At 57.8% G+C, this 83,529-nt stretch carries 66 protein-coding genes and 2 pseudogenes; 40 read left to right on the plus strand and 28 right to left on the minus strand.

What is annotated here, in order from left to right:
- The first annotated feature begins 345 nt into the window (after positions 1-345).
- Together GM154_RS16575 and GM154_RS16580 are read left to right on the plus strand one after the other, a co-directional pair.
- Complete coding sequence (locus GM154_RS16575) at positions 346-2,268, plus strand: AAA family ATPase (RefSeq protein ID WP_019366627.1); 1,923 nt, start codon at positions 346-348, stop codon at positions 2,266-2,268.
- 620 nt (positions 2,269-2,888) lie between these two features.
- Positions 2,889-4,202: an MFS transporter gene (locus tag GM154_RS16580; RefSeq protein ID WP_258019872.1), complete on the plus strand. Its 1,314-nt coding sequence runs from the start codon at positions 2,889-2,891 to the stop codon at positions 4,200-4,202.
- 42 nt (positions 4,203-4,244) lie between these two features.
- On the opposite strand, the gene rmuC is transcribed toward GM154_RS16580, so the two are convergent.
- From rmuC to GM154_RS16610, 6 genes are all read right to left on the minus strand, one after another.
- Positions 4,245-5,831 carry a DNA recombination protein RmuC gene (rmuC, locus tag GM154_RS16585; protein WP_219652826.1) on the minus strand — a complete coding sequence of 529 codons (1,587 nt, stop codon included), beginning with the start codon at positions 5,829-5,831 and terminating at the stop codon, positions 4,245-4,247.
- 245 nt (positions 5,832-6,076) lie between these two features.
- Positions 6,077-8,071, minus strand: a complete 1,995-nt coding sequence (recD, locus tag GM154_RS16590) for an exodeoxyribonuclease V subunit alpha (protein WP_219652866.1) — start codon at positions 8,069-8,071, stop codon at positions 6,077-6,079.
- 131 nt (positions 8,072-8,202) lie between these two features.
- Entirely contained in the window at positions 8,203-11,904 is a 3,702-nt protein-coding gene (gene recB / locus GM154_RS16595; RefSeq protein WP_219652827.1) for an exodeoxyribonuclease V subunit beta, read from the minus strand.
- Complete coding sequence (gene recC / locus GM154_RS16600; RefSeq protein WP_219652828.1) at positions 11,901-15,392, minus strand: exodeoxyribonuclease V subunit gamma; 3,492 nt, start codon at positions 15,390-15,392, stop codon at positions 11,901-11,903. Before recC ends, recB begins: the two co-directional genes overlap by 4 nt.
- A 205-nt stretch (positions 15,393-15,597) precedes the next feature.
- Complete coding sequence (locus tag GM154_RS16605; RefSeq protein WP_258019874.1) at positions 15,598-17,742, minus strand: amylo-alpha-1,6-glucosidase; 2,145 nt, start codon at positions 17,740-17,742, stop codon at positions 15,598-15,600.
- A 20-nt stretch (positions 17,743-17,762) separates the two neighbouring features.
- Positions 17,763-18,827 (minus strand): glycosyltransferase family 4 protein, encoded by a 1,065-nt coding sequence (locus GM154_RS16610; protein WP_219652830.1) that lies wholly within the window; start codon positions 18,825-18,827, stop codon positions 17,763-17,765.
- A gap of 200 nt (positions 18,828-19,027) precedes the next feature.
- Between GM154_RS16610 and GM154_RS16615 the strand changes: the two genes are divergently transcribed.
- A complete protein-coding gene (locus GM154_RS16615; RefSeq protein ID WP_219652831.1) occupies positions 19,028-19,765 on the plus strand; it encodes an SDR family oxidoreductase in 738 nt (245 codons plus the stop codon).
- Between the two features lie 6 nt (positions 19,766-19,771).
- Here GM154_RS16615 and GM154_RS16620 read toward each other — a convergent pair whose 3' ends face one another.
- Positions 19,772-20,539 (minus strand): FadR/GntR family transcriptional regulator, encoded by a 768-nt coding sequence (locus GM154_RS16620; RefSeq protein WP_219652832.1) that lies wholly within the window; start codon positions 20,537-20,539, stop codon positions 19,772-19,774.
- A gap of 180 nt (positions 20,540-20,719) precedes the next feature.
- Between GM154_RS16620 and GM154_RS16625 the strand changes: the two genes are divergently transcribed.
- The 10 genes from GM154_RS16625 (at position 20,720) to GM154_RS16670 (ending at position 30,333) form a co-directional block, all read left to right on the plus strand.
- Positions 20,720-21,460, plus strand: a complete 741-nt coding sequence (locus GM154_RS16625) for an SDR family oxidoreductase (protein ID WP_219652833.1) — start codon at positions 20,720-20,722, stop codon at positions 21,458-21,460.
- 39 nt (positions 21,461-21,499) lie between these two features.
- Positions 21,500-22,348 (plus strand): ureidoglycolate lyase, encoded by an 849-nt coding sequence (locus GM154_RS16630; protein WP_219652834.1) that lies wholly within the window; start codon positions 21,500-21,502, stop codon positions 22,346-22,348.
- A 150-nt stretch (positions 22,349-22,498) separates the two neighbouring features.
- Complete coding sequence (locus tag GM154_RS16635) at positions 22,499-23,785, plus strand: L-fuconate dehydratase (RefSeq protein ID WP_010797504.1); 1,287 nt, start codon at positions 22,499-22,501, stop codon at positions 23,783-23,785.
- A gap of 100 nt (positions 23,786-23,885) precedes the next feature.
- Complete coding sequence (locus GM154_RS16640) at positions 23,886-24,761, plus strand: amidohydrolase (protein ID WP_219652835.1); 876 nt, start codon at positions 23,886-23,888, stop codon at positions 24,759-24,761.
- Positions 24,758-25,534, plus strand: a complete 777-nt coding sequence (locus tag GM154_RS16645; protein WP_010797502.1) for an SDR family oxidoreductase — start codon at positions 24,758-24,760, stop codon at positions 25,532-25,534. The genes GM154_RS16640 and GM154_RS16645 overlap by 4 nt, the downstream gene beginning before the upstream one ends.
- Positions 25,531-25,884 carry an L-rhamnose mutarotase gene (locus GM154_RS16650; RefSeq protein WP_219652836.1) on the plus strand — a complete coding sequence of 118 codons (354 nt, stop codon included), beginning with the start codon at positions 25,531-25,533 and terminating at the stop codon, positions 25,882-25,884. Before GM154_RS16645 ends, GM154_RS16650 begins: the two co-directional genes overlap by 4 nt.
- Before the next feature lie 56 nt (positions 25,885-25,940).
- Positions 25,941-27,254 (plus strand): MFS transporter, encoded by a 1,314-nt coding sequence (locus GM154_RS16655; RefSeq protein WP_219652837.1) that lies wholly within the window; start codon positions 25,941-25,943, stop codon positions 27,252-27,254.
- 40 nt (positions 27,255-27,294) lie between these two features.
- Positions 27,295-28,536 (plus strand): L-fucose:H+ symporter permease, encoded by a 1,242-nt coding sequence (gene fucP, locus GM154_RS16660; RefSeq protein ID WP_010797499.1) that lies wholly within the window; start codon positions 27,295-27,297, stop codon positions 28,534-28,536.
- Positions 28,537-28,734: 198 nt separating this feature from the next.
- Positions 28,735-29,469 carry a hypothetical protein gene (locus tag GM154_RS16665; protein WP_219652838.1) on the plus strand — a complete coding sequence of 245 codons (735 nt, stop codon included), beginning with the start codon at positions 28,735-28,737 and terminating at the stop codon, positions 29,467-29,469.
- Between the two features lie 156 nt (positions 29,470-29,625).
- The gene (locus GM154_RS16670; RefSeq protein ID WP_219652839.1) at positions 29,626-30,333 is read left to right on the plus strand and encodes a DUF3053 family protein; all 708 of its coding nucleotides are present in this window, start codon (positions 29,626-29,628) and stop codon (positions 30,331-30,333) included.
- A gap of 54 nt (positions 30,334-30,387) precedes the next feature.
- Here the strand turns inward: GM154_RS16670 and GM154_RS16675 are convergent, their stop codons facing one another.
- A complete protein-coding gene (locus GM154_RS16675) occupies positions 30,388-30,570 on the minus strand; it encodes a hypothetical protein (protein WP_019366646.1) in 183 nt (60 codons plus the stop codon).
- A gap of 670 nt (positions 30,571-31,240) precedes the next feature.
- Here GM154_RS16675 and GM154_RS26010 point away from each other — a divergent pair.
- The 11 genes and pseudogenes from GM154_RS26010 to GM154_RS16720 form a co-directional block, all read left to right on the plus strand.
- Positions 31,241-31,498 (plus strand): annotated as a pseudogene (locus GM154_RS26010) (HAMP domain-containing protein); the annotation flags it as partial.
- Between the two features lie 171 nt (positions 31,499-31,669).
- The gene (locus GM154_RS26015) at positions 31,670-32,386 is read left to right on the plus strand and encodes a methyl-accepting chemotaxis protein (protein WP_374940326.1); all 717 of its coding nucleotides are present in this window, start codon (positions 31,670-31,672) and stop codon (positions 32,384-32,386) included.
- A 130-nt stretch (positions 32,387-32,516) separates the two neighbouring features.
- The gene (locus GM154_RS16685) at positions 32,517-33,521 is read left to right on the plus strand and encodes an alpha/beta fold hydrolase (RefSeq protein ID WP_219652840.1); all 1,005 of its coding nucleotides are present in this window, start codon (positions 32,517-32,519) and stop codon (positions 33,519-33,521) included.
- 76 nt (positions 33,522-33,597) lie between these two features.
- On the plus strand, positions 33,598-34,014 hold the full coding sequence (locus tag GM154_RS16690; RefSeq protein ID WP_010797493.1) for a hypothetical protein: 417 nt from the start codon (positions 33,598-33,600) through the stop codon (positions 34,012-34,014).
- Between the two features lie 201 nt (positions 34,015-34,215).
- A complete protein-coding gene (locus GM154_RS16695) occupies positions 34,216-35,094 on the plus strand; it encodes a lipid kinase (RefSeq protein WP_219652841.1) in 879 nt (292 codons plus the stop codon).
- A gap of 117 nt (positions 35,095-35,211) precedes the next feature.
- A complete protein-coding gene (locus GM154_RS16700) occupies positions 35,212-36,135 on the plus strand; it encodes an SdiA-regulated domain-containing protein (RefSeq protein WP_258019875.1) in 924 nt (307 codons plus the stop codon).
- A 90-nt stretch (positions 36,136-36,225) separates the two neighbouring features.
- The gene (locus GM154_RS16705; protein ID WP_219652842.1) at positions 36,226-36,885 is read left to right on the plus strand and encodes an ion channel; all 660 of its coding nucleotides are present in this window, start codon (positions 36,226-36,228) and stop codon (positions 36,883-36,885) included.
- A gap of 209 nt (positions 36,886-37,094) precedes the next feature.
- On the plus strand, positions 37,095-40,379 hold the full coding sequence (locus GM154_RS16710) for a PAS domain S-box protein (protein ID WP_219652843.1): 3,285 nt from the start codon (positions 37,095-37,097) through the stop codon (positions 40,377-40,379).
- A gap of 274 nt (positions 40,380-40,653) precedes the next feature.
- Entirely contained in the window at positions 40,654-42,591 is a 1,938-nt protein-coding gene (locus tag GM154_RS16715) for an ATP-binding protein (protein ID WP_219652844.1), read from the plus strand.
- 72 nt (positions 42,592-42,663) lie between these two features.
- Complete coding sequence (locus tag GM154_RS25665) at positions 42,664-42,792, plus strand: hypothetical protein (protein WP_258019876.1); 129 nt, start codon at positions 42,664-42,666, stop codon at positions 42,790-42,792.
- Positions 42,793-42,899: 107 nt separating this feature from the next.
- Complete coding sequence (locus GM154_RS16720; RefSeq protein ID WP_074827756.1) at positions 42,900-43,772, plus strand: DMT family transporter; 873 nt, start codon at positions 42,900-42,902, stop codon at positions 43,770-43,772.
- Between the two features lie 622 nt (positions 43,773-44,394).
- Here the strand turns inward: GM154_RS16720 and GM154_RS16725 are convergent.
- Positions 44,395-44,784, minus strand: a complete 390-nt coding sequence (locus GM154_RS16725) for a hypothetical protein (RefSeq protein ID WP_074827758.1) — start codon at positions 44,782-44,784, stop codon at positions 44,395-44,397.
- Positions 44,785-45,218: 434 nt separating this feature from the next.
- Here GM154_RS16725 and GM154_RS26020 point away from each other — a divergent pair.
- Together GM154_RS26020 and GM154_RS26025 are read left to right on the plus strand one after the other, a co-directional pair.
- Positions 45,219-46,169, plus strand: a pseudogene (locus GM154_RS26020) (cache domain-containing protein); the annotation flags it as partial.
- 66 nt (positions 46,170-46,235) lie between these two features.
- On the plus strand, positions 46,236-47,024 hold the full coding sequence (locus GM154_RS26025) for a methyl-accepting chemotaxis protein (RefSeq protein ID WP_374940327.1): 789 nt from the start codon (positions 46,236-46,238) through the stop codon (positions 47,022-47,024).
- Positions 47,025-47,069: 45 nt separating this feature from the next.
- Here GM154_RS26025 and GM154_RS16735 read toward each other — a convergent pair whose 3' ends face one another.
- The 5 genes from GM154_RS16735 to GM154_RS16755 form a co-directional block, all read right to left on the minus strand.
- Complete coding sequence (locus GM154_RS16735; RefSeq protein WP_074827761.1) at positions 47,070-47,522, minus strand: NUDIX domain-containing protein; 453 nt, start codon at positions 47,520-47,522, stop codon at positions 47,070-47,072.
- Positions 47,519-47,713, minus strand: coding sequence for a hypothetical protein (locus tag GM154_RS16740; protein ID WP_010797482.1), 195 nt, complete (start codon positions 47,711-47,713; stop codon positions 47,519-47,521). The genes GM154_RS16735 and GM154_RS16740 overlap by 4 nt, the downstream gene beginning before the upstream one ends.
- A 162-nt stretch (positions 47,714-47,875) precedes the next feature.
- Positions 47,876-48,736: an acyl-CoA thioesterase II gene (tesB, locus tag GM154_RS16745; RefSeq protein ID WP_074827763.1), complete on the minus strand. Its 861-nt coding sequence runs from the start codon at positions 48,734-48,736 to the stop codon at positions 47,876-47,878.
- Between the two features lie 118 nt (positions 48,737-48,854).
- Complete coding sequence (locus GM154_RS16750) at positions 48,855-50,462, minus strand: nitroreductase family protein (RefSeq protein ID WP_074827765.1); 1,608 nt, start codon at positions 50,460-50,462, stop codon at positions 48,855-48,857.
- 16 nt (positions 50,463-50,478) lie between these two features.
- Complete coding sequence (locus GM154_RS16755) at positions 50,479-51,075, minus strand: GNAT family N-acetyltransferase (protein ID WP_010797479.1); 597 nt, start codon at positions 51,073-51,075, stop codon at positions 50,479-50,481.
- Between the two features lie 287 nt (positions 51,076-51,362).
- Here GM154_RS16755 and GM154_RS16760 point away from each other — a divergent pair, with 287 nt between their 5' ends.
- Genes GM154_RS16760 through GM154_RS16770 form a run of 3 tightly spaced genes read left to right on the plus strand, consistent with a single transcriptional unit; the run spans position 51,363 to position 54,558 of the window.
- Complete coding sequence (locus tag GM154_RS16760) at positions 51,363-52,982, plus strand: histidine kinase famiy protein (RefSeq protein WP_074827851.1); 1,620 nt, start codon at positions 51,363-51,365, stop codon at positions 52,980-52,982.
- Positions 52,979-53,617: an exopolysaccharide biosynthesis protein gene (locus GM154_RS16765; protein WP_233432208.1), complete on the plus strand. Its 639-nt coding sequence runs from the start codon at positions 52,979-52,981 to the stop codon at positions 53,615-53,617. Before GM154_RS16760 ends, GM154_RS16765 begins: the two co-directional genes overlap by 4 nt.
- Positions 53,618-53,631: 14 nt before the next feature.
- Positions 53,632-54,558, plus strand: coding sequence for a histone deacetylase (locus GM154_RS16770; RefSeq protein WP_219652846.1), 927 nt, complete (start codon positions 53,632-53,634; stop codon positions 54,556-54,558).
- On the opposite strand, the gene GM154_RS16775 is transcribed toward GM154_RS16770, so the two are convergent.
- On the minus strand, positions 54,555-55,880 hold the full coding sequence (locus GM154_RS16775) for an FAD-binding oxidoreductase (protein WP_139208851.1): 1,326 nt from the start codon (positions 55,878-55,880) through the stop codon (positions 54,555-54,557). The genes GM154_RS16770 and GM154_RS16775 overlap by 4 nt on opposite strands.
- A 129-nt stretch (positions 55,881-56,009) precedes the next feature.
- On the opposite strand from GM154_RS16775, the gene GM154_RS16780 reads away from it, so the two are divergent.
- Positions 56,010-57,245, plus strand: coding sequence for a TIGR03862 family flavoprotein (locus GM154_RS16780; RefSeq protein WP_219652847.1), 1,236 nt, complete (start codon positions 56,010-56,012; stop codon positions 57,243-57,245).
- Between the two features lie 137 nt (positions 57,246-57,382).
- Positions 57,383-57,853: a hemerythrin domain-containing protein gene (locus tag GM154_RS16785; protein ID WP_010797473.1), complete on the plus strand. Its 471-nt coding sequence runs from the start codon at positions 57,383-57,385 to the stop codon at positions 57,851-57,853.
- 52 nt (positions 57,854-57,905) lie between these two features.
- Here GM154_RS16785 and GM154_RS16790 read toward each other — a convergent pair whose 3' ends face one another.
- Entirely contained in the window at positions 57,906-59,222 is a 1,317-nt protein-coding gene (locus GM154_RS16790; protein ID WP_219652868.1) for a DEAD/DEAH box helicase, read from the minus strand.
- 308 nt (positions 59,223-59,530) lie between these two features.
- Between GM154_RS16790 and GM154_RS16795 the strand changes: the two genes are divergently transcribed.
- The gene (locus GM154_RS16795) at positions 59,531-60,670 is read left to right on the plus strand and encodes a glutathione-independent formaldehyde dehydrogenase (RefSeq protein WP_074827779.1); all 1,140 of its coding nucleotides are present in this window, start codon (positions 59,531-59,533) and stop codon (positions 60,668-60,670) included.
- Here the strand turns inward: GM154_RS16795 and yedA are convergent.
- Positions 60,654-61,589, minus strand: a complete 936-nt coding sequence (yedA, locus tag GM154_RS16800; RefSeq protein ID WP_073450362.1) for a drug/metabolite exporter YedA — start codon at positions 61,587-61,589, stop codon at positions 60,654-60,656. The two genes, GM154_RS16795 and yedA, sit on opposite strands and share 17 nt — an antisense overlap.
- 295 nt (positions 61,590-61,884) lie before the next feature.
- Between yedA and GM154_RS16805 the strand changes: the two genes are divergently transcribed.
- A complete protein-coding gene (locus GM154_RS16805) occupies positions 61,885-62,358 on the plus strand; it encodes an Lrp/AsnC family transcriptional regulator (protein WP_219652848.1) in 474 nt (157 codons plus the stop codon).
- Between the two features lie 3 nt (positions 62,359-62,361).
- Here GM154_RS16805 and GM154_RS16810 read toward each other — a convergent pair whose 3' ends face one another.
- The 3 genes from GM154_RS16810 to GM154_RS16820 all read right to left on the minus strand — a co-directional run bounded on the left by GM154_RS16810 (position 62,362) and on the right by GM154_RS16820 (position 65,292).
- Positions 62,362-62,868 carry an NYN domain-containing protein gene (locus tag GM154_RS16810; RefSeq protein ID WP_112297893.1) on the minus strand — a complete coding sequence of 169 codons (507 nt, stop codon included), beginning with the start codon at positions 62,866-62,868 and terminating at the stop codon, positions 62,362-62,364.
- A gap of 133 nt (positions 62,869-63,001) precedes the next feature.
- Positions 63,002-63,757 carry a DUF2076 domain-containing protein gene (locus tag GM154_RS16815; protein WP_219652849.1) on the minus strand — a complete coding sequence of 252 codons (756 nt, stop codon included), beginning with the start codon at positions 63,755-63,757 and terminating at the stop codon, positions 63,002-63,004.
- Positions 63,758-63,936: 179 nt separating this feature from the next.
- Positions 63,937-65,292 carry a Gfo/Idh/MocA family protein gene (locus GM154_RS16820; protein WP_219652850.1) on the minus strand — a complete coding sequence of 452 codons (1,356 nt, stop codon included), beginning with the start codon at positions 65,290-65,292 and terminating at the stop codon, positions 63,937-63,939.
- Positions 65,293-65,424: 132 nt separating this feature from the next.
- Here GM154_RS16820 and GM154_RS16825 point away from each other — a divergent pair, with 132 nt between their 5' ends.
- The 3 genes from GM154_RS16825 to GM154_RS16835 all read left to right on the plus strand — a co-directional run bounded on the left by GM154_RS16825 (position 65,425) and on the right by GM154_RS16835 (position 68,145).
- Complete coding sequence (locus GM154_RS16825; protein ID WP_219652851.1) at positions 65,425-66,003, plus strand: cysteine hydrolase family protein; 579 nt, start codon at positions 65,425-65,427, stop codon at positions 66,001-66,003.
- A gap of 35 nt (positions 66,004-66,038) precedes the next feature.
- Positions 66,039-66,683 (plus strand): YciC family protein, encoded by a 645-nt coding sequence (locus GM154_RS16830; RefSeq protein WP_219652852.1) that lies wholly within the window; start codon positions 66,039-66,041, stop codon positions 66,681-66,683.
- Between the two features lie 118 nt (positions 66,684-66,801).
- Positions 66,802-68,145 carry an HD domain-containing phosphohydrolase gene (locus GM154_RS16835; RefSeq protein WP_219652853.1) on the plus strand — a complete coding sequence of 448 codons (1,344 nt, stop codon included), beginning with the start codon at positions 66,802-66,804 and terminating at the stop codon, positions 68,143-68,145.
- A gap of 16 nt (positions 68,146-68,161) precedes the next feature.
- Here the strand turns inward: GM154_RS16835 and GM154_RS16840 are convergent, their stop codons facing one another.
- A complete protein-coding gene (locus tag GM154_RS16840) occupies positions 68,162-68,701 on the minus strand; it encodes a DUF2058 domain-containing protein (RefSeq protein ID WP_010797461.1) in 540 nt (179 codons plus the stop codon).
- 259 nt (positions 68,702-68,960) lie between these two features.
- On the opposite strand from GM154_RS16840, the gene GM154_RS16845 reads away from it, so the two are divergent.
- Positions 68,961-69,884 (plus strand): aspartyl/asparaginyl beta-hydroxylase domain-containing protein, encoded by a 924-nt coding sequence (locus GM154_RS16845; protein WP_074827799.1) that lies wholly within the window; start codon positions 68,961-68,963, stop codon positions 69,882-69,884.
- 19 nt (positions 69,885-69,903) lie between these two features.
- Here GM154_RS16845 and mazG read toward each other — a convergent pair whose 3' ends face one another.
- The 4 genes from mazG to cysM all read right to left on the minus strand — a co-directional run bounded on the left by mazG (position 69,904) and on the right by cysM (position 75,534).
- Positions 69,904-70,737 (minus strand): nucleoside triphosphate pyrophosphohydrolase, encoded by an 834-nt coding sequence (gene mazG, locus GM154_RS16850; RefSeq protein WP_074827801.1) that lies wholly within the window; start codon positions 70,735-70,737, stop codon positions 69,904-69,906.
- 86 nt (positions 70,738-70,823) lie between these two features.
- Positions 70,824-73,067, minus strand: a complete 2,244-nt coding sequence (gene relA / locus GM154_RS16855; RefSeq protein WP_219652854.1) for a GTP diphosphokinase — start codon at positions 73,065-73,067, stop codon at positions 70,824-70,826.
- 194 nt (positions 73,068-73,261) lie between these two features.
- Positions 73,262-74,608 carry a 23S rRNA (uracil(1939)-C(5))-methyltransferase RlmD gene (rlmD, locus tag GM154_RS16860; RefSeq protein WP_219652855.1) on the minus strand — a complete coding sequence of 449 codons (1,347 nt, stop codon included), beginning with the start codon at positions 74,606-74,608 and terminating at the stop codon, positions 73,262-73,264.
- A 26-nt stretch (positions 74,609-74,634) separates the two neighbouring features.
- Positions 74,635-75,534 (minus strand): cysteine synthase CysM, encoded by a 900-nt coding sequence (gene cysM, locus GM154_RS16865; RefSeq protein WP_219652856.1) that lies wholly within the window; start codon positions 75,532-75,534, stop codon positions 74,635-74,637.
- 271 nt (positions 75,535-75,805) lie between these two features.
- On the opposite strand from cysM, the gene GM154_RS16870 reads away from it, so the two are divergent.
- Complete coding sequence (locus GM154_RS16870; protein ID WP_219652857.1) at positions 75,806-78,574, plus strand: ATP-binding protein; 2,769 nt, start codon at positions 75,806-75,808, stop codon at positions 78,572-78,574.
- A 176-nt stretch (positions 78,575-78,750) separates the two neighbouring features.
- The gene (locus tag GM154_RS16875) at positions 78,751-81,006 is read left to right on the plus strand and encodes a bifunctional diguanylate cyclase/phosphodiesterase (protein ID WP_219652858.1); all 2,256 of its coding nucleotides are present in this window, start codon (positions 78,751-78,753) and stop codon (positions 81,004-81,006) included.
- On the opposite strand, the gene dinB is transcribed toward GM154_RS16875, so the two are convergent.
- Positions 80,989-82,050 carry a DNA polymerase IV gene (gene dinB / locus GM154_RS16880; RefSeq protein WP_010797453.1) on the minus strand — a complete coding sequence of 354 codons (1,062 nt, stop codon included), beginning with the start codon at positions 82,048-82,050 and terminating at the stop codon, positions 80,989-80,991. The two genes, GM154_RS16875 and dinB, sit on opposite strands and share 18 nt — an antisense overlap.
- Positions 82,051-82,191: 141 nt before the next feature.
- Here dinB and GM154_RS16885 point away from each other — a divergent pair, with 141 nt between their 5' ends.
- Positions 82,192-82,431: a hypothetical protein gene (locus tag GM154_RS16885; protein ID WP_010797452.1), complete on the plus strand. Its 240-nt coding sequence runs from the start codon at positions 82,192-82,194 to the stop codon at positions 82,429-82,431.
- A 3-nt stretch (positions 82,432-82,434) separates the two neighbouring features.
- Here the strand turns inward: GM154_RS16885 and GM154_RS16890 are convergent, their stop codons facing one another.
- Both GM154_RS16890 and GM154_RS16895 read right to left on the minus strand, forming a co-directional pair.
- Entirely contained in the window at positions 82,435-82,743 is a 309-nt protein-coding gene (locus GM154_RS16890; protein ID WP_010797451.1) for a hypothetical protein, read from the minus strand.
- A gap of 157 nt (positions 82,744-82,900) precedes the next feature.
- Positions 82,901-83,529 (minus strand): methyl-accepting chemotaxis protein (locus tag GM154_RS16895; RefSeq protein WP_258019877.1); only part of this gene is annotated, 629 nt, incomplete at its 5' end.

Here is an 83,529-nt window from a genome sequence, read left to right on the forward strand (position 1 = left end):
GTGAATAAAACGTTCTTGTCTGAATATGAAATGCTTATCCAGTTGTAGCCAATTAATATGAATTTGCCAGTTGAAACGTAACCAGTTTTTGCGGCAGGCGCTACCTTTTTAATGGGAAGTGCATGCCAGAGCACTTGTGTAAATACGCTACACAATTGCTCAAAGTTCTCATTTTTCTTTTACCAACAGATACCTTATCGTTTTCAAACTCGACCGACGGTGCCGCCACTCATCGTATTTCGACAAGAGCGGGTTCACTCGCTGCGCTACATGCCGATAATCCGGAAGTTCCCTTCGAGCGAGAGTATTTTTCTCTTGCTGACGTTTCGCCTCACCGGAATCGCCATGAAGAAATCCTTTTTTAGTAAGCATCGTTTCACTGTTATTCCCGCGCTGGCCTTGGCTGCAGTAATTGCTGGCAGTATCGGTTATTGGAGCCTGACGTCTGGTCAGGCAACTGTCAGCACAGCAGCCCCCGGCTCGGTTCAAGCGATGCTTGATACGGTCCGCACGGCACCACAACCGTGGACAGACCATCCGCAGGACTTGTCCGTTCTGGTCAACGACATGCGCAGCAACGCCATTGCAGGTGCTGTGATTGGCGAAAAAGCGGTGTATATCACTACCACGGCCAATGCTCACTACACGGTAGCCGATCCTTCTGGCCGGGTCGGCGATCTGGTTTTGCGTGACTACTCGAACCGTGGCGAGACCTTGTTCCCGGTTGCGACCTTTGCCGAATCGGCTGAGCGCAGTCCGGTCATGGAAAGCCTGTTGGCCAACCTGCCCACCTATCTGCTGCTGCTTCTGCTGGCCGTACCGCTGGCGTTCCGCGCTATGAGCCCGTTCAAGATCCAGCGCAAGGGAACGAATGTTTCCTTCGAGGATGTCGTTGGGGCCCATGAAGCCAAGCGTGCACTGGAGGACATCACTACTTGCCTGCGTAACCCTGCCGCCTTCTCGGCACTGGGCGCACGCCCGCCAAAGGGTGTCTTGCTGACTGGTGAGCCGGGCACAGGAAAAACCCAGCTGGCCAAAGCACTGGCTACGGAATGCAACGCGCATTTCATCCAGGTGACGGGCAGTGATTTCTCCTCGATGTTCTTTGGAGTGGGCATTCAGAAAGTGAAGTCCCTGTTCCGTACGGCACGCAAGAAGGCTCCGTGCATCATCTTCATCGACGAAATCGATGGTATTGGCAAGCGTGCCGAGCAGTCCCGCTCAAGCGACGCGGAAGCTAACCGCATCATCAACCAGTTCCTGACCGAGATGGACGGCTTCGATGGCTCTAGCGGCGTGCTTGTCCTGGGTGCGACCAACTTTGCCAACTCGCTAGACCCGGCACTGGTGCGTGAAGGCCGCTTCGACCGGACCATTGCGGTCGGCCTGCCAACCCTGGAGGACCGTATCGAGCTGTTCCGCCTGTACGCCAAGAAAATTCAGGTGCAGGGCGATCTGGACTTCGAGGCCCTTTCCCGTAACACCGTTGGCCTGACACCTGCAGCCATTGCCTACATTGCCAACCATGCGGCGCTGCTGGCGGCACGTGAGAACTGCACTCAGGTCAGCATGAGCCACTTTGTGGATGCGATCGAGACCTGCCGTATCGGTGAGCAGCCTACTGCTGTCACGCCGCTGAGCGATACCGAGCGGACCCGTATTGCCGTACACGAAGCCGGCCATGCCCTGGTAGCAGCGGCGCTCAACACTGGACGTGTCGAGAAAGTGACCATCCTGCCCCGTGGTCAGGCCTTGGGTGTGACGCTGGTAACACCCGTGGAAGACAAGCGTCTGCATCTGGAATCTGAACTCAAGGCTCGTATCCAGATGTTGCTCGCCGGCCGCTGTGCCGAACAGATCTACTTCCATGAAGTATCTTCGGGCGCGGCCCAGGACCTTCAGGAAGCCTCCAAGCTGGCCCTGTCGATGGTGGGTTCATTGGGCATGGGACCGAAAGGCTCGCTGATCAGCATTCAGGCACTGCGTGATGCCGGCATTGAATACGATGCAAATACGTCCATCGAGGCCGCAGATGAGCTCCTGCATCGCCTGAACGATCAATGCATGGCCCTGTTGCAGCGCCTGCGTCCGGCCCTGGACAGCATTACCCAAGGCCTGCTCGAGCACGAGACGATCCCGGGCGAGGATGTCATGCAGGCTCTGGCTGCCCATGGCGGTAGCGAGGCAGTCAAGGCCCTCAATCGCGCCATCAAGGCCGATCCCGAGCGTGCCCAGAACGCAGCCATGAGCGGTTGGACGCTGGATTAATTTCCGCCGCAGCTCTCGCTGATCCCAAAAGCCCGTGGTGAACACCGCGGGCTTTTTTATTGGGAAAAATCTGCAATTTCTTACCGTAGAAAGCAAAACCGTCTGCCTTTCGGCGATAGTCTGAATTGACAAAGTAACAAGGGAACGTTACATAATATTTCCAGTTGTATGACGACGTATGACACAACAATCATAACAAATGGATATGTAGCGCTATGGCCCTCGCAGCGATTACACCTATTCGAAACCGTGTGGCACCGACTACTTATCGCGCAGAGGTAAACCCGCCTACTAGCGCGGTTGTAAACCTGTTGACAGGCCTACATCTGTCACGCTTGCTTGGCATCACCTGCAGGTCCGGCGTCAAATCAAAGACGTCATACATCCGCCTCTCGAATCCATCGTGCCTCATGCACGTTTCCTCCGATCCGCATCATTTCGTTATTCATTGGCCGTGTTTAGGCCCCTTTATGGCGATATCACGCCGAACGCTTCGAGCCCGTTGCTCGCCTTGTATGTCCTGTTTCGAACGCAGCATTTGATTACGCATTGCGGCGTTTCAACGCTTTAGCCCTGCCCTGCAGCACAGCTCAACCATTAAGAACAATTAAAGGTGTGTCATGAAAATAAAAGGAATCCGCTGGTGGATGGTCGCCCTTGTCACGGGCGGTCTGATCGTCAACTACCTGGCCCGTAATACCTTGTCGGTGGCAGCGCCCACCATGATGAAAGAGCTCGATTTTGGCGCCGAAGAGTATTCTCACATCGTAATCGCCTGGCAGCTCTGCTATGCCTTCATGCAGCCTATTGCAGGCTATCTGCTGGATGCCATCGGTACCAAGTTGGGCTTTGCGATTTTCGCTATCGCCTGGTCAGTGGCGTGCGCAGCAGCGGCCATGGCCAACGGTTGGCAAGGGCTTGCGTTTTTCCGGGGCTTACTGGGGCTGACAGAAGCGGCCGGTATCCCCGCAGGTGTGAAGGCTACCTCCGAGTGGTTCCCTGCCAAGGAGCGTTCGGTCGCCATTGGCTGGTTCAACATCGGCTCATCGGTAGGCGCTCTGCTGGCACCGCCGCTGGTGGTCTGGGCCATCCTGCAGAGCGGCTGGGAGCTGGCGTTCCTGATCGTGGGCGTGCTCGGCATTGTATGGAGCGCCCTGTGGCTAGTGTTCTACAAACATCCGCGTCAGCAGCAACTGCTGTCCGACACCGAGCGGGACTATATCCTTTCGGGCCAGGAAGCCCAGCACAAGGATGAGACGCCTGCCAAAGCCAATTGGAAAAAGATTCTGACCAGCCGTAACTTCTTCGCCATTGGAGCGGCGCGCGTTCTGTCCGAGCCGGCCTGGCAGACCTTCAACGCCTGGATTCCGCTGTACATGATGACCGAACGTCACATGAACATTAAGGAAGTGGCTCTGTTTGCCTGGCTTCCCTTCCTGGCAGCAGACATCGGTTGCGTGCTGGGCGGTTACATGAGCCCCTTCTTCCACAAGCACCTCAAGGTCTCGCTGTTCACCTCGCGCAAGATCGTACTGATGCTGGGTGCCTTCTGCATGATCGCACCAGCCTGTACTGGTCTCGTGGCTAGCCCGTACACCGCGATTGCCCTGCTCTGCATCGGTGGCTTTGCCCATCAGACGCTTTCAGGAGCGCTGTACTCGGTGACTGCTGACGCATTCGGCAAGAATGAAGTGGCGACGGCTACCGGCATGGGCGGCATGTTCGGTTACCTGGGCGCCGCGGCGTTCACGTTTGTCTTCGGCGTGCTGGTGACCAAGGTAGGCTACAGCCCACTGTTTATCGTGTTGGCCATTTTCGACATCGTGGCGGCGTTGATCGTGTGGAACGTGGCGACCGACCGCTCTCACCTGACCGACACGCAGCCGGTTAATGCGAACGAGGCACTCACTGGCGCCGAGCCAGCCAAGAGCTGAGCCTGCTCCTGAATAAAAAAGCGCGGCCTGTGCCGCGCTTTTTTATACCTCTCGTTCCTGAAACACCGACTCTTCCTCAAGGGAAATCAGGTTCAGTTCAAGGTCCGCCCGCTCTGCCCACTGCTCATCGATCTCGGCTTTGACGGACACGCCCAACGCGCGGAAATCGTTGACCTGCTTGACCAGGTTGCCCTGCCCGCTAACGAGTTGCCCGCAGGCCTTGTGATAAGCCTCCTGGGCTTTTTCCAGGCTCTTGCCAATACCGTCCATGCTTCCCAGAAAGGTCCGTAGCTTGTCGTATACCCTGCTGGCACGGTCTGCCAATTCGGCGGTGTGCCGGCTCTGGTCTTCGAAGCGCCAGAGCTGCCGGACAATATTGAGGCTGGTCAGCAGGGTGGTCGGGGTTGCGACCAGCACATTCTGTTCGATGGCCCGCTGGAACAAGGTCTCGTCTGCCTTGAGGGCTTCGACAAACGCCGACTCGATGGGTACGAACATGAAAACCATCTCGGGCGCATTGAGTCCCGGCAGCTTGAAATATTCGCGATCCGACAGCTCGCGGATGCGCTCTCCTACCGCGCGCACGTGCTCCGCCAGCGCGATTCGGCGCTCGGCCTCGTCTTCACAATTGATGTAGCGGGTATAGGCGTTGAGCGAGACCTTGGCATCAATGATGAGATGCTTGTTCTGGGGCAGATACACCAGGACGTCCGGCCGACGACGGCCTGTCTCGGTGGTAAAGCTGACTTCACGCATGAAATCGGTGCCCTGACGCAAACCGGAGCGCTCCAGCACGTTTTCAAGAATCAGCTCACCCCAGTTGCCCTGAGCTTTCTTCTGGCCTTTCAGGGCGGTCGCCAGCTCATGGGCCTCCTGCGTGATCTGCCGATTAAGCTCTTTTAGATCGAACAGCTGCTGCGCCAGAGCGGCCTGCTGCTGGGTGTCCTTGTGGTGAATATCTTCAACTTTGGTGCGGAAGGCATCAATCTGCTCGCGAAACGGCTTGAGCAACGCATCCAGCGACTGTTGGCTGTGCTGGGAAAAGGTCTGCCCCTTCGCCTCGAAGATCTGGCTGGCCAGTTGCTCGAATTCAGCCTTGAGTTGCTCGCGGCTTTCCTTCAGGAGCTGAGTCTGCTCAAGGAAATGCTGTTCTTTTTGCTCAAGCGTGGTCCGCAAGGTGGCATGTTCTTCCACCAGCTGGGCGTGCCGTGTCTGTATCTCCCGAAGCATCTGCTGCTCGCGGGCCTGCTGGGTGCGCTGCTCGGCAAGCTGCTGCTGCAGGCCGTCCAGCTGCGCGCGCGCCGCCTCAGACGCAGCACGGTGATCTGACATCTCTAACTGCGCCTGACGCGCCTGACCACGCAGCTCCGTCTCGCTTTGCCGAAGCATCTCGATCTGCTCTTTCAGCTGCTTTATGCGGTCACGCTCGGCATTCAGCTCAACCGCCTGCCGACTGTTGGCCACTTCCAACCGCTGGGCCTCACTGCGCTCTGCCTCGATCAGTTCCTGGGTTTCCTGAAGGCGCGCCTGCAAACCTTGCTGCTGTCTGACCAGCAACGCTGCCGTGACGCCCCACCCCAGCAGAGCCACCAGCGGCAACACCAGGGAGATCAGGTTCAGCGAATTCATAGCCAGCCTCACAACGGATACATCAAAGCTCGCACCTTATGTGGGCCGGATGAGCCCGTCCAGTGCCTACGGCCCGGTTTTAGCGCGAAAGGATTATTTGTAGAGCAGCCTGGTAGCATTTGTACCGCCAGCCGCCACGTCAGCGATAACTCCCAAGCCTGCCCCACCCAACCTGCAACGCATACAGATTGGGTAAGGCGCTCCACGCCGAGGCCAAGGCCGATACGTTTTACATATGAACGGGCTTACATCAGCATCAACCCACTCAAGCGCCTGACCCGGCGGGACACCGCCTCTTCAAAAACGCCTGTTTTAGATTCGATCAAGCTGAACCAGTCCCGGGCCCGGGTGATACCGGTATAGATCAGCTCCTTGGTCAGCACTGGGCTGATCGTATCCGGCAGGATCAGCGCCGTATGCGCGAACTCGGAGCCCTGGGACTTGTGTACTGTCATGGCAAACACGGTTTCCACGGCAGATAACCGGCTCGGCAAAATGAAGCGCAGACCGCCGCTACCGTCGTTGCGCGGGAATGCGACCCGGATTGCCTTGCCTGATCGATTGGCAGGCTCGGGCATACATAAGGCAATGCCGATATCGCCATTCATGAGGTTCAGGCTGTAGTCATTCTTGGTCACGAGCACCGGGCGCCCTTCGTACCAGCCCTGGTCCTGGCTGATAAGCCCGGCACTGAGCAACGCCTTGGCGATCCGCTGGTTAAGTCCCTCCACACCCCACGGTCCTTTACGTACCGCACAAAGCAACTGGAACTCATCAAATGCGTCCAGCACGGCTTTGGCCCAGGCGTCCCAGACAGGATCATCCATCGGCAGGTCGTAACTGGGCCGAAGCGCCTGCATCATACTCAGATAATGCCGGTAGCCGTGGGGCCCCTTGGGTGAGTGACCATCCAGCACTAGCTTTTCCAGTGCCCTGTCCTCGGCATCGCGCAGCCGCAGGCAGAACAGGTCATCGTAGGTCCTTTTGACCAACAGCTCACGTGCACTGCTGGCCTCCTGAAGATTTACCCGGCGTGCCAGTTGGCCGATACCGCTGCTGGAATTGAACCGGCGAGAATGACGTAGCATGACGACCTGCTGTGCCAGGGCATGATGCTCCTCGTGACCGTCTTCCAGCGATTCGTCGCTCAGGCATTCCCCGCAGATTTCCTCCAGCCACGCGCGAGTTTCCGGCGTGTAATAGCCCAGCTCGGCATCACGGCACAGATCGCCCAGAACGGCGCCTGCCTCGACCGAGGCCAGCTGATCCTTATCGCCCAGCAAGATCAGCCGCGCGTGCTGCGGAAGTGCGTCGAGCAGGCAGGCCATCATCTCCAGATCGATCATGGACGCCTCATCCACGACCAGCACATCCAGCGGCAGCGGGTTGCTGACGTGATGGCGGAAATGACGGGTATCCGGGCGGCTACCAAGCAGCCGGTGCACCGTAGTAACGTCCACGGGAATATGCGGCCGAACGGTCTCGCTTACACCCAGCGACTGTACCTGCCGCCCGATGGATTCGGTCAGCCGTGCGGCGGCCTTACCTGTGGGTGCGGCCAGGCGGATACGCATGGGCGTTCCCTTCTCGACAGCCGGAGCCTGAAGCAGCGCAAGAAGCCGGACAACTGTAGTGGTCTTGCCGGTACCCGGACCGCCGGTGATGATGCTGAACGCGCCTCGCGCCGCCAGGGCACAGGCCAGCTTCTGCCAGTCGGTCACGTTCTTGCCATCGATCAATGGACGCTCGGGAAACAGCGCAGCCAAGCGTGTGCAAAGGTCATCCGGCACAGACCCCAGGCCGGAGAGACGCAGCCGCAGGCATTCGCTGACACGGCGCTCATAGCTCCAGTAACGGCGCAAATATAACCGCTGGCCATCGAGCACCAGCGGACAGTCATCCACCTGACCGATGGCCACGATAGGACTGGCCTCCAGCGCACTCAGCCAGTGCGCTACGTTGAGAGCTGTCAGTACCTCGGAAGGCAGCAGCACCGGTTGCCTGTCTTCATCGCCCTCCGGTGGCAGCGATAATGCCATGTCCGGGTTGCCCAAGGTTTCGGCGAGATCCAGACACACATGCCCATGGCCCAGCTGATGGCTGGTCAATGCCGCTGCCAGCATCACGCTCGGGTGGCTCTGCCCGTCGAGCTCATAAAGAAAGGATACAAAGGCGCGGTCCAGCGGCCTAAGCCACCCTCGCTCAACCCAGCGGTCCAGCAGCAAAAACAGATCCGCCATGCGTTCAAGCGGCCGGAAGTCCGGTGTATGGGACGCCGGTGCAGTAGCTATCTTGACTGGCGCAGCGGCTGCAGTGTCGGGTGCAGGCTCGTCGGCAAAGGCCGTATCGAATAAGGAAAGCTGTTCTTGAGTCATGCGTATTCCCCGGTCAGTTGAGGACTTCCCTGAAAGCACAGGTCGAGTTCTTCGATCAGCTCACGTAGTGGCCGAGTAAAGAACACGCCCTTGCTGGCAGCACGACTGCCCCGCAGGAAAAGATAAAGAGCACCGCCCATGTGACGGTCGTAATCGTAGTCTGGAAGACGCGCCTTGAGCTGGCGATGCAGCGCCAGCAGATAAATGACGTACTGAAGGTCGTAGCGATGCTCCAGCACAGCGCCCGCCATGGCCTCCTGGGTATAAGCGGTATCATCGGCGCCCAACCAGTTGGACTTATAGTCCGCTACGTAATAGCGACCCTCATGCTCGAACGTCAGATCGACAAATCCCTTGAACATGCCGTTAAGCAGGCTTCGCTCAACCGAGGGCCGTGGCTTGCCTGGCATGACATAGCGACGAACCCGCTGATCGAGGGCCTCCGCCTCCAGCCGATGGGTGGAGAACCAGAACTCCATTTCGATCTGGTAGTGCGCAAGCTGGGCCAGCGTCACAGACGAGCCCGTTGAGCCGAGCGGTAGACGCCTTGTCAGCAGCTCTTTCAGCCAATCGCTCAGGGTAGCAATCCAGCCTTCCCAGCCGCGCCGGTTGCAACGGCGTGCCACAGTGTCTTCGATCAGCTCGGGCTGTTCGGCTATGTTCGCAAAACCCTCATTACCCGCCCACTCCAGCAGACCGTGCAAAAACGTTCCCGGACCCGGGCCGCGGGGGAACCGATGCAGGTCGACTCCGCTGCTAGCTGTGGCGGGCTGGGCGTCATCGTCCAGGCGGTCATCGTCGAACAGTTTTTGTGCTTCCGGGCTTTCGGGTGACAGGTCGGTATGCAGAACGGCGGTCTCTGCCTCGTCAGTCAGCTCGCCGATGCGCAACGCACTATAAGAGGCAATCCACCAGTGCTCCGCGACTACGCGCCGTGGCTGGCAGGCCTTGAGTTCAGGCCGCACTTCTTCGCGAGGCGCGAAGCGTGCAGTGGTGATTTCCGGCAGCGGCCCCACCGAGATGGCCGGCAGTTTACCTGTCATCTCTTCCAACATGCCCGCCAACACACCCGAGGACGACAGCACCTCTCCTCCGGTCGTGAGATATCCCAGGGCGCAGCGGTGGAAAGCCGACTCCTTGCTCTGACCGCGCTTAAGGTCAGCCACGCCCATCCAGCAGGCGTGTTGTGCACGCGTCAGGGCAACGTACAGCAGGCGCAGATCCTCGGCCAGACGCTCTTCATCTGCAGCCATGATCACCTCGGCATCCGGCGTCAGGGTCATCTTGGGTGTGCCGTCGAGGTCGTGATAACGCACCGGAATACGGCTGCCGTCCACTGGACGGAACGAGCAGATAAAGGGCAGGAAGACCAGTGGATACTCCAAGCCTTTGGACTTGTGAATGGTAACAACCTTGACCAATGCCTCATCACTTTCAAGGCGCAGGATCTGCTCCTCGGCGGTATGACCTTCGGTAAGGTGCTCCGCCAGATAGCGAATCAGGGCCTGCTCACCATCCAGCTCGGTCGCCACGTGTTGCAGAAGCTCCGCCAGATGCAGGAGGTTGGTCAGTACACGCTCACCGTCAACCCGTGCCATCAGTGTTTGCGGCAACTGAAAGTCATGCAGAAAACGGCGCAACATGGGTAGCACGCCCTGGGTACGCCAGAGGGTCCGGTAGTGGCGGAACTGCATGACCCGTGACTCCCAGGCGCGCTCGTCGTGGTTAAGCCTGTCCAGCTCGGCCAGCGGCAGGTCCAGCGTGATACTGGCCAGCCCGGCACGGAGCACACGATCGACATCCGGCTCGGCGCACGCACGCAGCCAGGAGAGTAGGCAGTGTGCTTCCTGAGAGTTGAAGACCGAGTCTTTGTCCGACAAATAAACGCTACGTACCCCACGGGCCGCCAGCTGACTGCGAATGGCCTGGGCCTCGATGCCGTCACGCACCAGCACGGCGATATCTGCCGGACGCAGTCCACGCAGGCCTTTTTCCGGGTGCTCGAAACCGGCCTTGTCCTGTTGCCCCAGATTGAGCAGGCGCACAATTTCACTGGCAGCCGCTTGTGCCAGCTGTCCGAGGTAAGCGGTTTTGGAAACCGGCTCGATCTCGTTGGAGTGCCAGAGGGTTAGCGCCGGGATCCCCTGCCCCTCGGCCACCAGGCGTTCCTTACGACCCTGTGCTCTGACGGGCTGGAACGGCAGCGGATTTTCACCGTCTTTACGGAACAGAAAGGCGCCGCGTCCCTCCTCATGCTGCTCGGCCTGCTCGAATACTTGGTTGACGGCAGCCACCATGGCCTCGCTGGAGCGATAGTTGGTATCCAGTGTATGCAGGCGTCCTTCGGTGGAATAGCGTGCCTTCAGGTAGGTGTAGATGTCCGCACCACGGAACGCATAAATGGCCTGTTTTGGATCGCCAATCAGGAACAGACCGATATCCTGGCGGTTCTCCCCAATACGATAAATTGTCTCGAAAATGCGGTACTGCACCGGATCGGTGTCCTGGAATTCGTCGATCAGGGCCACCGGAAACTGTTCGCGGATCAGTTCAGCCAGACGCTCTCCTGCACCATCGCTTTGGAGGGCAACGTCCAGACGGGCCAGGAGGTCATCGAAGCCCATTTCCGCACGGCGGCGCTTTTCCAGAATGAAGCGCTGCTTGATCCAGTGCGCGGCGTGTTGCAGGAGTTCAACGTCCGGTTTGGGTAGGCTGTCCAATGCGGCCTTGAGCCGGCTCATTTCCTCCAGGGCCGGATGATTGGGCGCAGAAGCCTTGGTCCAGACCTCGGCAAAGCCCTCAGGTGTGAAACGCTCGAAGCCCTTGCCGATATCAAGCAGCTCAGCGGATTCATCCTGCGCCCAGGCGGTGATCTTTTCGCACCAGGGGACATACCACTGCGCCTTGAGCTTGCGGCCATCCACCACCTTGCGGGCACAGGCGTCGTCACACAACAGGCGCAGCTCTTCAGCCCAGGCCGCCCACGGTGCCTTTAGCGCCTTGAGCAGTCCTCGCTTGCGCGTCAGGCACTCATCGATCAGCGTGCCCGGCTCCTGGTCGGCAATACCTTGCGTCTCGCCCACGATCAGCTCGCGTACGGATTCTGCCAACTGGTCAGGGCTGACCCAATGTTCGCGCACCCAGGCCAGTGATTCACCGCTCAGGGTGTAGCAGAACCGCCGCCAGTAATCCCGAACGACCTCAGCCAATAGCTCGCTGTGGTCTGTCTCCAGGGTCTGATTGAACAGGCTGCCGCTGTCGAACGCATGCTCGCGCAGCATGCGCTGACACCAACTGTGAATGGTGGAAACGGCAGATTCGTCCATCCATTGTGCGGCCATTTCCAGCTTGCGTGCGCAGCCGGGCCACTGCTCTTCAGAAAAATCAGCCCGTAGCGCTTCGATCAACGCGTCGGGAGCATTAATCTCGCCACGAAAATAGCGGGCGGCCTCGAACAGGCGCGCACGGATTCGATCGCGCAGTTCACGAGTGGCTGCGTCGGTAAAGGTCACGACCAGAATTTGCGGTGGCAGCAGCTCGCGGCTAAAGCGGGTGTCTTCGTCGCCGTGCCCGAGAACCAGGCGCACATACAGCGCGGAGATGGTAAATGTTTTGCCGGTGCCTGCGCTCGCCTCGATCAGCTGGCTACCGCGCAAGGGGAAGCGCAACGCGAGCGGCCGGTTCTGTGGTGTAGTCATGCGGCGGCTCCTTGTGCTGGCTGGTCGTACCATCTCGCCTCGAACATGGGGCGATACAAGGCGTTGCACCAGCCCTCGAATTCCTCGCTGGCGGTCAGACTAGCGAAGTCCGGGTATTGACGCATCAAGGCTGGGCTTTCAGCTCGCTCGCCCAGGCTGTTTACACCATCACCTTCATAGGCTTTACGAGCCGCCATTTGCGCCTTGACGGGGTCCTGCTCGGCATTGAGCCAGGCAAACGCCGTTTTTACCGCGACCGGCAGTGGACAACACATGCCACGCTGCCAAGCGAGCAAAAGATCACGTAGCGCAGCGGCTGCCTGGGCGGTTTCCAGCGGAGCGAGCATCAGGGTCTCATCGGTAGCCACCAAGGCTGTCGTAAGCGGCACGCCACAGGCGGAGGCCGTCAGATGCACGATCCACGGTCGGATCAGGCGATACCACTTACGTGTTTTGGCCGAACCGATTTCATTCGGAACAGGTGTAATTGCAATCAGGCTGCCATCCGAGCGGCGACGTAACCGCTCAAGCCAACCCTCCAGGCGTAGCCCCTTGTGTTCGAAGCTGAGCGGCTGTGCACCTGTCACCTCTTCCGGCCACGCCACCAGCAGGCCGGTATGGCGTTCAAGCAAGTCAGGCAGTGGCTGGATCAGCTCCTGCTGCATCAGCTCACCAAAGCCTGCCAGTGGCAAGAGACCGCTGCGCTGCAACCGCTGCCCCTGGGCACGCAGCGCCTCTTCGGCGCGTTCCGGTGCCTTCAAGGCGGCATCAAGCAGGCTTTCGCTCAAGGCATACCGGGTCAGGCCGTCGAGTACAAAGGGTTCCTTGTCCTGGGTCGGAATGGCAATTTCTTCGAAATGCACCTTGAGCCGCTGGGAGAAGAAATGCCGCACCGGATGGCGCAGAAAATCCTGTAGCTGATTCAGGCTCAGCGGCTCGTCCTGCTCATGGGGCGGAAGTATGGGTTCCTGGCCTCGCGACGGCTGCTTGTCGTGCACGGCAAGCCACTCGCGGGCATAGCTGAAAAAGCCCGGCTCGCCCTGAAAATAGCGGATGCTAAAGGGCTGTAGCGGATGCTCCTGAGTCAACGCCTCAAGCAAGCGCTCGCCCTCCTTACCCTTTTCCTTATCAGGACCCTCATCTATCAACGTCCAACCTGCGGCCAAATGATCACGCAACTGGCCTAGCAGAACGGAGGCCGGTCGCTCACTGTTGTCGCGAATGCTACGGCCAATCCAGCTGATATAGAGCTGATCACGGGCAGACAGCAGTGCTTCCAATAGCAGATAGCGGTCGTCTTCACGGCGGGAGCGATCGCCGGGGCGATAGTCCTTGCCCATCAGGTCAAAGTCAAACGGCGGCTGGGCGCGTGGATAATCGCCATCGTTCATACCCAGGAGGCACACCACCCGGAATGGAATGGCACGCATGGGCATAAGGGTACAGAAATTCACTGCGCCTGCCAGAAAACGCTGGGACAGCTTGCCCTCATCCAACCCGGCGAGCCATGCCTCACGCACCACCGTAAGCGGCAACGTTTCGTCCAACTGGACCGCCTCGCAGGTGTCCAGCCAGTCTTCACGCAGCTGCTCCAGCTGGCCAAGCAAGTACTCGTCACGTTCGCTGGAAGACACGAAGAACGTGCGCAGCACCATTTGCAGACGCTCGCCCCATACTGCAGGAGTGGCAGGCTCGGCCAGCTCGTCATGGGCCTTGTCCAGCGCATCCATCAAGGTAACCAGCGGGCCGACCAGGGCAGCATCCAAGCCACCAATCTCGTCGAACGGCTCGATTTCATCCCGTGCCACGCCCTGCCCCACGGCATACCCCAGCAACATGCGCCGCAGACCGAAACGCCATGTGTTTTGGGTGAGATCATCCGGAAGATCCAGCCGTGCCCGCTGCCGGGCATCCAAACCCCAGCGGATACCGGCACCCTCGATCCAGCGATGCAGGGTCGTCAGGTCGGTGTCATTCAAGCCGAAGCGCTTGCGCAGGGCCGGGACGTCCAGCAGGTCAAGGATCTCGCTCACCGAAAAGCGGCTTTCCGGCAAACGCAGGAGATGTTCCAGTGCAATCAGGAGCGGATCACGACCACGCTGCCCCTGATCCGCTAACGTAAACGGAATGAAGCGCGGATCATGGCTGTCCAGCTGCCCGAACACGGCGCGAATGTGGGGCGCATAGCTGTCGATGTCCGGCACCATGACGATGACGTCCCGCGGACGCAACGTAGGGTCTTCCGAGAAGCGCGCCAGAAGCTGATCGTGGAGAATTTCCACCTCGCGCTGCGGGCTGTGAGCTATGTGGAAACGAATGGACTGATCTTTAGTGGGATTGACGGCCGGCCAACGCTCGCGGGTTTCACTCAAGGGGCGCAGATCGAGAATATCGTCCTGTAATTGCGCCAGCATGTGCTGGGGCTCGACCTCTTCAAACAGGTCGATCCGTCCGCCGTTTACATCATGGAACAGGCGACGGTAGCCGTCCGGCTCATCAAAACTATCCAGCAGGTTAATGTAGTCACGCCCCTGCTTACCCCAGCTGGCCAGTAACGGGTGGCCGTGCTGATGCAACTCGTCCGGATCAAGCGCAGTGGGCATGCCGGGCTTGCGCAGCTGCCGCTTGTATTCGTGGCGCAAGAGGTCCTTGTCCGCCACGATGTCACCCCAATGGTGGCGGCACGGGTTGTGAACACAGAGCAATACCTGGCTAAACCGCGCCAGGGCAGCCAAGGCTTCCAGGAGCTGGGCGGGCACTGAGGAAATACCAAATACAACGACCCGCCGCGGCAGGTGCGAAGGCGCTTGTTCCAGCGCTTTCATGGTATTGATGAAACGTTGATGCACCCCCGCCCGGCTTTCCGCCATGCCGTCATCGCCCACATCCGCCAGCAAGGCACGCCACAGCTCTGCCTGCCATTGGCATATCGGCGGCAGCGGTACGGCGCCATCACGCAGCTTGTTCAGTTGATTCTTGCCGTTGGCCCAGTCTTCCAGCCAGTCGGCGCGGTACACCTGATACTGGTCATAGAGATCGGCCAGACGCTCTGCCAATTGGTAGCGCTTGCGCATGTCGCTGTCTTCATCGAGGAAGCGGCGCAGTGAGGCAAAGCTTGGACGTTCAAGCAGGCTGGGCAGCAGCCGCACTAGACGCCAGGTCAGCGGCGTACGATCCAGCGGGGAAGACGCCGGAACGGTATCGCGACCCAAGACCTGTCGGTACACTCGCCATAAGAAAGCCGACGGCAGCTGTACATCAATAGCCGCCGCAATGCCGCAGCCGCCTTCGCCATCCTCCGTCGGGTCTTCGGCCAGGGCCAGCTTGAGCCATTGGGCGATGCCGTTACTCTGCACGAGCACCTGCTCGTTTTCCAAAGGCCCAAGGGGATGATGGCGCATCCAGGCAACAGTCAGATTGCGCAGGTCCTCCAGACGATTGCCGTGAACGACCATAAAACCGGGCGTCAGATGAGCCGCGTCCTGCATGAATAAGCCTCTGGGTAGATCTGGAACTGCAAAAAAGGCGAAGCGTACGGAGATCACGGCTCAAGAGCCAGACCTGTTCAAAGCCACCGGTAAGGTTTTCGTGCTGAATAGCGCTTTCTTGACCTCAGCAATACCACGGCAGACGGGCGTCTTACCGCTCGTCTGTTGAGCAGGCAGGGCCAGCCGGGCCAGCCCTGCCATCGACTCAAAGACGTATATCAACCCGGACCGGCTGAGGTCCGTATTGGCCGTCTACAAACGCGACCACACGCTCGCCGAGCCGCTGGAAGGTCAGGTCTATCTCCTGCTGGCCCAGGCGTAGCCGTTTCAGCTGAATACGGTCGATGCCAAACGGCAAGCGGGGTTGAGTGATCGTGACGCTTGCGGTGTGCCCATCGATCTCCACGCCCAGGCAAGCCTGTAGCAGCATAAATACCGAGCCGGCGGCCCACGCCTGGGGTAGACAGGCCACCGGATAGGCAATCGGCGCTTCGCCCGGCGCACGTTCGAAACCGCAGAAGAGCTCTGGCAAACGCATACCGAAATGGGCCGCGGCTTCAAACATGTTTCCGAGCAGACGTACCACCCCTTCCCGCTCACCATAGCGCGCCATACCGGCGGCGCACAGGGCCACATCATGTGGCCAGACCGAGCCATTGTGATAGGACATGGGGTTGAACCGTACAGCGTCTGGCACCAGGGTCCGTACGCCCCATCCGGAATTGAAGGCGCGGGACAAGAGCTGTTGCGAAACGGCCTGACCACGCGCCAGTTGAGGCAGCCCCGTAAACAAGAGGTGGCCTGCATTGGAGGCTCGAACCGCACATGCCTCGCCATGGCCATCCAGGGCCAGGGCATAGAACTGCCGACCCTCCAGCCAAAAATGCTTTTCCACCGCTGCCCGCAGATGCTCGGCCCGTGTGCGCCAGTGCGCGGCCTTGTCCTGCTCACCGAGCCATTCCGACAGTTCAGCCATGCTCAGATACGCCTTATAAGCATACCCTTGCACTTCAATCAGTGAGATCGGACCATCCGGTGTACGGCCATCGGCATGGAAAATCGAGTCATGACTGTCCTTCCATCCCTGGTTGGCCAGACCACTCTCTTCTGCACGGGCATAACTGATGAACCCCTGTGCGTTACGCTCGGCATTACCCTCAACCCAGCGAATAGCCTCTTGCAGTGCGGGCCAGATTTCCTGGATGAATGCCCGGTCGCCCGTACGCCGGGCATAGGCTCCAGCCAGCATGACGAACAGTGGTGTGGTATCCACCCCGCCGTAATAGCGACCGAACGGCAGCTCGTTCAGCGCCGACATTTCGCCCTTGCGCGTCTCATGCATGATCTTGCCAGGCTCGGCATCCCGGAAGCTCGACGTTTCATGAGCCTGATGTTGCGCAAGGTAAGACAGCACCCCACGGGCCAGCTCAGGATTCAACCAGAGCACCTGATGCGCCGTGATGATGGCATCACGGCCGAAAGGTGTTGAGTACCAGGGTACACCGGCGTAGGGATACGGCCCGCTAGGCAGCTCCGCTGTGAGCAGCGCCAGGTCCGCACGGGACTTCTCCAGCCACGCCTGGAACAGACGGCCAGATGCCTTGACCTGAGCACCCCGCCGCTGTCGCCTGCGCATACTGCGCCGCGCTTGTGCAGCGGCCTGCCGATAACGTGCCCGCGAAGGCTGAGCCGGTTCTGGTCCAATGTCGATATACAGCTCCCAGCTTCCACGTCCTTCCAGAGCCACCCTGAACTGCGCGCCTTGCTCGCTTAACTCAACAGGCTGTTCGGAAAAACTGATGGCAGCACGGCGCGGCTGCTCATCGAGCCCAAGGTACCGTAGCGTGACACTGCGCTCGGCCATCTGGGTATGCTCCTGCTCGCCCCGATGGCTACGCTGTTGTCCACGCACTTCAAACATGTCTCGGAAGTCCGCGCCAAACTCGAGCTCCAGCGGCACCTCAGTAGACAAGTCACTGTAGTTGGCCAGCAGGATGCGCTCATGCACATACCCCTTCCAGACAAAGCGCTTGCGTTCGATGTGAATCACGCCTTCGGGCGTCGTGCTTTCACCCAGCCGCGGCAACGGCTGGTTGGTCTGATGGGAGGTAAAGTAGACATTATCCTGACTGACCGACGCTGACAGCAGCGAGGGTCGCCTCCCCGCCACGGTCAACCGATAACGGGACACGATGCGGGTATCGTTATGGAACAAGCCATCGTCCCGCCCACCCATGTCGCCATAGGCATCTGCCACGACAAACGTATCACCCTCCATGAGCACGAACAGGCGTTCGGGATAACGAGCCTGTTCGACCTCGCTTCCTTGCTGTGCTGACTGATCAGACATAAGGATTTCACCCATGGTCGTTACGCCGTTTGTTTGAAGTTGACTTCAGTGTTCCGATTGCCCGGCAGCTGCCGGTACAGTTCCAGATAGTGTCTGGCCATGGCCGTGGCGGAGAAGCGCTGCTCGAACACCTCCCGAACCCGACGCCGATCCAGAGTCAGGACCTGTCGCGCCGCCTCCACGGCCTGCTCCTCACTCGTTACGATATACCCGGTCACGCCCGGTTCCACGACTTCTGGCACTGAGCCACAGTGCCAGGCAATCACCGGCGTCCCGCAGGCCATGGCCTCGATCATTACCAGCCCGAACGGCTCAGGCCAGTCGATGGGAAAGAGCAGCGCCCGCGCGTTACCCAGAAATTCAGATTTTTCACTGTCACCAATTTCGCCAATGAACTCCACCAGCGGATCATCCAGAAGCGGCTTGATCTCCTGTTCGAAGTACTTGCGATCGGCGTTGTCCACCTTGGCCGCCAACTTGATGGGAACACCTGCCTGCCGTGCAATGGCAATCGCCCGATCAGGCCGTTTCTCTGGAGAAATGCGGCCCAGAAATGCCAAGTACCCTTCGCCCATCTGCTCATGGAACCGGTACGTGGACGCATTCAGACCGTGGTGCACCGTGCCGTGCCAGTTGGCAAAAGCCAGTGGCGTGCGTTGATGGTGAGAAATGGACACCAGCGGGAACCGGTGCCAACGCCGGTAGGCTTCCGGCAATCCCTTGAGGTCGAGCCGCCCGTGGAGAGTAGTCAGAGTCCGCTCGGCCAAGGGCTCGAACAAGGGGAAATGCAGCAGATCCACATGAAAATGCAGGGCATCAAACTCATCGGCCCGCTCCCGCAACGTGTGCAGCATGCTCAAGTGACTGGCAATATCAGACTTGAGCGGTGCAGGGTCCAGTCGTAGCGCCCGCTCGCAACCGGGCACAAGTTGGGCTGATGTGCGGGAGTCAGCGGATGCAAACAGAGTGACTTCATGACCCAACTCGACCAGCGCATCGGTCAGGTGAGCCACCACTCTTTCCGTTCCGCCGTAGAGACTTGGCGGAACGGCCTCGTACAAGGGGGCAATCTGCGCGATCTTCATCAATTAATCTCCTTGAAAAAAGGATGAACAAGGCCAGAAAGGTGCGAATGTTCGCTGGCAAAAATGCCGCGGAAAAATGTAAGGATCAGACAATAAATTTCAAGCGCTGCCGAGTGGCAAAGGCCGCTCTGCTGACCAATGCCTGGAACCTCCCTGCGTTCAGGCACTCCCTCGTAAACCAGTCGATTCAGGTAACAGCCATGAGCAACATAAAAGGCAAGGTCATTGTCATTACCGGTGCCAGCAGTGGCATTGGCGAAGCCACCGCACGGCTATTGAGTTCAGAGGGCGCAGCTGTCGTCCTGGGTGCCCGTCGGCTGGATAAACTGAACGCCATTGCCGAGGAGCTGCGAGCCGCTGGCGGTCGCGTTGAGGTGGTGCAGATGGATGTGGCCAAGCGGGATGACGTCGAGTCGCTTATCCAGGCAGCCATTACGGCCTTTGGGCGGGTCGATGTGATGATCAATAATGCGGGTATCATGCCCAACTCGCGACTCGATCAGCGTAAGGTCGAAGATTGGGAGCGCATGATCGATATCAACCTCAAGGGCACGCTTTACGGGATTGCGGCGGTCCTGCCGATCATGCAGCAGCAGAAGAGCGGACACATCATTAATGTCTCGTCCCTGTCCGGCCATCGGGTGCGCCCGACCAGTGCCGTGTATTCGGCAACCAAATTCGGCGTACGCGCGATTGCCGAAGGGCTGCGCATGGAGATGACGCCCTACAACATCCGCAGCACGATCATTTCACCCGGCCCGGTCGACACGGAGCTGCCCAATAGCGTAACGGACGAAGACGTTGCCAAAAGCGTGCGGCACATTCATGAAATGGCTATCCCCGCCCTGTCGGTCGCCCAGTCCATTGCCTTTGCCATCGGTCAACCGGCAGCGGTCGATATCAACGAGATCCTGCTCAGGCCGACAGCCATGGAATAAAGGCGATTACTCCGCCTCCTGTCCGCGAGAAAAGATCCGAATCACCTCATCCAGGTGCGCCCGCATGGCGGAGCGCGCCTCTTGCGCATTGCGGGCCTGCAGAGCCTTCAGTACACGCAGATGCTCGTCCTCAGAGCGATGGGGCATGTCCTCAGGGGTATAGTGTGCCTGCAAGCGCTGAAACATCGAGCCATAGCGGTGCCCCAGCAGATGCTGGATCATCAGGGCATAGGCTGGATTACCGCTGGCCTGGGCGATGCGGATATGAAACAGGCGATCGCCGGGATGGGTCGTCGAGCCCTCGCGGTTGTCCTGCACATTGCGCTCATAGGCCGCCTGAATACCGGCCAACTCCTCTTCGCTGGCATTGATCGCAGCCAGGGCCGCCGCTTCCGGCTCGATCAGCTGCCGCGCCTGAAGTAGTGAGAACGGCGGGATTTCGGCATTGAAATCCACCTGCACATCCAGCTCAGGATCAGGCCCTACCCACTGGCCGCGCGCCGCCAGCTCCATCACCGGCGCATCGTCCGCCGGGCACTGGTCATTGGTGCAGACCAGAACGCCATTACCGACCCGCACATCCACCAGGCCAATGACCTCCAGCGCGATAAGTGCCTCACGTACCGAGGCCCGGCTTACGCCCATTTGCTTGGCCAGCTCCCGCTCGGCCGGCAGGCGACTCCCAGGAGGAAATTCGCCACTGTCGATCAGGCTGCGCAGCTGATCGGCGATCTGACGATAAAGCCTTGGATTTTCAATTGTTTGTATTGGCATCACGTATCCCACTGGTATACATCGCGTCGCTTGCGCTACAGAAAAAACTTGCGCAGCCGCTGACTCACTGCTAAACCAGAGGACCAATGGCCTGACCATTAGCCGCTCGATATGCCCCCAGCATAGCAGCGGTTAACGCAAGCGGGTCATCCATACGAATAATAAAAACAGGAGGCTCTCATGTCCGTTGCTGGAAAACGTGTCCTCGTCACCGCCGCTGCTCAAGGAATTGGCAGGGCCAGCGTCCTGGCCTTTGCCGAAGCGGGCGCTGACGTCATTGCGGTCGATATCAACGCTACCGCCCTCGCCGAGCTTCCCAATGTTCGTACCCATGTTCTTGATGTCACTCAGCCCGATGCTATCCAGGCACTTGCCAGTGAGTTAGGCGCTATTGATGTGCTCTTCAACTGTGCCGGTTACGTGCACAGCGGCACCATTCTCGACTGTGATGAAGAGGCCTGGAAGTTCTCCTTCGATCTGAACGTTACCGCCATGTACCGGATGATTCGTGCCTTTCTACCGGCCATGATCGAAAACGGCGGCGGCTCGATCATCAACATGTCGTCGGTGGCGTCTAGCGTGAAAGGCGTCCCGAATCGCTTTGCTTACTGCGCCAGCAAGGCTGCTGTTCTCGGCCTGACTAAATCCGTAGCGGCTGATTTCGTCGCCAAGGGTATTCGCTGCAACGCCATTTGCCCCGGCACGGTCGACTCGCCTTCCCTGCGCCAGCGTATTGCGGCGCAAGCCCAGCAGGAAGGCCGAGCCGAAGACGAGGTCTATGCTGCGTTTGTGTCCCGCCAACCCATGGGCCGAATCGGCAAACCGGAGGAGATCGCCGCATTGGCGCTCTATCTGGGGTCAGAGGCTTCAGGCTTCACAACGGGCACCATCAACGTTATCGATGGCGGATGGGTCGCTTAAGGCCACCGCACACACTCTTATTGCACAAGGAAACCGCTCATGAAATTGCTGCGTTACGGGGAAAAAGGTCAGGAGAAGCCGGGCCTGCTGGATGCTCAGGGTCAGATTCGTGACCTCTCTGGCCATATTGATGACATCGCCGGTCAGGCCATCACTGCTGAAGGATTCGCCACGCTCAGGAACATTGATCCGAGTAGCCTGCCCATTGTGAACGGTTCCCCTCGCCTCGGCCCCTGCGTCGGCCGTGTCGGCAAGTTTATCTGTATCGGTCTTAACTACGCCGACCATGCGGCCGAGTCCGGTCTTGACGTCCCCAAGGAGCCGGTGGTCTTCAACAAGTGGACCAGCGCCATCTGTGGCCCGAACGACGACGTGGAGATCCCGCGTGGCTCCACCAAGACCGATTGGGAAGTTGAGCTGGGCGTGGTGATTGGCAAGGCCGGGCGCTACATCGACGAAGCCAACGCCATGGATTATGTAGCGGGCTATTGCGTAATCAATGATGTATCCGAGCGTGAGTGGCAGATTGAGCGTGGCGGCACCTGGGATAAGGGCAAGGGATTCGACACCTTCGGCCCGCTCGGCCCCTGGCTTGTGACCAAGGATGAAATAGCCGATCCGCACGCGCTCGACCTCTGGCTGGAAGTGGATGGCAAGCGTTACCAGAACGGTAATACCCGTACCATGGTGTTCAAGGTGCCGGAGCTGATCGCCTACCTGAGCCGCTGCATGAGCCTGCAACCGGGTGACGTCATTTCCACGGGCACCCCGCCTGGAGTAGGTCTGGGCATCAAGCCCGAACCAGTCTACTTGAAGCCCGGCCAGGAAATGCGCCTGGGCATCGCGGGCCTGGGCGAGCAGAAGCAGCGCACGGTTCAGGCTGACTGAAACCATACCCTTCGGGTGATTGGGACGTTTAACCGCGTCGCACGCCCGGAGAAGCGCCCGCTCAACATGCGCTCTCATATGAAGAGCTTTTGAGCGGGCCTCCAACACAGCGTTGACAAGCCCGGCATCAAGGGCTTCCGGAGAACCGATATGACAATAACAATCACCGGTCTTCGCGTAGAGGACATTCGTTTTCCTACGTCCCAGGCATTGGACGGGTCGGACGCCATGAACCCCGATCCCGATTACTCTGCCGCCTATGTGATTCTTGAAACCGACCAGCCTGGGCTCGAAGGCCACGGCATGACCTTTACCATTGGCCGGGGCAACGAGATCTGCTGTGCGGCCATTCAGGCACTGGAAGGTCAGATTAAAGGGCTTGATCTGGAATGGATCACGGCGGACATGGGCCGCTTCTGGCGCCACATGACCAGCGACAGCCAACTGCGCTGGATCGGTCCGGACAAGGGCGCCATCCACTTGGCGACCGGTGCCGTCGTGAATGCGGCCTGGGACCTGTGGGCCAAGCAGGTTGGCAAGCCGGTCTGGCAGCTGGTCGCCGACATGTCGCCGGAAGAATTCGTACGGTGCGTCGACTTTCGCTACATCACCGACTGCATCACACCGCAAGAAGCGATACAACTGCTCACGGAGCGCGCCAAAGGCAAAGAAGAACGCATCGGCCTGCTCAAGGCCCATGGCTACCCCTGCTACACCACCTCTGCCGGCTGGCTTGGCTATCCGGATGACAAACTCCGCCGCCTCTGTCAGGAGGCCATCGATGCCGGCTTCTCTCATGTAAAGCTCAAGGTCGGCCGTGACCTTGAGGACGATATCCGCCGCGTCACCATTGCCCGTGAAGTGATAGGCCCGAACCGACACTTGATGATCGATGCCAACCAGGTTTGGGAAGTCAACGAGGCCATCGATTGGGTAAACAAGCTGTCGTTTGCCAAGCCCTGGTTCATCGAGGAACCCACCAGCCCGGACGACGTAGAAGGTCATCGCGCGATCAAAGAGGGTATTACCCCGGTCAAGGTGGCTACCGGCGAGATGTGCCAGAACCGCATCCTGTTCAAGCAATTCATCATGCGTGGCGCCATCGACGTAGTACAGCTCGACGCCTGTCGTCTGGGTGGTTTGAACGAAGTGCTTGCTGTGCTGCTGATGGCCGCCAAGTACGAGCTACCTGTCTGCCCCCATGCCGGCGGCGTTGGACTGTGCGAATACGTGCAACATATCTCGATGATCGATTACCTGTGCGTGGCGGGCACGCATGAAGGGCGCGTTGTGGAGTATGTCGATCATCTTCATGAGCATTTCGAAGACCCCTGCGTCATGAAGGGCCCCGCCTACCTGCCGCCCCAGGCACCAGGATTTTCGATCACCATGAAACCGGCCTCGCGCCAGCAGTATCGGTTTCCCCGTAACACTTAGCGGCAGGTTGAGTAGAGGGCCTACCCTTTTACTCAACGAGCATATCGGAGGGACCAGCCTCACCGATCCCGCCGCCCACTGCTTTCAGGAGACAATAACAATGACACGCCCTGAAATACCCAGAATCGACGCACATCAACACTTCTGGCATTACGAGCCGGATCAGTACCGCTGGATCGACAACAGCATGTCAGTGTTAAAGCGCGACTATCTGCCCTCGGATCTCGAGCCGCTTCTTAAAGAACACCAGATGGCGGGATGCATTGCCGTTCAGTCCCGGCAATGCGAGGAGGAGACTGACGCACTGCTGGCGCTGGCTGCGAAACATCCGTGGATTGCCGGCGTTATTGGTTGGGTAGATCTACAAGCGCCCAACCTGCTTGAGTCGCTCGATCGCTGGCAAGGCCAGCCGCGCCTGCGTGGCTTTCGCCACCAGATCCAGGACGAAGCGGACCCGGATGCCTTTCTCGCCGACACCGCATTCAACAAGGGTGTGGCCATTATTCAGGCCCGCGGCTACCTCTATGAAATCCTTATCAAGTCCCCCTCGCTCAAGGCCGCGTACACCTTTGCCCGAAGGCATGATCGCCAACCTTTGGTGCTTGATCATCTGGGCAAACCCGATATCGCACACGGCAACCTGCAAACCTGGGCTGAGCAGCTCGCGCCACTGGCCGCCCTGCCCCATGTGTACTGCAAATTGTCCGGCCTGATTACCGAAGCTGGCTGGACAACCTGGCGACCGGACTATCTGGTCGCCTACATGAACCAGGCGCTGGAGCTGTTCGGCCCGGAGCGCGTGCTGTTCGGATCGGACTGGCCGGTGTGCCGGCTGGCGGGCGAGTACGACCATGTCCATGCCCTGGCTCAGCTGGCCATCGCGCCCCTCTCATCCGCCGAGCAGTCCGCCATCATGGGCGGCAATGCAATTCGCCTGTATGGCCTTACGGTCAATGCACAGGAGCACGCCGCATGAACCTGCATCTGGATGGAAAAGTTTTTATCGTAACCGGCGGCGGCTCAGGGATCGGCGGCGCCATTTCCCTCGGTCTGGCTGACGAAGGCGCTATCCCAGTGATTGTCAGCCGCACACCGTTGGAAGATGACTTCGCCGCCAAGCTGGACGCGCTTCAGCCACAGACACTCTTTATCCAGACTGAACTGTGCGATGAAATCTCTTGCCGCGCAGCCGTCGAGCAAACCTTGACCCGATTCGGCCGCCTGGACGGACTGGTCAACAACGCCGGGGTCAACGACGGGGTCAGTCTTGAGGCTGGACGCGAGGCGTTTATCCAGTCGTTGGAAAAGAACCTCATTCATTATTACGTCATGACCCATCTCTGCCTCGACGCCCTTCGGGATAGCCAGGGCAGCATCGTCAATATCAGCTCCAAGACCGCGCTCACCGGCCAGGGCAACACCAGTGGTTACACCGCCGCCAAAGGCGCACAACTGTCCCTTACTCGAGAATGGGCCGCCTCGCTGCTGGCTGATGGCATCCGCGTGAATGCAGTCATCCCGGCCGAGGTCATGACGCCTTTGTACGAGAACTGGCTGAACACCTTTGACGATCCTAAAGACAAACTGGACAAGATCGTCAGCAAGATTCCGCTGGGCAAGCGCATGACCACTCCCGAGGAGATTGCCGACACGGTCGTCTTCCTTCTATCACCTCGCGCTGCCCATACCACCGGGCAATGGCTCACGGTCGATGGCGGCTATATGCATCTGGACAGGGCACTCACATGAGCACTCGCTACTGCATGGCGCTGGACCTCAAGGATGACCCTGCGCTCATTGCCGAATACGAGCAGCTGCACGCGCGTATCTGGCCCGAGATCATCACCCATCTGCGTAACGCCGGTGTGCAGGACATGCAGATCTACCGCCTCGGCACGCGCCTGTTCATGATCATGGATGTCAGTGCTGACTTCAGTGTAGATGCCTTCGAAGCCGCCGCCGCGGCCAATCCCAAGGTGCAGGAATGGGAAGCGCTGATGTGGCGATACCAGACACCGACACCCTGGACGCCGCAGGGCAGCAAATGGATTCCGATGCAAAAAATCTTCGCGCTGGCTGAGCAACCGGCCCTGGATTAGACACGTCCTGCTTGATGTGTGAGCGCTCTGGAAAACAACAATAACTGGAGTCATTCATGTCTACGCTTACTGCTCCGCTCGCCACTGCCCTGACCAAAAGCCGCCGCCGGATCATTCCCTTTGTGGCCCTGATGTTTGCCATGGCCATTATCGACCGTTCTAACGTTGGGTATGCCAAGCTCGCATTGCAGGCCGACACAGGGATCGGCGATGCAGCCTTTGCTCTCGGCGCGGGAATCTTCTTTATCGGCTACGCGCTTTTCGAAGTTCCCAGCAACCTTATCCTCCACCGTATCGGTGCACGGATCTGGTTGAGCCGAATTATGGTCACTTGGGGCCTCGTCTCGGCTGCCATGATGTTCGCTCAGAGCGAGACGTCCTTCTATATCCTCCGCTTTCTGCTCGGTGTAGCCGAGGCAGGCCTCTCGCCAGGTGTCGTCCTGTATCTCACCTACTGGTTTCCCCACCGTCACCGCGGTGCGGCGTATGGGCTCTATTACTTCGGAGTGCCGGCCTCGCTGCTGCTGGGGGGCCCTGTCTCCGGCTGGCTGCTGGAAATGCACGGCGTATTCGGCCTGCGCAACTGGCAATGGATGTTCGTGGTGGAAGGACTGCTTGCCTCGGTCATTGGCGTGATTGCGTTTTTCTACCTGCCGAACCGCCCGCGGGATGCACGGTGGCTGACCCGGGACGAGAAAACGGCACTGCACAAGGCTATCGAACAGGAAGAGACAGACAAGAAGGAACATAGCCCTTCCTCCTGGAAGGCAGCCCTCGTCAACCCAAAGGTCATGTACTTCGTACTGATCTATTTCACTATCCAGGTAAGCGTTTATGGCGTCCTGTTTTATCTTCCGGCGCGCATCGCTCAGCTGCTCGGCACCAAGATCGGCTTTGAGGTTGGCATGCTGACGGCCATTCCCTGGCTATTCACCCTGGGGGCACTGTTCATGGTGACTCGCTATGCAGACCGCACCGGCAAGCATCGCCAACTGGCAGTGGCCATGCTGCTGCTCGCCGCAGTGGGCATAGCAGGATCGACGGTTATCGAAAGCATCGTGCCCGTGCTGTTTGCCTTCTGCCTCGCGGCTGCCGGCTTTATCACGGTTCAGCCGCTCTTCTGGACGCTTCCCACCCGCTACCTAGGCGGTGTCGCAGCAGCCAGCGCAATTGCCCTGATCGGTGCGCTGGGCAACCTGGGCGGCTTTCTTGCGCCCACCCTTAAAACCTATATGGAACAGACGTTCGCCAATCCCCATGCCGGCATGTACACCCTGGCAACTGTCGCCCTGCTTGGCGCAGGCCTGCTGGCCCTTGGAGGAACGACCGTTCAACGCCAGGACGCCGGTTTTGCTGTACCCACCAAATGACCTCAACGCTGCACAACGATAAGAACCACGGAGAGCTGTCATGTTAGTCAACCAAACCAGAACGGCCACACCCGTTGCCAGCCAGGAACGCTCGGGCTATCAATGGGCATTCATCCTTGTCACCAGCCTGTTCTTCATGTGGGGCCTGTCGTATGGCCTGCTGGACGTACTCAACAAACACTTCCAAGAAACGTTGCACGTCACCAAGGCGCAGTCCGGCCTGCTTCAGGCGGCGTACTTCGGCGCCTATTTTATCGTTGCCCTGCCCGCCGGGATCTTCATGGGCAAGCGCGGCTACAAGGCCGGCATCCTGGTCGGGTTGTGCCTGTATGCATTAGGTGCCCTGCTGTTCGTTCCGGCAGCGTCTTCAGCCAGCTTTGCCATGTTTCTTTTTGCCCTGTTCGTAATCGCCTGCGGTCTGGGCTGCCTGGAAACGGCAGCCAATCCCTATGCCACGGTTCTGGGCGATCCGAACGGAGCCGAGCGCCGCCTCAATTTCGCCCAGTCTTTCAACGGCCTCGGTCAGTTCACCGGCCCAATCCTGGGCGGCACCCTGTTCTTTTCGGCCACCAATAGTGCAGGTACCGCCTCCTCCGACAGCCTGGGCTCGGTCAGCATGATCTATGTGGGTATCGCAGCGCTGGTTCTGATGATTGCCGTGCTCTTTGCCAAGACCACTCTCCCCGACCTTCGCAATCAGGAGGAAGCCGTTGCCCGGCAGGACAGCCGCACACTCTGGCAGCACAAGCATTTCGTCGGCGGCGTCATCACCCAGTTTTTCTACGTGGCGGCGCAAGTAGGTGTGGGTGCCTTCTTTATCAACTACGTAACCGAGCACTGGTCCGACACTTCCAGCCAGTCCGCGTCGTTCATGCTGTCCATTGCCATGCTGTGCTTCATGCTGGGCCGTTTCTTCAGTACCTGGCTGATGGGATTCATCGCGCCGGCTCGTCTGATGATGATCTATGGCGTGATCAACTTTTTCCTGTGCGGTCTGGTGGTGGCCGGATTCGATGGCATTGCCGTGGTGGGATTAATCGCCGTGTTCTTCTTCATGTCGATCATGTTTCCCACCATCTTTGCGCTGGGTGTGAAGAACCTCGGCCCACACACCAAGCGCGCCAGCTCCTTCATGATCATGGCTATCGTGGGTGGCGCGATCATGCCCTACTTCATGGGCCTCATTGCCGATATGAGCAGCACTGCGTATGCGTACTCGCTGCCCATGCTTTGCTTTGCCCTGGTGATCTGGTACGGCGCCTCGCAGCAGCGCAGCGCCTGACCACCGAGCGGGCCAGGTACGCCTGGTCCGCTTCATCGCCTCCTTACTGCCTTTTATCTCTGCTCAATCGGTTGAACGGCTCAAGCACGGTCCGCCTGCTGGATTTATCCGCCTGGTCTGGATACCCTTATGTAACGTGAAATTCATCACGCATCTTCAACGTCAGTACCGTCGTTTCGAGTCCTGCAAGGAAGCATCATGGGCACACACGACCGCGGTCAACAGCAAGACGATGGGCACAAGCCCATGCTTGTGCATGAACCAAATCCTGTCACCCGACCACTCAAGCGTCGCCGTACATTAACCCTGGCTCAACTTCTGTGGCTGGCGTTGCTGCTGTTTGCCAGCCTGCTAGCCTGGAATGCGCTGGAGGACATTGAACAGCTGCAAGCCCCTGTCACGCTGCTTGAGCCCGCTGACGGTATCGATACTCCCCCTTCGGCCCAGGGTCTTGTCGATCTTTCGCTGGATCAGATCGAAATTGCTTCTTCTGCTGACCTTACCTGTATGCGAAGCGACGGCGAGACCGATGACTCGATCATTCGCTGTCATCTGGGAAAGCCACCGTACCCTCATCAAGGGGCGGTCCCCAGAGCCTACCGCGCCCACCATGATCACCTGCCACGGGCGCTCGTCTATCCGGCCGACCCGGTACGGGAAAGCGAACAGCACTGGGTCGAGGCATGGGGCAGCAGTGAAAGCTATCTGGCGGCCTGGGAAATTGTTAACAACCGCATCGACGACACCAGCGTATGCGGCAACTACCGCAAGGATTCGGTCGGCTATAGCGAATGCCGCAAGGGCGCCAAGGAATACTTCAGACAAAAGTGCCAGGACTGGCGCGTCCGCCACGATAAGGATGAGCAGAACAAAAGCAAGTGGATGGAAGAACGGTACTGCTCGGCCAAAAGCCATTTCGATCCGATGGGCTAACACCGCCTAACACGTCAAGTCCGTCTTATAAGCAGAACCCGTTCACCAATTCGGCTGATCCCGCTCGCCACGCTTTCCAATCCCCTATATACGGTGCGCCGGCTGACCTCTGGTTGCAGGTCGGCTCTACTCCATTTGAGCTCATAGGGAGATCTCATGCTCAAGCGTAACCCCGCGGTTGCCCTGTTTTTCACCCTGATATGCGCCTGCTTGCTGTCCGCCTGCTCCAACGAAGAGGCGCAGCGCAAGGCATTCATTGAATTCCTGCAAACCCGCATCATCGATAAGCCCGGCGTACACGTTCCGGTTCTTCGGGACAAAGACAAGAACCTCTTTGGCGAATACAGCGCCCAGTATGCGGCGATGCAGCACTTTCACGAGTCCCTCAACAAGCGAACCGAAGACTCGCTGACCACGGCGATGAAGCAGATGAACATCAGCTCGATGGGACAGGCTATTCAGCGCCGCGAGGATATTCAATCTGCCCAAAAAACACTGAACGAGCTGCCAGCGCTGATCAGCGAAGAACAGGCGAAGGCGGATGAAGCGCGTAAATCCTTCAAGCAGCCGGAAGATCTGAAGGCTGTCTATGACAAGGCCTATGATCGAGTTGTCACCCAGCCGGCCGAAGCCATGAAAAACATGATGCCGGTTGCCAGCGAGACCCTGACGGCAACGCTCGAAGCGCTTGATTACATCAATGCCCATCAGGACGTGATCAAGGTCAACGGTGCCATGATCGAAGTATCCGACCCCGTTATCCAGAAAGAACTGAACACCCGTCTCCAGGCCCTGAACACCAAGGCCCAGGCGACCATGCAGGCTCAACGCAAGATGGTAGCGGTCGTTTACGGTCGCGGGTAGGAAAGTCGGTGAAGGAAAGGCTGGACAGCGGCTCTCTGCCCAGCCTTTCATGGGTCAACTGGGGACAAGCGGAGTATCCGGGTCAATCACGTCAGGGTTATCGGTCACGTCATCCGGGTGATCAATGATCCCATCAGGCCCTACTGGCTCATCGGGCCAGGGCGACTCCTGGCCACCGCCTGGGTTGATCGGGCTTGGATCCATCGCGTGAATGGGCGCCAGCAGTTCATCACTCATGATGCACCTCGCGTTCTTATCTGTTAGTGACTGTCACTCTGTTGGATAGCCATTCACGGCAAATGTTCGAGCCAGACGCCTGTCACAAAAAATTCATTAATTTATCAAGCCGATAGAATATTTATCGCATTAAGTTTTTTGCTATTTCAACGACACAGTGATGAGTACCTCCCTCTCTCGAGACACTGTGATGCTTAACCGTTCCCTGCGTGCTCAAGTTCTTGCCCTGCTCTGCGGCAGTCTCTTGCTGCTCATGGCTATTTCAATCGTTTCCTTCAAATTTCTTTCCGGGAGCGTTCAACGCTATCAAGGTCTCCTGGCCAATGAGATCCGTAATGTTTTGCTGATCGACGAAGCCAACCTGAACTTTAAAACCCAAGTTCAGGAATGGAAAAACGCCCTGCTGCGCGGCAAGGATGACGCCAAACGCGAAAAACACTGGAATGCCTTCCAGGCAGAAGAGCAAAAGGTTCAGGCACTGCTGTCTGACCTAAGCAAGCAGCCGTGGTCAGACAGCTCTATCGCACAAGCCATTCAAAGCCTGCAGGCCGAGCACAAGACGCTGGGCGCAGCCTATCGCACAGGTTTCGAGCGCTTCAGGGCTGCCGGCTTCGACCCGGAGGCGGGTGACAAGGCCGTTGCAGGTATCGACCGTAGCGCCACCGCTCAGATGGCCGATCTTGTCACCAAACTGCACAAGCACAGTGACGAGCTATCTACCCAAATCAGTGCACAGGCCGACACCACCTTCCTGACGGGCCTGATCGCCTTGATTGGGGGCGGTATCGCCATCCTCGTTATCAGCCTGTGGCTGGTCAATCGCCGCCTGGTCGTACCGATCAGTGAGCTCATCGGCCATATCAATCAGCTCAGTCATGGCAACTTCAGCGTAAATATCCAATCCAGCCGCCAGGATGAACTTGGTCGACTAGCGGGAGCCGCCAGCATTCTACGTAACTTCCTGTCCGATACATTTACACGTCTCAAGCAGAGCACCCAGGACCTGGACTCTGCCAACCGCGACCTGAACGCCATTGCCAACCAAATGGCTCAGGGCAGCAACGAGCAGTTCTCCCGTACCGATCAGGTGGCGACCGCCATGCATGAAATGTCGGCTACTGCCCAAGAAGTCGCACGTCACGCAAGCGAAGCCTCCCTTGCTGCTACCGAAACCGATCAGGCTGTTCAGCGCGGTAGCGTCGTCATGCAGGGCACCATCAAGACCATTGTCGACATGAGCGACGAGATTGCCGGTACGGCCTCTGTCATCAATCAGCTCGAAGAAGACAGCGTGCGTATCGGCAAGGTAATGGAAGTCATCCACGGCATTGCTGAACAGACCAACCTTCTGGCGCTTAACGCGGCCATCGAAGCCGCCCGCGCCGGTGAGGCCGGTCGCGGATTTGCGGTTGTGGCCGATGAGGTCCGTAACCTGGCGCGTCGCACAGCCGACTCGACCAACGAGATCAACCAGATCATTGCCAACGTTCAGACCGGCACTGCCAATGCGGCCAAGGCCATTCAGAACGGTCAGAGCATCAGTGAGCGCAGCGTCACGCAGGTGAAGGAAGCTGGCGCGATTCTGGACACCATCTCGGTCTCGGTCGACTCGATGCGCGCCAAGAACATCCAGATTGCGGCAGCAGCGGAGGAACAGACATCCGTCAGTGAAGACATTGCTCGTAACCTGACTGAAATTACGGCCATTGCCAGCGCCAACCAGGCCCAGGTTGAAAAGACGCAAGACGCTGCGGTGCACTTGCAAAACCTGTCCCAGGGACTGGCCGAGCTGACCAAGCGCTTGGGCGCAGCCTGATTGACCTACAGCCATCCGCCCCCTAAAGGCTGATGGCTGGTTTCAGGTAAAAGCCAAACGTGCCATTCGTCCCTACCGCGAACGGCTTTCCCGTGGACTACTCTAAATTGTCTTTAGCGGGAGCCCTGGCATGAAAAATCTCCGGCATATCGACAGCGCACACGGTACGCCCAGCAAAACCACGCCTTCATCCTCCCGCCTCGGCCCGCTTGTGTGGGGCCCCCTGGCCGTCGCGGCATCAGCCATGCTGGTCCGCCATTGCAGCCGTCAGGCGGAAAAGCAGCACCCACCGGCAGGCACGTTTATCGAGGTGGATGGTATCCGGCTCCATTACGTCGAATATGGCGAGGGACAGCCCCTTGTGCTTCTGCATGGCAACACGACCATGGGTACTGACTTCGAGTTGAGCGAGCTAGTCGAACACGCAGCCCGCACCTATCGGGTCATCATCTTTGACCGCCCAGGGTATGGCTACAGCGAGCGCCCGTCGTCTATTGTCTGGGGTCCGCTCGAACAGGCCCACTTGTTCAATCGAGCCTTTGCCGCAATGGGTATCGACCGCCCTATCGCTCTCGGCCATTCCTGGGGCGCATTGGTGGCCATGGCGCTGGGGCTCGACTTCCCGCAGTCTGTCCGAGGCCTTGTGCTGCTGTCCGGCTATTATTACCCGACCGTTCGCCCTGATATTCCCATGGCGGCTTTGCCGGCCATCCCCGGCGTGGGTGACCTCATGTGCCACTCCGTTTCACCGCTGCTGTATCGCAGCATATGGCCACTCATGATGAAGCGAATGTTTGCACCCGCCAAAGTGCCCGCCCGCTTCAAGCGATTTCCGGCCTGGATGGCCTTTCGTCCTGTGCAGCTTCATGCCAGCGCAGCCGAAATAGCCCTGATCATTCCCGCAACGCTACAACTCAAGGAGCGTTACAAGAGGCTGGCAGTACCTTCCATCATCATGGCGGGACGCGAGGATCGGCTGGTTCATACCCATGTGCACTCGGGCAGGCTGCATACCGAGTTGCCGGAGATGGATTTCCGTGTCATCGAGGGCGCCGGGCATATGCTGCATCACTTGGCACCGCAGGCAGTACTCGACGCTATTCATACCTTGGCCGAACAGACACCGTCGGGTTGAACCTGTCTGGACAGTATTCATGAACAGGCGCCGGGCTCAGGTAATATAGGCGCCTTTTCCTGTAACGCGACGCTCAATGAACTCGATACCAGCCCGCATCATCTTCTCCAGCGCCCTGCTGCTCCTGGCTTATACCGCCTTGAGCCATACCCGCCTGGGCACGTTGCTCATCCCTATTCGTGACGCACAAACGCCCGACAATCAGGTGGTGCTGACCGTTGCTGTTGCGACCTTCGTATTGGTAGTCATGCAGATTGCCGCCTGCGTTCCCCTGGGCTTTCTGAGGGATCGCTTCTGGGCCAGCGCAATGGCGTGTGTCCTGCGAGTGCCGTCGTGGCTATTCACTTCTATCAGTGCGGTCATGTGCCTGAACGAAGCACTGGCTAATCCTGCCTATTGGGCACCCTGCCTTGCGTACGCCGCCGCAGCGGCCGTGATCCTGTGGCAGGACTACCGGCTGCTCAAAAGCGCCCGTGTCAGCCCTCGCGCCTGAAACCGTCGGGTCCTGCCTGCTAGTTATGCTTTTAACGTCAGTCTGAGCGGATGATCACGCAACGTAAGGCTTCACTGATCTTTTGAAACAACTCCGCCTCGCAGGCAGTTGTCAGAACGGGGCACTCTCGCGTTCCATCCCTCGGACAGACCTACACGTGAAGTGTCAGAGATAAACAAGTCATAGGGGATCTCAGACGCAATGACCGCTACCGAAACCCGCCGCGCCCTTCTGCTGATCAATAAACGCGCCCGCCGTGGGAGTGAATCCTACACGCCTATCGTTGAAAAGCTCAGGCAAGGCGGAATAACCGTAGTCGAACCTACCGGAGGGGAAAACCTTTCCATCAGCGAGAAGATCAGACAGGCCAAGGGATGCGACCTGATCATCGTCGGCGGCGGCGACGGCACGTTGAACGCCGCAGCTCCCGCCCTGATTGAGGCTGGCCTGCCCGTCGGCCTCCTGCCGCTCGGCACTGCCAACGACCTGGCCAAGACACTGAATATTCCTCAGGACCCGCTCGAGGCCATCGACATCATTGTGCGGGGACAGCTGCGAGCCATCGATGTAGGTGTCGTCAACGATCATGTCTTTCTCAACGTCGCCAGCATTGGCTTCAGTGCCGATCTGGCTGATCAGCTGACCGCGGATATCAAGAAGAAATGGGGCAGTCTCGGCTATGGCCTGACCGCCTTTCGGCTACTGCGCCGCTTTCGCCGTTTCACTCTGTATATCGAACATGACGGACAGGTGGAAAAGGTCCGAACGGTCCAGGCATCCGTGGGCAATGGCCGTCACTATGGTGGTGGCATGACGGTGGAAGAATCCGCAACCGCCGACGATGGACGCCTGGATTTCTATAGCCTTGAGGTCAGGCATTGGTGGGAACTGATCGCATTGCTGCCCAGCCTGCGCAAGGGCACCCATGGCAAGGCAGATAAGGTCAGGGCGTTTCAGACAACCGCTATCCGGCTGAACACCCGCAAACCCATGCCTATCAATACTGATGGTGAGCTGACCACCTACACGCCCGCTCTCTTTTCTATCAAACCCAAAGCGCTCAGGATCTATCGTCCATAGAGCGCACCTATCGAACCATGGGTGAAAGAATCGGAAACACTCGCACCTGCCTTATTCAGCTTCAGTTAAGCCCACCCCCCGTAGGCTATACGCCCAGAATTCTGAACCTGACCTAACATGCAGAACGCTCTCTCCTCCAAAACGATGGCAACGGCCTTGGCCTGCTTGCTAGTGGCAGCCGCGATAACCGCAGGTGCCCAGCAGCGCCTGTTTGAGCAGGTATGGTTCCGTCTGGAACAGCGCTTCAGCTCCGAGGAGGCCCAAGGGCAGGCCCTGTGGTTGCCTGATTACCATGTCACAATCGATGCCAAGCCACTGGGTAATGACGAAAACATGTCAGCGCTGACCTTCGACGCCAGCCGCCAGACGCTTTTTACAGTGACCAACAAGGACTCGCACCTTATCGAGCTTTCGCTCTCCGGTGATGTACTGCGTCGTATTCCGCTCCGGGGTTTCGGTGATCCGGAAGCGATCGAATACGTTCGTCCCGGCGTCCTCCTGATTACAGAGGAACGTAACCATCGTCTGATCGAAGTGCATGTCAATGATCAGACCCAGGTCATCGATATTGCCGACCCAGCCAATGCCAAACAGTTTTCGCTCAGCGCAGCGGATAACAGCAACAAAGGTTTCGAGGGCTTGGCCTACGACCCCAAGGAGCAGCGCCTTTTTGTTGCCAAGGAAAAGGACCCGGTCCGCATCTTCGAGATCAACGGCTTTTTGACCGCCTCGCCCGACCAGCCGATCGACATCGACGTGCATGTCAACGCACAGCGCGACCGGGATTTGTTTGTGACCGACCTGTCCAGCCTTCACTATGATACGAGTACAGGCCATCTGCTGGCCTTGTCTGATGAATCCAAGATGATCGTGGAAATGGACGCCAACGGTAAGCCGGTCAGCTCCTTCAGCTTGAGGGGTGGTAATCAAGGGCTTGCCAAGGATGTTCCCCAGGCTGAGGGCATGACAATGGATGATCAGGGCAACCTGTATGTGATCAGTGAGCCTAACCTGTTCTACGCCTTCAAGAAGAAGTCATAGGCCTTGTCGAGCTCTTTATCCGCAAGGCTCTGGTGAGCCTTGCGCTGCCGGGTTACGCTGTACGGCGTTTCCATCCTGCCTGTGTCCTGAATGAAAGTCACCCTCGTTACGTATCTGGTTCGCTACCCGTCTGCAAGCCTGTTACTTATCCAGCTATTGGGCATCGTGCTCTTTCCCTTCATGGAGAACATGCCGGGTGGGCGAGCCGTCTTTGGTGCGTTTGGTGTCATCGTGCTGGTTGCTGCCCTGCGTATGGTTCGCCGCAGCCCAATGCTCCACTCGATCGCTTTCATTCTGGCCGCGCTCATTCTGTGCTTGGCTATCGTCAGCGAGATCTGGCCCAACCAGGCCGTTACGGTCGCCTCCGCCCTGCTGGAAGGCGCCTTTTACTTTTATGCCGCCGCCAGCCTGATTGCCTACATGATGGAGGATCAACGCGCATCGACCGATGAACTGTTTGCGGTAGGCGCAACCTTTACTCTGCTGGCGTGGGCGTTTGCCTATACCTTTACCGTCTGCCAGCTGCTCCTGCCGGGCAGCTTTACCGCCATGCAGAACCCTGAGGCACCACGGACCTGGATGGAACTGCTGTTCCTGAGCTTTACCACGCTTTCCGGCGTAGGGCTGGGTGATGTTCTGCCTATTTCACCGCTTGCCCGCGGGCTGGTAATGCTCGAAGAGTTTGCAGGCGTCATGTATATCACATTAGTAGTGGCTCGCCTGATCAGCCTGACGGTCATCAAACGCTAGAACCAACCGGTCGACCCTTGTAAACGACAGCCCGGCTTTTAGCACCTGACACACCGATAGCCCATCGATATCATCCCGCCTACATACCTGTTACCCAGACAGGCCGACGGTTGGGCAGCCGGCGTGATAGACAGTCTCTCAAGTGCTGGATAGACTGGGTCGTTCACTAATCCCCTCCCTTTCCAACGTCATTCATTCGTGACCTGATCGTGAGCGAAGCTGTGCCTGTGTGCTGCTACTCATGGCAAGGCATTGGCCCCTACTGCCAGGTACCTGGCGTACCGCACCCTTCTTTTTATACCGGCATGACTACCATCGAAAACGAACATCTGCGTCTGCGTATCGCCAAACTCGAAGCCGAGAATATGGCGCTCAAGGCCGTTGCCGAAACGACTCACCAACAGAACCAGCGCCATCAGGATATTCTGAACAGTGCTGTCGATTTTGCGATCATCACAACCGACCAGTGCGGTCGCATTACTCACTGGAACTCTGGTGCAGAGCAGGTCTTTGGCTGGACAGCCGAAAGTATACTAGGGGCCTCTATCAATCGCCTCTTCACTGTAGAGGACCAATTCCAGCAGCGCGCCGAATGCGAGATGCAACGTGCCCTGGAAAAAGGTCGCGCCAGTGATGAGCGTTGGCACCAGAAAAAGGACGGCGCCCTGTTCTGGGCCAATGGCGAGATGATGCCGCTCCGGGCAGCCGATGGAACCCACCTGGGTTTTCTGAAAATTCTGCGCGATCAGACCCGGCAGCAAAAAGTAATTGAAGCTCAGCAGGCCGATGCCGAGTTCCTGCGCAGCGTGTTGGCCTCCTCTGACGACTGCATCAAGGTGCTCGACCTTGACGGCAAACTGCTTTACATGAGCCCAAACGGCCAGGACGCTATGGAAGTCAGCGACTTCAATGCCATTGCGGGTTGCCCCTGGCCGACTTTCTGGCAAGACAAGGGGAGCCAGGAAGCGAAAGAGGCCATGACGCTGGCCCGCGCGGGTCAGGTTGGCCGGTTCATCGGGCAGGCCAATACCCTGGCAGGAACCCCTAAGTGGTGGGATGTACAGGTCACGCCTATCCTCGGCTCTCATGGGAGGCCTGAAAAGCTGCTCTCTATTTCGCGGGACATTACTGCGAATCACTCTATCGAGAATGCGCTACGCATCTCTCGCCAGATGAACAGCCTTATTCTCAATTCGAGTCAGGATTGCATCGTGATCATGGATCTCGAAGGGCATACCCAGTTCGTGAGCCCCGGCGGTATAGAGTCCATGGAGATTACGGACCTCTCTTCCGTACTGGGCAAGCCGTGGCTCCGGGTATGGAAAGACGCGGATCTGGAGGCGGCACGCAACGCCATCGCAAGTGCTCGTGCCGGAGGGACAGGACGTTTCCAGGGCTACTGCCCTACCCACACAGGAAAACCCAAGTGGTGGGATATTGCCATTTCCTGCATACCAGGCGCAGACGGCACGCCTGAAAAACTGCTCTCCATTGGCCGCGACATCACCGAACGCACCCGCGCTGAGCTGGCGCTGAAGGAAAGCGAAACCCGCCTGGCTTCCATTTTCGACGAAGCCTCGGTAGGCCTGTCCGAGATCAGCCTCGACGGCCGCTTTCTACGGGTCAATGATGAGCTCTGCCGCCTGTTGGGTCGCTCTCGCACAGAGATGTTAAGCACAACCGCAAAGACCGTTACCCTGGCTGAAGACCAGCCCAGGACGCTCGAGGCGCTTCAACATGTCCTGGCCACCCGACAGCCGACTCGCCTCGACAAGCGCTACCTCCGACCCGATGGCACTATCGTCTGGGCCAATAGCAATCTGACCTGTCTGAACGATGATGAAGGCAACCCACACTCGATCATTGCCGTGACCATTGATCTCTCGGCTCGCAAGGCAGCCGAAGACCGGCTCAAGGCCAGCGAGAGTCAGTTGAGGGAGCTGAACGAGACGCTTGAGCAACGTGTCGAGGAGCGTACCCGCGAGCGCGACCAGATCTGGCGCAGCACGCCAGACCTGGTTTGCACCGCCAGCCCGGAAGGCTACTTTCTCAACCTCAACCCTGCCTGGAGCGAAACCCTGGGCTGGTCGGAGCAGGAGCTGAAGGCACGCCCCTACAAGGATTTTCTCCACCCAGACGACTTGGAACATACCGTGCAAACCAAGCGGCTACTTGCCAACGGCCAGGCCTTGTCAAACTTCGAGAACCGCTACCGGCACAAGGATGGCAGCTATCGCTGGTTATCCTGGAACTCCCAACGTCGTGACGGGCTGTTCCACAGCATTGCACGTGATATCACCACGATAAAGGCGCAGGCCGAAGCCCTGCATCAGACGGAGGAACGGTTGCGCCATAGCCAGAAAATGGAGGCCGTAGGACAGCTCACCGGCGGTCTGGCTCATGACTTCAACAACCTGCTCACCGGGATTTCCGGTAGCCTGGACCTGCTCAAGACGCGCCTGACCCAAGGACGCTTGAACGATCTGAATAAATACATCACCGCTGCTCAGGACTCTGCCAATCGAGCCGCGGCCCTGACCCACCGATTGCTGGCCTTTTCCCGTCGCCAAACGCTCGACCCCAAACCCACCCAGGCCAACCAGCTGATCGAAGGCATGCGTGAACTGATCACACGTACCGTAGGGCCAGCCGTGTGTATCACGACCGATCTCAGCGAAGCACTCTGGCCCACGCTCTGTGATCCCCATCAGCTCGAAAACGCCCTACTGAACCTGTGCATCAATGCACGAGATGCCATGCCGGATGGTGGTCGATTACTCATTCGAACCGAAAATCGCTACCAGGATGAGGCCAGCGCCCATGAGCGCGACATGAACCCCGGGCAGTACATCGTGACGGAAGTATCCGACACGGGCACGGGCATGTCGCCGGAAATCATGGAGCGTATATTCGATCCATTTTTTACAACCAAGCCCATCGGCATGGGCACTGGACTGGGTCTTTCCATGATCTATGGATTTGCCAAGCAGTCCGGCGGTCAAGTGCGTGTCCTGTCCGAACCCGGTAAGGGCACCACCATGAAAATTTATTTGCCTCGCTATGCAGGTGCGGTCGAAGCCGGCGCGCAGCAGACCGGATCACGGGAGGCGCCCCGCACGGAAAAGGGTGAAACCGTACTTATCGTTGATGATGAGCCCACCGTACGCATGCTGATCAAAGAGGTACTCGAGGAGCTGGGCTATAGGGCAATCGAAGCGGCTGACGGCGCGTCAGGGCTTGACATACTCTCCTCTTCCACCCATATCGATCTGCTGATTTCGGACGTAGGATTGCCAGGGGGCATGAACGGCCGCCAGATGGCCGATGCCGCTCGCCATCAACGTCCGGACCTGAAGGTACTATTTATTACCGGCTATGCAGAAAATGCGGTAGTAGGCAATGGTAATCTGGAGAATGGCATGCATCTCATGACCAAACCTTTTTCCATGGAGTTGCTGGCAACCCGCCTGGAAACTATCCTCAAGAGTTGTTGAACAATGCTGAATGCGGCCTCAAGAAAATGGAGCGCCAACCGCTATATACCTAATGCTTGACCATTTTGCAGTTTGGGTAGGGCGTTCTGTCACTTGTCAGGATTACGCTACGGCCTCAACCTGAACGAGTCGGGACCTTATCGCAATCGGTGTGTCCAACACGAGTGACTACGGATCATTTACGCACGTGCCCTTACACGTCGTAACCTCCGTTCTATATCCTTAGCGTGGCAAGCCCAAGTCATAGACTTGAGTTTGAACAGGTACCGGAATCTTGCAGCAAAAGAAAGAAACGCTCTTTGATCGCTTGCAACAGTGGGTATTACGCCATGAATGGCCTACCCCCCTGCGCTATGCTGTCGCCGGGGCAGCTGTCATTGTCAGTGCAGGCGTTCGTCTGGCCCTGCCTGTTCTGGGCCTGCCGTACCTGCTGTTCATTCCGCTTCTGATGATTATCGGCTTCACGCTGGGCCTGGGGCCCGGTCTTTTCGCCACCGTCGTTGCCGCCCTTGCAGCGGCCTACCTGTTTGTCTCTACCCCCTTCACGTTCGATCTCGATCTGCTCCAGTGGGCAGCCAACGCCCTGTTCATCCTCGTCAACTTCGGCATCGTGGCAGTGTGCGCTGCACTCAGAAAGAACCTGATTCGCCTGAACGATCTGATGGACACGCTAGAGCGTCGCGTAGAGGAACGTACCCGTGAGCGCGACCAGATCTGGCAAACAACGCCTGATCTAGTGTGTACGACTAACGCTGCTGGCTATTTTGTAAGCCTTAACCCGGCGTGGGCTAAAACCCTTGGCTGGTCCGACCAGGAGATGCATTCCAAACCCTTCAGTGAATTTGTCCACCCGGACGATGTAGAGCGCACCGCCCAGGCACTGCACATGCTGCAACGGGGCGACACGGTCTTTCGCTTTGAGAACCGCTACCGGCACAAGAATGGCACGTATCACTGGTTGTCCTGGAACGCCGTGGCTCGAGGGGATCAAATTTATGCCACGGTGCGCGATATTTCGCCTGAAAAAGAGCAAAGCGAAGCACTTAACCGTGCCGAAGAATTGTTGCGACACAGCCAGAAAATGGAAGCCGTAGGTCAGCTTACTGGCGGTATCGCTCATGACTTCAATAATCTGCTGACAGGCATCTCCGGTAGCCTCGAGATGATCCAGATGCGTGTAGCCCAGGGTCGCGCTACGGATATCGATCGGTATATTACCGCCGCCCAGACGGCTGCCAGCCGCGCGGCTTCCCTGACCCACCGGCTGCTGGCCTTCTCCCGTCGCCAAACGCTCGATCCCAAACCGACCCAGGCCAACACACTGATCGAAAGCATGCAGGACCTGATCGACAGGACGGTAGGCCCGGAGATTACGGTAACCACTAGCCTTTCCTCTGATCTCTGGTCAACGCTGTGCGATCCGAACCAACTGGAAAGTGCCCTGCTCAACCTATGTATCAATGCACGGGATGCCATGCCGGACGGCGGCCAGCTGACAATCCGTACCGCCAATATCTGGGTCGATGAGCGTGATGCTCATGAACAGGACATGCTCTCTGGGCAATACGTTGCCATAGCAGTCATGGACACTGGCATTGGCATGACCCCAGAAATCGTAGCGCGGGCATTCGACCCGTTCTTTACGACCAAGCCCATCGGCATGGGGACCGGCTTGGGCCTGTCCATGATTTACGGATTTGCCAAGCAGTCAGGCGGGCAAGCACGCATCTATTCCGAAGCTGGCAAAGGCACCACGGTCTGGATCTATCTGCCGCGCCATCTGGAAGAGAGCAAACCAGAGCCTCAGCAGACTGAACTGATGCGCGCCCCACGTGCCAGCACCGGCGAGACCGTTCTGGTTGTTGACGATGAGCCGATGGTGCGCTTGCTTATCACCGAAGTGCTCGAAGAGTTGGGCTATGCCGCCATCGAAGCGGCCGATGGTGCTTCGGGGCTGAAGATACTGCTCTCCGATACGCACCTGGACCTGCTGATTTCGGACGTGGGCCTGCCCGGCGGCATGAACGGGCGGCAGATGGCCGATGCGGCCCGCCAGGCACGCCCTGATCTCAAGATACTGTTCATCACCGGCTATGCGGAAAATGCAGCCGTGGGAAATGGCAACCTTGAGGCAGGCATGCACGTCATGACCAAACCATTCCCAATGGAATTGCTGGCCAGCCGGATCAAGGAAATTATTCTGGAAGACTGATTGTAGCTTGCGCACTGCCAGCGGAGGCGCTAATGTTTCTTAATCATTTGCCAGCTGTTGGCTGACGCTACCATGAATCATCTGCATACAGGCCAGTTCTCCTCCTTGTCCGCACCGGACGTGGCGTGCCTGCATGCGCGTTTCTCCCTCGCACCACCTGTCGTATCCCCTCCGGTTGTCGTGGCAGTAGTCGCTGCCTGATGACGCTCGGCTGATTACAGCCGTTTTCTTTCTCCAGTCTTGATCGGAACTGCCTACCATAGGCCGTTGGCTGGAGCCTGCTTTTCGTACTGACAGGTGAAATGACAATGTTAGGTTCATTAAGAACCCTGCTTGTGGCCAATAGCGCCACAGGGTTGTTCGTGCTGCTCTGGAGCAGCGGCGCGTTATTCGCTCACGTGGGTGTTACCCACGCCCCCGCATTCGCGTTCCTGCTGTTACGCTTCCTCATTGCGTTTACAGTGCTCTTGCTAATGGGGCTCTGGCGGCGACGCTGGTTGCCATCGCCGGGCTCTCGCAGCCGGGTAGCTCTCACCGGAGCGCTGCTTATCGGCGGCTACAGCATTTGTTATCTGTTGGCTCTGGATAAAGGCGTTACGCCGGGAGTCCTGGCTACCCTTCTGGGTGTACAACCCATTCTTACCCTGGTGTTGGTTGAAAGACGATTATCACCCCGTCGGCTGGCGGGCCTGCTGTTGGCCCTGGGTGGACTGTCTCTGCTCGTCTACCGCAGCCTGGCGATGGCGCATCTATCCTTGAGTGGAATTCTGTATGCGCTGGCAGCACTCTTGTGCATGTCGATTGGTGCCATTCTGCAGAAAGGCCTGAGTCAGCCCCCAGCGGACGTCTTGCCGTTGCAGGTCGGTATCAGCCTAGTGCTCTGCCTGCTTTTCGTCCCCTTCCAGCCCATCAGATTTGAGTTGTCCTCGGAGCTTGTGACATCCGTTCTCTGGATGGCCGTCGTCATCTCCGTTCTTGCACAGCTCCTGTTTTATCGACTCGTACAAGCCGGCAATCTGGTAAACGTAACCAGTCTGTTTTATCTGGTGCCACTTGTGACAACGCTGTTGGATTACCTGATTCTTGGTCACCGGGTCGACGCACAAGGTGGTATGGGAATGGTGGCCATCCTTATAGGGCTGGTATTAGTATTCCGTCAAAATAAACCTACCAATAATTGACGCAGCCGTGCCAGAAGGACGGTTTCTACCGCTCTTCTGGCACGGGCTTATTTATTGAGGTTTCGTAATAAACAGGTCTGATACGTGTTTTCCATCCCTCTTTATAGGCTATGGATGCAACGCATCAGACTCAATAACGACAGGACGGCCTGGCATTAGTTGGGCATTGCGATCGTGACAACCAACAAGATACCGAACAAGGTGGAAAGTGTGGCAAACCAAGCCGTAGAGCTGGGTCTTTTACGAGGATATCCGCGGTTTGTTTTTGAAACAGCTGGATATGCAGATTCTGAGTTCATGTCTCTCAAACTGAATAATAGAGTTGCCCGTCAACGACTTCACGGGTAGATGAAGCCAAACGGCGAGCCATAGCGTTCATGCAAGGATGGCTCTACAAGCAAGCGCCACGGTTCAGGACGCCTGTCTCCTTGCACGGCGCATAGATATATCAAACTTTTCAGAGCAGAGAGAGCAAGAGATGTTTGCAAGTTTTTGCATGAAGCGAGGGTTTGAAAGAGCCGGTCCTGGCAGGCAGGACCGAAACAGGAGGGTATACAAGCGGCGCATGCTCCTTTGTTTCCCCCTTCTCTCACTGAGACATCTATTTCCAGACGTGTTCAGGTCAATAGCCCAACAGCCCCTGCGCAGCATCCAGACTGCTTATCTCCACGCCGGTGGACAGCGCCGCGAAGAGCACTACCATGTAGCGCGCCATTTCCAAAGCGTCCGCCTCCTCGCAATCCAAGGTAAGGTCCTCTACGTCCCACAGGGGACAACTGACGCACATGGTTTTCTCGTGGGGGTTGTAGGACAGGTGAATCCCCAGGCGTATCTGAAGTCGACGTGACTCACCATCGTCGATATGGGGCAGCCACTGGAAGCTCTCGCCGTTTTCATCCCTGACGATGGGTATGTCCTGCGCCCAATCGATTACCTTCCAACCTAGGGCTTCGGCCGCCAGAGTCAATTGCTGGCGTTGATCAAACGGATCGCTGTCGGTTTCTAAAGCCATACTGTTACTCCATCAGGGCAATGCTGTACTACTTAAAGCATAGCTGGCTGCTTCAAACAGGCTGAACTTGGCAGATAAGCTGTCGGCTCCGCCTGCGACACAGACATTTGGCAACGTCGAATCCTCAAGCAGATCCAGCATTCTCGTGAGCCAAAAAGACGAGCGAGTCGCCATATCCAGCCCGCACTGCTGGCAGTGCCCTGCCATGTCCGCGCCTCTCTGTACAACCGATCATCGGCCATTGATACCTAGACGAGCATAGCGCTCCAGATTTATCAAGCCGGGCCGATAGCCTCCTATCAGTCCGCGGCAATTGATTGCCGTGTCGTATTTGTCTCTGTCGGTTTGATGTCTTTATGAAATGGTCTTTGCGTAAAAAGATTGCTCTATCCTCCAGCACTGCGGTACTGCTGGTGGGCGCCAGCCTGACCGGTATGAACTTCTGGAACAGTCAGAAAAGCCTGGAAATCCACATTGCAGAACAGGTCAGCAATGCCAGCAGGACGTTCAGCGCCAACGTGCGTTACTGGCTACAAAGCAAGGAGGTGGTGCTCCAGGCTGTGAAGGCCACTGACGACCCGTCTGCCATGCTGTCGATTCTTAATCAGGCCAAGATTTCCGGCGGTTTCGACAACGTCTTTTTTGCTCGGGCCGATGGCAGCCAGGTGAGCGCCAACGGTGTAACCCTGCCGCCAGACAATAATGACCCTCGCAAATGGAAGTGGTACCAGCAGGCGCTGGTCGCGCCAAACAAGGTCTACATCTCGACGCCGACTATTGCGGCGGCTACTGGCAGCCACGTGCTGTCCTTAGGCCGCTCCCTGCAGCAGAGCGGAAACGCGCTTGGGGTGGTAGGCGCTGACGTCAGCATGACCGAGATCCTTGAGCAGCTGAAACAGATCAAGCTTCCTGGCAATGGCTCGGCCTTCTTTGTAGACAAGGACGGCACCATTCTGGGCCACACGGACACGGCCCTGCTCGACAAGAAGGTCAGCGACCTGATGACGGAGCTCACCCCTGCCACCCTGGCGTCATTGGCTGCCAGCAAGGGTACGCAGCACTTGCTGGACCATAACGGTGAGCGTTTGTACGCTGTCCCGATCGATCATGATGGAGAGATTCTCATCATGACGCTGGACGACGCTGTTCTGACCGCCCCGCTCTATCAGCAACTGTGGGTGAGCCTGGGCGCATTCGGCGCTATCCTGGTTCTGTCGCTGATCGCCATCAACATGCTGTGCGCCTGGCTGCTACGCCCGCTGGGTGTGGTCTCCCAGGGACTTCAGGTAATCGCCCATGGCAATGGCGACCTGACCAATCGCATCCCTCAACAGAGCCAGGACGAGGTGGGCCATCTGGCCCTGCACTTCAACCAGTTCGTGGCCAGTCTGCATGAACTGGTTACGCATATTCGCCATCAGGCGGTGGAAATCGGCCAGGAGTCCACGACGGTGCTAAACAACAGCACATTGTCGGTCGCTGATCTGGGGCGTCTCCAGCAGGAGCTGACACTGGTCGCAACAGCAGTCACCGAAATGGCTTCGGCTACCCAGGAAATTGCGGGCAATGCCGAACGTACGGCGCAATCGGCGCAGCAGTCTACCGAAAGCAGTCAGCAAGGTCTGGAGCTGGTTCGCAAGACCCAGACCTCCATTACCGATCTTGCCCAGGAAGTGGCGGAAACAACCCAGGTCATCACTGAGCTCAGCCAGCACTCCCAGTCCATTTCCAGCGTCTTGACCAGCATCCAGAGTATCGCTGAGCAGACCAACCTTCTGGCCTTGAACGCAGCGATTGAGGCGGCGCGGGCAGGCGAGCAGGGTCGCGGCTTTGCGGTGGTGGCTGACGAGGTGCGGACTCTGTCGCAACGCACCCAGGCGTCTACCCAGGAAATCCAGACGACTATCAGCAATCTGTTGCGTGTAACACAGGATGCAGTCAGCCGGATGGACAACAGCCGTCATCTCGCTGAACGCAGCGTAGCGGATGCCGATCAGGCGTACGTGGCGCTGGAGCAGATCACCCAGTCGGCCTCGCTGATCTCGGACATGTCGATGCAGATTGCAGCGGCGGCTGAGGAACAGACCTCCGTGACGGAAGAAATTACCCGTAACGTGGTAACCATTAAATCTTTGGGTGATACCCTGGCTGAAAGCTCAGTGCAGGCGGAGCATCAATCCCGCTCACTGCAAAGCCACGCCGGTGATTTGAACGAACGCGTGTCCCGCTTCATTCTGTAACCCTGCCTTGCTGTCCACTCCCTTGCCAGGGAGTGGACCCTCTTCTCAACCCATCCGTCTAACACGGTCGTGAATGACCTTCAGGGCTTCCCGAAATACCCAGTGCCACTGGGACGATGCGGCTCGACCAAGCGGGTACCAAAAAAAGCGAAACTCCAATCCGCCTCCGTCGATGGTGCGATGGACCCAGCCCTCAGGTAACTCGTACGCGCTTTCGCACAGGTGCATCGACCATACCTGTTCCTGATAGCCAGAGACCCATGTTCCTAGATCCACAGGCCATTCGGACACTTGGATACCTGACTCTTCCCATAGCTCCCGCAACGCAGCCTCAGCAGGTAGTTCACCCGGCTCGATAGACCCTTTGATCAACTGAAGCCCTGCCAAGGGGTGCTCGAACGCCAGTATCTGCAGTTCGCTTTTATGACGCAGTACGACCGGACATGCCTTAACCGGACTTGCTGAAGCATCGTTATTTGCCAAGGGCAGCCTTGTCATCGCACGTCGACCTGGTTCAGCTGACGCCTCAGCCGATCGTTTTCCCTCTGTAACGCTGTGATGTGGTAGCGCAAATCCTTGATGACACTCAGGTGATAGCGGTGCTCAAGCTCCAGCGCTCGGTAGCGCTGCATCAGTGTGCCTGAGTCTGCCATAGCCAGGGATTGGGAAAGATCGTCTGCTGGAGACATCGGTACGCCCTCCTCTTGTTTACTGTTTATTTATACAGTAGTCAGCGGAGCGCAAAATGACAACCTTTTCTGACGCCAAAAGACTGGTCGTACAGGAAATTTCATTGATGTGTCATAAAAAAGGGCGGAACCCGTCCGCCCTTTTCAAGATATCGACTGTTTTTAGACGCGCTTGCGGATCAACCCTTCTTGGGCAACCGAGGCGACAAGCTGACCCGCTCGGTTGTATATGCTGCCACGACACAATCCACGCGCCCCCCCAGCCCATGGGCTATCCATGGAATACAGCAGCCACTCGTCCACCCGTAGCGGCTGATGGAACCAGATCGCGTGATCAAGGCTGGCAACCTGCATCTCCTTATTCCAGTAGCTGATGCCATGGGGCAACAAGGACGTCGGGAGCAGGTTGAAGTCCGAGGCATAGGCCAGTAGGTATCGATGCAGCGCAGGGTTGTCCGGCAGCTGCCCGTTGGCCCTAAACCAGACATGGCGTGCAGGCGCTGTTGGCTCTGGATCAAACGGATGGGTCACCTTGACCGGGCGAATCTCGATGGGCTTTGGCGCCAGCAGCTTTTCCCGCGTAGGCTCCGGGATAAACTGGGCAAACTGTTGGATGTAGTCCAGCTCGGACGCCAGCGAGTCTGGATCGGGCACGTCCGGCATTTCGCTCTGGTGTTCAAAACCGGGTTCCAGACCTTGGAACGAGGCACTGCAAAAGAAAATCGGTTTGCCTTTCTGGATGGCCGTGACGCGACGGGTCGTAAAGCTGCCGCCATCCCGGACGCGATCCACCTCATACACCACCGGAATCGTCACGTCGCCAGGCCGCAAGAAGTAGCCATGCAGCGAGTGCACCTGACGCGACGCATCTACCGTTTGGCTCGCCGCTGACAGGGCCTGACCGAGCACATGCCCACCGAATAATTGTGGAAAGCCCAGGTCCTGACTACGACCGCGGTAGAGGTTTTCCTCGATGGACTCAAGGCTTAACAAGGCAACAAGATCATCCAGCACTGTGCTCATCACGTTTTCCGTGGTCGTTTTGATAATGACCAAATCATACGCAAGTCAGTCGTGAAGCCGTAGCCCCATGATGAGGAAACGGCAGCGGCAAGACGTCCCTCCAGGACTCCGCCACCCATCAGGCAAAGTCGTTCTCAGGCGCGGGATAAGCTGGCAGCGAGGTCAGACGCATGTCCACGGTCGCGCGTCCCATGGTGAAGTGATAAAGGCTTTGCCAGGTTGTATCCGCAAGCCCTATCAAGTCATGTACCAGCGGGTCGAAATAGCAACCGATACCGGTGCCTGAAAGCCCTGCCGCTTCTGCCTCCAGGTAAAGCACCTGCCCAATCTGTCCGGTCTCCCAGAATAGCTGCGGATAGCACCAAGCCCCCTGGGCAAGGGCATCATCGAAACGAGCCATCATTGCGATACTGATACAACCGTCAGACGCAATGTCCTGGCCGCAGGAAAGCAAGCCAGCCAGCTCACTAGCAGCCCCTTTGAGCAACCGGAACAACCTGAGCCCCTCCGCCTCCTCTACCCGCTCCCAGAGTAAGTCCGCTCGGGCGGTGATATTGAGCTCTCCCTCACTGCGCGCCAGCCAGTACAACCCCGGTTCCAGCCCCACTACGCGATTTACAAAGATCAGAAGATCGACCTGAGCAGGCTTGCCCAACGTCAGGAAAGGCACCGGTGCCTGCTCCGGCAATGTACGCCTTAGCCAGGCAAAGAAAAGATCAGACAGAATGCCCGTCCGACCATCCATGGACTGCGCGCTACGCCGTTGATGCAGCAATGGCCGCAGCAGTAGCTGGTCGTTTTCCTGGGTAACTACGCCCCGGGAAATAGGCATGTCGTAGGGCAAGCGCTTGGGCGCACGGCATGCGGCAGCGATCCGCCCAACCTCGGGCCACTCTACGTACTCTCGCGAAAGTCGATTAGGCGTGCCGGCGAGCTGCAACTGACTCAGCAGCTTGAACAGACTATCGGGCAAGGAAGGCTCGGCCGATTGCGGCGGACCGATCCAGAGCAGCGCCTCCATTTGCTCCTGCTCACCAAAGCCGTCTCGATCAACTCCAAACGCCGCATCGAGCGTTTCATCCGCCACGTCGTGAATCAGTCGTGTTTCCCAACCTTGCGCGGCGGCAGCAATGGCAATGGCGGCCAAGGCGTGGCCTATATCATGCTGACAGTAGCGCCAGGCTCGCTCGCCATATTTCCAGGCCTCACGCCAATAGATACTGGACAGTGCGACCAAAAAGCTCCCCGGCGGCAAGGCGCCAATGATGTCTTCATCCAGCACTTCGGGGAGCTCGGCGCGTACTTCCAGGGCATGCAGATCGGCCGTGTAATGTGTCATCAAGGCACGATCGTTCAGTACCCCCGGTGGCAGCAAGGCATAGGCTTCGGTGGGATGTAGATTGCCGGAGGAAGGATTCACTCGCAGCGCCCAGCGGCTGCTGCCCGACTCTTTCCAGGCGGAAATGGCCAAACTGTCATAAAACAGCCGAGAGATATTGGCCGGATCCAGCGGGGCAGGCTCGCCTACCGGGCCTGCAAAGACCTCATCGTACAGAGGCGAATCCTCCAGCATACGGCGCAGTAACGGAATGACTTCGCATCCCCGATAACGGCGGAATGGCGCAGGTTGGTTAGCCCAATCGAGCGCATCGGGTCCGCGGGCATAGCCCTCACGACGGTGCATGCTGAGCGAATGATAGGCTCTGACGATGTCTTCTGGGGTCATGCAGTCCTCTTTGTCATTAACAGGCATTCATGCTGTCGCCAGTTTCCAGTCTACTAATCCATTGATGGCGGCTGAGTCGATACAGAACATGGTGGCGCAAGGGGTGGCCTTCCGGCAGGTTTGGATGTTCAAAGTCGTCGGCCGGATCGTACTGCATACCCAATCGTGCCATCAGGCCGCGGGAGCGTTCGTTTTCAGGCACGGTAAACGCCACGATCTCTTCCAGGCCTACCTGCTCGAAGCCAAAGGCAAGCGCGGCTTCGGCAGCTTCATGGGCATAGCCTTCGTCCCAATATTCGGCACCCAGCCGCCAGCCGATCTCGACCGCCGGCGTAAAAGGTGCGTCGAAATTGGAATGCTCAAGCCCTACATACCCAATGAAAGGCGGGCCATTTCTGACCTCTACGGCCCACCAGCCATAGCCATGATCATGGAAGTGTGCCTGGATACGCTCGGTCAGCGCCTGCGTTTCAGCCTCACTCAGGCATTTGGGGAAAAATTCCATTACCCGAGGATCAGCGCTTTGTGCAGCGAAAGGCGTATAGTCTTCATTGCGCCAGGGGCGCAAAATCAAACGTTCGGTACGTAACACCTTGGGATAGGCCTGGCTCATCTCCACCCTCTTTTAAGGTCCTTTGATGTTGGGACTGTTGTGAAGCCAGAGTATTCCGTAAAGCCGGTTCGGTTTTTTGATAATGGCTACCGCTTGGCGAGATCGGCAGGAATCGTCATCATGAGCGCCCGTCGGCAGCATCGCCTGTATCTGCCGAAACTTGGCATTTAGCCGAATCCTAACAACTACATCTCTAAATTCGACCAATGTATTGACCTTCACTGAGCAATATGGCCGGCGAATGGTCCTACATCATTAATGCGTTCTTTTCAGGCTGCTGCACACACATGACTTCCAAGAATTCGGACAATCTCAATTCTGCCGACCGCAATAAAGTGGTAAAGGGTATGCCAGAAGAAGTCCGTAGCCAGCAAGGCGATATCTTTTTCGCTGCGGTTAGAATGACCCGCATGCCCATGATCGTGACCGACCCACGGCAGGACGATAATCCCATTATTTTTGCCAACGACGCCTTCCTGAAAACGACGGGCTATGAAGAGCATGAAGTACTGGGACGCAACTGCCGTTTTCTTCAAGGCCCGGAAACGGACCGGGAGACCATCCGGCAGATCCGCGAAAGCGTCGAGTCCCGTCATGAATGCAATACCGAGTTATTGAATTACCGCAAAGATGGCTCGACCTTCTGGAATGCCTTGTATATTTCTCCGGTCTACAACCAAGCAGGCGAGCTGGTGTATTTCTTTGCTTCGCAACTGGATGTCAGCCGTCGCCATGACGCCGAAGAGGCCTTGCGGCAATCCCAGAAAATGGAGGCGTTGGGTCAGCTCACCGGCGGCATTGCCCATGATTTCAACAATCTGTTGCAAGTCATGGTGGGTTATCTGGACATTCTCCGGATCAACCTGGATCGCCCGGAAATGGACAGGGAAAAGGCCAAGCGCCATGTCGACAACACCCGGGAAGCGGTCAATCGCGCGGCCACACTGACGCAACAACTTCTGGCGTTTGCCCGCAAGCAGCGCCTGACCGGTCGAACGTTGAACATCAACGAGCTGATTGAAGAGCGACTCGACCTGCTGTATCGAACGCTGGGAGAGCCCTATCAGCTAACGACTCGGCTGGCGCCTGACCTCTGGAATTGCAAGATAGACCCGACCCAGGCCGAAATGGCGCTCATCAATATCCTGGCGAACGCACGTGACGCCATGGAATCGCGGGGCGAAGGTCGTGTCACGATCGAAACCCGCAACATTGAAGTGACGCCAGAGGATATGGCCTACGGAGGCCTGACTCCTGGCCGCTATGCCTGCATCGCCATTACCGATACCGGAGAGGGCATTCCAACAGAAGTGCTTGGACGGGTCCTCGATCCGTTCTTCACAACCAAGGAAGAAGGCAAAGGGACCGGTCTTGGTCTATCCATGGTGTATGGCTTCATGAAGCAGTCCGGCGGCGCGGTTCGTGTGTACTCCGAGGCCGGTATGGGTACGACGGTCCGCCTGTATTTCCCGACGACACAAAGTGAAATCATCCAGCAGCCTGCCGAATCCAATGGCACCAGCGAGGAGCCCGGTAACGAGACTATCCTGGTTGTGGATGATCGAGAAGAAGTGGCAGCGCTGGCGCAGGCGATTCTTGAGGAGTTCGGCTATTCGGTTCGGGTCGCCTACAATGGCAAGGAAGCGCTGGCTACCCTGGAGCAGCATGGCGATATCCAGATGCTCTTTAGCGACCTGATCATGCCCGGCGGCATGAATGGCGTAATGCTCGCCCAGGAAGCCCGCCGACGCTGGCCTCATATCCGCGTCCTGCTCACGACCGGCTATGCCGATACCACGCTGGAACGTGGGCAGACGGATACCTCTGAATTCGAAGTGCTGAGCAAGCCCTACGGTCGCCTGGAACTCGCGCGTCGAGTCAGGAAGATACTGGACGGAGCAGGATGAATGACAATGAGGGTGTGATGGAGGAAGACGACCATTACGAGTGCAGCGCCGAAAGTGACTCACCAGCCAGTCTGGAAGCCTTTCTCAGTTGCCTCGAAGAGGTCGGGCGCAGCCCGGAAAAGGTTTCCGTGGGCCACTTGATCGATGCCATCGGGAGTCGCTCCTACGGTCCACTTCTTCTGCTTGCAGGCATCATTGCCCTGTCTCCCCTGACGGGCATTCCTGGTGTTGCCACCGTCATCTCGATCTATGTCGTTCTGGTGAGCGTACAACTGCTCATCGGCCGCAAGCATTTCTGGCTGCCGCGCTGGGCACTGAAACGTCAGGTTCCGCGTGGCAAGCTACGAAAATCACTGCGCATGCTGCACCCTACCGCACGTTTCGTAGATCGCTTTTTGAAACCACGTCTGACCTTCCTAACCAAGGGTATCTTCCAGCACATCACGGCGCTGCTCTGCATTGGGGTCGCGGTATGCATGCCGGTTCTGGATCTGGTGCCCTTCGCCAATACCACGGCCGGAGCCGCCATGACGGCGTTCGCTATCTCGTTGATTGCCCGTGATGGACTTATATTCCTGCTGGCCAGCGGATTCTGTTGCGGTATCGTCTGGCTGCTCATCAGTCTCCTGCTCTAGCCATCAGCCTTTTCATGACAGCACTTCCTCTGGTTTACCACGACGATTACAGCCCACCCTTTCCACCCGAGCATCGGTTTCCGATGGAGAAGTTTCGCCTGCTCTATGAGCACTTGAGCGAAAGCGGACTGGTGACGGCTGACAACCTGTACCGCCCGGAATTGCCTAAGCCAGAAGTGCTGGCCCTGGCTCACGATCCGGTCTATGTCGAGCGCTACATGGGCGGCGAGCTGTCCCATGCCGAGCAGCGCCAGCTGGGTCTGCCCTGGAGCGAGGCACTGGCACGACGAACCATTCGCGCTGTGGGCGGCTCGCTATTGACGCTGGAGCTGGCGTTGCAACACGGGCTGGCCTGCCATATGGCTGGGGGCACGCACCATGCACATCATGATTACCCAGCTGGGTTTTGTATCTTCAACGACTTGGCCATCATGGCGTTGTATCTCTTGGAAAGCGGCAAGGCGGGACGCGTTCTGATCTTTGACTGCGATGTTCACCAGGGGGACGGCACTGCCCGAATTCTTGAACATGTTCCCGATGCCGTCACGGTGTCGCTGCATTGCCAGACCAACTACCCGGCACGTAAGGCACAGAGCGATTGGGACATTCCATTACCCAAGGGCATGGGTGATGCGGGGTATTTGCATACCGTTGAGGAAGCACTGAATTACCTGTTACCTCTCTACCAGCCTGACGTTGTGCTCTATGATGCCGGTGTCGATGTGCACGCCAGCGATGCCCTGGGCTATCTCATGCTGACGGACGAAGGCATCGCTGCACGGGACGAATACGTCATCCGCCATTGCCTGAGCCGGGACATCCCGGTCGTCGGCGTGATTGGCGGCGGCTACGACCGGGACCGAGCTCTGCTGGCCAGACGGCACGGCATCCTGCATCACAGCGCCGCCAAAGTCTGGGCTAGTGGGCTTGCGCCGGGCTAGAGCTTCATGGGTCTGGGCTTGGAGCCATCGGAAAAGCGGGTAAACCGGAACTCATAAGGATCAACGATCGGCCTGGCGCCTGTTACCAGGTCTGCTGCCAGCTGCCCAACCGCAGGCCCCACGCCAAACCCATGACCGGAAAGCCCTGTCGCCACAACCAATCCAGGCACTGCATCAATCTCGGAGATAACAGGAACGGCATCCGGGGTTACGTCGATCAGCCCCGCCCACTGCTGGGCGATCTGTGCCTTGGCAAACACTGGAAACTGACGAACCAGTTGATTCATGGCGTTCAGGTTCTGCTGAGGATCCGGGTAAGGATCCAGCACGCGCATGTATTCGTAGGGAGACGGGCGATCCAGCGGGACAGGTTTGCCTTCATGCCATTCCTGGCGGAAGCGCTCGTCAAACCGGATCCGCAGGCTCGACCATTCCGATTTCAAGGTCGGTAAAAAGTCCAGAAAGAAGCGGAAGCTGTCGGGTACCAGCGAAGCGATATTCACGCTGCCATTGGCAATGGTATAGCCACCGTCCAGGCGTTTGCGAAATGCCACGTCGCGCGTCCAGAGCGTACAGTCAGGCCCCTCCTCCAGCGGCGCCGTCCGCAGTACGCTGTTGCGTACCTTGAGTTGTGGCAGTCGCACGCCAAGGTCCTTCAGAAAACGGCTCGACCAAGCCCCACCTGCCAGGATTACGGACTCGCAGGCAATTCGGCCTCGTTCGGTAATGGCTGCACTGACCCGCCCAGCCGACAGCTCCAGCCCCCGCACGGCGCAGTCGGTCAGAATGACAGCCCCGAACCGCTGGGCCGCCGTTGCGATCGCAGGTGCTGCTTTCTGGGGCTCGGCGCGCCCATCGGTAGGGCAATAGATACCGCTTTTCCAGCTGACTTCGCCGGCTGGCAGCAACTGCTTGAGCTCGCTGCCAGACACCATGCGCACGTCTATATCATGCTGACGCGCCACACTGATCCATTTTTCATAGTCGGCCTCCTCCTGTTCGGATTCGGACGAAAACAAAATGCCGGAGCGGCGAAAACCGGTTTCACCCTGTACAACCTCATTGAGACCCTCCCAGAGCCTCAGGCTTTCAACTGCCAGCGGAATCTCGCGGGGGTCACGGTACAGCTTGCGCACCCACCCCCAGTTGCGGCTGGACTGTTCTCCAGCGATATAACCCTTCTCGCAGAGCACCACGGAAATGCCTTCCCGCGCCAGCGCCAATGCCGCGCTGGTCCCGGCAATGCCTCCGCCGATCACAACGACCTGAACCTTGGCTGGTAGCGCCTTATCCGCCTTGACTAGATCAACCTCGGGTCCCATCCACCACGCTCCGTTCATCGATAATCGGTTAGTCACGCAAGAGCTATGCCCTGTTCAATCGTACACCAACGGGATTCTGCTGGTACTTCGCGGTAAACTGGCGGGCTTTCTCTACCTGCGATGGCTGTCATGTCCCCACACGTGCCTACTCATTCCCGTACCGCCGCCATTATCGGCGGTGGGCCTGCCGGCCTTATGGCTGCCGAAGTTCTGGCCGGTACTGGTGTAACAGTAGACGTATATGACGGTATGCCCTCAGTCGGACGCAAGTTTCTTCTGGCCGGGGTAGGCGGCATGAACATTACCCACGCCGAAGACCAACCCGCCTTTCGCTCCCGTTACCGCGAGCGTGAAACCGCCCTTTCCCGCTGCCTCGACGGATTCGACAGTCATAGCTTGCGAGATTGGATTCATGGGCTGGGCATCGAGACGTTTGTCGGCAGCTCAGGCCGCGTCTTTCCCACAGACATGAAGGCCGCTCCTCTGCTCCGAGCCTGGCTGCATCGCCTGCGGGAAGCAGGCGTTCGCATTCATACGCGGCACCGCTGGTTGGGCTGGAACGAGCACGGCGCCCTGCGTTTTTCCACTCCGGCTGGGGAAACCTGCCTGCGCGCCGAAGCGACAGTCTTGGCCCTGGGTGGAGCTAGCTGGCCGCGACTGGGCTCCGATGGGGTGTGGACAGGATATCTTGAGGAACAGAGTATTGCCCTTGCCCCGCTACAACCAGCCAACTGCGGTTTTGAGGTCGCTCAGTGGAGCGATCATTTACGCAGCAAGTTTGCCGGCTCGCCTATCAAGCCTGTAGCCATGATGCTTAAAGACGGTACTCGCCGCCAAGGCGAATTCGTGCTGACTGAGACAGGCATTGAGGGCAGTCTGGTCTATGCCCTGTCGGCTGAAATTCGCACCGAACTGCTCCGTACCGGCTCCGCCACCCTATACCTGGACCTTGCGCCTACCAAGGAACAGAGCGCGCTTGCCGCGGCGCTAAGCAAGCCGCGCAAAGGCAAGTCCATGGCCAATCACCTGCGTGCCCATGCCGGGCTGGAAGGCGCTCGCTCTGCCCTGCTGCGGGAGCTGGCTCCCGCCAAGGCGTTTGATGACATGCAGCATCTGGCAGCCGCGATCAAATCGTTACCCCTGACTGTAATCCGTCCCCGTCCTATCGAGGAAGCCATCAGTTCGGCGGGCGGCGTACCGTTCGAAGCGCTGAACGAGCAGCTCATGCTCAATGCCCTGCCGGGCGTGTTCTGTGCCGGTGAAATGCTGGATTGGGAAGCGCCTACGGGAGGCTATCTGCTGACGGCCTGCTTTGCTACTGGCCGTACCGCCGGCCTGGGTGCTGCAGCCTGGCTGCAGCAGTAAACCGCTTATTGTGCGGCCTTGATCACAGCCCTCCTGTCGGATGCCCCGAACCGCCTCGTCATGCCCATGGTCAGCTCTCATAGAGCCCGTGACGAGGCTTACTACCGTGCTTATCCTTATGATGAGAGAGCCTGACCATGAATGCTATCGACCTCCTGAAAAACGATCATAAAACCATTCTCGATATTCTTGAGCAGCTGAGCAGCACCTCCGAGCGCGCCGTAAAAAAGCGTCAGGATCTGGTGCAAAAGCTTGAACACGAGCTGACACTCCATACGCATATCGAGGAAGAGATTTTCTATCCGGCGTTCAAGGCGGCGGGCAAGAAAGAAGAAGCAAAGATGTATTACGAAGCGATTGAAGAGCATCGGGCAGTCGACTCGCTAGTGTTGCCGCACATCAAGGCTACAGCGCCTGATAGCCTGGAGTTTTCTGGCCGCGTGAAAGTGGTCAAGGAACTGCTTGAGCATCACATCGAAGAGGAAGAAGAAGAGATGTTCAAGGATGCCCAGGAATTGCTGGCGTCCCAGCTGGACGAGCTGGGCACACAAATGCAGGAGCGCAAAAAGTCGCTCAAGCAAGAGCTCAACGCACGCAAAGCGGCTTGAGCCCTGACAGTCTCTGTAACGCCGGACGGTGTTACAGAGACTGCACGATCATCTACTTCTTCTTGCCGAACCCAGGCATCTTGCGAACCGGCTTTACCGACGGCTTGTCGTTCTCGATCCAGCGCCCCAGAGGCTTCCCGCTTTTAGCGTCGCTTACTGAGCCTACCTTAGGTTTCTTCGGCTTCTTCGGCTTTTTCATCACAACGCCACCAGGACCGGTTTGCGGCACCTTGTGATCAGGAATGAAATCCGGCTCGTCCCGTCGCGCAATGGTTTGTCCAATCAGCGTCTCAATGGCTGCCAAGTGGTCGACTTCATCGGCAGCTACCAGGGAAACGGCCGCCCCGGTCGCACCGGCACGCCCTGTACGTCCAATACGGTGAACGTAATCTTCCGCCACGATGGGTAGATCCAGATTGACCACGAGCGGCAAGTCCTGAATATCCAGACCTCGTGCGGCCACGTCAGTCGCCACCAGAACATCCGCTTCACCCGCCTTGAACCGAGCCAGCGCACGCAGACGAGCCGGTTGAGGCTTGTCGCCATGAATCGACTCGGCACGAATACCTTCCTGCGTCAGCGTTTCCACCAGCTGGTCGACACCCTTACGGGTCTTGGCAAATACCAGCACCTGCCCCCAGCGCTTTTGCGCATAAAGGTGGCAGAACAGTTCCGCCTTACGCTTTTTGTCCACGGGAATCAGCCACTGCTTGACGCTCTTGGTGGTCGTGTTGCGCGGACTGATATCGATGGTCAACGGATCGCGCAGCAGTGGCTTGGCCAGATCACGAATGGCTTCAGAGAACGTGGCAGAAAAAAGAAGTGTCTGCCGACGCTGGGGCACCATGACAAAAATCTCGCCCAGCTCGCGGGAAAAGCCCAGATCCAGCATTCGATCCGCTTCGTCGAGGATCAGCGTCTGTACCTGATCAAAGCGCACAGCGTTCTGGTTGAACAAATCCAGCAAACGACCTGGCGTGGCGACCAGCACATCCACCCCTTTACGCAACTTCATCATCTGCGGATTGATGCTGACGCCGCCATACACCACCGCCGTACGCAGCGGCAAATGCTGCCCGTAATCACGTACGCTGGTGTGAACCTGCTCGGCGAGTTCGCGGGTTGGCACAAGAATCAATGCACGGACTCGGTTCGCCGTGACTGCCGGGCCCTCCTGAACGAGGCGCTGCAGTGTCGGCAAAGCAAAGCCAGCTGTCTTGCCTGTACCCGTCTGGGCCGCGGCAAGCAGATCGCGGCCTTTGAGTACCGCAGGAATGGCCTGAGCCTGGATCGGAGTCGGAGTGGTGTGTTCCAGCGCGTCGAGCACACGCAACAAAGGCTCGATCAGGCCGAGTTCGGCAAAAGTCATGACGCTAACCGCAATGAAGAAAAGGACGAAATTGTAGGCGCCAAGCAACGTAGCGTCGAGCGCGGCCATCGGAGCGGTAGACAAACGCCGACTCCTGCCCTGCCGAATGAACGCTTTTGCACCCCGTTTTGAGGGTTACGCCGCTTTAATGGATCTTTTCTTGAACGCTCAGCTATTCGTGCAGACCAACTCTTAAAGGATGCCCTGGACGTCTCAGGCGGTAACCCTCATGTATGGCCTTACCGATCAAGGATCTGATGAATTCGACTGGCACAGCCAGATATCGAACAATCCAGCAAGGAGACTCCATGAAAGCTGTCGTTTATAACGGCCCTCGTGATGTCAGCATCAAGAATGTCACCGATGCCAAGATCGAAAAACCTACAGATGCTCTGGTGCGTATCACTACTACCAACATCTGCGGCTCTGACCTTCACATGTATGAAGGCCGTACCAGTTTTGAACAAGGCCGCATCCTGGGCCACGAAAATCTGGGTCAGGTAGTCGAAATCGGCTCGGGTGTTGATCGCGTCAAGGTCGGTGATTATGTATGCCTGCCCTTCAACATCGGCTGCGGCTTTTGCGAGAACTGCGAAAAAGGCCTGACCGGATTCTGTCTGACCGCCAACCCCGGTAGTGCGGGTGCGGCATATGGCTTTGCGGAAATGGGCCCTTATGAAGGCGGCCAGGCTGAGCTGCTGCGCGTTCCCTACGCCGACTTCAACTGCCTGGTACTGCCCGAAGATGCCCAGGAGAAAGAGGACGATTACGTCATGCTCTCCGACATCTTTCCCACCGGCTGGCATGCAACCGAACTGGCGGGCCTTTTACCGGGTGAATCAGTCGCCATCTACGGGGCCGGTCCTGTAGGGCTGATGGCTGCTCACTCGGCCATGATCAAAGGGGCTTCGCAGGTCTTCGTGGTCGACACGCACCCTGACCGGCTCGCATTGGCCGAGCGTCTGGGGGCAATTGCCATCAACGGCGCAGAAGGCGAGGCGGTCGAACAGATTCTCAACAAAACCAATGGCCGAGGTACGGACCGCGGCTGCGAGTGTGTGGGCTATCAATGCTGCGACCGCCATGGTCATGAAGCCAATCACCTCACCATGAATAATCTGGTTGCCTCGACCAAGGCAACTGGAGGCATCGGCGTAGTGGGTGTTTTCATACCGCAGGACCCAGGCGCACAGAATGAACTGGCAAAGGAAGGCAAAATGGCCTTTGACTTCGGTCAGTTCTGGTTCAAGGGTCAGCAGATTCGGACAGGTCAGGCCAACGTAAAGGCCTACAACCGTCGCCTAAGCGCCCTGATTCATGCTGGACGCGCCACTCCCTCGAAGATCATCTCCCATAGCCTCAAGCTGGACCAGGCCCCGGACGCCTATAAGCATTTCGATGCCCGGGACGATGGCTGGACCAAAGTGGTGCTCAAGCCTGCGGCTTGACTTCCGCCTCGGCAAGGTTCGCTTTGCGAGCCTTGCCTCGCGCCCGCCACTGTGGAAGCCCGACCAGTATCACAGCCGCCACGATTACTATCATGGCCATCCATTCCGCCTGACCTATCCTTTCCCCGGCAAACACAATCCCCAGCAGCACCGCCACGACCGGATTGACATAGGCGTAACTGGTCGCTGCGGCCGGTCGTACATGTTTTAGCAGATACATGTAAGAGCTGAACGCGATGATCGAGCCAAACACGATGAGATACCCCAACGCCAACCAGCCGTCCATGGTCGACGGTGTGGTCAACGGTTCACCGCTGAGACGGCTGCCAATGAATAGAATGCCTCCGCCCACAATCATCTCGACGGCACTGGCCATCGGCCCTGCCGGCAGTGGCAGATGACGGCTCCACACTGAACCGAAAGCCCAGCTGGCAGCTGCAAATAGGGTAATCACCGCCCCCAGGGGGGTCGTCTGCATGTTCTCGCCCAGGTTCAGCAGCAGAATGCCAATGAATCCCAAGCCAATCCCAGCCCATTCGAGCCGGGTATTGTGCTGTCCCCAGAACAGGCCGAAGCACAAGGTGAAGAGCGGTACCGTAGCCACGGCCAGCGCGGCCACTCCAGAGGCAACCCCCGAGTGTTCGGCCAGGGTCACACCGCCATTTCCGCAACTGAGCAGCAGAAACCCGACCAAGCCGCCACCTACCCACTCACGCCGTGTCGGCATGGGGGCTCCTCGGGAAAGTTGCCAGACAAACAACAGGCTGCCAGCAATCAGAAAACGTAAACCGGCCATCAACAAGGGCGGCCACGACTCAACACCGATGCGAATGACCAGATAGGTCGAGCCCCAAATAACGTAGAGCGCGAAAAAAGCACACAACAAAAGCAACAGCGAACGGCTATCCCGGGCAGGCATGGTGGCAACTCTTATGATTGAAATCCTGGTAGCTGAGTCGTACGGGTGATCAAGAACCGGAAAACGTATTCAAGCAGCAGGCTCCTTGCTATAGGAAGCGGCCCTCTCGGCCAGGCGCAGCGTGCAATCCTGAATACGGTCAGAGTCAATCAGCGGCTTACGAACCAGACCATTAGTTTAGAAAGAGCAAGCGAGCGCGTTAATGCGATAAGCTTGTTTTTTCTGCACCCCTGCCTTCGTTTCAAAGGTCTTTTGATAAAACAGGCGAGGTTTCCAAACCGTCACAGGAGGACGTATGGATCACTATGACCGACAGATCATCAATGCCTTACTGGAAAATGGCAGAGCCTCGTTTGCCGACCTGGCGCAGCGAGTTAATCTGTCGGCGCCTGCGGTAGCAGAACGTGTCGCGAAACTGGAAGCCAGCGGTGTCATTACCGGCTATCACGCGTCGGTCAACCTCAAAGCCCTTGGCCAACCAATCGAATGTCTGATTTCAGTAACACTGACCAAAACCAGCAGCGACAAACTGTTCGATGAGCTGGCCGCGATTCCGCAGCTTATCGCCTGCCATCGCGTAACGGGTGAGTCCTGTATCGTGCTGCGGGCAGCCGTGGCAGACATGGCTGAACTGGAGGCGCTCATCGATCGGCTGATGCGCTACGGCATGAGCAAGACGTCGATCATTCTATCGACGCCTTTCGAAAGACAGACTCCAGCCAAACTGTATCCGGCAGTCGAGGACGCTCGATCCATCCGCCGCGCCTGATGTTCAGCGCAACAGCAAACCGTCCTCGATGACGACGTATTCGTCCGCTGCCCGGATCAAGGCATGCGCCGTGAGACCAGGAGCCCCATAGACACGGGTATGAACGCCGTAACACTCACGGACCTTCTCCAGCAGGAGGTCAAAGTCACCGTCTCCTGAAGCCAGGACGATTTCATCGACCTTGGGCGCAGCATCGAGCACATCGATTGTGATACCTACGTCCCAATCGCCTTTGGCGGAACCGTCACTGCGCTGAATATAGGGTTTGAGCTTTACCGTAAAACCCAGATTACGCAGGATCTGCTGGAACTGTTGTTGCCGGCTGTCTCCTCGCTCGATGGCATAGGCTGACGCAAACACCAGTTCGCCCCGTTGCGAGATTTCCTTTAGGAAGTTCGCGTAATTGAAGTGGCAGCCATGCGTATGGCGAACCGTGTAATAGATATTCTGAACATCGACGAACACAGCAATCTTCTTCACAACACTCCCATCGACTAACGTCGCGTACATCAAGATCATTTCTATCCGGGTCACTCCGCCCCGATACGCTCCTCTACCACCGGCCTGAAGCCGTTTTTACAGAATAGGTCACTTGAAACGACAAAGGCAGCCAATTGGGCTGCCTTTGCTTTCGAACGGTCGATTAGATGAACTGATCGTCATCCCCACCATCGTCAAAAAAGCCACTGTCGTCGCTTCCGTAGTCGGCTTGCTGGAAGCCGCCGTCACCGTAGCCATCATCATAGCCGCCAGCGTCGCTGGCCGGCGTCAAACCACTGTCCTGGCTCCCAGTATCGCTGGCCAAGTCTGCCGCAGGTTCTTCATTGATGATGTTGACGATTTCCTGCGGCTGGGAATCGTGAAACATGCTGGAAATAGTTTCCGCCAGCAATACACCGCCGGCCACCCCCACAGCAGTCTGCATTGCTCCCCCTAAAAAGCTGCCCGCTCTGGAGGGCGCAGCCGGTGCGGCATTGTAGCCATACCCTGGATTAGGCTGACCATACCCAGGCGCCTGGCCATAGGAAGGCGCCTGACGCGGGCCCGGGTCGGTCCAGCCACCACGAGATGCCTGAGCTTGTGCCTGACTCTGCGATCGCGACTGCTCCTGCTGGGAGCCGCCACCAAACAGGTTGGACAGAAAGCCACCGCTGCTCGGCTTGTTCTGCTGCATCTGCGCCACCTGCGATTCCAGATCGCGCACCCGCTGATCCAGACGTTTGAGTGCCGCTTCCTGGATCAGGATGACCTGAGCCATATAGTACGGTGCGGCGGGCTGTTGATGCAGGCGTTCCTGAATATAAGCTTCAGCCTGAGCGTCGCGGCTGGCGGTTTGAGCCTCCGCATCCTTGAGGCGCGTAAACAGGCCTTCGATCAGTTGTTTCTCTTCAGATTGCATGTGACCTCCCGAAGACGGCCAAGAAACGAAAACCCAGGCGCCGTAGACCTGCACAGGTGTTCGTGAATATCGACTCATGGTCCGCTGGCAGATCGGTTTCTACCAGCGGACCGGCCCTTTATAAATGCCGGTCAGCCCCGGATATTTCAATCCTGTCCCCGCAGCCATTCAGAATCGATTCAGCTCGACGCCTCCTTGCTAGGCGGCGTGCCGCGGAAGGCATCTTTCTGCTTGACCTCATCCAGCTTTACAGGCCGACCGGTTCGCGCCGATTCATACAAGGCTTCCATGATGCGCTGATCCTGTAGTCCCTCCTCACCGGGGGTGTAAGGCTTCTTACCGGTTACGACGCATTCGGCGAGATGGTCCATTTCGATAGCGAACTGGTTCTTGTCGGGGGCATTGATCTGTTCCACCACCGGCGCGACGAACTCCGTCGTGTTCTGCGACTCCTGACTGCGCTTGAGCTGAAGGTTCCGGTAGGAAAACGCAGGGTCCATTTCTACCCATCCCTTGTCCCCTACGACCCGATAGCGTTTGGAATTGAATGTGGAGTAGCTGGTCATGCACTGCACATGTACACCACTGGGGAATCGCATCTGCCAGAGCATGGCCTCCTCGACTTCCTTGAAGCGCGGGTCATCCGGCGTGCTGTACTGCGTGGCGAACACCTCGACCGGCTCTTCGCCCAACAGAAAGCGCGCGGTGTTCAGGCAATACAGGCCTATATCCGGCAAGGCCCCACCACCGGCCAAGGCTTTCTTGTGCCGCCATTGGTCCACATTTTCCTTGGACTGATTCTGACAGTTCGCCATCTCCAGCAGCTTCACAGTGCCAAGCCCGGTTCCGTTGCGCAGCCACTCCATTACCTGGCGGTTACGCGGCTCATACTGAATGCGATAAGCCACCATCAATAACCGATTGGCCTGAGCGCAGGCCTCGATCATTTCCTGGCATTCCTTTACGGAATTGGCCATGGGCTTCTCGCACAGGACATGCTTGCCCGCCCTGGCGGCTCGCAGCGTGAACTCATGGTGCATGCTGTTGGGCAATACGATATAGACGACATGCACGTCCGGGTTATCACGGATCTGATCAAAGCTCTGGTAGTTGTAGAGACCGCTTTCGGGCACGTTGTACATCTGGGCGACACGCATCGCCTTTTCGCGATCTCCGCTGACCAGCGCGGTCACCTTGCATCGCTTGGAGGACGCAAAAGCTGGCAGGATCTCCTCAAGCGACAGCCTTCCCAGGCCCACAACTGCAACCCCGACACGCTGATCACGCCCCAGTTGAACCGGCATGTCCGTCTTGTCGCTTTTGCCTTCCTGCATATGCGGCAGTGTAATGGGCTTGGGCAACTGCTCTGCTGGCTGGCCCGCCCCGCCCGTAGGCACCGCCTGGGCAGCGCCAGCCGTATTCTGGGCCCAGGCACTGTTGCTGGCCAGACCAAGCACACCGGCTGCTACCGCACCCTGTCCGGCATATATGAGAAATTTACGACGTCCGCCCAGACCATCTGACGCATTGCTCATAAGGCTCTCCTGAAAGTAGGCTTTGTGTTCAGAAGGCCTGCGAAACGCGCAAGTTCCTCGCGTTTGTTACAAGACATGGACAACCGACCAAGGGCGTGTACAGTTTCCAGCTCCCCACCTTAGAGCGCTTTCATGACCACAGAGCCCGCTGCCCTACTGATCATTGACCAGCAACAAGGTATCCAGTCACCTGCGCTGGGACCACGTAACCACCCCGAAGCTGAGCAGCGGATCGCGGCCCTGCTCATGGTCTGGCGTGAACAACATTGGCCGATCGTTCATGTGCGTCATATCTCACGTGATCCGCAATCTGTTTTCGCACCAGGCCAGCCAGGCGTAGCGTTTCAGCCGCGCCTGTGCCCGTTGCCCCAGGAAATGGTCTTTGAGAAGAACGTTACCGATGCCTTTATCCATAGCGGCCTTGAGCGCTGGCTACATACCCGCGGCATCAAGCAGGTTGTGATTACCGGCGTAGCCAGCGAGAATTCGGTGGAAGCAACTGCCCGGACGGCCAGCAACCTGGGGTTTGCCACGCGTGTAGTGGAGGATGCCTGCTACACCTTTGCCAAGACGGACTTTTATGGCACTCCCCGAAGCGCCGAAGAGGTTCACGCCATGGCCATGTCCAACCTGCAACGAGAATATGCCGACGTCATGACGGCAGCCCAGCTGCTGTCAGGCCTCGGTTTTACCCTGTCAGAAAACGGCTGACAAAAGCCGTTCCGCTCTTATCGGACAAGCGAGTCATGACGCCTTTCAATATCCTGCGCGATGCACTGTATTTTTTCTCCCGCCACCTGGTTTCGCTGCTGATCCTTTGCCTGCCCTGGCTGATCATAGAAAGCGTGGCACGCTGGCAGGTGGTTCAGCACTTCGGGACCGAAGGAGGCCTTTGGGAGCTGCTGGTTGGTGTAATGTTCTATCCGATCTACACCGGCTCACTTATCCTGTTTCTGAATGCCCGTAGCCACGGCCATATGCCTCCGATTACCGAGCTGTGGGGTCATGCCCTTCGTCTATGGCCCCGCTTCGCCATCATGGCGGGCCTGGTGGCCTCGCTGGTCGTGCTCGGCTTTTCGCTGATGATCGTGCCGGGTTTTCTGGTCATGGTGAAGTTTGCCTTTGCCGAGCCCATGCTGGTCCTGCGTGGCATGGCCCCGCTGGAGGCCATGAGCGCCAGCTTCCAGAAGACTCGCGGACATTTCCTGACCCTGCTGCCACTGATCCTAATCACGCTTCTACCCGCCTGGCTACTGGATGCCTGGATCAGTAGTCAATTTGGCGATACGCCAGCCCTGCAAATCATTTTGCAGAGCCTGTCTGGTCTGCTCCAGCTCATCTCTTCGATCGCCATATTTCGCCTGTTCATGATGGCTGACCGTTCGTCTTGAAGCCATCGAGTCTCAAGCCAGGCGGCCGCTACCCTTAAGGCGGGTCCTCCCATACAGGCGGGGCTGGATCCCGCCATAACAATAAATACGCCTGATCAGCCTTGCGGAGTATGTCGCGATGAGCGAGCTCCTGACTGTCCCTGTATCATCGCCTACCGTGCTGCTCGTTGATGAAGACACCAGCACCCTCTCTCACCTTGAAGCTTTACTAGCCAGCCTGAGTTGTACGGTTTATGCCGTCCATAATGGACCAGAAGCGCTAGCACTACTGGATCAGCACCCTATTGATTTGGTTATTTCCGACGCGCTTATCGCAGGTGTGGATGGCGCCTCCTTTATGGCTGCCGTACAAGCGCGCAACCCCGGCTGTTTACGTATTCTACTGACCAGCCAGCCAGACCTTGCCACATTGATCGATGCCATAAATGCAGGCGAGATCTATCACTATTTCAGCAAGCCATGGCACCCTGAGGAATTACGGCTGAATGTGCAGAAAGCACTTGCCTATCAGCAGGCACGACATGAGCGGCATCGGCTCGAAGCGCTTACTCGAGACCAGAACGCTCAGCTTCGCCAACTTAACGAGACCCTGGAAAAACGGGTCGAGGCACGTACTGCCGAGCTTCAGCAAACGGCAGACATGCTCGATCTCTCTTTCGCCGAGCTGCATCGTAGTTATGTCACCAGTACGGAAGTCTTCTCCCTACTTATCAACCAGCGACTGCCCAAGGACAAGCAAGCGAATGCGCAAGTTATCGCCTTGATACGTGCCTACTGCGAGCAATATACGTTCAATGAGAGCACCACGCGTGTCTTGTCAATGGCGGCTGCGCTATACAACATTGGAAAACTGCCGTGGAGCGATGCGCTGATTACCACGCCCTACGAACACTTGCATCCCAACGAGCGAGAAACCTACCGCCATTATCCGGCCAAGAGCGAATCCCTATTGATGGCGCTTGAGCCTCTGCAGGATAGCGCCCACCTGATTCGTCATCATCAGGAGCGCTGGGACGGTAACGGTTTTCCAGATCACCTCAAGGGTGAGGCAATTCCGTTAGGCGCTCGGTTACTCAAGCTTGCCATCGACTTCGTCGAGCTACAGCTGGGCTTGGTCATGGATAGACGCCTGAGTCACGATGAGGCGTTGCTATTCATACGTAAATACGCAGGCAAACTGTACGATCCTGAACTCGTAGAACCCTTCATCAAGACCTGCATACACTGTCTGCCCCACGTACGAATTGGTGATCCTAATATCCATGCGCTGAGCACACACCAGCTCAGGGCCGGCATGATCCTGGCAAGCAACCTTCATGCTGATAACGGCATGCTGTTATTGAATGAAGGTAAGGTGCTGACCTTGCCTCTGATTGATAAATTGATCGCATTCGAAGAAATCGAAGGCGGACATTACACAGTGCTTGCCAGGCTTCCTGCCCAAAGAGACTCGGCCGCATAAGCGGCCGGATCCTGGCTTACCACATCAGATCGTCAGGAATCTGATACGCCGCGTATGGATCGTCCGCATCTGGCGCTTCATTCTGCACATTGAGCAACACGACCCGACGCGGGTCACGCTCCTGGATGCGCTCAGCCGTTGCGCGGGGTACTACATCATAACGGCCTTCGTGTCGCACGATCCCCAGGCTACCCTTGCTCAACTTCTCACGCATCAAGGCATTGACCGGGACGCGCTTGACCTTCTTCTCATCAACGAAATTATAGTAATCGTCGCTTTCAAGCTTTGGCAGGCGACTCCCTTCGATCAACTGCTTGATCTGAGCCTGCTCAGCCTTGCGCCGCTTCTTTTCTTCCTGTTGACGATTAAGCTCCTGATCCCGGGCAAGCTTTTCAGCCTGGGCCTGTTGGGCAGCCAGTCTCTGGGACTCATCCTTCTCAGCCTGCCCGCGGTGCTCCATACGGGTTTGCTTCTGCTTTTGCTTGGTAGCCTGCTTGGCTTGTTTCTCGTTGACCAAACCCGCCTTCAGGAGCTGGTCGCGCAAAGACATACTCATGGGTGCAACTCGTTCTAAAGCCCGTCGGGCGGGCATGTTACGTTAAAAGACGCATAGTACCCGGACGGTCGGCCCCTAGGCCAGCCGACAATCGGAATCGTCAATGTTCGCCAACCATCCTGTGCATTGATTTTGCGCAGTGCAAGCATGGGTATAGAGTGAAATAATCACCACCATACAGTCAGCGCGTTAATATTGGCACACTACGCCACTGAAATGCTTAGCCTGCTAACCAGCTCAACCTGAAAAGCCGAGCCCCATGATTACCTTTATTATTCTTGCCCTATTCGTTGCCAGCGTACTGTTCGTACATCTGCGCGGCCGCTCACGCCTGCCATTCCTGCGTCAGCTGGTCAATCATTCTGCGGTCTTCGCGCCCTACAATTCCCTGATGTATCTGTTCTCTAGCGTACCCTCCAAGCCTTACCTTGATCGTGAGCGTTTCCCGGAACTGGATGTGCTCAAGGACAACTGGGAGGTCATTCGTGAAGAGGCCATGCACCTGTTCGACGAAGGCTATATTCGCGCCGCCGAGAAAAACAACGATGCGGGCTTTGGCTCTTTCTTCAAGAAGGGTTGGAAGCGTTTTTACCTGACCTGGTATGGCGAGCCGCTGCCTTCAGCCCAGACGCTCTGCCCCAAGACCGTCGAACTGGTCAGTCGCATCCCTAATGTAAAAGGTGCCATGTTTGCGCTGCTGCCCGGCGGCAGCCATCTGAACCCGCACCGTGATCCCTTCGCCGGCTCCCTGCGCTACCATCTGGGACTTTCGACTCCCAATTCGGATGCCTGCCGGATCTACGTAGATGGCGAGCCTTACGCCTGGCGGGATGGTGAGGACGTCATGTTCGACGAGACCTTCGTGCACTGGGTCAAGAACGAAACGGAGCAGACGCGGGTCATCCTGTTCTGCGATATCGAACGTCCGCTCCGCTCGCGTCTGCTGACTGCCATCAACCGTCGCGTCAGCCATTTCCTGGGCAGCGCCACTGCGCCTCAGAACGTTGATGGAGAACGTGTAGGCGGTATCAACCAGGCCTATGCCTTCAGCAAGCGCTTCGGTGATGCCTTTGGTGGCATGGTTCGCAGCTTCAAGCGTCGCCACCCCAAGGCATACAAGGTGCTCAAGCCTGTACTGGCCATCCTGGTCTTTGTCCTGCTGTTGAAGTGGATATTCGGCTGATCCATCTGTGCCAAAGCGCTTAACGGGGCGCTTTGGCCGCTCGTTCCTTCGCCTTGGCAGCATCCCATAACGCATCCAGCTCTTCCAGCTCACATGCTTCCGGACGCTTACCCTGCTCGCGCAACGCCTGCTCGATAAAGCGGAAGCGCCGCTCGAACTTGCTGTTGGCACCGCGCAAGGCATTTTCCGGATCGACCTTGAGATGGCGGGCCAGGTTGGTCACTACAAAGAGCAGATCGCCAACCTCCTCGGTAATGTGCTCATGATCCTGCTCGGCCATGGCCTCGATAACTTCGTTCAGCTCTTCGTGCAGCTTGTCGATGATGGGTTCTGCGGCCGGCCAGTCAAAACCTACTCCAGCTGCACGCTTCTGTAGCTTGGCCGCACGAGACAGCGCTGGCAGCACAGCAGGAACGTCATCCAGCAGAGAGAGCTGCTCTGGCGCCTCGGCCTTTTCGGCACGCTCTTGCGCCTTGATTTCCTCCCAGCGCTGCTTGATGGCTTCTTCACTCAGACGGGGCTGATCCAGAGGGCCATAGAGATCGCCGTCGGGGAATATATGCGGGTGGCGCCGCACGAGCTTGCGGGTAATGCTGTCTACGACGTCTGCAAACAGGAACCGGTGTTCTTCCTTGGCTAGCTGACTGTAGTAGACGATCTGAAACAGCAGATCCCCCAACTCATCACGCAGCTGCGCATAGTCGCCCTGCTCGATGGCATCGGCCACCTCGTAAGCCTCCTCGAGCGTGTGCGGGATGATGCTGGCGTAGGTCTGTTTGAGATCCCAAGGACACCCATGCTGCGGATCACGCAGTCGGGCCATGAGATGAAGCAGATCGTCGAGGCTATACATAGGTCGTCCTTACAATCGAAATACGGTCAATAAAAAGGGCGAGCTTACGCTCACCCTTTCATGGTCATACACGGCTCCGGCGGGGCTCAGGTGGCACGATTACGACGGGCCTCTATGATGTTGGGCAGCTGGGAGACACGTCCCAGGAGCCTCCCCAACGCGTCCAGCCCTGGAATCTCGATGGTAAGCAACATGTTGGCCGTGTTCTCTTCCTTGTTGGAACGCGTGTTGACTGCCAAGACGTTGATGCGCTCGTTGAGCAGCACTTGCGAGACGTCACGCAGCAGCCCCGGGCGGTCGTAGGCCTTGACCAGGATATCCACCGGATAGGTTTGGACAGGCACCGGCCCCCAGCTGACCTGAATGATACGCTCGGGCTCACGGCTGGAAAGCTGCAGCGCATTCTGGCAATCCTGACGGTGAATGGTGACGCCACGGCCCAGCGTGATGTAGCCGACAATGGGATCACCCGGCACCGGTTGGCAGCAGCCGGCAATCTGAGTCAGCAGATTACCCACACCATTGATCTGTACATCGCCCCGCTTGCCCGACTTGTGCGGAGACGGCTTGCGCTGCAGGAGATCAAGTGGATCGGTCTCCTTCTCTGGCTCGACCAGCTGCTGAGCCGCATGCATGACATGGGCAAGACGCAGGTCACCTGCTCCCAGGGCAGCCTGCATATCCTCTGCATTCTTGTAATTGACCTTTTCGGCGAGCGTGTTGTAGTCCACCGGCGGTAGCGCCAGACGAAGCAACTCTCTCTCGATCATGGCCTTCCCGGCAGCCACATTCTGATCACGGGCCTGGAACTTGAACCAGTGAACGATCTTGGCCCGGGCACGCGAGGTCATTACATAGCCCAGGTTCGGGTTGAGCCAGTCACGACTGGGTGAACCCTGCTTGCCGGTAATGATTTCTACCTGCTCACCTGTCTGCAGCGTGTAATTGAGCGGCACGATGCGGCCATTAATCTTGGCGCCCCGACAGTTATGCCCGATTTCAGTGTGCACACGATAGGCGAAATCGAGTGGAGTAGCGCCCTTGGGCAAATCGATGGCATGCCCATCCGGTGTAAACACATAGACCCGGTCAGGTTCGATATCTACCCGCAGCTGCTCGGCCAGGCCACCGATATCACCCAGCTCCTCGTGCCATTCCAGCACCTGCCGGAGCCAGGAGATTTTCTCTTCGTAATGGCTGGATGCCGATTTGACATCCGTCCCCTTGTAACGCCAATGAGCGCACACCCCCAGCTCCGCCTCTTCATGCATGGCATGAGTACGGATCTGCACCTCAAGCACCTTGCCTTCAGGGCCGATCACCGCCGTATGCAACGAGCGGTAGCCGTTTTCCTTGGGGTTGGCAATATAGTCGTCAAATTCCTTGGGAATATGGCGCCACAAGGTGTGGACGATCCCCAGGGCGGTATAACAGTCGCGGATTTCAGGAACAAGCACACGAACCGCACGAACGTCGTAGATCTGGCTGAAATCCAGACCTTTTTTCTGCATTTTTCGCCAGATCGAGTAGATATGCTTCGCACGACCGCTGATATCCGCCTTGACACCCGTCGCAGCCAACTCCTGCTTGAGCTGCTGCATGACATCGGCAATGTACTGCTCGCGATCGAGCCGGCGCTCGTGCAGCAACGTGGCGATCTGCTTGTACTGAATCGGCTCCAGGTAGCGGAAGGACAAATCCTCCAGCTCCCATTTGATGTGACCGATTCCGAGGCGATGCGCCAACGGTGCATAAATATCGAACACTTCACGCGCGACGCGGTTGCGGCGTTCATCCGTGGCGTTTTTGACCGCCCGGATCGCACAGGTACGCTCGGAAAGCTTGATCAAAGCCACGCGGACATCGTCCACCATGGCTACCAGCATGCGGCGCAGGTTATCCACCTGGGCCTGGGTGCCCAGCACCATTGATTGCCGCGGATTGAGACTGGCGCTGATCGCCGCCATGCGCAGCACGCCTTCAATCAGCTTGGCCACAACCGGGCCGAAACGCTTGCCAGCTTCTTCCAGGCTCGCCTTGCCTTCGCGTACGGCGCGGTAGATCAGCGCGGCGACAAGGGAATCCTGATCCAGTTTGAGATCTGCCAGGATCTCCGCCATCTCCAGCCCCGTCTGAAAACTGGAGGTACCCGGAGCCCACAAGTGTTCGGAGGGTGCAGCCTCTGCTTCGGCCGCACGAGCGAATTCGCATGCTTCCAGCAAGGCCTGACGCTCGAAGTTCGGGTCCATGCTCTGGACGTGATCGAGCCATGCCTCGATGTTGATGCTGCCATCATTATTGACGGGTTGATGCGCTCTGACCTGTACCATCTTACGTTCCTCGGCGCTATTTATTGCGCCGTTTAAGTCCAGCCATCAACTGGCCGATTACGCGAGGTTCAGGCTAAACGAAAAAACACGTATTCAGGTGATCTGCGAGTGATCGGAATGTAAAAGGCCATTACAGTCCCGAATACAGTCACACCGGACTCACCCTCATTCATTACTTTTCGCTAGACCTGCCCCTACCTCGCTACAAACAAAACCATCGCCTCGACATGCGCCGTCTGCGGGAACATGTCCAGGATTCCAGCCCGCACAGGAACATACCCCTGACGAACCAGTTCGCCTGCATCCCGTGCCAATGTAGCGGGATTACAGGACACATAGAGCACACGCTGTGCACCCAGTTGCTTCATCTGCTGCACTACGGCCAACGCGCCATCACGTGGCGGGTCCAGCAATACGGATGAAAAGGTCTGGCCAAACCATGGCGCATCGATAAGCGGCTTCGACAGGTCTGCCTGGAAAAAGTGCGCGTTATCCAGGCCATTGGCCCGGGCATTTTCACTCGCGCGCTCCGCCATGACGGAAACGCCTTCTACGCCAACCACGGCATGCACACGCTGCGCCAATGGCAGGGCGAAATTGCCAAGTCCGCAAAACAGATCGAGCACCCGCTCATTCGGCTCCGGCGCAAGCCAGTCAAGCGCCTGTGCAATCATCGCCTCGTTAACCGATGCATTGACCTGTACGAAATCACCCGGACGGTAAGCAATCGTCAGGTTCCATGGCTCCAGTCGGTAGCTAAGTGCTGCCTCGGGCTCGTCGGGATACGGCTCACCTTCGGCCTGCCACCAGAGTTGAACCGAGTGCTCCGTGCAGAAATAGCGCAGATGATCGCTGTCACGCGGCGAGAGCAGACGCGTGACACGCACCAGCATGGCGCAGGCCGTCCCTTGAAACAGCTCGACGTGACCAATGGCTTGCGGCTGCTCCAACCCGACAAGTAAAGCCGGTAGCGCCCTGGCAATAGGCTGCAATGGCTCGACCAGCACACCACAGGCCTCCAGCGGAACGATATCCTGGCTGGCAAGCGCCCGAAATCCAACATCCAGGCGGCGAGCCTTGGCATCCCAGCGCACCGCGATGCGTGCACGACGCCGATAGCCCAACTCTGGGCCATGCAGTGGCGCAGCCCATTCATTGGGCGTCACGCCGGCAAATCGCTGTAGTTGCTCGGCCAGCGTACGCTGCTTGAGGGCCAGTTGAGCCTCATGCGGAATATGCTGCAAGGTGCAGCCACCGCAACGACCGGCCATGGCACACGAAGGCAGGCGTCGTTCGCCACTAGGCTCAAGCACCCGCTCCACACGCGCCTCAACCACCTGGCTTTTGGCAGACAACACACGTGCCTCAACCGTTTCCGATGACAAGGCACCCGAAACGAACCAGGTCCGACCTTCGAGATAGGCGATACCCCGGCCATCATTGGCCATCTTCTCAATGGTCAGGCGCTGTTTCTTGCCGACCGGAACCGACGAGGCCCGGCTACCGCCGCTCGGCTGAAAACGCAGCCCTTTTGCACGCATACTGTTCTCTTGAATCAAACCCGCGTTTAACGCGGATCATAAACACCAGTAGAAAGATAACGGTCACCACGATCACAAATGATCGCCACGATGACTGCATTCTCAACTTCTTTGGAAATACGCAGCGCAGCCGCTACGGAACCACCCGACGATACGCCGCAGAAAATACCCTCTTCCCGGGCCAGACGGCGCATCACGTCTTCTGCCTCTTCCTGGCTCATGTCGACGATACGATCCACACGCGTGGCATCGAAAATCTTTGGCAGGTACTCCTGCGGCCACCGGCGAATACCGGGAATGGCGGCACCTTCGCTCGGCTGCAGTCCGACGATCTGCACCTCAGGATTCTGCTCCTTCAGGTAGCGCGACACGCCCATGATGGTACCGGTCGTACCCATGGAACTGACGAAGTGCGTGATGCTACCGCCGGTCTGCTGCCAGATTTCAGGGCCGGTCGAGCTGTAGTGGGCAGAAGGGTTGTCCCCATTGCCGAACTGATCCAGCACCTTGCCCTTGCCCTCGGCCTGCATACGGGTCGCCAGATCACGCGCACCCTCCATGCCTTCTTCGCGACTGACCAGGATCAACTCGGCGCCATAAGCCGTCATGGCCGCCTTGCGCTCAGCGCTGGAGTTATCCGGCATGATCAGAACCATGCGATAACCCTTGATGGCTGCAGCCATCGCCAGGGCAATGCCCGTATTGCCCGAGGTCGCCTCGATCAGTGTATCGCCCGGCTGGATATCACCGCGCAACTCGGCACGCGTGATCATCGAAAGGGCTGGCCGATCCTTTACCGATCCGGCCGGATTGTTGCCTTCCAGCTTGACCAGCAGGGTATTGGATGTATCACCGGGCAGGCGCTGCAAACGCACCAGCGGTGTATTGCCGACGCAGTCGGCAATGGTCGGATACTGCACGCTCATGGAATTCGCTCGGTTCCGCTGCCTTTGAATAGGCCTCTATGATACCGGCAAATGAGGGGCGTTCCCTAATCCCATGATGCACGGGATGAATAAAGGCGATATCAGGTCGTCTTTTCCGCAGCCTCTGGCCGTGAGCTGACACCACGACTCCAGCATTTTCGGCCTGTTTACTCCCGCGGAGAACCGTTTAGCGACCATCCGCCACAAAATCGTCCCGGCAATCGAAACAACTGTTTTACACTTCCCCCATTGTTGCTCTGGAGACGGGTAAGTGCTGAACGAGTTGGGAATCAAGGGCCGCATCCTGCTGCTGAGCCTGCTACCGACGTGTGTCATGGCGATGGTGCTGGGCGGTTACTTCAGCTGGGTTCAGCTATCCGACATGCGGACGGTGCTAGAAGAGCGCGGCCAACTGATCGCCGAACAGCTTGGACCGCTGGCCGCGCCTGCCCTGCTTCGGGATGACCGGGTCCTGCTCCAGCGCATTGCCCAGGATGTACTTGATCAGGCCGATGTACGGGCTGTCGAGTTCATCAGTGCCGACCAGAAAATCCTGGCCCATGCCGGCCCTCGTATGACAATCGCTATTCGTAACGACGATGGCGAGACCGCCAGCCTGCGCAGCGGTCTGGATGTCACACACTTCCATCTACCCGTTCAGGCCCGGCATCTCAAGCTCATTACCGGTGAGGTCAACATGCCCAGCTCGCACCTGCTGGGCTGGATCGATATCGAGCTGTCTCACCACGCCACCCTCCTGCGCGGCTACCGCAATCTGGTGATCAGCCTCCTTTTGATCATCTTCGGTCTCTGCCTGACAGCCGTGGTAGCTGTCCGTATCGGTCGCAGCATCAATCATCCCCTGCGCATCATCAGCGATGGCGTGGGTCATCTCAAGGACGGTCAGCTGGAAACCCGCCTGCCCAAAGACCTTGGCAGTTACGAGCTGGATACCCTAGCGGACGGGATCAACCGTATGGCCGAAGCCATGCAGAACGCCCAGGAGGAAATGCAGAACAACATCGACCAGGCCACGGAAGATGTGCGGCAAAACCTGGAAACCATCGAAATCCAGAACATCGAGCTGGACCTCGCCCGCAAGGAAGCCCTGGAAGCCAGTCGGATCAAGTCCGAATTCCTGGCCAACATGAGTCATGAGATCAGAACGCCCCTCAATGGCATCATCGGCTTTACCAATCTGCTGCAAAAAAGCGAGCTGACGCCCCGGCAGCAAGATTATCTCGGCACTATTCAGAACTCTGCTGAAAGCCTGCTGGGCATCATCAATGAGATCCTGGACTTCTCCAAGATCGAAGCCGGCAAGCTGGTTCTGGAAAGTATTCCCTTCAATCTGCGCGATATGATTCAGGACACCATGACCATTCTGGCACCAGCTGCGCATGAAAAGCAGCTGGAACTGGTCAGCCTGATCTACCGTGACACTCCGGTCCATCTGGTAGGCGACCCCCAGCGCCTGCGCCAAGTGTTGACCAACCTGGTCAGCAACGCCATCAAGTTCACTCACGAAGGCACTATTGCTGTCCGCGCGATGGTGGAAGATGAAGACGATGACCATGCCCAGCTACGGATCAGTGTTCAGGACTCAGGCATTGGTCTCTCCGAGCAAGATCGGGACATGCTTTTCCAGGCCTTTACCCAGGCAGACAATTCACTCTCCCGACAGGCGGGGGGCACCGGCCTGGGTCTGGTCATCTCCAAACGTCTCGTCGAGCAAATGGGCGGCGAAATTGGACTGGAGAGCGAGCCCGAGGAAGGATCCGAGTTCTGGATCACCATAAACTTGCCCAAATCGCGCAATCCGCTGGAAACCCATCGCCGACTGGCCTTTGCCGGCCGCCGCGTAGGCCTTGTGGAACCACACGAGCTGACACGCCAATCGCTACGCCATCAGCTGGAGGATTGCGGTTTGGAGGTGGTCGAGTTCGAGACGCTTGAGCAGCTGACGGAAGCCGTTTCCAGGCAGCGGAAAAGCGAGGCCGCCATCACGCTGGCCGTGCTAGGGGTAAGCTCCAGCATCCTGCCACCTGATCTACTGACTGAGCGCGTCTGGCAGCTTGAGCGGCTGGACTGTAACTCGCTGATCTTCTGCCCCACGACCGATCAGTCCGTGTTCCATGCAGCCTTACCAGATGTGCATTGCCAATTGCAGGCCAAGCCCGCCTGCAGCCGTAAACTGGAACGAGCCGTCGGTGAGTTGCTCAATCAGCGGCCGACTCGTCCTGAGAATACTGCCCATACCCGAATTGACCGCGCACCTCGCCTGCTCTGTGTTGACGATAACCCCGCCAACCTGCTGCTGGTCGAAACGCTTCTTACCGACCTTGGCGCTGAGGTCACGGGTGTCGACAGTGGTTATGCCGCTGTCGAAGCGGCGCAGAGGGAGCGCTACGACCTTATCTTCATGGACGTACAGATGCCTGGCATGAATGGCCGACAGGCCACTGAAGCGATTCGCGCCTGGGAGGTGGAAAGCGAACATCCGCCGGTACCTATCGTGGCATTGACTGCCCACGCCATGTCCAACGAGAAGCGGGCCCTGCTTCAGGCAGGCATGGATGATTACTTAACGAAGCCCATCAGTGATCGGCAGCTTGCCCAGGTGGTGCTCAAATGGACTGGTCTGCGCCTTCAGCAAAACGATACTCAGGAGATGAGCCCGCTGTCCTCTTCCGGGGCAAACATTGCCAATCTGGCCATATTGGATGAAGACGAAGGGCTGCGGCTGGCCGCAGGCAAGGCCGATCTGGCCAGTGACCTGTTGACCATGCTGCTCGCCTCGCTGGCAGCTGACCGGCAAGCCATCCGCTCGGCCCGAGAGAATGGTGACCGCATCGGCCTAATCGAGCGGATCCACCGCCTGCATGGCGCAACCCGCTACTGTGGAGTTCCTCAGTTACGAGCCGCGTGCTATCAGAGCGAGACATTGCTCAAACAAGGCGCCCCTACTTCATCGCCCATTCTGGACGAGCTTGATGCCGCTATCGTGCAGCTTTCGACCATGTCCAAAACACCTATTTAACGGAGTGATGCCAATAGGCCAACTCAGTATTCAAGGTTTCACTCCTTTGTAAACACTATATAGTAGGCAGCTATCTTTTCGATAAACGGCGTTCATTCTGTGGCGCCATTATCGTGACACCTTAAATCCGGTATGCGATATTCGCCGCCGCTTAACTGTCAGACAGGCTATCTATAGTGATTCATCGGCTCCGACGTTTTTTATTGTTGGATGAATCCAGACAAACCCCAACACCTGACTTTATCTGGAAAACCAGCACGCTGCGGGTACTGGCACTCAGCAGTATCGTGCTGGTTGCCCTTATTTTCATCCACTGTACCTATCAGGCACTAGAGGCTGGTCGCCCTTACGTTCTGATAATGGAAGCCGTCTTTCTTGGCGCCTTCTTCAGCCTCTTCGCTTTCAGATCACGCTCCTATCGGCTTAGCGGTACGGTCTTGATCTTCGTCCTATACGCACTCGGTTTGTGTAGCCTGTTCTTCGTCGACTACAAGCAAGCCAAGGCTGGCATCCTTATTATTTATGCCACACCGCTGCTGGCGCTGATCTTTTTCAACTGGCGCGTTTATCTGGTGCTGTGCGTCGCCAATTTGCTGCCTCTTTACCTGTTGTTGAGCGACACCCCCATACCTCATCTGTTTGGCATCAACCTGTCGTTGAGCTACACGCGCAACTACCTGCATTTGCTTCTGTTCATGCTGTTCAACGTGTGTATTCCGCTTGCCATTGCTCGTCTCATAACCACCTTGGCCAATGCGCAGCGACGCCAGCATCAGCTCAATCAGGCGCTGCAATACAGCCAGCAACTCTACAATGAAGTGTTTTCCCACCTGGGCGCATTTCTGCTCTGCCGAAGCGATGGACTGATCCTCAAACTCAATGACGAAGCGGCTGCCTTGCTGGGGCTACCAGCGCGGGTAATCGAGAGTCAGGTTTATTTGGGCAATCTAGTACGCAATGAACAAGGTGAGCCGGTCAAACTGGTTCCGGACGACTCCCTACAGGAATGGCAGGTCCAGGGTAGAACTAAACCTCGCTGGCTCAATCTTCGTATCAGTCAGCCGACATCCAATCAGAATGTACTGGTAAAACTGCGTGACATTACCCATCTGCATGCTTTGCAAAGCGAACTGCGTAACTCCGAGCGCCTGAGCATTCTGGACCCGCTGGTAGGCGTACTGAACCGCAGCGGCGCCATCAAGCGACTGGAGCAGGCAATTGGCCAGGCGGGCTCGAAGCCACTGGCCGCGCTGACCATTCGCCTTCCTCACCTGACTTACATCAATACCAAGTATGGCCTGGATGTCGGCGATCAGTACCTGCAAGCCTTTGCGCACCACCTGAGTCGCTTGCCACGAAAGAATCTGGTAGCTCGCCTCAAGGGCGCCACGTTTCTGGTGGTTCTCACCGAGCTGGACAGCATCGAAATCGGCCTTGATCGGCTACATGAACTCAAGAGCAGCCTACCTCCGCATTTGCAGATCGACCGACATCTTATTGATGTGGCGCCTGATCTTGGAACCGCGTTCTATCCTCAGGATGCGACCAATGCGCTGCAGTTGATCGAGCGTAGCAGTCATGCGCTCAAGAATCCCCATGGCGATACGCTTCTACCCACCTATGACTCCAACCTGGCGCAGCGCACGTTCGAGCGAACCGAGCTGTTGCTGGAACTGAGAAAGGCCATCGAAACCCACGCCCTTTTTCTTCACTATCAACCTCGGGTCGATGCTCAAGGCAACCTTCACAGTGTGGAAGCACTGGTACGCTGGACGGACCCCAACGGCCGCCCCGTTCCACCCGATCAGTTTGTCGCCATAGCTGAGGAAAGTGGACTGATCCATACGCTGGACGCCTATGTTCGCGATATGGCATGTGCCCAGATTGCACGCTGGAAACGCGACCTGGGTACCGCACCACTGGTGGCAGTTAATCTGTCCGCTCAGGAAGTCGCAACGGAAGGTCTGGCCGAAAAGTTTTCCGGCTGCCTGCAACGATACGGGCTGACCCCTCATGACCTGGAAATCGAAATCACTGAAAGCAGCCTGCTTCATGAAAACGAAACCACGCTGACCAACCTCAAGACCCTCGAAACCAGCGGCTATCGACTCACCATGGATGACTTTGGCACTGGCTATTCGTCACTCAGCCGCCTGACCCACTTGCCTATTTCGAGCTTGAAGATTGACCGCTCCTTCCTGGCTGACGTTCCTGGCAGCGAGCGCCAGGAAACGCTGATCAAGACCTTGATCGCCCTGGCGCGCCTGATGGATCTGAAAGTCGTTGCCGAAGGGGTGGAAACCAATGAACAACTGGCGCTCCTGGATAGCCTGGGATGCGATCTCTACCAGGGTTACCTGTTCTCCCGTCCGGTCGATGCGTCCACGTTGACCGAGCGGTATCTGGCGCCCGGGTTACTCTTCAAAGAGTGACAATTGGCGGGCGCCCTCCCGCAAATCGATCAGTCTTACCCCTACGCCCAACAGGCGAACCGGCTTGCCTCCCCGCATGAAGGCCTGGGTCAGAAGCCGTCGATAACTATCGATATCCCGCCCAGCCCCGGCCTGCTCAAGGGTGGTTTGGGTAAAGTCGTGAAACTTGACCTTGACGAAAGGTTTTTCCGGCCGGTAATGGGTATCCAGTCGGCCAAGCCGCCCGGCCAGCTCTTCAAGCAAAGCAGGCAGCTGGGCCGTACAGGCGGCCAGATCAGGCAGGTCATGCTCGAAAGTATTTTCAACACTGACCGACTGACGTCGACTATCCACCTGGACTGATCGTTCGTCAATTCCCTGAGCCAGATTCCACAGCCGCTCGCCAAACAGACCAAACTCCTTGATCAATGCAAGGCGTCCCCACTCCAGCAACTGCTCGCACCGCTCGATCCCCAGGCGAGTCAGCTTTTCAGCCGTCACCTTGCCTACGCCATGCAACCGGGCAACAGGCAACGTAGCCACAAACGCGGCCACTTCCGGTGGGGTAATAACAAACAGCCCGTTCGGCTTGCGCCAGTCGCTCGCAATCTTGGCCAGAAACTTGTTTGGCGCCACACCAGCTGAAACAGTGATATGAAGTTCTTCCCACACACGTCGGCGAATCTCCTGCGCAATTCGGGTTGCACTGCCGGAAAAATGCGGACTGTCCGAAACGTCGAGATAGGCCTCATCCAGGGAAAGCGGTTCGATCAAATCGGTAAAATCACGAAATATCGTATGGATCTGACGCGATACCGCCTTGTAGACATCAAAGCGCGGGCGCACAAAGATGATGTCGGGGCACAGCCGCTGGGCTTGATGGGAGGCCATTGCCGAACGCACCCCGTATGCACGCGCCTCATAATTGCAGGTTGCGACCACACCACGCCGATCGGGAGTACCACCGACGGCGATTGGCCGGCCTACCAGGCGAGGGTCGTCACGCATCTCGACGGCGGCATAAAAACAGTCGCAATCGATATGGATGATTTTTCTCTGCGTCATACCCTCATGCTCGACAGGCTCGCTAACACCGCTGCGCCTGTATTATGCGCTATACGCCCTTACCCACCCAGCGGTTCTCCGAAACTTTAGCGGCCTCGCGACACTCGGAATTCTAGAACATTACGATAACCAGGAGCCGCCATGACTGATCGTACGGATAAACTCGACAAGTCCCATGACCATGATCAGGTCGCTAAACGCGACGAAGCTCATGCACAGCGCAAGCTACCCGAAGAGGCGGTAAGCGATCTGGAAAGTCCTGAGCCTGGCACGCATACCATCGACAAGGTCATCACCCCGGTATCGAATAAGGAGCTGGACAGTCAGGTCGGTGAGTTGAACCGTAAGCTGGACGAGGTCGAGAAAAAGCTGGATAAATAAACCTTACAATAGGCTGATAGTGTGGGCCCTGACTACCACCGTCTCCTGACGAAACCGGGTCTCGAGCGAGGCCCGGTACTGCTGCCACCACACCTGCTCCAGCGCGTCGGCCATCACCTCATAAATGATCAATTCATCCCGTACCGTATGGCTTTCGTCTTCCTGCCATAGTCCTTTCGCCGGAGCCTGGCTGAATGCCGTCAACCCGCCAAACTTTTCAACAAGCTCATTGCGCACCTCACTAAATAGCGTTTTAGGGAGGTCGCGGCCATCGTTGTCATAAAGGGGCAGCAGCAATTGGATCAGGTACATGGTCAGCCTCTCGAATAGATGAATGTAGCGGCATAGAGCGTCTTGAAAGCTAAGACCATGAACGGTTTGAATCGGCACATATAAATAGCAGCGCCCCGATAATCGAGGCATCGCAATAACGAGAGACAGGCAAGGAAACCTGCCCGCCTCTCTATCGTTAGATTCTGAAACTTGAAACGAGCTGATCGAGGCGATTGGCCTGTTGTTCCAGGGCATGGCAAGCGCCCAGGGTTGCGTTCAGGTTTTCCACGCCCTGCTGGTTGAGCGAGTTGATCTCGGTAATGTCGACATTAAGCGACTCCACCACCGCGCTCTGCTCTTCCGTAGCGGCCGCCACCGACTGGGTCATGCCATCGATATCGGTAATGCGCTCGGCTACCGAGCCCAACCGCTCGTTGGCCTTTTGCGCGATGGTCATGCTGTCCTCGCTGAAGCGTTGACTTTCGGTCATGGTGGAAACCGCTTCGCCCGCCCCGGTTTGCAGCTCCTGAATCATGCTCTGGATCTCTCGGGCCGAACTCTGGGTACGATGTGCCAGACCACGCACCTCGTCCGCTACCACCGCAAAACCACGCCCGGCATCGCCTGCCCGTGCAGCTTCGATCGCAGCATTGAGCGCCAGCAGGTTGGTCTGCTCGGAAATGCCCTGGATCACTTCCAGGATATGTCCGATGCGGGTGGTCTTCTGGTTCAGCTCATCAATACGGCCGCAGGAGGCGCTGATGTTGGCGGACAGGGTTTCCATCGCCGTCAGGGTCTGGCCCAGTACGCGGCGACCCTCCTCGG

Source organism: Pseudomonas sp. MAG002Y (assembly GCF_019400845.1).
Lineage (GTDB): Bacteria > Pseudomonadota > Gammaproteobacteria > Pseudomonadales > Pseudomonadaceae > Chryseomonas > Chryseomonas luteola.

Excerpts from the sequence above, each read along its gene's own strand:
- GM154_RS16630 (WP_219652834.1), top strand. The coding sequence starts at position 21,500 with ATGAAATTGCTGCGTTACGGGGAAAAAGGTCAGGAGAAGCCGGGCCTG.
- GM154_RS16795 (WP_074827779.1), top strand. The coding sequence starts at position 59,531 with ATGAAAGCTGTCGTTTATAACGGCCCTCGTGATGTCAGCATCAAGAAT.
- GM154_RS16605 (WP_258019874.1), bottom strand. The coding sequence starts at position 17,742 with ATGTCTGATCAGTCAGCACAGCAAGGAAGCGAGGTCGAACAGGCTCGT.
- GM154_RS26015 (WP_374940326.1), top strand. The coding sequence starts at position 31,670 with ATGCATGAAATGTCGGCTACTGCCCAAGAAGTCGCACGTCACGCAAGC.
- recD (WP_219652866.1), bottom strand. The coding sequence starts at position 8,071 with ATGGCGGATCTGTTTTTGCTGCTGGACCGCTGGGTTGAGCGAGGGTGG.
- GM154_RS16770 (WP_219652846.1), top strand. The coding sequence starts at position 53,632 with ATGACAGCACTTCCTCTGGTTTACCACGACGATTACAGCCCACCCTTT.
- fucP (WP_010797499.1), top strand. The coding sequence starts at position 27,295 with ATGTTAGTCAACCAAACCAGAACGGCCACACCCGTTGCCAGCCAGGAA.
- GM154_RS16790 (WP_219652868.1), bottom strand. The coding sequence starts at position 59,222 with ATGACTTTTGCCGAACTCGGCCTGATCGAGCCTTTGTTGCGTGTGCTC.
- GM154_RS16625 (WP_219652833.1), top strand. The coding sequence starts at position 20,720 with ATGTCCGTTGCTGGAAAACGTGTCCTCGTCACCGCCGCTGCTCAAGGA.
- GM154_RS16760 (WP_074827851.1), top strand. The coding sequence starts at position 51,363 with ATGACTTCCAAGAATTCGGACAATCTCAATTCTGCCGACCGCAATAAA.
- GM154_RS16890 (WP_010797451.1), bottom strand. The coding sequence starts at position 82,743 with ATGTACCTGATCCAATTGCTGCTGCCCCTTTATGACAACGATGGCCGC.
- GM154_RS16725 (WP_074827758.1), bottom strand. The coding sequence starts at position 44,784 with ATGGCTTTAGAAACCGACAGCGATCCGTTTGATCAACGCCAGCAATTG.
- GM154_RS16685 (WP_219652840.1), top strand. The coding sequence starts at position 32,517 with ATGAAAAATCTCCGGCATATCGACAGCGCACACGGTACGCCCAGCAAA.
- GM154_RS16785 (WP_010797473.1), top strand. The coding sequence starts at position 57,383 with ATGAATGCTATCGACCTCCTGAAAAACGATCATAAAACCATTCTCGAT.
- GM154_RS16750 (WP_074827765.1), bottom strand. The coding sequence starts at position 50,462 with ATGACCCCAGAAGACATCGTCAGAGCCTATCATTCGCTCAGCATGCAC.
- recC (WP_219652828.1), bottom strand. The coding sequence starts at position 15,392 with ATGCAGGACGCGGCTCATCTGACGCCCGGTTTTATGGTCGTTCACGGC.
- tesB (WP_074827763.1), bottom strand. The coding sequence starts at position 48,736 with ATGAGCACAGTGCTGGATGATCTTGTTGCCTTGTTAAGCCTTGAGTCC.
- GM154_RS16640 (WP_219652835.1), top strand. The coding sequence starts at position 23,886 with ATGACACGCCCTGAAATACCCAGAATCGACGCACATCAACACTTCTGG.
- GM154_RS16655 (WP_219652837.1), top strand. The coding sequence starts at position 25,941 with ATGTCTACGCTTACTGCTCCGCTCGCCACTGCCCTGACCAAAAGCCGC.
- mazG (WP_074827801.1), bottom strand. The coding sequence starts at position 70,737 with ATGTATAGCCTCGACGATCTGCTTCATCTCATGGCCCGACTGCGTGAT.
- relA (WP_219652854.1), bottom strand. The coding sequence starts at position 73,067 with ATGGTACAGGTCAGAGCGCATCAACCCGTCAATAATGATGGCAGCATC.
- GM154_RS16615 (WP_219652831.1), top strand. The coding sequence starts at position 19,028 with ATGAGCAACATAAAAGGCAAGGTCATTGTCATTACCGGTGCCAGCAGT.
- GM154_RS16690 (WP_010797493.1), top strand. The coding sequence starts at position 33,598 with ATGAACTCGATACCAGCCCGCATCATCTTCTCCAGCGCCCTGCTGCTC.
- GM154_RS16705 (WP_219652842.1), top strand. The coding sequence starts at position 36,226 with ATGAAAGTCACCCTCGTTACGTATCTGGTTCGCTACCCGTCTGCAAGC.
- GM154_RS16675 (WP_019366646.1), bottom strand. The coding sequence starts at position 30,570 with ATGAGTGATGAACTGCTGGCGCCCATTCACGCGATGGATCCAAGCCCG.
- GM154_RS16825 (WP_219652851.1), top strand. The coding sequence starts at position 65,425 with ATGACCACAGAGCCCGCTGCCCTACTGATCATTGACCAGCAACAAGGT.
- GM154_RS16755 (WP_010797479.1), bottom strand. The coding sequence starts at position 51,075 with ATGAGCCAGGCCTATCCCAAGGTGTTACGTACCGAACGTTTGATTTTG.
- recB (WP_219652827.1), bottom strand. The coding sequence starts at position 11,904 with ATGACTACACCACAGAACCGGCCGCTCGCGTTGCGCTTCCCCTTGCGC.
- GM154_RS16820 (WP_219652850.1), bottom strand. The coding sequence starts at position 65,292 with ATGAGCAATGCGTCAGATGGTCTGGGCGGACGTCGTAAATTTCTCATA.
- dinB (WP_010797453.1), bottom strand. The coding sequence starts at position 82,050 with ATGACGCAGAGAAAAATCATCCATATCGATTGCGACTGTTTTTATGCC.
- GM154_RS16650 (WP_219652836.1), top strand. The coding sequence starts at position 25,531 with ATGAGCACTCGCTACTGCATGGCGCTGGACCTCAAGGATGACCCTGCG.
- GM154_RS16765 (WP_233432208.1), top strand. The coding sequence starts at position 52,979 with ATGAATGACAATGAGGGTGTGATGGAGGAAGACGACCATTACGAGTGC.
- GM154_RS16805 (WP_219652848.1), top strand. The coding sequence starts at position 61,885 with ATGGATCACTATGACCGACAGATCATCAATGCCTTACTGGAAAATGGC.
- GM154_RS16670 (WP_219652839.1), top strand. The coding sequence starts at position 29,626 with ATGCTCAAGCGTAACCCCGCGGTTGCCCTGTTTTTCACCCTGATATGC.
- GM154_RS16665 (WP_219652838.1), top strand. The coding sequence starts at position 28,735 with ATGGGCACACACGACCGCGGTCAACAGCAAGACGATGGGCACAAGCCC.
- GM154_RS16830 (WP_219652852.1), top strand. The coding sequence starts at position 66,039 with ATGACGCCTTTCAATATCCTGCGCGATGCACTGTATTTTTTCTCCCGC.
- cysM (WP_219652856.1), bottom strand. The coding sequence starts at position 75,534 with ATGAGCGTGCAGTATCCGACCATTGCCGACTGCGTCGGCAATACACCG.
- GM154_RS16720 (WP_074827756.1), top strand. The coding sequence starts at position 42,900 with ATGTTAGGTTCATTAAGAACCCTGCTTGTGGCCAATAGCGCCACAGGG.
- GM154_RS16840 (WP_010797461.1), bottom strand. The coding sequence starts at position 68,701 with ATGAGTATGTCTTTGCGCGACCAGCTCCTGAAGGCGGGTTTGGTCAAC.
- GM154_RS16645 (WP_010797502.1), top strand. The coding sequence starts at position 24,758 with ATGAACCTGCATCTGGATGGAAAAGTTTTTATCGTAACCGGCGGCGGC.
- GM154_RS25665 (WP_258019876.1), top strand. The coding sequence starts at position 42,664 with ATGAATCATCTGCATACAGGCCAGTTCTCCTCCTTGTCCGCACCGGAC.
- GM154_RS16835 (WP_219652853.1), top strand. The coding sequence starts at position 66,802 with ATGAGCGAGCTCCTGACTGTCCCTGTATCATCGCCTACCGTGCTGCTC.
- GM154_RS16845 (WP_074827799.1), top strand. The coding sequence starts at position 68,961 with ATGATTACCTTTATTATTCTTGCCCTATTCGTTGCCAGCGTACTGTTC.
- GM154_RS16810 (WP_112297893.1), bottom strand. The coding sequence starts at position 62,868 with ATGTACGCGACGTTAGTCGATGGGAGTGTTGTGAAGAAGATTGCTGTG.
- GM154_RS16610 (WP_219652830.1), bottom strand. The coding sequence starts at position 18,827 with ATGAAGATCGCGCAGATTGCCCCCTTGTACGAGGCCGTTCCGCCAAGT.
- GM154_RS16695 (WP_219652841.1), top strand. The coding sequence starts at position 34,216 with ATGACCGCTACCGAAACCCGCCGCGCCCTTCTGCTGATCAATAAACGC.
- rlmD (WP_219652855.1), bottom strand. The coding sequence starts at position 74,608 with ATGCGTGCAAAAGGGCTGCGTTTTCAGCCGAGCGGCGGTAGCCGGGCC.
- GM154_RS16780 (WP_219652847.1), top strand. The coding sequence starts at position 56,010 with ATGTCCCCACACGTGCCTACTCATTCCCGTACCGCCGCCATTATCGGC.
- GM154_RS16580 (WP_258019872.1), top strand. The coding sequence starts at position 2,889 with ATGAAAATAAAAGGAATCCGCTGGTGGATGGTCGCCCTTGTCACGGGC.
- GM154_RS16700 (WP_258019875.1), top strand. The coding sequence starts at position 35,212 with ATGCAGAACGCTCTCTCCTCCAAAACGATGGCAACGGCCTTGGCCTGC.
- GM154_RS16735 (WP_074827761.1), bottom strand. The coding sequence starts at position 47,522 with ATGACAAGGCTGCCCTTGGCAAATAACGATGCTTCAGCAAGTCCGGTT.
- rmuC (WP_219652826.1), bottom strand. The coding sequence starts at position 5,831 with ATGAATTCGCTGAACCTGATCTCCCTGGTGTTGCCGCTGGTGGCTCTG.
- GM154_RS16885 (WP_010797452.1), top strand. The coding sequence starts at position 82,192 with ATGACTGATCGTACGGATAAACTCGACAAGTCCCATGACCATGATCAG.
- yedA (WP_073450362.1), bottom strand. The coding sequence starts at position 61,589 with ATGCCTGCCCGGGATAGCCGTTCGCTGTTGCTTTTGTTGTGTGCTTTT.
- GM154_RS16775 (WP_139208851.1), bottom strand. The coding sequence starts at position 55,880 with ATGGGACCCGAGGTTGATCTAGTCAAGGCGGATAAGGCGCTACCAGCC.
- GM154_RS16740 (WP_010797482.1), bottom strand. The coding sequence starts at position 47,713 with ATGTCTCCAGCAGACGATCTTTCCCAATCCCTGGCTATGGCAGACTCA.
- GM154_RS16635 (WP_010797504.1), top strand. The coding sequence starts at position 22,499 with ATGACAATAACAATCACCGGTCTTCGCGTAGAGGACATTCGTTTTCCT.
- GM154_RS16575 (WP_019366627.1), top strand. The coding sequence starts at position 346 with ATGAAGAAATCCTTTTTTAGTAAGCATCGTTTCACTGTTATTCCCGCG.
- GM154_RS16620 (WP_219652832.1), bottom strand. The coding sequence starts at position 20,539 with ATGCCAATACAAACAATTGAAAATCCAAGGCTTTATCGTCAGATCGCC.
- GM154_RS16815 (WP_219652849.1), bottom strand. The coding sequence starts at position 63,757 with ATGCAATCTGAAGAGAAACAACTGATCGAAGGCCTGTTTACGCGCCTC.